The sequence below is a fragment of the Bartonella sp. AA9NXGY genome (genome assembly GCF_042196845.1).
GTDB lineage: Bacteria > Pseudomonadota > Alphaproteobacteria > Rhizobiales > Rhizobiaceae > Bartonella.
In genome coordinates this window covers 1-115,343 of the sequence record NZ_JBHIRB010000003.1, presented here as the reverse complement: position 1 = coordinate 115,343, position 115,343 = coordinate 1, and the positions used below count along the sequence as shown (strand labels likewise).

The 115,343-nt window shown below is 37.0% G+C and carries 93 protein-coding genes, 1 tRNA gene and 3 pseudogenes; 29 read left to right on the top strand and 68 right to left on the bottom strand.

Annotated elements, in window-relative coordinates:
* Positions 1-670: 670 nt before the first annotated feature.
* Positions 671-2,464 (bottom strand): aspartate--tRNA ligase, encoded by a 1,794-nt coding sequence (gene aspS, locus ACFIM6_RS02665; protein WP_375611540.1) that lies wholly within the window; start codon positions 2,462-2,464, stop codon positions 671-673.
* Between the two features lie 132 nt (positions 2,465-2,596).
* On the opposite strand from aspS, the gene rnd reads away from it, so the two are divergent.
* Positions 2,597-3,751 (top strand): ribonuclease D, encoded by a 1,155-nt coding sequence (gene rnd, locus ACFIM6_RS02660; RefSeq protein ID WP_375611539.1) that lies wholly within the window; start codon positions 2,597-2,599, stop codon positions 3,749-3,751.
* Positions 3,752-4,394: 643 nt separating this feature from the next.
* A pseudogene (locus ACFIM6_RS02655) lies at positions 4,395-4,580 on the top strand (helix-turn-helix transcriptional regulator).
* Positions 4,581-4,853: 273 nt separating this feature from the next.
* Here the strand turns inward: ACFIM6_RS02655 and ppx are convergent.
* Entirely contained in the window at positions 4,854-6,371 is a 1,518-nt protein-coding gene (gene ppx / locus ACFIM6_RS02650) for an exopolyphosphatase (protein WP_375611538.1), read from the bottom strand.
* Between the two features lie 6 nt (positions 6,372-6,377).
* Entirely contained in the window at positions 6,378-8,558 is a 2,181-nt protein-coding gene (locus ACFIM6_RS02645) for an RNA degradosome polyphosphate kinase (RefSeq protein ID WP_375611537.1), read from the bottom strand.
* Between the two features lie 325 nt (positions 8,559-8,883).
* On the opposite strand from ACFIM6_RS02645, the gene ACFIM6_RS02640 reads away from it, so the two are divergent.
* Both ACFIM6_RS02640 and ACFIM6_RS02635 read left to right on the top strand, forming a co-directional pair.
* Entirely contained in the window at positions 8,884-9,132 is a 249-nt protein-coding gene (locus tag ACFIM6_RS02640; protein ID WP_375611536.1) for a zinc-finger domain-containing protein, read from the top strand.
* Between the two features lie 52 nt (positions 9,133-9,184).
* Complete coding sequence (locus ACFIM6_RS02635) at positions 9,185-10,432, top strand: FAD-binding protein (protein ID WP_375611535.1); 1,248 nt, start codon at positions 9,185-9,187, stop codon at positions 10,430-10,432.
* Positions 10,433-10,623: 191 nt separating this feature from the next.
* On the opposite strand, the gene dnaE is transcribed toward ACFIM6_RS02635, so the two are convergent.
* Positions 10,624-14,091 (bottom strand): DNA polymerase III subunit alpha, encoded by a 3,468-nt coding sequence (gene dnaE, locus ACFIM6_RS02630; RefSeq protein ID WP_375611586.1) that lies wholly within the window; start codon positions 14,089-14,091, stop codon positions 10,624-10,626.
* A gap of 402 nt (positions 14,092-14,493) precedes the next feature.
* On the opposite strand from dnaE, the gene recG reads away from it, so the two are divergent.
* Entirely contained in the window at positions 14,494-16,602 is a 2,109-nt protein-coding gene (gene recG / locus ACFIM6_RS02625) for an ATP-dependent DNA helicase RecG (RefSeq protein ID WP_375611534.1), read from the top strand.
* Between the two features lie 356 nt (positions 16,603-16,958).
* Here the strand turns inward: recG and glmS are convergent, their stop codons facing one another.
* The 5 genes from glmS to ACFIM6_RS02600 all read right to left on the bottom strand — a co-directional run bounded on the left by glmS (position 16,959) and on the right by ACFIM6_RS02600 (position 22,505).
* Positions 16,959-18,782, bottom strand: a complete 1,824-nt coding sequence (gene glmS, locus ACFIM6_RS02620) for a glutamine--fructose-6-phosphate transaminase (isomerizing) (protein WP_375611533.1) — start codon at positions 18,780-18,782, stop codon at positions 16,959-16,961.
* Between the two features lie 173 nt (positions 18,783-18,955).
* A complete protein-coding gene (gene glmU / locus ACFIM6_RS02615) occupies positions 18,956-20,305 on the bottom strand; it encodes a bifunctional UDP-N-acetylglucosamine diphosphorylase/glucosamine-1-phosphate N-acetyltransferase GlmU (RefSeq protein ID WP_375611532.1) in 1,350 nt (449 codons plus the stop codon).
* A 14-nt stretch (positions 20,306-20,319) separates the two neighbouring features.
* The gene (locus ACFIM6_RS02610; protein WP_375611585.1) at positions 20,320-21,108 is read right to left on the bottom strand and encodes a cytochrome c biogenesis CcdA family protein; all 789 of its coding nucleotides are present in this window, start codon (positions 21,106-21,108) and stop codon (positions 20,320-20,322) included.
* Between the two features lie 44 nt (positions 21,109-21,152).
* A complete protein-coding gene (locus ACFIM6_RS02605; RefSeq protein WP_375611584.1) occupies positions 21,153-22,142 on the bottom strand; it encodes a carboxypeptidase regulatory-like domain-containing protein in 990 nt (329 codons plus the stop codon).
* A 39-nt stretch (positions 22,143-22,181) separates the two neighbouring features.
* The gene (locus ACFIM6_RS02600; protein ID WP_375606652.1) at positions 22,182-22,505 is read right to left on the bottom strand and encodes a HesB/IscA family protein; all 324 of its coding nucleotides are present in this window, start codon (positions 22,503-22,505) and stop codon (positions 22,182-22,184) included.
* Positions 22,506-22,613: 108 nt separating this feature from the next.
* Here ACFIM6_RS02600 and ACFIM6_RS02595 point away from each other — a divergent pair, with 108 nt between their 5' ends.
* The 3 genes from ACFIM6_RS02595 (at position 22,614) to ACFIM6_RS02585 (ending at position 28,272) form a co-directional block, all read left to right on the top strand.
* The gene (locus ACFIM6_RS02595) at positions 22,614-23,816 is read left to right on the top strand and encodes a deoxyguanosinetriphosphate triphosphohydrolase (protein WP_375611531.1); all 1,203 of its coding nucleotides are present in this window, start codon (positions 22,614-22,616) and stop codon (positions 23,814-23,816) included.
* 30 nt (positions 23,817-23,846) lie between these two features.
* Positions 23,847-25,604, top strand: coding sequence for an arginine--tRNA ligase (gene argS / locus ACFIM6_RS02590; RefSeq protein ID WP_375611530.1), 1,758 nt, complete (start codon positions 23,847-23,849; stop codon positions 25,602-25,604).
* Positions 25,605-25,755: 151 nt separating this feature from the next.
* Positions 25,756-28,272, top strand: a complete 2,517-nt coding sequence (locus ACFIM6_RS02585; RefSeq protein WP_375611529.1) for an SPOR domain-containing protein — start codon at positions 25,756-25,758, stop codon at positions 28,270-28,272.
* Between the two features lie 177 nt (positions 28,273-28,449).
* Here ACFIM6_RS02585 and ACFIM6_RS02580 read toward each other — a convergent pair whose 3' ends face one another.
* Positions 28,450-28,725: a hypothetical protein gene (locus ACFIM6_RS02580; RefSeq protein WP_375611528.1), complete on the bottom strand. Its 276-nt coding sequence runs from the start codon at positions 28,723-28,725 to the stop codon at positions 28,450-28,452.
* Positions 28,726-29,035: 310 nt separating this feature from the next.
* Here ACFIM6_RS02580 and ACFIM6_RS02575 point away from each other — a divergent pair, with 310 nt between their 5' ends.
* Entirely contained in the window at positions 29,036-30,142 is a 1,107-nt protein-coding gene (locus ACFIM6_RS02575) for a branched-chain amino acid aminotransferase (RefSeq protein WP_375611527.1), read from the top strand.
* Between the two features lie 105 nt (positions 30,143-30,247).
* Here the strand turns inward: ACFIM6_RS02575 and glpX are convergent, their stop codons facing one another.
* Entirely contained in the window at positions 30,248-31,234 is a 987-nt protein-coding gene (gene glpX, locus ACFIM6_RS02570; RefSeq protein ID WP_375611526.1) for a class II fructose-bisphosphatase, read from the bottom strand.
* Between the two features lie 144 nt (positions 31,235-31,378).
* Complete coding sequence (locus ACFIM6_RS02565; RefSeq protein ID WP_375611525.1) at positions 31,379-32,695, bottom strand: homoserine dehydrogenase; 1,317 nt, start codon at positions 32,693-32,695, stop codon at positions 31,379-31,381.
* Positions 32,696-34,031: 1,336 nt separating this feature from the next.
* Between ACFIM6_RS02565 and ACFIM6_RS02560 the strand changes: the two genes are divergently transcribed.
* The 3 genes from ACFIM6_RS02560 to ACFIM6_RS02550 all read left to right on the top strand — a co-directional run bounded on the left by ACFIM6_RS02560 (position 34,032) and on the right by ACFIM6_RS02550 (position 37,659).
* Positions 34,032-34,106 (top strand) — tRNA-Glu (locus tag ACFIM6_RS02560).
* A 792-nt stretch (positions 34,107-34,898) separates the two neighbouring features.
* Positions 34,899-36,113, top strand: coding sequence for an NADP-dependent isocitrate dehydrogenase (locus ACFIM6_RS02555; RefSeq protein WP_375611524.1), 1,215 nt, complete (start codon positions 34,899-34,901; stop codon positions 36,111-36,113).
* 118 nt (positions 36,114-36,231) lie between these two features.
* Positions 36,232-37,659: an MFS transporter gene (locus tag ACFIM6_RS02550; protein ID WP_375611523.1), complete on the top strand. Its 1,428-nt coding sequence runs from the start codon at positions 36,232-36,234 to the stop codon at positions 37,657-37,659.
* Between the two features lie 44 nt (positions 37,660-37,703).
* On the opposite strand, the gene ACFIM6_RS02545 is transcribed toward ACFIM6_RS02550, so the two are convergent.
* From ACFIM6_RS02545 to ssb, 7 genes are all read right to left on the bottom strand, one after another.
* The gene (locus ACFIM6_RS02545; protein WP_375611522.1) at positions 37,704-38,903 is read right to left on the bottom strand and encodes an MFS transporter; all 1,200 of its coding nucleotides are present in this window, start codon (positions 38,901-38,903) and stop codon (positions 37,704-37,706) included.
* A gap of 1,282 nt (positions 38,904-40,185) precedes the next feature.
* Positions 40,186-41,304, bottom strand: a complete 1,119-nt coding sequence (gene tgt / locus ACFIM6_RS02540; RefSeq protein WP_375611521.1) for a tRNA guanosine(34) transglycosylase Tgt — start codon at positions 41,302-41,304, stop codon at positions 40,186-40,188.
* A gap of 1,462 nt (positions 41,305-42,766) precedes the next feature.
* Entirely contained in the window at positions 42,767-43,279 is a 513-nt protein-coding gene (locus ACFIM6_RS02535; protein ID WP_375611520.1) for a peptidylprolyl isomerase, read from the bottom strand.
* Between the two features lie 18 nt (positions 43,280-43,297).
* On the bottom strand, positions 43,298-43,891 hold the full coding sequence (locus tag ACFIM6_RS02530; RefSeq protein ID WP_375611519.1) for a peptidylprolyl isomerase: 594 nt from the start codon (positions 43,889-43,891) through the stop codon (positions 43,298-43,300).
* A gap of 2 nt (positions 43,892-43,893) precedes the next feature.
* Positions 43,894-44,400 carry a pantetheine-phosphate adenylyltransferase gene (gene coaD / locus ACFIM6_RS02525; RefSeq protein ID WP_375611518.1) on the bottom strand — a complete coding sequence of 169 codons (507 nt, stop codon included), beginning with the start codon at positions 44,398-44,400 and terminating at the stop codon, positions 43,894-43,896.
* Positions 44,401-44,424: 24 nt separating this feature from the next.
* Positions 44,425-47,208, bottom strand: coding sequence for a DNA gyrase subunit A (gene gyrA, locus ACFIM6_RS02520; RefSeq protein ID WP_375611517.1), 2,784 nt, complete (start codon positions 47,206-47,208; stop codon positions 44,425-44,427).
* 230 nt (positions 47,209-47,438) lie between these two features.
* Complete coding sequence (gene ssb / locus ACFIM6_RS02515; protein WP_375611516.1) at positions 47,439-47,945, bottom strand: single-stranded DNA-binding protein; 507 nt, start codon at positions 47,943-47,945, stop codon at positions 47,439-47,441.
* Positions 47,946-48,275: 330 nt separating this feature from the next.
* Between ssb and uvrA the strand changes: the two genes are divergently transcribed.
* The 4 genes from uvrA (at position 48,276) to ACFIM6_RS02495 (ending at position 54,765) form a co-directional block, all read left to right on the top strand.
* On the top strand, positions 48,276-51,191 hold the full coding sequence (gene uvrA, locus ACFIM6_RS02510) for an excinuclease ABC subunit UvrA (RefSeq protein WP_375611515.1): 2,916 nt from the start codon (positions 48,276-48,278) through the stop codon (positions 51,189-51,191).
* A gap of 1,064 nt (positions 51,192-52,255) precedes the next feature.
* On the top strand, positions 52,256-52,594 hold the full coding sequence (locus ACFIM6_RS02505) for a P-II family nitrogen regulator (RefSeq protein WP_015856528.1): 339 nt from the start codon (positions 52,256-52,258) through the stop codon (positions 52,592-52,594).
* 59 nt (positions 52,595-52,653) lie between these two features.
* A complete protein-coding gene (gene glnA / locus ACFIM6_RS02500) occupies positions 52,654-54,063 on the top strand; it encodes a type I glutamate--ammonia ligase (protein WP_375611514.1) in 1,410 nt (469 codons plus the stop codon).
* Between the two features lie 156 nt (positions 54,064-54,219).
* Complete coding sequence (locus ACFIM6_RS02495) at positions 54,220-54,765, top strand: hypothetical protein (RefSeq protein ID WP_375611513.1); 546 nt, start codon at positions 54,220-54,222, stop codon at positions 54,763-54,765.
* Positions 54,766-54,799: 34 nt separating this feature from the next.
* On the opposite strand, the gene ACFIM6_RS02490 is transcribed toward ACFIM6_RS02495, so the two are convergent.
* Complete coding sequence (locus ACFIM6_RS02490) at positions 54,800-55,582, bottom strand: ATP12 family chaperone protein (RefSeq protein ID WP_375611512.1); 783 nt, start codon at positions 55,580-55,582, stop codon at positions 54,800-54,802.
* 894 nt (positions 55,583-56,476) lie between these two features.
* On the opposite strand from ACFIM6_RS02490, the gene ACFIM6_RS02485 reads away from it, so the two are divergent.
* From ACFIM6_RS02485 to ACFIM6_RS02465, 5 genes are read left to right on the top strand one after another with little or no spacing between them, the layout of a single operon-like run.
* Positions 56,477-56,788 carry a prephenate dehydratase domain-containing protein gene (locus ACFIM6_RS02485; protein ID WP_375611511.1) on the top strand — a complete coding sequence of 104 codons (312 nt, stop codon included), beginning with the start codon at positions 56,477-56,479 and terminating at the stop codon, positions 56,786-56,788.
* Positions 56,775-57,332, top strand: coding sequence for a DUF6421 family protein (locus tag ACFIM6_RS02480; RefSeq protein ID WP_375611510.1), 558 nt, complete (start codon positions 56,775-56,777; stop codon positions 57,330-57,332). Before ACFIM6_RS02485 ends, ACFIM6_RS02480 begins: the two co-directional genes overlap by 14 nt.
* Before the next feature lie 31 nt (positions 57,333-57,363).
* On the top strand, positions 57,364-57,981 hold the full coding sequence (locus ACFIM6_RS02475) for a DUF6421 family protein (protein ID WP_375611509.1): 618 nt from the start codon (positions 57,364-57,366) through the stop codon (positions 57,979-57,981).
* Positions 57,978-58,925: a DMT family transporter gene (locus tag ACFIM6_RS02470; RefSeq protein ID WP_375611508.1), complete on the top strand. Its 948-nt coding sequence runs from the start codon at positions 57,978-57,980 to the stop codon at positions 58,923-58,925. Before ACFIM6_RS02475 ends, ACFIM6_RS02470 begins: the two co-directional genes overlap by 4 nt.
* Positions 58,922-60,184, top strand: coding sequence for an acetyl-CoA carboxylase biotin carboxylase subunit family protein (locus ACFIM6_RS02465; protein WP_375611507.1), 1,263 nt, complete (start codon positions 58,922-58,924; stop codon positions 60,182-60,184). The genes ACFIM6_RS02470 and ACFIM6_RS02465 overlap by 4 nt, the downstream gene beginning before the upstream one ends.
* Before the next feature lie 258 nt (positions 60,185-60,442).
* Here the strand turns inward: ACFIM6_RS02465 and ACFIM6_RS02460 are convergent, their stop codons facing one another.
* From ACFIM6_RS02460 to ACFIM6_RS02420, 9 genes and pseudogenes are all read right to left on the bottom strand, one after another.
* Positions 60,443-63,196 (bottom strand): autotransporter outer membrane beta-barrel domain-containing protein, encoded by a 2,754-nt coding sequence (locus tag ACFIM6_RS02460; protein WP_375611506.1) that lies wholly within the window; start codon positions 63,194-63,196, stop codon positions 60,443-60,445.
* A 947-nt stretch (positions 63,197-64,143) separates the two neighbouring features.
* A complete protein-coding gene (locus ACFIM6_RS02455; RefSeq protein WP_375611505.1) occupies positions 64,144-64,593 on the bottom strand; it encodes a hypothetical protein in 450 nt (149 codons plus the stop codon).
* Between the two features lie 161 nt (positions 64,594-64,754).
* Positions 64,755-65,156, bottom strand: a complete 402-nt coding sequence (locus tag ACFIM6_RS02450) for a hypothetical protein (RefSeq protein ID WP_375611504.1) — start codon at positions 65,154-65,156, stop codon at positions 64,755-64,757.
* A gap of 362 nt (positions 65,157-65,518) precedes the next feature.
* Positions 65,519-65,932, bottom strand: a complete 414-nt coding sequence (locus ACFIM6_RS02445; protein ID WP_375611503.1) for a hypothetical protein — start codon at positions 65,930-65,932, stop codon at positions 65,519-65,521.
* A 214-nt stretch (positions 65,933-66,146) separates the two neighbouring features.
* A pseudogene (locus ACFIM6_RS02440) lies at positions 66,147-66,443 on the bottom strand (hypothetical protein); the annotation flags it as partial.
* Between the two features lie 719 nt (positions 66,444-67,162).
* On the bottom strand, positions 67,163-68,545 hold the full coding sequence (locus tag ACFIM6_RS02435) for an amino acid permease (protein WP_375611502.1): 1,383 nt from the start codon (positions 68,543-68,545) through the stop codon (positions 67,163-67,165).
* A gap of 449 nt (positions 68,546-68,994) precedes the next feature.
* Positions 68,995-69,354, bottom strand: coding sequence for a hypothetical protein (locus ACFIM6_RS02430; RefSeq protein ID WP_375611501.1), 360 nt, complete (start codon positions 69,352-69,354; stop codon positions 68,995-68,997).
* Positions 69,355-69,752: 398 nt separating this feature from the next.
* The gene (hutH, locus tag ACFIM6_RS02425) at positions 69,753-71,291 is read right to left on the bottom strand and encodes a histidine ammonia-lyase (protein ID WP_375611500.1); all 1,539 of its coding nucleotides are present in this window, start codon (positions 71,289-71,291) and stop codon (positions 69,753-69,755) included.
* Positions 71,292-72,608: 1,317 nt separating this feature from the next.
* Positions 72,609-73,385, bottom strand: coding sequence for a class I SAM-dependent methyltransferase (locus ACFIM6_RS02420; protein ID WP_375611499.1), 777 nt, complete (start codon positions 73,383-73,385; stop codon positions 72,609-72,611).
* A 420-nt stretch (positions 73,386-73,805) separates the two neighbouring features.
* Here ACFIM6_RS02420 and ACFIM6_RS02415 point away from each other — a divergent pair, with 420 nt between their 5' ends.
* From ACFIM6_RS02415 to parE, 4 genes are all read left to right on the top strand, one after another.
* Complete coding sequence (locus tag ACFIM6_RS02415) at positions 73,806-74,432, top strand: LemA family protein (protein WP_375611498.1); 627 nt, start codon at positions 73,806-73,808, stop codon at positions 74,430-74,432.
* Positions 74,432-75,283 carry a TPM domain-containing protein gene (locus tag ACFIM6_RS02410; RefSeq protein WP_375611497.1) on the top strand — a complete coding sequence of 284 codons (852 nt, stop codon included), beginning with the start codon at positions 74,432-74,434 and terminating at the stop codon, positions 75,281-75,283. Before ACFIM6_RS02415 ends, ACFIM6_RS02410 begins: the two co-directional genes overlap by 1 nt.
* Positions 75,284-75,430: 147 nt before the next feature.
* Positions 75,431-76,168 (top strand): lipoyl(octanoyl) transferase LipB, encoded by a 738-nt coding sequence (gene lipB / locus ACFIM6_RS02405; RefSeq protein WP_375611496.1) that lies wholly within the window; start codon positions 75,431-75,433, stop codon positions 76,166-76,168.
* Positions 76,169-76,249: 81 nt separating this feature from the next.
* Positions 76,250-78,316 (top strand): DNA topoisomerase IV subunit B, encoded by a 2,067-nt coding sequence (gene parE, locus ACFIM6_RS02400; protein ID WP_375611495.1) that lies wholly within the window; start codon positions 76,250-76,252, stop codon positions 78,314-78,316.
* Positions 78,317-78,333: 17 nt separating this feature from the next.
* Here the strand turns inward: parE and recJ are convergent, their stop codons facing one another.
* On the bottom strand, positions 78,334-80,118 hold the full coding sequence (gene recJ / locus ACFIM6_RS02395) for a single-stranded-DNA-specific exonuclease RecJ (protein ID WP_375611494.1): 1,785 nt from the start codon (positions 80,116-80,118) through the stop codon (positions 78,334-78,336).
* Positions 80,119-80,414: 296 nt separating this feature from the next.
* Between recJ and rplM the strand changes: the two genes are divergently transcribed.
* The 3 genes from rplM to ACFIM6_RS02380 all read left to right on the top strand — a co-directional run bounded on the left by rplM (position 80,415) and on the right by ACFIM6_RS02380 (position 81,599).
* Positions 80,415-80,879 (top strand): 50S ribosomal protein L13, encoded by a 465-nt coding sequence (rplM, locus tag ACFIM6_RS02390; protein WP_015856544.1) that lies wholly within the window; start codon positions 80,415-80,417, stop codon positions 80,877-80,879.
* Positions 80,880-80,881: 2 nt separating this feature from the next.
* Entirely contained in the window at positions 80,882-81,367 is a 486-nt protein-coding gene (gene rpsI / locus ACFIM6_RS02385) for a 30S ribosomal protein S9 (protein WP_015856545.1), read from the top strand.
* A 154-nt stretch (positions 81,368-81,521) separates the two neighbouring features.
* Positions 81,522-81,599 carry a hypothetical protein gene (locus ACFIM6_RS02380; RefSeq protein WP_375606729.1) on the top strand — a complete coding sequence of 26 codons (78 nt, stop codon included), beginning with the start codon at positions 81,522-81,524 and terminating at the stop codon, positions 81,597-81,599.
* 78 nt (positions 81,600-81,677) lie between these two features.
* On the opposite strand, the gene ACFIM6_RS02375 is transcribed toward ACFIM6_RS02380, so the two are convergent.
* The 6 genes from ACFIM6_RS02375 to ACFIM6_RS02350 all read right to left on the bottom strand — a co-directional run bounded on the left by ACFIM6_RS02375 (position 81,678) and on the right by ACFIM6_RS02350 (position 89,745).
* A complete protein-coding gene (locus ACFIM6_RS02375) occupies positions 81,678-82,043 on the bottom strand; it encodes a response regulator (RefSeq protein WP_273724078.1) in 366 nt (121 codons plus the stop codon).
* A 544-nt stretch (positions 82,044-82,587) separates the two neighbouring features.
* A complete protein-coding gene (locus tag ACFIM6_RS02370) occupies positions 82,588-82,947 on the bottom strand; it encodes a hypothetical protein (protein WP_375611583.1) in 360 nt (119 codons plus the stop codon).
* Between the two features lie 2,435 nt (positions 82,948-85,382).
* Positions 85,383-86,171: an ABC-2 family transporter protein gene (locus ACFIM6_RS02365; protein ID WP_375611493.1), complete on the bottom strand. Its 789-nt coding sequence runs from the start codon at positions 86,169-86,171 to the stop codon at positions 85,383-85,385.
* Complete coding sequence (locus ACFIM6_RS02360; protein WP_375611492.1) at positions 86,155-86,979, bottom strand: ABC-2 family transporter protein; 825 nt, start codon at positions 86,977-86,979, stop codon at positions 86,155-86,157. The genes ACFIM6_RS02365 and ACFIM6_RS02360 overlap by 17 nt, the downstream gene beginning before the upstream one ends.
* Positions 86,954-87,973, bottom strand: coding sequence for an ATP-binding cassette domain-containing protein (locus ACFIM6_RS02355; RefSeq protein WP_375611491.1), 1,020 nt, complete (start codon positions 87,971-87,973; stop codon positions 86,954-86,956). Before ACFIM6_RS02355 ends, ACFIM6_RS02360 begins: the two co-directional genes overlap by 26 nt.
* A 788-nt stretch (positions 87,974-88,761) precedes the next feature.
* The gene (locus ACFIM6_RS02350) at positions 88,762-89,745 is read right to left on the bottom strand and encodes an RluA family pseudouridine synthase (RefSeq protein WP_375611490.1); all 984 of its coding nucleotides are present in this window, start codon (positions 89,743-89,745) and stop codon (positions 88,762-88,764) included.
* Positions 89,746-89,966: 221 nt separating this feature from the next.
* On the opposite strand from ACFIM6_RS02350, the gene ACFIM6_RS02345 reads away from it, so the two are divergent.
* Complete coding sequence (locus tag ACFIM6_RS02345) at positions 89,967-91,748, top strand: glucan ABC transporter ATP-binding protein/ permease (RefSeq protein ID WP_375611489.1); 1,782 nt, start codon at positions 89,967-89,969, stop codon at positions 91,746-91,748.
* A gap of 1,255 nt (positions 91,749-93,003) precedes the next feature.
* On the opposite strand, the gene alaS is transcribed toward ACFIM6_RS02345, so the two are convergent.
* From alaS to ACFIM6_RS02185, 32 genes and pseudogenes are all read right to left on the bottom strand, one after another.
* Complete coding sequence (alaS, locus tag ACFIM6_RS02340) at positions 93,004-95,670, bottom strand: alanine--tRNA ligase (protein ID WP_375611488.1); 2,667 nt, start codon at positions 95,668-95,670, stop codon at positions 93,004-93,006.
* 205 nt (positions 95,671-95,875) lie between these two features.
* Positions 95,876-96,919, bottom strand: a complete 1,044-nt coding sequence (recA, locus tag ACFIM6_RS02335; RefSeq protein ID WP_273791424.1) for a recombinase RecA — start codon at positions 96,917-96,919, stop codon at positions 95,876-95,878.
* Between the two features lie 988 nt (positions 96,920-97,907).
* Positions 97,908-99,233, bottom strand: a complete 1,326-nt coding sequence (locus tag ACFIM6_RS02330) for a replication-associated recombination protein A (RefSeq protein ID WP_375611487.1) — start codon at positions 99,231-99,233, stop codon at positions 97,908-97,910.
* A gap of 8 nt (positions 99,234-99,241) precedes the next feature.
* Positions 99,242-100,636, bottom strand: coding sequence for a DegQ family serine endoprotease (locus ACFIM6_RS02325; protein WP_375611486.1), 1,395 nt, complete (start codon positions 100,634-100,636; stop codon positions 99,242-99,244).
* A gap of 267 nt (positions 100,637-100,903) precedes the next feature.
* The gene (rplQ, locus tag ACFIM6_RS02320) at positions 100,904-101,332 is read right to left on the bottom strand and encodes a 50S ribosomal protein L17 (protein WP_273791421.1); all 429 of its coding nucleotides are present in this window, start codon (positions 101,330-101,332) and stop codon (positions 100,904-100,906) included.
* Between the two features lie 24 nt (positions 101,333-101,356).
* Complete coding sequence (locus ACFIM6_RS02315) at positions 101,357-102,370, bottom strand: DNA-directed RNA polymerase subunit alpha (RefSeq protein WP_375611485.1); 1,014 nt, start codon at positions 102,368-102,370, stop codon at positions 101,357-101,359.
* 94 nt (positions 102,371-102,464) lie between these two features.
* Positions 102,465-102,854: a 30S ribosomal protein S11 gene (gene rpsK, locus ACFIM6_RS02310; protein WP_007347762.1), complete on the bottom strand. Its 390-nt coding sequence runs from the start codon at positions 102,852-102,854 to the stop codon at positions 102,465-102,467.
* A gap of 114 nt (positions 102,855-102,968) precedes the next feature.
* Positions 102,969-103,337 (bottom strand): 30S ribosomal protein S13, encoded by a 369-nt coding sequence (gene rpsM / locus ACFIM6_RS02305; RefSeq protein ID WP_026500557.1) that lies wholly within the window; start codon positions 103,335-103,337, stop codon positions 102,969-102,971.
* A 180-nt stretch (positions 103,338-103,517) separates the two neighbouring features.
* Positions 103,518-104,096 carry an adenylate kinase gene (locus tag ACFIM6_RS02300; RefSeq protein ID WP_375611484.1) on the bottom strand — a complete coding sequence of 193 codons (579 nt, stop codon included), beginning with the start codon at positions 104,094-104,096 and terminating at the stop codon, positions 103,518-103,520.
* The gene (gene secY, locus ACFIM6_RS02295) at positions 104,093-105,439 is read right to left on the bottom strand and encodes a preprotein translocase subunit SecY (protein ID WP_375611483.1); all 1,347 of its coding nucleotides are present in this window, start codon (positions 105,437-105,439) and stop codon (positions 104,093-104,095) included. The genes ACFIM6_RS02300 and secY overlap by 4 nt, the downstream gene beginning before the upstream one ends.
* Positions 105,440-105,600: 161 nt before the next feature.
* Positions 105,601-106,068, bottom strand: coding sequence for a 50S ribosomal protein L15 (rplO, locus tag ACFIM6_RS02290; RefSeq protein ID WP_375611482.1), 468 nt, complete (start codon positions 106,066-106,068; stop codon positions 105,601-105,603).
* A 20-nt stretch (positions 106,069-106,088) separates the two neighbouring features.
* Positions 106,089-106,295, bottom strand: a complete 207-nt coding sequence (gene rpmD, locus ACFIM6_RS02285; RefSeq protein WP_375611481.1) for a 50S ribosomal protein L30 — start codon at positions 106,293-106,295, stop codon at positions 106,089-106,091.
* A 31-nt stretch (positions 106,296-106,326) separates the two neighbouring features.
* Positions 106,327-106,875, bottom strand: coding sequence for a 30S ribosomal protein S5 (gene rpsE / locus ACFIM6_RS02280; RefSeq protein ID WP_015856574.1), 549 nt, complete (start codon positions 106,873-106,875; stop codon positions 106,327-106,329).
* Positions 106,876-106,986: 111 nt separating this feature from the next.
* Complete coding sequence (gene rplR, locus ACFIM6_RS02275) at positions 106,987-107,349, bottom strand: 50S ribosomal protein L18 (protein WP_375611480.1); 363 nt, start codon at positions 107,347-107,349, stop codon at positions 106,987-106,989.
* Between the two features lie 12 nt (positions 107,350-107,361).
* Positions 107,362-107,895 carry a 50S ribosomal protein L6 gene (gene rplF, locus ACFIM6_RS02270; RefSeq protein WP_375611479.1) on the bottom strand — a complete coding sequence of 178 codons (534 nt, stop codon included), beginning with the start codon at positions 107,893-107,895 and terminating at the stop codon, positions 107,362-107,364.
* 39 nt (positions 107,896-107,934) lie between these two features.
* Positions 107,935-108,333, bottom strand: coding sequence for a 30S ribosomal protein S8 (gene rpsH, locus ACFIM6_RS02265; protein ID WP_375611478.1), 399 nt, complete (start codon positions 108,331-108,333; stop codon positions 107,935-107,937).
* A gap of 14 nt (positions 108,334-108,347) precedes the next feature.
* Positions 108,348-108,653, bottom strand: a complete 306-nt coding sequence (rpsN, locus tag ACFIM6_RS02260) for a 30S ribosomal protein S14 (protein WP_273791412.1) — start codon at positions 108,651-108,653, stop codon at positions 108,348-108,350.
* A gap of 24 nt (positions 108,654-108,677) precedes the next feature.
* A complete protein-coding gene (gene rplE / locus ACFIM6_RS02255) occupies positions 108,678-109,235 on the bottom strand; it encodes a 50S ribosomal protein L5 (RefSeq protein WP_375611477.1) in 558 nt (185 codons plus the stop codon).
* Positions 109,228-109,542 (bottom strand): 50S ribosomal protein L24, encoded by a 315-nt coding sequence (gene rplX / locus ACFIM6_RS02250; protein ID WP_375611476.1) that lies wholly within the window; start codon positions 109,540-109,542, stop codon positions 109,228-109,230. The genes rplE and rplX overlap by 8 nt, the downstream gene beginning before the upstream one ends.
* Before the next feature lie 12 nt (positions 109,543-109,554).
* Positions 109,555-109,923 (bottom strand): 50S ribosomal protein L14, encoded by a 369-nt coding sequence (rplN, locus tag ACFIM6_RS02245; RefSeq protein WP_004855715.1) that lies wholly within the window; start codon positions 109,921-109,923, stop codon positions 109,555-109,557.
* Between the two features lie 143 nt (positions 109,924-110,066).
* Positions 110,067-110,306 carry a 30S ribosomal protein S17 gene (rpsQ, locus tag ACFIM6_RS02240; RefSeq protein ID WP_012231991.1) on the bottom strand — a complete coding sequence of 80 codons (240 nt, stop codon included), beginning with the start codon at positions 110,304-110,306 and terminating at the stop codon, positions 110,067-110,069.
* 11 nt (positions 110,307-110,317) lie between these two features.
* Positions 110,318-110,518: a 50S ribosomal protein L29 gene (rpmC, locus tag ACFIM6_RS02235; protein WP_375606714.1), complete on the bottom strand. Its 201-nt coding sequence runs from the start codon at positions 110,516-110,518 to the stop codon at positions 110,318-110,320.
* A gap of 12 nt (positions 110,519-110,530) precedes the next feature.
* Positions 110,531-110,944: a 50S ribosomal protein L16 gene (gene rplP, locus ACFIM6_RS02230; RefSeq protein WP_375611475.1), complete on the bottom strand. Its 414-nt coding sequence runs from the start codon at positions 110,942-110,944 to the stop codon at positions 110,531-110,533.
* Between the two features lie 36 nt (positions 110,945-110,980).
* Complete coding sequence (gene rpsC / locus ACFIM6_RS02225; RefSeq protein WP_273791408.1) at positions 110,981-111,691, bottom strand: 30S ribosomal protein S3; 711 nt, start codon at positions 111,689-111,691, stop codon at positions 110,981-110,983.
* Complete coding sequence (gene rplV, locus ACFIM6_RS02220; protein ID WP_273791407.1) at positions 111,691-112,080, bottom strand: 50S ribosomal protein L22; 390 nt, start codon at positions 112,078-112,080, stop codon at positions 111,691-111,693. The genes rpsC and rplV overlap by 1 nt, the downstream gene beginning before the upstream one ends.
* Positions 112,081-112,082: 2 nt before the next feature.
* Complete coding sequence (gene rpsS, locus ACFIM6_RS02215) at positions 112,083-112,361, bottom strand: 30S ribosomal protein S19 (protein ID WP_004855734.1); 279 nt, start codon at positions 112,359-112,361, stop codon at positions 112,083-112,085.
* 15 nt (positions 112,362-112,376) lie between these two features.
* Positions 112,377-113,210: a 50S ribosomal protein L2 gene (gene rplB / locus ACFIM6_RS02210; RefSeq protein WP_375611474.1), complete on the bottom strand. Its 834-nt coding sequence runs from the start codon at positions 113,208-113,210 to the stop codon at positions 112,377-112,379.
* A 20-nt stretch (positions 113,211-113,230) separates the two neighbouring features.
* Positions 113,231-113,524 carry a 50S ribosomal protein L23 gene (locus ACFIM6_RS02205; RefSeq protein WP_375611473.1) on the bottom strand — a complete coding sequence of 98 codons (294 nt, stop codon included), beginning with the start codon at positions 113,522-113,524 and terminating at the stop codon, positions 113,231-113,233.
* Positions 113,521-114,141 (bottom strand): 50S ribosomal protein L4, encoded by a 621-nt coding sequence (gene rplD, locus ACFIM6_RS02200; RefSeq protein ID WP_375611472.1) that lies wholly within the window; start codon positions 114,139-114,141, stop codon positions 113,521-113,523. The genes ACFIM6_RS02205 and rplD overlap by 4 nt, the downstream gene beginning before the upstream one ends.
* Before the next feature lie 2 nt (positions 114,142-114,143).
* On the bottom strand, positions 114,144-114,881 hold the full coding sequence (gene rplC / locus ACFIM6_RS02195) for a 50S ribosomal protein L3 (protein ID WP_273791404.1): 738 nt from the start codon (positions 114,879-114,881) through the stop codon (positions 114,144-114,146).
* Between the two features lie 27 nt (positions 114,882-114,908).
* Positions 114,909-115,217 carry a 30S ribosomal protein S10 gene (gene rpsJ, locus ACFIM6_RS02190; RefSeq protein ID WP_005773267.1) on the bottom strand — a complete coding sequence of 103 codons (309 nt, stop codon included), beginning with the start codon at positions 115,215-115,217 and terminating at the stop codon, positions 114,909-114,911.
* Positions 115,218-115,278: 61 nt separating this feature from the next.
* Positions 115,279-115,343, bottom strand: a pseudogene (locus ACFIM6_RS02185) (elongation factor Tu); the annotation flags it as partial.

The following is a 115,343-nucleotide window of genomic DNA, read 5'->3' as shown; positions in this document are numbered from 1 at the left end:
ACAAACGCTGCAATTAGAACATGAACAGAAAATTATATCAATTTGAAAAATTTATACATGTCCTTCCCCCTTGTCCTAAGTAATTTATTGAAAGCTTTGTCAAATTCGACGATAATTTAACTGCCCACAAAGAGTTATTTCATCTTTTCTGAAATGACAAAAGCACCTTTCAAACATCATCTTTTATTATAAAGATAAATTGTATAACAACCCCATTCAGTTTTTCTACGAAAAACCAAAAAAATGTTCAAAGCTTATGAAATTTAAACTTTTCAGAGTAAGTCCATAGAATGGAAAACCACATTATTCTCATAAAAACGAAGAGACACAATTCTCTGCTACAACGTTGTAAAAACTTCAATAAAAAATAAATAATATATTGACATATAAAGATAATTAATTTTTTTCAACTAAAATGAGGCTCCCGAATATTATAGAATTCTTTTATTTCTAATTTATTCATGATCAAGCAATTATAATTATTTCCTCACCTATCACAAGGGGAAAAGCCACTATAGAAACAAGGAATAAAAATGCCTCGTAAAGAATCAACACAATAGCGTTTTGCCTATCTAAATTTCACAAACAGTACACGCACACACCGTTGACTCTTGAAAGGCATCAAAACTTCACTCTACGTAGAAAAGATGAAACCAATCCATTATCAACTTTATGAGCTATTTTTGTGAGTAGGAGCCATGCGGATTCCTAAATCACGTAATTGTGTAGGAGAAACATCAGACGGAGCGCTCATTAAAAGATCAAGCGCCTGTTGGTTCATAGGGAATAAAGCAACTTCACGCAAATTTTTAACACCTTGTAACAGCATAATAATGCGGTCAATTCCCGCAGCCATGCCACCATGTGGCGGAGCCCCATAATGGAATGCACGATAAAGACCACCGAAACGATCTTTCACAACTTCCTTAGAAAGTCCTACAAGTTCAAAAACTTTAAGCATCATTTCTGGTAAATGATTACGAATTCCACCTGATGCAATTTCATAACCATTGCAAACAAGATCATATTGAAAAGCTTTAATAGTAAGAGGATCTTGGCAGGCAAGGGCATTTTCTCCCCCTTGAGGCATGGAAAAAGGATTATGTCCAAAATCAATCTTTTTTTCATCTTCATTCCATTCAAAAAATGGAAAATCAACAATCCACGCCATAGAGAAACTATCTCTATCAAGAAGATCTAATTCTTCCCCTACCCTTGTGCGTGCTGCTCCGGCAAAAGATGAAAACTTTTTTGGATCGCCAGCTACAAAAAAACAGGCATCCCCACTTTCAAGACCAAGCTGTATACGGATTGCTTCAGTCCTCTGTTCACCAATATTTTTGGCGATAGGCCCTGCTCCTTCAAATTTTCCTTCTTCTTCACGCCAGAAAATATAGCCGAGCCCTGGTTGCCCCTCGCCTTGTGCCCATACATTCATACGATCACAAAAAGCACGACTTCCACCCGTTTTAGCTGGAATAGCCCACACTTGTGCATTCTCATCATTCGCTAAAATTTGAGCAAAGACTTTGAAACCAGAATTATAAAAATGCTGAGAAACATCTTCCATAATGATCGGATTACGCAGATCAGGCTTATCAGAACCATATTTTCGCATTGCTTCATCATAAGAAATGCGAGGAAAGCTTTGTGTCACAGTCTTTCCATCTGCAAATTCTTCAAAAATAGAACGCATAATAGGTTCCATAGTTGCTAAAACATCTTCTTGCTCAACAAAACTCATTTCAACATCTAATTGATAAAATTCACCAGGAAGACGGTCGGCCCTTGGATCTTCATCTCTAAAACATGGAGCAATCTGAAAATAACGATCAAAACCTGACATCATCAACAACTGTTTATATTGCTGTGGCGCTTGCGGTAACGCATAAAATTTTCCCTGATGAACACGACTCGGAACCAAAAAATCACGTGCGCCTTCCGGCGATGAAGCTGTCAAAAGTGGCGTCGTAAATTCCGTAAAACCATTATTTTGCATAGCCCGTCTCATAGCCGCAATAATTTCAGTCCGACGCATGATATTTTTGTGCATAGTCTCCCGACGCAAATCAAGAAAACGATATTTTAATCGAATATCTTCTGGATAATCAGGCTCACCAAAAACCGGTAAAGGAAGCTCATCAGATTTTGAAAGAATTTCTACCTCTTGTGCAAAAATTTCAATCTCACCTGTTGGAAGCGTTGCATTAATAACCTCATCAGAACGAGCACACACCTCCCCATCCACACGAATAACCCATTCAGAACGCACTTTTTCAATAACTTTAAAAGCTGGTGAAGCAGGATCAGCAACAATTTGTGTGATTCCAAAATGATCACGTAAATCCACAAAAAGAATCCCTCCATGATCACGAACACGATGAACCCACCCCGAAAGACGAACTTGTGTTCCTACATCACATCTACGAAGAGCCGCACAATGATGACTGCGATAACGATGCATGTTTTTTGCCTTTGATTATAATATTCACATGCGCTACAAACGCTTTTTAATAACCATTTGTCAAGATATGAGAATAAAAACTCAAAAATAAAGTCAACAAAGGACAAATTTAATTTATCGAATTATAATAAAATGATGAATCTTATTACACAAACAACAGATCTTGAAATTGCACTTAACGCTCTACGTACCTCTGATTTTGTAACAGTCGATACTGAGTTTATCCGCGAAACAACTTTTTGGCCTCAACTGTGTTTAATACAGCTCGCCTCACCAGATGTTACAGTTTTGATTGATCCCATAGCACCAGATATTGATTTACAACCATTTTTTGACCTTATGGTCGATAAAAAAGTTGTAAAAGTTTTTCATGCTGCGCGCCAAGATATTGAAACAATTTATCACCTTGGAGGTGTTATTCCTTCCCCTCTCTTTGATACGCAAATAGCAGGATCCATTTGTGGATTTGGTGATTCTATCTCCTATGATCAAATTGTACAACGCTGTACAGGGCATCATCTTGATAAATCCTCCCGCTTTACAGACTGGAGTTACCGCCCTTTGTCTGAAAAACAACTGCTCTATGCACTTTCCGATGTAACTTACTTAAGAGATGTTTACTTGTTATTGAAAAAAAGGTTAGAGAAAAATCAACGAGCTCACTGGATGGATGATGAAATAACAATCCTTTTAAATCCTAAAACCTATGATATGCCAGAAGATGAAGCATGGAAAAAAGTGAAAGGAAAAATTAAAAAGCCACGTGAACTTGCTGTATTACAAAAGATAGCAGCTTGGCGGGAACGTGAAGCACGAAAATACAATATGCCACGTCGTCATATCATAAAAGATGAATGTCTTATAGAAATAGCAACCCAACAACCAAAAGATGAATCTGCATTAAAACGGTTGCGCAGTCTTAATAAGAACTGGGATAAACTCTCAATTGCTCAATCATTAATCAAAGCTGTCCACGAAGGATTAGAGGTGGATCTTTCTACTTTACCCCCCATTCCTAAACATAATCCACTCAATGATACGACAGCCGCTGTTATCGATCTGCTCAAAGTGTTATTAAAAATTGTTGCAAATGAAAACAGCATTGCCCCTAAAATTATTGCAACATCTAATGATTTAGAAAAAATTGCCAATGGAGGAATAAAGAAAAATATTCCCGCTATGAATGGCTGGCGCTATGAAATATTTGGTAAAAAAGCCGAACAACTGCTAAAGGGCCAGATAGGGTTTTACTTTAACGATGGAAAAATAAGCACAAAACAGCTTTAATTTACATTTTCATTTTGAAAAATCCATTACGCTACTCATTATCTACATCAATTGGTATGCCCTATAGGCCAACGCAAACAGGATAAATAAAGCCTACTTCTGACAAAGTTAAAAAATTAAATAGTAAACTCTTATTAAAATGATAGCTAAATCTTTATCAGGTCAATTAAATAGAAATCCCATTAAAAATAATCTAAAAAAACAGACAGTTCCTTATTTAAAAGTTTTGAAAAAAAAAGTTCTGATAATAAAAGCGCATTCATTACAAAAATAGCAGCCTAGAAATAGGAACAAACAAAGATATAATGCCTCACGTCACCATATCGTATTAAAAACTACCAAGATTGCAATCTAACAATCAAAAACGAGCCAGCATAACAACTAAAATACCTAACAAAAGCAATATATTGATTTCTAACGATAATCTAGCGTTATTTATATTGAATTAGACCTCCGAATATCGTAAGATCCTCTCACTCCATCTCAATAAAACTCATAAAGTTTCACATAAGAAATTATATGATAAAGCGCTGTTTTTTATAAATTAAACACCTTTTAAAGGATTCGAAAATCATAGTTAATAAATAGTTGTGATTTATTTCTATTTTTTATAGTGAAAGGATTTTATAATGACTGAAATGATATTCTTTTGACAGACCGTGAAAGTGCAAAACTGTTTCATATGAGTATTTCAACATTCCAGCGTCATGTAACCAATGGATCTCTCCCAAAATCTTTAAAACTTGTTTTTTATCGCGTTGGTTACAATCGTAATCTTATCAAGATAATCGAGCAAGCTAAACAAAAACGTTATAACGACGCAGCATAAAAAGAAAACCTTTTCACGTAAAAATGGACAAAACTTTTCATTTTCACATGAAGCTTATGAAGTGAAAAATCCATCCTGTGATGCAAGTAACAGAATAAAAAATTATGTTTTCTTTTATGAATGCTCAGGTATTACAAATGCTTTGCGTGGTGTCTAGCATGGGCGTTATGGAACAAGTCCTATTGTCCAGCTCATGATGATAGGCTACCTAGTTTATCCCTCGTCAATGGCCCTATTATTAAGACATAAAACACGAATAAATTAGGAAAAAAATCAAAAAATTTCAAAAGCGAGAGGTTGTTTTATTATTTTTGATAACTTCTGTAATCGTCCAAGAGGACGTTCTCCTAATAACCCAGCGTAATTCTTTGGGATCTGCAGGATAATATGATCTGCTTTTTTATGCCACAATAAATGAGGTAAAATTCCTGCAACAGAAGCACTAAAAAGATGAGCAATACGCATAGTTTCGCCAAGAATACGTGCTTTTTCAATTATATTTTGAGTTGCTAATTGAAAAATGGGAAGAGATTCTTTATCAACCAATAAACTCGTATTGCGAAAAAAAACAGCAAGTGCCGCATAAAGGCGCCCTTCATGAGAAATTCCTGGATAAGATCCTAAAGCTATTTGATTTGCTGCTTCATTGCCTCGATAATCTGGATGTATACGCCAACCAATATCCGCAAGAAGACAAGCGGCTTGACGATAACGGCATTCATTTTCGGTTTCTGAAATTCCAAAAACTTCAAAAGCATTCGTCGTAAAATCAATGAGTTCTTCTGCTTGTTTTGGTGAACGTGCCCGTAAAATAGCCATTTCTGTGCATGCTGCAATGAGAGGATCTGAAAGTCGAATCGCCTGCGGCAATCGTGAATAAAGAAAACCTTCACGAACGCCAGCACCAGAAAAGATTATCTTTTCAAACTCCATACACTGAATGAGTTCAATAAGAACTATTGCCCCATAAGATAAAAGTTTTCGACGGTTCTGAGAAACCGCTGCAATCCCTCTCATATTATCAATATTGCCACGTGCTACAAGACGTAAAAAGTTCTCCATTTCAACAGCATCAACTTCATAGCCATGCATAACAGGGAGCCGATAGTGTTTCATTGCCATATGGAGTTTTGCCAAATTACGCCATGTCCCCCCTACTGCATAAAAATAACGTGCTATACCTTTACGAGCACGAACAACAGACGATTTATAAAATTGCTCATGTACAATTTTTGTAGCTACAGCACTATCATTATTTGACATATACTGTAGCCTTAAACCACCCAATGGGAGCGTTATCCCTTCACCAACATCAGAATGATCAATATCAATCAGCTCAAGACTTCCACCACCAAGATCCCCAGAAATACCTTTTGGTTGATAAAAAGTAGACACAACTCCATATGCTGAATACATAGCTTCTTCACTTCCTGAAAGAAGATATATTTTATTTTGCAAAATATCTTCAGCATGCTGAATAAATGCTACGCCATTCTGTGCATCTCGTGCTGCTGCTGTTGCTAAAGTATAGACCTCATCTGCCCCAATCTGTCGACAAAGCGTACGAAACCGTTTCAGTGTTTGCAACGCCATTTTCATCGATTTTTCTTCTAAAAATCCTGTTTTCGCCACACCATGACCGAGACCACAAAGAATCTTTTCATTAAATAAAACTGTTGGTGATCGAACAAGCCCCTCATAAATAACCAACCGAACAGAATTTGAGCCAATGTCAATAACAGCAACAGGCTTACGCCCTTTTAACCGACCTTGAGCATCTCTATATGTCATTGGATTTTAGTCTTTATGTATTTCGGCTTGTTGCCGATGCAACGCAACCAAGCGCGAAACAGAAGACTCAAAAGACTCATTTTCCCCCGCAAAACTTGTATTGGCCATAAAATACTCCTGCGCATTAAATAGACTTTCACCTATCTGCGGTGTAATACGTTTTGATGTTCCATCCTTAAGTATATCAAAGCTTTGTTGATTATCAATGATATTAGCTAACATAATCTGTAAAAGAATTTTTTGACGCACTATTTTATTAAAAACCGGAACCAATATTTCAATACGATAGTCCAAATTACGAGGCATCATATCAGCAGAGCCTAAGTAAACGAGTGCATTTTCATTAGGCAAATCTTGACCATTCCCAAAACAAAAAATGCGACTATGTTCAAGAAAACGCCCGACAATTGATTTTACACGAATATTATCCGAAATTCCTAGAATACCAGGACGTAAACAACATATCCCCCGCACAACCAAATCAATTTGCACCCCTGCTTGACTGGCACGATATAAAGCATCAATAATTTCAGGATCAACCAATGCATTAACTTTCATCCAAATAGCAGCAAACCTTCCCTGTTGTGCATGAACAATTTCTCCCTCAATATGCTCTAAGATACGACCACGCAGTGTTAAGGGTGAAAAAGCAATCTTCATTGTTTCATTTGGACGCTCATATTGCGCAATATAATTGAATAATAACGCAACATCATGAGCGATATCATCATCCGTGGAAAAAAAAGAAAGATCGGTATAAGTTTTAGCATTAATGGGATGATAATTTCCTGTTCCAAGATGAACATAAGAGCGAAGACGTTTTCCCTCACGTCTCACAACTAATGACATCTTAGCATGCGTTTTTAATGCAATAAAACCAAAAATAACTTGAACCCCAGCACATTCAAGATCCCGGGCCCAACGAATATTTGCTTCCTCATCAAAACGTGCTTTAAGTTCTACCAAAGCAGTCACAGACTTTCCCTGTTCAGCTGCTTCAATCAAAGCGCCAACAATTGGACTATCATTTGATGTACGATAAAGTGTTTGTTTTATTTCTACAACATCAGGATCGCAAGCAGCTTGACGTAAAAATTGGACAACAACATCAAATGTCTCATAAGGGTGATGAATCACAATATCATTTTCACGAATAGCCGCAAAACAATCCCCATGATGTTCACGAATACATTCTGGAACACGAGAAATATAAGGAATAAATTTAAGATCATCGCGGGGAATAGAAACAATTTCTGATACCGTATTAAGCGCTAAAAATCCGTCAAGGACATTAATACAATTATCAGGAACAGCGAGACTATTCGCTATAAATTGGCGTAAACTCTCTGGCATTTTTGCGTCAAACTCAACTCGAATAACCTGCCCACGGCGCCGCCTTTTTAGAGCAGTTTCAAAAAAATGAACAAGATCCTCAGCTTCTTCTTCTACTTCAATATCGCTATCTCGGATTATTCTAAATGTACCAATTCCTTTAACCTCATAGTTAGGAAATACATGTTTAATAAAAAGGCAAATAACATCTTCAGATGCGATAAAACGAAAATGATTACCTTCTTGAGGAAGAAGAACGAAACGCCTTAAAAGCATTGAAATAGACAACAATACTGTGTGTGAATTCTGATCAGTTTCTCCAGACAATTGAAGCCCAATAGAAAGCCCTAAATTAGGAATAAACGGAAAAGGATGAGTAGAATCAACAGGTAAAGGTTTTAAAACAGGAAAAATTGTCTCAAGAAAATATTTTTCAAGCCATGATTTTTCAATTTCTGAAAGATCATCAGAACAAATAATTTCAATATCATTCTTTTTTAATTCATCACGTAAAACATTCAATTCTCGTAGTTGGTGAGCCTGCAGCTTTGAAATCTCAGCTAATACAATATCAAGTTGTTCCTGTGGAGTGTGCCCATCTGCACTGCACGCTGTAACGCGAGCACGAATTTGAGCTGCTAGTCCTGCAACACGAACCATAAAAAACTCATCAAGATTTGCAGCTGAAATAGAAAGAAATTGTAGACGTTCTAATAAAGGATGTTTCGAATTAGCCGCTTCCATCAAAACACGATTATTAAATTGTAGCCATGAAAACTCTCGATTAATAAACCGTACCGGATTTTTCATTGTTATATTCGATATAGAAATTTTATTTACCACCCTCTGTTCCATATATCCTAAATAATTTTCTTTTATATTTTCTAAAATCCTTGACGAAATATCTCACATAACATTTGATAATATGTTATCATCATAATAATATATCAATACCTAACTTCCCTCATCATTTTTCCATTTAATATTTAAAAGTACTTGGAATTATTGCTATGCGCAAAGCACTAAAAGTAAGACAACTATTCTAATATAGCATAAAAGAAGAGAAATTTGTCTTAAAAAGCATCTTGCATTATTATACGCTTTATTACAAACTCACGCCTATAAAATAGAAGAGCCCAATCATAGCTGATGAGAAAATTTATTCTGGAGTTTGTATGCCATGGCTGATCACAATATTCCTCATTTCCAAAATGACCTTGGATATAAAACAATCGAAATTGGTGTGAAAGAATTTATGTGTGTAGGCGCTACACACCCATTCGATCATCCTCATATCTTTATCGATATGGGAGCAGCAGATGAGAAAATTTGCCCTTACTGCTCAACCCTTTATCGTTATGTTCCCTCGCTATCATACGATCAAACAAACCCAACAGGATGCTTATATCATCCAGAAAAGCTATTATAATTGCGTTTTTTGGCTTTCTTAATAACCCCTCTTTTAATTCTGCTTGTTTAATATGAAATCATTTGTGGAACAATCACCCATCATCGTTGGAGGAGGAATTGCTGGTTTAAGCACTGCTTTAGCACTCGCTCATAAAGGAATTGCAAGCACCATTATCGAAAAGTGTAAGCAACTTGAAACGATAGGCGCTGGTATTCAACTGACACCAAATGCAACATCTATTCTTGCTCGCTGGAAACTTCTTAACAAACTCACTGAAGTCGCGACAATCCCATATTTTCTTGAGTTAAAAGATGGATTATCTTTAAAAATACATCTACGGGCTCATCTTATTAATCTAACAGAAAAATATTGGAAAGCCCCTTATATGACGATTCACCGCGCGGCTTTACAAAAAATTTTATATAATGCAGTGATTGAAAATCCTTTGATCAAATACAAAGCAGGCGAAACGATTGTATCTTCTACCCAATCGGCAACCAACATTAAAATCACGACAATAAAAACAGATACGGCAACAGAACAGCTTTATTCAACGCCCCTTCTGATCGGATGTGATGGCGTTTGGTCAACATTACGGCAACAATCTCCTTTTCATGAAAAAGCAAATTTTAGTGGCTTTATTGCTTGGCGTGCAACAACAACATTTGATAATCTTCCTCAAAACTTTCGTTCTTCATTGCAAAATATGAAAACAATTACGGCTTGGATGGGACCAAAAAATCATCTTGTTGTCTACCCCATTCAATCGTCAGAAAAAATTTTTAATTTTGTCGCCATTACGCATGGAGAAAATTCAAAAGAAGGATGGGCCCATAAAGGAGATAAAGAAAAACTCAAATCTCTTTTTAAAGATTGGAATTCAAAAATCTTACAAATCTTCGATCATATTGATGAATGGAGTTATTGGCCACTTTTTCAAATGAAACAAAATCGTTTTATCGGTTTAGAGAGACAAGTATTTGTTGGCGATTGCGCACATGCTGCCTTACCTTTTGCAGCACAAGGCGCCGCTATGGCAATCGAAGATGCCGCCACATTAGCAAAAGCACTTTCATTGAAAGATTTTTCATTAACGAAAGCACTTTCGCTTTACGAAACAACACGCACCCCGCGTATTGCAGCAGTAAAAAAACGCGGAGATTTCAATAGATTAGCCTATCACGCAACCGGTCCCATAGCAATTGCACGCAATCTCATGATGAAAATTCGTACACCAGAGAGCATTATGTCAGATCTCAATTGGCTTTACATGTATGATGCGATGAATTCTATAAAAAATAATGATAAAAACTTATAAAATTCTTCCGGCACTTTGAATATTACGAAAGAACGAGATTTTTTTAATTTTATGACACTAAAAAATATCATAATTTACTCTAATAAAAGCAATATTTTTCGAAACCTACAATCTGATTTTAAAAGCTCAATTTTTAGCTCTCCTAAAAGCAAAAACACCACTCAAAATCAGCTCCCATCTTTAATCTTTCTTTAACTCAATTCTACATCAACAACACCCTGAATTAATTTCATAGCATTTGCGACATGTGAATTTACCTTATATCGCTTAGGAAGCGCAATTTCGACTTCTCGCAATCCATCCTCTTGAATTAAAATAAGCCCAACCTCTCCATTCCCCCCAAGATTTAAATTTTGTTCAATTTGTGGAAGCATATCAACTGTTTTTATAAAGAGACGCATCATTTTATGCTGTTGTAATGATTCATTTTCCAAAGACTGAATTGTTTCAATTCGCAAACTAACTCCTTCAGAACGATTTTCTGCGCTCACCGTAATAATAAAAGATTTTCCGGGTTCTAGCATCTCTTCATAATCCGAGAGTGCCTCAGAAAAAAGAACTGCTTCATATTGTCCACTTGTATCAGAAAAATGAATAATTCCCATTTTTTTACCAGATTTTGTTTTGCGCACGTTTTTTGCCACAACAGTTCCAGCAAGCCGTGCAGCCGTTGCTCCCCCTTTAACGGCATTGGCAAAATTACCCCAAGTCTGAATGCGTTTTTTGTTTAGAATAGCTTGATACTCCTCCAAAGGATGCGCAGAAAAGTAAAAACCTATAGCTTGAAATTCTCGATAAAGTTTCTCAGCCGGCAACCAAGGGGTTGTTTGCGATAAAATCAATGGTTCTTTTAATCCGCCTGCCATTCCAAATATATCAACCTGCCCGCTAGAATTGTCATCGAGAATACGAAGTGCACGCGCATGAAGGGTTCCAAGATTGGCTAATAAAACCTCACGTGCAATGTTAAAACAATCAAAAGCACCAGCACAAACTAAACTTTCCATCGCACGCTTATTAACAATACGAGGATCAACACGCGCACAAAAATCTTCCAAATCCTTAAAAATCTTACTCCCACGACAAGAAACAATATGATCTACAACAGTTTCTCCCACACCTTTAATGGCAGCAAGAGAATAATAAATACAATTATCACCAACCTCAAAAACACGATGAGATGTTTGTATAGAGGGTGCAATAACTTCAATACCCAACCTTAATGCTTCACGCCGAAAATCATTGAGCTTATCTGTATTCGTCATATCATATGTCATTGAAGCAGCTAAAAACTCAACGGGATAGTTTGCTTTCATATAAGCCGTTTGGTAAGAAACAATTGCATAAGCAGCAGCGTGCGATTTATTAAAACCATAATCGGCAAATTTCGCTAAAAGATCAAAGATAATATCAGCTTGATCTTTATCCACGCCACCTGCAACAGCTCCATTGACAAAACGCGTACGCTGTTTTTGCATTTCAGCATGAATTTTTTTCCCCATAGCACGACGTAATAAATCGGCTTCCCCAAGCGAATAGCCAGCAAGCACCTGAGCAATCTGCATCACCTGTTCTTGATAAACAATAACACCTTGTGTTTCTTTGATCAGATGATCTATTTTAGGATGAATAGAAGCAATTTCCTCTTCCCCATGTTTGCGTGCATTATAGGTTGGAATATTCTCCATTGGACCTGGACGATAAAGTGCAACCAGCGCAATAATATCTTCAATACGGTCTGGCTTCATTCCAATCAACGCCTTGCGCATACCAGAACTTTCCACCTGAAACACGCCAACCGTTTCACCACGTGCCATCATAGCGTAGGTTGCTTCATCATTCAGAGGAATATTTGATAAATCTATTTTAATCCCCTTTCTGGCAACAAAATCGACTGCCATTTTCAAAACAGTAAGCGTTTTTAATCCAAGAAAATCAAATTTTACCAGCCCCGCTTGTTCAACATATTTCATGTTAAATTGTGTAACAGGCATATCAGAACGAGGATCACGATACATCGGGACAAGCTCCCAAAGTGGACGATCTCCGATAACAATCCCAGCAGCATGAGTTGAAGCATGACGATAAAGTCCCTCCAACTGAAGCGCTATATCTAATGCGCGTCCAACAACGGGATCTTTTTTCTTTTCTTCTTCAAATTTAGGTTCATCCTTAATAGCATCTGCTAATTCTACCTGACTTCCTGGGGTGGCAGGAATTAATTTTGTAAGATAATCCACCTGACGATAAGGAACTTCTAAAACACGCCCCACATCACGCAAAACTGCACGTGCCTGTAACTTACCAAAAGTAATAATTTGAGCAACTTGATCACGTCCATATTTTTTTTGAACATATTGAATAACTTCTTCGCGCCGCTCTTGACAAAAGTCGATATCAAAATCTGGCATCGAAACACGATCTGGATTGAGAAAACGTTCAAAGAGAAGAGAAAACCGCAAGGGATCCACATCAGTAATCGTCAATGCATAAGCAACAAGTGAACCAGCACCAGAACCTCGGCCTGGTCCAACGGGAATGTCATGAACCTTTGCCCATTTTATGAAATCTGAAACGATAAGAAAATATCCAGAAAATTGCATACGCGTAATAACTGAAATTTCATAATCAAGCCGCTGTTCATAATCTGCAATCGTATACCCTTCAGCCAACCCTATTGTTTCAAGCCGAATCTTCAAACCATCTTTAGCCTGATTTAATAACTCACTATCTTCTATTTCTAAAGTAGTTTCTGAATTAACAGATTGTTCTATAAAACGAGGCAATATCGGTTTTCGAAGAGGCGAGGCAATATGACAACGCAATGCAATTTCAACACTATTTTCCAAAGCTTCTGGAAGATCAGAAAACAGTGTAACCATTTCATCTTGTGACTTCAAATAATGATCTGGTGTCACACGTTTGCGATCTGGATTAGAGACAATTTGTCCTTCTGAAACAGCCATCAGCGCATCATGCGCTTCATACCCTTCTCTTTGCAGAAAAAAAGCTTCATTCGTTGCTACAAGAGGAATTTCATGCGCATAAGCCAATTCAATAAGATCAGCTTCTACTCTCCGGTCATAAGAGCCATGCCGTTGTAACTCCACATAAAGACGATCAGCAAAAGATTTTTTCAAATAAATTAAGCGCTCAACAGCATGTTCTTTTTTCTCTTCTGCCAAAGAAAGATTAATAGGTCCTCCCTTTCCACCCGTTAAAGCGATTATGCCTTCACTGTGTTCTGACAACCAATCAGCTTTAATATGAGGAGGATCAGTATCACACTTATCAAGATAAGCACGGCTCACAAGACGAACCAAATGAGCATAACCGGTTTCGCTAGCAGCCAAAAGAACAATAGAGCAAAAATCAGAAGGATTACGCCATTTAGCCAAACGTGAATGATCATTTTCATCACAAAAATCAACAGTAAGCTGACAACCAATAATAGGTTGGACCCCATGAGAAAGACAATGCTGTGAAAATTCCAAAGCACCAAATAAATTATTGGTATCGGTAATAGCAACCGCTGGTGCATGATCTAAAATCGTCTGTTGAATAATTTGGGGGATTTTTAAAGCCCCTTCGAGCAAGGAATAAGCTGAATGCACTCTCAAATGAATAAAGCGAGGAAGAGAATTTTTGTTCTCTTGCATTTGCATTTTAGTTTTTACCACTCTCACAATTTCCCACTACAAAATAAATGCTAAACAGCACCCCTTATAAAAGAAAAAACTTCTGTTTATCATCAAACTTTAAAGCTATAAATTCATCATCCTACATAGGAGCAATATCCCAATTTTATTAATATTTATAAGAGAGTTCTATCAAGAAAATGCTTCTATTCACAGCAAATAAACACCTAAAATAAAAAGAAAAACAATATACCTCATCTAAGCACTTTAATTTTTGACCATTTAATTGTATTTTTCTTTAAATATTAATTTCTCTTCCTAAAGTTCAATGTGTAAATAAAGCAACCTCCTCTTTATGACTTTATCCCCAAAAAGCTCTTCTAAAGGTCTAGAAAAAACAAAAAGGGCAGGTTAAATTTGCTCATGCCTCCAAGTCTTCTTACCCCACTTTTTAATTCTATCCGAACTCTTTCTGGTATTACACCTAAAGTCTATGGTTTATTGACCAAACTCTTAGATGTTAATCCCACACAACGCGAAGCAACCCTTATTGACCTTCTTCAATTAATGCCCCATTCCGTTATAGACCGCAGAATGCGTCCCAACATTACTTGTGCAAAAGAAGGAGATACTGTTACGCTCGAAATTATCATCGATCAACATCAACCACCACCCCGTGGTCACAACCGAATTCCCTATCGTGTTATTGCCCATGATCACACAGGAAAAATAAATTTAGTCTTTTTTCATGCTCAACCTCTTTGGCTAAAAAAACAACTCCCCGAAGGAAAAAAAGTCATTATATCAGGAAAAGTTGAATGGTTTAATGGACAGCTTTCAATGGCGCATCCAGACTATATTGCCCCAAGCGAACAATCAAATCAGATACCTCTCATCGAACCTGTCTATCCCTCTACTGCAGGACTAACTGCAAAGACACTAAGACGCGCCATACAAAACGCTCTTGATTTTATTCCTCTTCTACCAGAATGGATAGATGAAAATGTAAAAAAGCAGCAAAATTTTCCTTCTTTTTCCGTTGCTTTACGCCGTATCCATGCACCCATTAACCCCAATGATCTATCCTTAGAAAGTACAGCACGCAAACGTCTTGCCTATGATGAATTGCTCGCTTGTCAATTGGCACTAGGACTCGTGCGTTTGAAAACTAAATCTCTTGTTGGCACTTCTCGACCATCAACAGGAATTTATACTAAAAAATTACTCAATATCCTCCCCTTTCAACTCACAACCGGACAAAAAAAAGCAGTAGAAGATATCGCAAATGATCTTGCTTCACCAGAACCGATGCTAAGACTACTTCAAGGTGATGTAGGCGCAGGAAAAACTGTTGTTGCATTGATGGCAATGGCACAAATTGCTGAAAATTCAGGACAATCAGCTTTAATGGCACCAACTGAAGTGCTTGCTAGGCAACATTTTGCCACCATCGCTCCTCTTGCCGAAAAGGTCGGATTACAAACAACGCTTTTAACAGGACGAGAAAAAGGAAAATTGCGGACAAATATCGTGAATGATATTCTGTCAGGTCAAGTTTCTATTGTTATCGGAACTCATGCTCTCATACAAAACAGCGTTACTTATAATAATCTCGCTTTAACCATTATCGATGAACAACACCGTTTTGGTGTCCATCAACGTATCGCTCTTACAGAAAAAGGCAATAAAGCTGATATGCTGGTTATGACCGCCACGCCCATTCCGCGCACACTTGTCTTAACAGCTTTTGGTGATATGGATGTCTCTAAAATTACCGAAAAACCAATGGGACGACAACCCATTACAACAGCAACGCTTTCTTTGAAACGTCTTCATGAGCTTATAGCGAGAATCGCAATTGCATTAGAAAAAGGAGAAAAGCTCTATTGGATTTGTCCTTTAGTAGAGGAATCGACAGCTCTTGATCTCACTTCAATTGAAAACCGCTTTGCATTTCTCCATGAGCGCTTTGGAGCACACGTTGGTATGATCCATGGAAAAATGTCTACAGCAGAAAAAGAAGCCGCTATGGCATCTTTTAAATGTGGAAATACACGTATTTTAGTTGCAACCACCGTCATTGAAGTGGGAGTAGATATTCCAGATGCTTCGATCATTATCATCGAACACGCGGAACATTTTGGCCTTTCACAATTGCACCAATTACGTGGACGTGTAGGACGAGGCGATAAAAAATCTTCCTGCATTTTGCTCTATAAAGATCCACTGACTAAAACAGCAGCAACACGCCTTAATATTATCCGCAATACAGAAGATGGTTTTGAAATTGCTGAAGAAGATTGGCGCCTACGAGGCGAAGGAGAACTTTTAGGTACAAAACAATCTGGAGTCCCTGAATTTCATATAGCAAACCTTGCAGTTCATAGCGATCTTTTGTCAATGGCAAGAAAAGATGCTCGTTTATTTTTACAACGCGATCCTCATCTTTCTTCTGAGCAAGGACAAGCTTTACGGTTGCTCCTTTATCTTTTCGGACACAACGATGCTGCACGCCTCTTACGAGCAGGATAACAAAAACCCTCTAATAAAAAACTTAAATACCTCTCTGTTCAAATATGATTTTCTCTTAGAATTACCCATAAATGATCTACGCAGTCTCTTACCATCTTTATGCTTCATGAACGAATAACAAATCAACTGCATTAAAACAGTAGAAGCAATATTGCGTCTTTTTTTACCATTATATTCACATAACTGATCTATTTTTTGATAGGTAAGAAAATATTTTTCGTTTTATCGTAAAGGATTTAGGAATAAAAAACCTTTCTTCAGTATTCTCGTTCAACAGAGAAAAATGAAAAAATAAGTTTCATTATAAATCAATTTCTTACACTTGATTATTCTCCAAAAGATTCAGAAATATACTTTTATTCAACCGTGACTGATTTTGCTAAATTACGGGGTTGATCAACATCTGTTCCTAATAAAACAGCTGTATGATAAGCGATTAACTGAACAGGGAGTGCATAAATAATAGGAGAAATAAATTCTGGAACATCTGGCAAAGTGATCGTTGATAAAGTCTTAAGACAAGCTACTTCTGCTCCCTTTTTATCGGTTATTAAAATAATACGACCATTACGCGCTACCACTTCTTGCATATTAGAAAAAGTTTTTTCAAACCACCGATCATAAGGTGCAACAACAATAACGGGTATTGTCTCATCCACCAGAGCAATTGGTCCATGCTTTAATTCACCTGCCGCATAACCTTCAGCATGAATATAAGAAAGCTCTTTCAGTTTAAGAGCTCCCTCCAAAGCAATCGGATAAGAAGTTCCACGTCCCAGATAAAGAACACTTTTTGCATTCACCAAATCACGACAAATACATTCAATTTTTCTCTCTAATTTTAAGACCTCATTTAAAATACGTGGAACTTCTGCCAACTGTTGAACCAGTTGCTTTTCTATTTGAGCCGAGAGATAGCCACGTTGTTTAGCCGCACTAAGAGCGAGTGAAGCAAGCGTTGCCAATTGACAGGTAAAAGCTTTTGTTGAAGCAACACCTATTTCCGGTCCGGCAAGTGTTGGGAGAATAAAATCAGCCTCCCTTGCCATTGTTGATTGCTCTACATTCACAATTGTTGCTGTTTTTACACCCCGCTCACGACAATAACGCAAAGAAGCCAATGTATCAGCTGTCTCACCAGATTGAGAAACAAACAGCGATAACACATCAGACGTTATAGGAGGTTCACGATAACGAAACTCGGAAGCAACATCATTATCAACACTTAAAGCGGCAAATTTCTCAAACCAATAGCGCGCAACTAAGGTTGAATAATATGCCGTTCCACAACTCGCAAAAAGAAGCCGATGAATATTTTTCCAATCAATCAAATTCTCAAGCGGTCGAACCGCATAATTTCCAAGGTCAAGATAATGCGCCAAATTATGAGAAATCACTTCAGGTTGTTCAAACATTTCCTTGTGCATAAAATGACGATGATTACCCTTAGAAATCAATAAAGCCCCTTCGAGTAATGTCGTCACAGGACGTTTTACCGGTTGGTTGTTAGCATCATAAATTGTAACACCTTCCCGTGTGAGAACAGCCCAATCTCCATCTTCCATATAGCTAATATAATCAACGAATGGTGCCAAAGCTATGGCATCTGACCCCACAAAAAATTCATCTTTTCCATAACCAATTGCCAGAGGTGGACCAGAACAAGCCGCAATCATAAGGTTATCTTCACCTTCGAAAATAAGAGCAATAGCAAAAGCCCCCTGCAGCCTTTTCCAACTGGTACGTATGGCTTCTTGCGGAGAAAGACCATCTTTTAATGCACGCGTTATTAAATGTGCAATAACTTCCGTATCCGTCTCTGTTTCAAAGATACAACCATCCTCTATGAGTTCCTTTTGCAGTTCTACAAAATTTTCAATAATACCATTATGAACAATCGCAAGCTTTTCAGTCACATGGGGATGCGCATTGCGTTCAACAGCAATTCCATGCGTAGCCCAACGGGTATGACCAATCCCTAAACTTCCCTCCAGAGGTGTTTTTTTTAATTTTTCTTCTAAATGAACAAGCTTCCCCTCAGCACGTACACGATAAAGATGCCCATTATGGACCGTTGCCACCCCAGATGAATCATACCCTCTATATTCAAGACGTTTTAACCCCTCAACCAAAGAGGACGTAACACACCTCTTTCCAAGAACTCCAATAATTCCACACATTAAAAAGCTCCAACCCACATCTTAAGATTCAAATTTTACAAAACAATCCAACAGCCTTTATTTAAAACTATAAATAATAAAAATAATTCAAACATGGAATACGGCAATCTTTAAGAATAAATCTTCCATCCATCGTTAGATTAACACGAAACAAAAGAATAAGCTGAAAATAATCATTTTTTCTGTTTGTTTTCTAACAAACGCTCTCGAAATTTTGTCGCATAGCCCTCTTTTATAACCTGTCGTGCACGCCCAAAAGCCATACTGTTCATAGGAATATTTTCAGTAATAACACTTCCTGAAGCAACATAAGAGCCATCCCCTATTACCAATGGGGAAACAAGTGCCGTATTAGACCCAACAAAAGCATGATCACCAATCATGGTTTTATATTTGTTAAATCCATCATAATTGCAAGTAATCGTACCGGCTCCAATATTGGTATGTGCACCAATTTCGGCATCACCAATATAACTTAAATGATTGATTTTAGAAGATTCTCCTACCTTAGCTTGTTTGACTTCACAAAAATTTCCAATCTTTACGGACTTAGCCAACTCTGTTCCAGGACGCAAACGTGCATAGGGACCAATCTGTGCATCTCTACCAACCACAGCACCTTCGAGATAACTAAATGCATGAATAACCGCACCAGATTGTACTTTTACGTTTAACCCAAAATAAACATTTGGTTCTATCACCACCCCTGGTGCAATTTCTGTATCATAAGAAAAATAGAGTGTTTCTGGCTTCAAGAGTGTAACACCCGATAACATTAAATCGCGCGCTTTACGTTTTTGCCACAAAGAATCAGCCTCAGAAAGCTCAAGACCGTTGTTAATTCCTACAATATCTTCAAAAGGAACTTCAACAACACGCACATCTAATCCTTCGCGTGTTGCAAGAGAAGCAATATCTGTTAAGTAATATTCTTTTTTCACATTATTATTACCAACTTTCTCTAAAAGAGAAAGTGCATGTTTTCCACGCATAGCGAGTATTCCACCGTTACAAAAAGAAATCTTTTTTTCTTCATCGCTAGCGTCTTTTTCTTCTACAATTGCAATCAATTGACCATTTTTCTCGAGAAGACGCCCATAACCTGTTGGATGTTTGGTATGAAAACCTGCAAAAACAACATCTGCTCCATCAGCAAGCTGTGCACGCATTTGGTGCAATGAATCTTGCTGAATGAGAGGAGTATCCCCAAAAACAATGAGCACATCATCCACCTCCTTTTGCAAAGCTAAACGAGCAGACAAAACAGCATGAGCAGTTCCTAAACGCTCTTTTTGTTCAAAAATCATTACATCTTTTACAAATGACTGAACAACGTGCGTAACCTCCTTAGCACCATATCCCACAACAACCGCTAATTGTGAAGAGCCTGCCAATTCTATTTTTTTTAGAACATGGCATATAAGAGGCAATCCAGCAATTTTATGAAGTACCTTAGGCAGAGACGATTTCATGCGCGTCCCCTCACCTGCGGCAAGAACAATAGAAAGACAACTTCTAACCATAAAAACACATAAGACTAACGAGAAAATCCAAAAAAAATCATAATATTGTGCCAACGAATATCTTCAATATAACTCAACGAAGGATAATGTTCTAAAAGCCAAAATGAAAGATCCTGCATAGAACCTGTTAAAAACAAAATCCCTGTAAGAATAAGAAAAACACCAATGATTTTTTCAACTTTTCCTAAATGAATACGAAAAGCTCCTAAAAATCGCATAAAACTGCTCGAAAATAAAGCTGCTAACATAAAAGGAATAGCAAGACCTAATGCATAAACCGCTAAGAGAACAGCTCCCTCTCCCACAGTTTCTTTTGTTCCAGCAAGCGTTATAATAGGACCTAAAATAGGGCCAATACACGGTGTCCAACCAAAGGCAAAAGCTAAACCGATAATATACGCGCCTAAAGGACCAGCAGGTGTTTTTTGGGTCTGAAAACGCGCCTCACGAAATAAAAAAGCGATCTTGAAAATCCCCAAAAAATTTAAACCAAAAATAATAATGACAATTCCAGCAGCAAGGGCAAACCAATCACGATAATAACCGATGAATTTCCCAATTGTACTAGCACTGGCACCTAAAGCAACAAAAACAGTCGTAAACCCAAGAACAAAAGCAATAACAGAAGATAATAAAGCCCACCGGATAAAGACTTTCTCATCAGGCTTTTCTGAACGAAAATCATCAATACCAACCCCTGCCATATAGCACAAATAAGGAGGAACTAACGGCAAAACGCATGGTGACAAAAAAGAGAGTGCCCCAGCAAAAAACACACCAACTGTTGAAATTTCAATCAAAATTCATACCCCGTCTTTCATCATAGTTTACCCCCCATGAACAACAATCAATCCACATCTTCATCAACTCGCTGCATATTTTCTTCATTCGCTATCACACTTATATCTTCATCATGACCAGAAACGACTGAAAAAACTTTTTGATAGATTTTATCTTTATTTTTAGCAATTGCAATATACTCTCCCTCCGCTAACACGAGTGAAACATACGCACCTACTGTTTCATAAACGATATCACCAGAATCATTGGCAAGAGACCAACTTGTATCTGCAAGCGCTTCTCCTCTTTCTTGTCGCACCAGCTTTAAGACAATCTGAGCGGCCTGATGTTCAAGAGTAACTTCTGTTATTTTACCCGCATCCACTTGAATATCCGAACGAGCCGTCGCATTAATAGAACCATAATGGGAAGCAACATGGTAGCGGCCAGCTTTTAAACGCACAACTGATTGGGGTTTAACATTTGATATAATTACTCCCGTATCATCATTTTCTTTTTCATCCTCATAAATGGTAAAACGGAGTTCCTTTTCATTCATTACGCCATTGAGCAGTGTTGCATTTAAAATGACACCACCAGCCTCAAGATTAAAGTTTTTTACAAGACTCTGCCCATTTTCTAAACGAATATGGCGCACAGCACTCATATGACCAAATGAGACATGAACAAGATAATTTCCTGGTTCGAGATCAAAACGTGCACTTCCCCCCTTATAGGTTGCCACTAATGGTAACTTATTATCAATCCCTAGAATAGGAGCATAAACCCGCCAGACAAGCCCTTTTTCAATATCCGGATGACTATTTGTTAATCGAGCATTCAAAATGAGTTGTGTTTGAGATGCTAAGTTTTCGTTCTCCTGCTTTTGAGTCTTTACAATAAAACTCCTTGATTGTCTCTGCTGCTGATCTTGCCCTTCTCCTGCTTCAGAAAAAGCACAGTGGCTCCAAGTCAATAAAGAAAGCGCCACGCACAACCATACACATCGGTGCACTATTTTTATAAGAATACCCATTTTTGCATTGTTGACCAACATGATCTTTTTTTCAAGAAACAATATCACACAGCCATCATTTTAAATTGAGAAACTTACACCACAACCACATGATGAAACAGCATTGGGATTGTGGACTTGAAAAGACTGCCCCATAAGATCATCAACAAAATCAATCTCAGCTCCTTCCATAAAAGGAAGTGATAGTAAATCAATAAACACAACTGCCCCGTCTTTTTTGAGAACGAGGTCATCTTCACACATTTCAGAAACCAAGTCATATTTATAAGAAAAACCAGAACACCCACCACCTTCAACAGAAATACGTAATGCTATTTTATCGGGTTCACGCAAAAGTATCTGTGCAATTTTTTTGGCAGCAACATCTGAAATTTTCACATTCATTTTATATATCCTTGCATTAAACCATCAAGAAAGAGTATCCTACACTCAAAGAGCAGTTTATTTGTCATAAACCACTCTCAATTTTAAGATGATAATAGACAGCTTGCAATGGATATAGGAAATATCGACTTCAATTACCAATCTCGAGCAGTATACAGTGCTCATCCACAAACAAGCCGTGGTCGATTATACCATGAAACGATGAGCACCACACGCTCACCTTTTCAACGAGATAGAGATCGTATTATCCATTCTAATGCATTTCGACGTCTTAAACATAAAACGCAAGTGTTTATTGCTGATGAAAGCGATCATTACCGTACTCGCCTAACCCATTCCATAGAGGTTTCTCAAATTGCAAGAACATTAGCCCGTGCCCTGTGTCTTGATGAAGACCTTGCCGAAGCCATTGCCCTCGTTCACGACTTTGGACACACACCCTTTGGCCATGCAGGAGAAGATGCTCTTAATGAAGCCATGGTACATTATGGCGGCTTTGATCATAATGCACAAGCATTACGCATTGTAACAAAACTAGAACAGCGCTATGCAAATTTTGATGGACTTAACCTTACATGGGAAACCCTCGAAGGACTTGTAAAGCATAATGGTCCCCTTTTAGGTCCTCACGCAAAGAATAAGGAGGTTCCTATCGATATTTTACAATACAATGCAAAGCAAGACCTTGCACTCGATTGTTTTGCAGGGCTAGAAGCGCAATGTGCTGCTATTGCAGATGATATCGCATACAATGCGCATGATATTGATGATGGTCTACGTTCGCAATTTTTAACACTCGATCAATTTGAACATGTTTCACTAACAGCAGCAATATTAAAAGATATAACAGATGAGCATCCCCACCTCGACCAAACGCGTCGCGGTTACACGCTTGTACGAAGACAAATAACAACCATGGTTGAAGATGTTATCAAACAGTCACAAAAAAATTTAGCACGCATCAAACCAACAAGCATAAACGATATTCACCAAGCAAAACAAACTATTGTCACCTTTTCACCGACAATGACCGTTTATGAAAAAGAACTAAAAAACTTTTTATTTAAAAATCTTTACTACCATGAACAAGTTCTTAGTCGTCGCAATGCAGCAAAATGCATTGTACAAAAATTATTCAATTGTTATTATGAAAATCCAAATACAATGCCTGAAAGTTGGCAGAGCAAAACAGTGCACTTAAAAAATCAAGAGTTAGCACGTTTGATTGCTGACTTTCTTTCAGGCATGACGGATCACTACGCTCTACGTGAATATCAGCGTTTATTTGACCATACAGATAATTTCGTTTAATGGCTTTTGGCATCATCATGGAAGCTAAATATGAATATCTTTAAAAACTTCGAAAAAAAAATTAAGAGATCAATTGAATTATCTGATATAAAAGGAAAAAATGGAGAAGCTCTAGATTTATCAAAAATCACTGTTGATCCTCCGCGTGATTCCTCCCATGGTCATTTATCAACCAATGCTGCTATGGTGCTTGCAAAATCTATTGGAATCAATCCACGTGCACTTGCAGATAAAATCATAGAACTTCTTAAAAATGATTCCTCTATCGAAAATATAGATGTTGCCGGTCCTGGTTTTATAAACATAAAGCTTACAAAATTATTTTGGCAAGATGCTATAAAATCTATGCTTGAATTAGGCACTTCTTATGGTCGTATTCCAATGGGACAAGGAAAATGCGTCAATGTTGAATATGTCTCAGCAAATCCCACTGGACCAATGCATGTAGGACATTGCCGCGGAGCGGTTGTTGGGGATGTTCTCTCCAATTTGCTACAATTTACGGGCTATAACATTACAAAAGAGTATTATATCAATGATGCGGGTCAACAAATCGAAGTCCTCGCCCATTCGGTACTATTGCGCTATCGTGAAGCTCTTGGGCAAAAAATTAATGAAATTCCAGAAGGACTCTATCCTGGAGAATACTTGATACCATTGGGTCAATCGCTTGCTCAAGAGTTTGGTGACCAACTCCTCACGATGGATAAAGATGAAGCCTTATCTCTTGTGAAAGAACGTGCAATTCATGCAATGATGTCCATGATTCGCGAAGATTTGGCTGCTCTTAATATTTATCATGATATCTTTTTCTCTGAGCGAATGCTTTATGCAGATAATGCACGCGCCATTCGTAACACCATCAACGACCTCACTTTAAATGGTTATATCTACAAAGGAAAACTCCCCCCTCCCAAAGGACAAAATACAGAAGACTGGGAACCAAGCGAACAAACTTTGTTCCGTTCAACAAATGTCGGTGATGACCAAGACCGTGTTTTAGTCAAATCTGACGGTTCTTACACTTATTTTGCTGCTGATGTTGCTTATTTTCGGGATAAATTTAATCGTCATTTTGATGAAATGATTTATATTCTAGGCGCAGACCATGCTGGCTATGTAAAGCGGCTAGAGGCAATGGCAAAAGCAATTTCTGGGGGTAAAGCTAAATTAAGTGTCTTCTTGTGTCAATTGGTAAAACTTTTTCGCAACGGTCATCCTGTACGCATGTCAAAAAGAGCAGGATCTTTTGTCACTCTACGGGATGTTGTCGAAGAGGTTGGGCGTGATCCTGTGCGTTTTATGATGCTATACCGTAAGTGTGAAGCACCTCTTGATTTTGATTTTGCAAAAGTAACAGAACAATCAAAAGATAACCCCATCTTTTACGTACAGTATGCAAGTGCACGTTGTCACTCAGTCTTTCGTCAAGCACAAGAAGCGCTTCATATTAAAAGCTTTTCAAATGATACATTGATTGCCCATCTTCATCGATTAACAGATGACCATGAAATATTGTTAATACGCAAACTTTCTGAATATCCACGTATCATTGAACAGGCCGTAATTCATAAAGAACCGCATCGATTAGCGTTTTATCTTTATGACCTTGCCTCCAGCTTTCACACCCATTGGAATAAAGGGAGTGAAAATCTCAATTTACGCTTTATTCAACCTGATGATAAAGAGTTATCCTTTGCAAGATTAGGATTGATACAAGCTGTTATCAATATTTTATCATCAGGGCTTACCATCATAGGAGTCGAATCACCCATAGAAATGCGTTGAAAAAGTTCTATAAATACATACAATAGGTACTCTATTGATAAACTTTTTCATGTATCCTTGCATGAGAGGGGGAAAATTTATAATTTTAATATAACAAATCAAAATCAACCATTGATTGCACGTAAGTGCAAACCATCATGTGAGAAAAGCTATGAGCGATAACGATCGCAAAAATCTACACGAAACAAAACACGATCATGAACACCATGATCCTTTAGAAAGGCTTACGCGCATTTTTAATCCGCACAAACAAAGCGGAAACCAAAATGAGCAATCTTCTTTAAAAACAGATCGATCAACATCTCACCCCGAAATATCATCCCATGATGATGATTTTGATTTGTCCTTTCTAGAAGAGGAACTTGAAAATAATTTAGCACATGACTTACCGTTTGATGATCAAAAAAAACAATGGGACTTGTATGCAACCAGCAACGCAACAGCCTCAAATATTGCACAAGCTGCTTCTTTCAACCATTCAAAACAAAATAATTTATCTGAAGAGAAATATTCTTCACCTAGCAGTCATGATGAAGAACAAATTTTAGATGCGCTTTCTCCATTACCAATCCCAAAAAATCAATCACATCAACAGAAAAAAACAGCAACCAGTGCTGATCCTTTTCTTGAAAAAAGTAATCTTATGTCACAATCAGAATCAGAAAATTTCTTTTTTGATAAATCTGAAAGGCACGAAAATAAGAGAGAGACGCCAGAAGATGTTGAACAAACCAATCGTTTTTCACAAATAAATTCACAACAACCTGAGACTACGAATATACAAAAAACTTATGAGGACAATCAAAGCCTCTATGACACTCCTATAAACCATCCCTATAAAATTTCAGCTGATCAAGAAAATTGGATTAAAAAGGATTATCCTGATGTCTCCTCTTCTACAGAGGAAAATGAGTTTTTCTCATCTTCTAATCTTGTGTCAGAAAGACAAAACACTGCAAGAAATCAAACAACAAGTACCTTCTCCTCACCTTTAGATTCTCCACCAGTTGATAGACAATCTTATTTAAAGGGGGCTTCACAAGAAGATCATACAACCAATTATCCCCATTTTTTTGCAGAAAACCCCTCACAACAAGAAACTTATGGCGAAAAAGTTCCGATATATGATGAGGCTCGAGCCCAATACATCAATAACGCCGAAGGTGCCTCTAACCCAAATAGAGAAATTTCATATAATGAAAATAATTTAGATGAGTTTCTTTCCTCATCCCCCTCTTTAAATACAAAACAAACGGATGGCTTTTTTGCCCATAACTATACGCACAGAGATACTCCCCCTCCCAATGTTGATACTTATAAATTTTCAGAGGAAATCGTAGAAAAAACTGGTCCTATTATGGTTCCAGAAGTCCCGTACGAAGCGCCAGAATATGATGTGCCAACTAATGGTGGTTTAGAAGAAGAATTTGCTGATGTACTCAATGTAGGGAATGTCCCAACGGATAATTTTTCTCAAAAACAACAGAAAAATGAGGTTTTTAGTGAAGTTTTTCATCAGTCTATACAAAATTCAAAAGAAGGTGTTTATATAAACTCTAAAGAACAAAATTCCGACTATTTTTCTTCTGCCAATATGGAATATAATTTTCCCTCTTTTAGCGAGAATTCATCATACACAAGCTCAGATGAGGTTCCCACGCATCCATCAGCTCCTCCTCCCTTTAAAAGTTTTATTTTTGGTAAAACTTTCATTAAAGGTTTTTTTATACTTATTTTAATAGGACTTGGGTTTGCTGGTTATTCTCATTTTTTTATGCCATCACAAAAAAATGAAGAAACGGTCATTATCCACGCTGATAATACGCCTTTTAAATTCAAACCAGAAACAACTGAAACGAAAAATGATGTTGCACATAATTTAGATATCTATAAACAAACAACTGAACAAAATGAGAAACAAGAAAATACACAACAATTTCTTATTGATAACTCTGAACAACCTGAAAATTTAAAAGAATTAAACCCTGAAGAATCTTCAAACGTTTCCTCATCGTCTTTAAATGAATCTGATGTTGAAGATGCAGTCACAGAAGCCATAAACCATACTATTCCAATGCGAGAAGTACAAACTGTTATTGTCAATCAAGATGGTACAGTTACACTAGCCCCCGCGCATCAAACAAACAGCAAAACTGCTGCTCAATCTGAAGAAAGCATTGATCAAACTTCTAATGAACTTCAAGATTCGTCCCTTGTTTCATCGCATGATTCTGATATAAACGACCAAGAAAGAGATCATGATCTCAAAAATAATATTGATAAAATAATCGCAGAAAATAATTCTAGCTCAAATATTGAAGAAAAATTTATCCCTATCCCTTCTCATGCAGAAAGAAATACACAAGTTGAAACACCAGCCGCGTCTCACCCCATATCACCAAACAGAGTCGCAGCACAAAATTCAGAAAGTTATTACGTACAACTTGCATCTCAACCAACGTATGAGCTCGCTAGAAATTCTTTAAAAAATATGAAATCTAAATTTGGATTCCTTATCGGTGCCCGTTCTTTAAATATTCAATCCGCTTTTATACCAGGAAAAGGTACTTATTACCGTGTTCGGCTTCAAGCGCAAGACCGTAATGAAGCCATAATCCTTTGTGAATCCATTAAAAGTTCTGGTGGAAGCTGCTTCATCACACGCTAAACCAATAATGCAACGGTTTTAACAACCGTTGCATTATTTATTTCCATACCATTTAATTACTTATCAAAAACTTCAGAAATTAAAATCATTCCTCTCTTTTTTATGTCTTTGTGCTGACTTTATTCCTTAATCTACGTCGATTTTCGCCCTATCTAAAAGATTATATTTACGAAAAAATTACTCCGTACCCTTATAGGTATAAGGTACAGGAGGAAGCGAATTTAAATCTTTTTTGGGCGTTGTTACACTTTGGCTTGTTTCTGGGGTATTATAACGCGAACTATGTTCAGGAGATTTTGCAAAAAAAGATCCTAAAAAACCAAAAATAAACCAGATAATAACCATCGCAAGAAGAATAGCAAAAATACCCTTAGCGATTGAAACAGGTTGTTCACGACCTCTTCTTTCTGCGGCCATACGTTCTTCATATGTGTGATAATTTTTATCAATCATAGTGGATTCCTTTTCTCAATTCCCTTACCTTTAAATTTCTAGAAAATATGCATATATGCAATTATTCAGATACTTATTGTGAGAAAACGATAATTATAAACAAAAGTTCCAGTTTACTTCATAAAGTTGAGAAAAAGAAGCGAGGATAGAATTAAAATATCTACCCTACTCTAGCCTTTGAATTCTATAATAAACCCCTTTGTATTCTATAATAAAACATTGACACAAAGGTTTTGTTAATAATAGAGTTATAATCAAAATATTTCATTATTTTTATTAATAAAAATGAAACATACTCAAAAGGTTTTTTATGAAATCTCCCATATCATCGCTTCCCTTTAAAATAGAAAAACACCCATCTCCTCTGTCAGAAGAAAAATATGAAGAAATTTTAAAAAGTCCCGGTTTTGGTCAATTTTTTACAGACCACATGTGTACTATTCAATGGACTGAAGACAAAGGCTGGCACAATGCCGTCATTTCTCAATACAAAGCTTTAGAAATTAACCCTGCAAGTACCGTTTTACATTACGGACAGGAAATTTTTGAGGGTTTAAAAGCATATCGTGCAAAAGATGGACGCATCTTGCTCTTCCGTCCTGATGCCAATGCACAACGCTTTATAGAATCAGCACAACGTTTAGCTATGCCAGAATTGCCAAAAGATATTTTTCTGGATGCCGTTCATCAATTAGTAAAGATTGATCAAAAATGGGTTTCTGATCAGCCCAACGCTAGCCTCTATATCCGTCCATTTATGTTTGGCAATGAAAACTTTTTGGGAGTCCGCCCTTCTCAAGAATATTTTTTTTGTGTCATAGCCTCTCCAGTTGAATCCTATTTCAAAGGAGAAGAAAAATCTGTCAGCGTCTGGATTGAAACAGATTATAGTCGTGCCGGTCCAAGAGGAACAGGGGCTGCCAAATGTGGTGGAAACTATGCAGCAAGCTTACTGGCACAAAAAACTGCAACTGAAAATAATTGTAGCCAAGTACTCTTCCTTGATATGATTGAACATAAATGGATTGAAGAACTTGGTGGTATGAATGTCTGCTTTATTATGGACAATAATACACTTGTAACCCCCCCACTTAATGGAACTATCCTTCCAGGGATAACCCGTGATTCAATCTTAAGGTTAGCTCAACAAATGGGATTAAAAATAGAAGAGCGTCCTTATTCTTTTACAGCGCTTCAAGAAGATGCAAAGAGTGGACACCTTAAAGAAGCCTTTGCTTGTGGTACAGCTGCCGTTGTCACATCAATTGGTCGTTTTAGATATAAAGGGGGAGAATTTATTATTGGAAATGAAACAGTTGGAGAAGTTACAAAGCAGCTTCGTACACAATTGGTTGGCATTCAAAAAGGGAACATAGAAGATAAAAATGGCTGGGTACATTCTGTCCAGATCTCATAATATTTAAGGTATTCTCATATCTATAAACGCTTCCATGAAAGTAGATTCATGGAAGCGTTTTTCCTAGAAAAACTCCCTCTATTTTTAGTGACAAAAAAGAAAGCATTAATCAAATTTCGAATGATTTCTATGCTTTGCTTTAATATTACGGACTGTACCCGTATGGGAGCGCATTACGAGAGTTTCCGTTTGAATGTAACGAGATGTAAATTTAACACCAGAAAGCATATTGCCATCTGTCACCCCTGTTGCTGAAAACAAAACATCACCCTTTGCCATTTCTTCCATTGTATAAACCTTATCGGGATCACTAATCCCCATTTTAGCTGCACGAGCAATTTTCTCTTCTGTATCAAGCAGCAAACGACCTTGCATCTGTCCTCCAATGCAGCGCAAAGCAGCAGAAGCTAAGACACCTTCAGGTGCTCCACCAATCCCCATATAGATATCAATACCTGTTTCTTCTGGATCAGTTGTATCAATAACAGCAGCCACATCTCCATCCCCAATCAAGCGAATCGACGCCCCTGTCGCTCGTACTTCATTAACCAATTTTTCATGACGAGGTCTATCCATAATACAAACAGTAATCTGATTAACGGCTACTCCTTTAGCCTTCGCAAGAGCATGTATATTATCGGTAGGACAAGCATCTATATCGACTACTCCCTTTGGATAACCAGGACCAATAGCAATTTTGTTCATATAAACATCAGGAGCATAAAGGAGATTACCCTTTTCAGCAATTGCAACTACTGCCAAAGAATTGGCAATATTTTTAGCACAAAGTGTTGTTCCCTCTAGTGGATCAAGTGCAATATCGATCGCCAATCCACTTTGAAGACCTACTTTTTCTCCAATATAAAGCATAGGCGCTTCATCCCGCTCACCTTCACCAATCACCACTGTACCATCAATAGGCAATCGATTAAGTTCCTGCCGCATTGCATCTACAGCAGCTTGATCCGCTGCCTTTTCATCGCCACGTCCGCGCCAGCGTGCAGCAGCAACAGCAGCACGTTCAGTAACACGTACCAATTCAAGCGTCAAAATACGATCAAGTCCATTTAAAATCTTCTGAGTTGTGGGCATATGAAAAAATCCTACCGAATGAATACCAGAAAAAATATGAGTCCTTATTAAATACTAAGAATAAAGTTTTTTGGCAAAGATGAAAATTTTCCACAAGAGATAAAAGAACTCAAGCGTTCCTTTTTGTCATTATCAAGAAAGTTATCAATTCTCTGTCATAGGTTCAATACGAATAAATTGAGATTTTGCAACAAGATGTCCATCTTTTTCAATTTCTGCAAGTGCCTGTCGTACATTCAGCTCTGTTGTTTCATGCGTAATTAAAATAATTGTTTTTTCAATTTGATCTTCTACAAAAGATCTTTGAACAATCGACTCCAATGAGATGTGATTATCAGCCATATGCCTTGCGACAGCGGCAAAAACACCAGTACGATCATGAACATTTAAACGAATAAAATAACCACCTGCATGATGCGAAATACGTGCTTTTTTATGAGGAGCAAGTTCTAATGCTGGACGTCTTAAAACAGGTGCATACTGAAAACCAGAACGCGCTTTTGCTATATCAGCCAAATCACCAATAACGGCTGATGCTGTTGCCTTTCCTCCGGCGCCAGGACCAGAAAACAGTAATTCACCTAATAAATCACTTTGAATAGAAAGAGCATTGGTTACACCATTTATCTGTGCAATCATTGAGGATGTTGGTACCATTGTTGGATGAACGCGTTGCTCTATTCCAGAATCCGTTTTTAATGCAACCCCTAAAAGCTTAATCCGATACCCCAATTCATCAGCTGCTCGAATATCAATTTGCGAAATATTATGAATTCCTTCAACATAAACATCATCTAACGAAACAGCAGTTCCAAATGCCAAGCTTGTCAACAAAGCTAATTTATGAGCAGTATCATTTCCCTCAATATCAAAACTTGGATCTGCTTCAGCATACCCAAGTCTCTGTGCATCTGCTAAACAATCTTTAAATGAAAGACCTTCCGTAAACATACGTGTTAATATATAATTACAGGTTCCATTGAGAATACCATAAATTCGCGATATGCGATTACTAACAAGTGATTCTCTCATCGCTTTGATAACAGGAATCCCCCCTGCAACAGCTGCTTCAAAATGAAGAAAAACACCTTTTTTTTCTGCAATTATAGCCAGCTCTACTCCATGTCGAGCAAGAAGAGCTTTATTGGCTGTTACAACATGATGTCCCGCCTCAAGCGCTCTCTTAACAGCGGTATACACCACATCCAATTCACCACCAATTAACTCTACAAAAACATCAATCTCATCAGAAGCAGCCAACTCCACAGGTGAATCAAACCATTTTATACCACTAAGATCAATTCCACGATTGCGACCTTTATCACGCGCACTAACAGCAACAACTTTGATGAATCGCCCACATTGACAAGCTAAACTATTCGCTTTTTCAAATAGAGTTCGAACAACTGAAGTACCAACTGTACCAAGTCCCGCAACGCCAACTTTTAAAGCTTCTGCCATATTCTAACCACTGATCCCTATCTTCATTGAAGAATCGTTTAAATGATGTGCCAATCAACACAAAGAATATCTATATCCATAAGAACAAAAGAAATATCCCGCTCTATTCACTTTATTTTCTCCAATAGAATTATCCCCGCTTATTCAATCAACATTCCTAAAAATATAATATTTATTGTCTTCAAAGATTTCAGAATCTTATAAAATATTTAATTCAGAATGAAAATCTGTAAAACTGATAAATGCAAGTTGCCATAAAGAAAAGTTCTAAAAAATAATCAATAACAAGTTAAAGAATATTGAAGACTTAGTAAGAAAGAATAAAAATATCTCTTCTAAATCGACAAATATGGAACAAAAAACATTCTTTCATATGATAAATTAAGAGAATGGATAAAATAAAGTAGTTCAGTCAATAATAACACATTCCTTCCTACCATTCCATAGCTTAAACTATAAATCTTTAATGCAAAAATCTTAACGCATTCATATATCAAAATAGAACCTTACATTAAAGTAAAACACAAGACTTAATATGCACACACCATAATTCTAAAATATTATAAATATGGAAAATAAATTTGCAAAATTCGAATATTTTATCTCAACTTATTGCCACCTCTTTAAAAAACTAGCGAATTGAAATGACAAAAATCTCAATCTGCCCTTTACCCAAACTAATTCATTTCCAAATAAATAACCTTCCCAATATGTGAGGGAACAAATGAAGGGGTTTTAATTTTAAATTTCTTACAAACCTGTAAAAGTAAAGATAAGAAAAGTATTTTTAATATATTCTGTAAAATTTGCTTAATATTCTTATTATAAAGAATCTTTTTATATTTTGTTAAACTGAAAGGAATTTGTGGCTTGCTCCTCAAAAAAACTTTTGTATAATTGGTATTATTTGTTAATTTTGTAATAAATATTATCTTTCTACTTCATAAATTATACAGTTTTTGCTTTATGATAAGCTCAAATGAGAAGTCTTTCTGTATAAAGGCTCTTTCAAGCAAGTTAAATAATATTCTCATGTGGTGAGCAAAGATAACAAGCGATAAAATATGCAAAAAATAAATACATAAAAAATGCTGTTTTTGATCATTTTTGCCTACTCCTCAAACTGAAAATATCATTCCCTGAGATGATACCCACATCAAAATTTTCTATCAATCATGATAACTTTATATTTTTTCTACAAAAAATCTTAGAAAATAAAATGATCTAAACAGGAAGCGCTCAAAAATTATTCAATAAAACACACTTTTTTCAAAAAAAATGACACAGAGGGCTTGCGAAGTAAAAAGATCCTCTCTATAAGCCTCATCATTGGTTTGCGCCCATCGTCTAGCGGTTAGGACATCGCCCTTTCACGGCGGAAACAGGGGTTCGATTCCCCTTGGGCGTACCATGTTTCTTTTTTCTATGTGTAATATATTCATTTTATTTGTGTTTTTAAAAATGAGGGATGCATAAATAAAAATGAGGGAATAAGATTTTAAAAGGAATCTCTTCGTAAAAAGGATACAAGAATCATTAGGTGATTAATTTCTTTGTTGCATTTCGAGGATAGTGCTTTACTGCGCATAGTTAATAACAATAAGAATCGATAAAACATAAGAATTAGAAGATTCTAGCTCGCGATACGGTAATTTTATAAGTCATATTCTTGCGTATGCTGTTAATTTTTAAATTAAAACCAGCCGGCATCATTTATACGTTTTTTTCAACCTTCAAAATTGAAGTTTATCTCAAACGCATTTTATATGAAGCATTTCTAATTACAGTGCCTTTGTTATCACATTAAACTTTTTATAAACAAACAGACCGTAAGCTTAGAATTGAAATAGCAATATAAAAATAGTTTCTTATTCACCTAACACAACAAATCAAGAAACTATAATTCAGAATACGATCAACTTATTAAATGGAATCTCTGATAATAAAAACGCATAATCCCCGTCCCTCGGTGATCTAACTACCTTATCTATTAAACAGATTCTTCATCAATCATAGAATAATTATAGATTTGCAAACACATCACTTCTTTTCAAAAATTAAACCCTCCAACAAAATTTTACACTCTATTGATAATATATTCTAAAAGCTCATATTTGAATGCTTTTTTCCCTTGTTTTTACTTTTCATTATAAACTTGAAAGTGTTATACAAGTAGTATCGCTTAAAAGAAAAAGGATTTCTAATGGTAAAGATCAAAGTAGAAAACCCCGTTGTTGAACTTGATGGGGATGAGATGACCCGCATCATCTGGAAATATATCAAAGATAAATTAATCCATCCCTACCTCGACATTGATCTAAAATATTATGATCTTTCCGTCGTAAATCGTGATGCAACCAATGATCAGGTAACTATCGATTCTGCCAATGCTATCAAAAAATATGGGGTTGGTATAAAATGCGCAACCATCACACCTGATGAGGCACGCGTTAAAGAATTTAACCTAAAAAAAATGTGGAAATCACCTAATGGCACAATCCGCAATATTTTAGGAGGAGTCATTTTTCGCGAACCCATTATCTGTAAAAATGTCCCTCGCCTTGTTCCTAACTGGACAAAGCCAATTATTATCGGACGTCACGCTTTTGGTGATCAATACAAAGCAACAGATTTTAAATTTCCAGGAAAAGGGAAATTAAGTATTAAATTTGTCGGTGATGATAATCAAGTTATTGAACATGATGTTTTTGATGCTCCAAGCGCAGGGGTTGCCATGGCTATGTATAACCTTGATGAGTCAATTCGTGATTTTGCCCGCGCATCCTTTAATTATGGACTACAACGGAATGTTCCAGTGTATCTTTCAACAAAAAATACCATTCTAAAAACTTACGATGGTCGTTTTAAAGATATCTTTCAAGAAATATTCGATACGGAATTTAAAACTGAATTTGAAAACCGTAAATTATATTACGAACACCGTCTTATTGATGATATGGTTGCTTCTGCATTAAAGTGGTCAGGTGGATACGTATGGGCATGTAAAAACTATGATGGTGATGTCCAATCTGATATTGTTGCCCAAGGCTTTGGTTCTCTGGGTCTCATGACTTCTGTTCTCATGACACCTGACGGCAAAATTGTTGAAGCAGAGGCAGCACACGGCACCGTAACACGCCATTATCGTCAGCATCAAAAGAATGAAGAAACATCAACGAACTCTATTGCATCTATTTTTGCATGGACGCGTGGACTAGCGCACCGTGCTAAACTAGATAACAATGAGAAGTTAAAAAACTTTTCCACGACATTGGAAGAAGTTTGTATTAAAACCGTCGAAGAAGGTTTTATGACCAAAGATCTCGCACTTTTGATTGGGCCTAAACAAAAGTGGCTTTCTACAACAGGTTTCCTTGATAAAATTGATGAGAATCTCAAAAAAGCAATGGGCAGTTGAGTTATTACTTAAATTAAAATTCAAAGCTCTAAACAGAGCTTTGAATTTCTCTTGGCAAATTCAAAGAAGTACCTTATAAGTAAAAAGAGGATAGATTTTTATTAAATAGCAAAAAACAGTGAAAAAACAGGGCTGGTCTGCGCTTTTATTGGGTAAAAATGGTCTTTGCTTTTTAACGTTTACAGGTGGAGTTGTGTTACACGCCACCAACGTTTATATTGTTATTACTATTTTACCCTCTCTTATGAATCATATTGGCAGTGAAATATATTATTCTTGGGTGGCTACTGTCTTTATTACAGCTTCACTTGTGGGTACTTCACTTGCAACAAAAATATTAGGGAAATTAGGTCCTCGCAATGCGTATGTTATTTCTGGACTTATCTTCACCCTAGGCACTTTTATGTGCAGTATTTCTTCATCTATGCCATTGTTTTTAATAGGACGCTTTATCCAAGGATTTGGAAGTGGTTCTTTGTTATCCCTATCCTATTCCATGGTACGGATTGTTTTCAGCCCATCTTTATGGTCACATGCATTAAGTATTATCTCTGGAATGTGGGGAATATCAACCTTGTTAGGACCAGCAATCGGGGGGCTTTCTGTATATTATGGGCTATGGCGAGCATCCTTTTTGATCATTGGCGTATTAGCTATATTTTTCTCACTCATCGCCTTTAAATTTTTACCAAAAAAGAATGAAAACGATGTTCCAACACCCCCTCTTCCTCTTCTCCAGCTTTTCACACTCACCTTATTGATTTTTATTATTTCTGTTGGAGGGGCTATGGAGTCTACAATAGCAAAAATTTGCGGATTAGTTATCGGACTTAGTCTTCTCTTTGTTCTAGCAAAAATCGAATCATCTACCCCTCATCCTATGTTGCCCCGCAAATCCTTTTCTTTCTCTTCTGAAATCTTTTCTGTTTACGCATTGATACTCGTTATGACAACAGTCGTATACAGTATAGAACTTTATTTTCCACTTTTTCTTCAAGAGCTTCATGGGCAAGCTCCACTTATTGCTGGTTATATAGCAGCACTTATGAGCCTAGGGTGGACATGTGGAGCCATCTCAAGTGCTGGTGTCTCCACAAAAAAAATTCGCAACATCATTGTATACTCGCCCCTATTAAAACTGTTAGGCATAGTGATTCTTTTATGGCTCATCCCAACAGAAGTTTCCGCGCTTGAATATATTTTTATTATTTGCTTAGCACTGTTTTCTATTGGAATCAGTGCGGGCATAGCATGGCCACATTTGCTCACAAGGATCTTACAATGTGCAAATGATGAAGATGCTCTCCGTGCCAGTGAATCCCTTACCTCTGTACAACTATTTTCAGCGGCCTTAAGTGCAACTCTAGCAGGAGTCATCACCAATCTTGCTGGCCTCTTTAATCCTGGAGGAACAATAGGAATGATCTTAGCAGCAAAAACTCTTCTTATAGTGCTCATGGGTCTTTTATTTTGTCTTGCTATTCCATTAGCACTGCGCATTTCTTACTGCATATTGAAAAATCCAACAGGACATTCCAATAACTAAAAATAAATAGAAAAATTCCTTCTTCATTTAAAAAATGAAAAATATTAAGCATGCTTCTCCATATACCATGAGACGCAAAAAACCATTAATCCACACAAAGTTAGAACACTTCCTAAAACAGCTGTATATTCATAACTATAGCCCAATTTTAAAACTAATGCTCCAGATTCTGCACCAAGAGCGTTGGCAATATTAAAAGCAGACTGCATTAATGCTCCTGCCAAAATCTGTCCCTGTAGTGCAACATCCATAATTTTTGTTTGTATAGAAGGCATAGCAGCAAAAGAAGTTCCAACAAAAAAGCATCCTATTGCCGCTGTTAACGGAGCATAGGATAAAAAGAAAAAAAGAAAAAAAACAAATACGCTCCAAAGCATAGAGAAAAATATCATCGGTGAAATGCCAATTTTAACAGCTAATTTAGGCCCCAAGAGATTTCCTATCACCATTCCCAATCCAACTAACGGCATAATAAATGGTACCCACTCAAGTGAAACACCAGAAATATGCATTAATGTTGGCTTGATATAAGTGAAAACAGAAAATAATCCTGACGCTCCCACCGACACCATCAACAAAAGAAGCCACACCTGCTTTTGCTTTAATACACCCATTTCTTGCAAAGGATTCGTTTTTGGAAAACTTGAATCACAAGGAAAAAAATTCCAAATAAGCAAGCTACACAATAAAGCAATCATACCCACAAGGACAAAAGCAATCTGCCAACCAATAAGTTGACCAATCCAAGTAGCACTGGGTGCTCCCAAAACGGTTGCAATTGTTAAGCCAAGCATAACATATCCAACAGCTTTAGAACGTTCTTTCATTTCTACCATTGAAGAGGCAACCATAGCCGCAAGTCCAAAATAGATTCCATGAGGAAGTCCACTGAGAAAGCGTAATACTACTAATATGCTAAAATCAGAAACAAAGGCACTAGCAATATTTGCTAAGGCATAAAAAAGCATCAAGCCTATCAAAACAGTTTTGCGTGATACCTGAGCTGTTGCCACAGCTAAAAGAGGTGCTCCAATCACAACTCCTAATGCATAAGCAGAAATATATTGACCAGCGGTAGGAATATCAACATAGGAACTTCGTGCCATCTCTGGCAGTAGCCCCATTGCAACAAACTCTGCAGTACCAATAGCAAAACTGCCCACGGCAAGAGCTAAAATTATTAAACGTCGTATTCTCGAATCAATTCCCAATACAAGAACCTTTTGTTGATAAGAATCTCTCATATCATCACTTCTGAATAGGAGTTTTAACTGTAAATATCTGTAATACACACAAACAAAAATTCAAAACATTGTTATACGCATGCCCAATAGTCCCCAATAAAGTTTTAGAAATATTTTGATATATAAAGCATTTTATGGAGTTTTAAGTAAGATTCTTTAATGGAAAATCTTTGAAAACCTCAAGATCATAGACGTATTCACCTATTTCTATCAGATCTACCAGATAATAAACTTTGTCTCCTCTTTTTAGCCGTTGAAATTTACAGTGAAAACTTTATTTTAAAACGATATACTACATCCTATAAATAATTCTAAAATTTGCCGAAGAATGCATTTCAAACAAGTGAATAATATCTCATCATTATCTTGATACAAAGATAAAACTTCTCCCCCCAAATTATTGTTGCTTTATTTTGCTACCTGAATACAGATCCCCCAAATCGATAAGCTATAATTTCAACTTTAGGCCATTCTTATAAATTATTATAGAGTCTTTTAAAAATTCTCATGATAATAGTGCTTGGTTTCTAGATTTATTAAATACCCTCTTTTAGACATCTTTACCCCTCCCTCATCTAACAGAGGAATCGCATCAGATATCTAACTCACTATCTGTAAATTAAAATATTCACGTAAATATATTATGATTATTTTCAGATAAATTCTATAAACAAAGCAAAAAACAAATATAATAAATTTTGTATAAGTATGTTTATTGATGTTTTATAAACATGACAATTACCGTGATTAATATTTAATTTATTATGACATAATATCTATATTTTTATTATATAAATAATATTACATAAATCTATTTTAAAGAATATTTATATATAAAAACTTAAAAAATAAAATTATAACATTTTAAATGTTGTAATTTTATTTTAGTTTTATTTTAATTTTCTAAAAATTTATCTGTTCGATTGTATATAATCCATTCTTTACCTTTAGTAATAAAAAACACAAAGTAGCTCATAAAAGTACAATTTTCATACTTCTTTAAGAGTTCGCTAACGCCTCATTAACATTGTTGCTGTAAACAGTCATCAGAAACAGAAAAACTGTTTTTCTCCGGATCAGGTAGCGCGTACCGGAGTAACAGTTTCTGTTTTATATAGTAATTAGAAAAGAATATGTACCCTATAAAACCGCACTGTTATATCTTAAGATAGTGGAATTTTATAATTTTGGAAGATGTTTCTAATTTCATATTTTTAGCTAAATTTGTAAGTGCGAGAATAAATTCAATAAAAAAATGAGGTGCTATATTACGATTAATATTTTAGCGTCCTTGTGCCCATAGAGCACGCGTTTCAGCGCAAAAATCAGCATAACAGCCTTCCTCAATGGCATCACGAATTCCCTGCATAAGTTGTTGATAATAAAAAAGATTATTCCACGTCAACAACATCCCCCCAAGAGATTCACCAGATTTAATCAAATGATGCAAATAAGCACAACTATAATTATGTGCTGCTGGACAAAGTGACTGTGGATCAAGAGGAAGTGGATCTTCTGCATAACGCGCATTACGCAAATTAATTCTACCAAAGCGGGTAAAAGCTAAACCATGACGTCCTGCACGCGTCGGCATAACACAATCAAACATATCAACACCACGAGCAACACTTTGTAAAATATCATCAGGTGTCCCTACTCCCATAAGATAGCGTGGTTTATCCTCTGGTAAAATCGGACAAGTAGTATCCAATACTGCTGTCATAACACTCTGCGGCTCACCAACAGCAAGCCCTCCAATAGCGTAACCTTTTAAATCTATTTCTTTTAATGCTTGAGCAGAACGTTCACGCAGTTTCATATTATCACCCCCTTGAACAATCCCAAACAATGCTTTATCTGGCTGATCTCCAAAAGCTGTTTTACAACGCAGCGCCCACCGCAATGAAAGTTCCATAGCTTCTTCCATTTCTTTTTCAGTTGCGGGTAATGCAATACATTGATCCAACTGCATCTGGATATCCGCACCAAGAAGTTCTTGAATTTCGATAGAACGCTCTGGACTCATTTCATAGTAAGCTCCATTAATGTAAGAACGAAAAATCACACCTTGTTCAGTAATTTTACGGATTCCCGCCAATGACATAACCTGAAAGCCACCAGAATCGGTTAAAATAGGTCCGCTCCAGCGTGAAAATTCATGTAATCCTCCCAAACGCGCAACACGTTCAGCTCCTGGACGTAACATTAAATGATAAGTATTCCCCAAAATGATATCTGCACCAAGATCACGAATTTGATCCATATACATAGCCTTAATGGTTCCTGCCGTCCCAACAGGCATAAATGCGGGTGTACGAACACATCCTCGCCCCGTTATAATTTCGCCTCGACGTGCATACCCATCTTGAGCAATTTTTCTATAATGAAATGTCTTTATCATAACTCTCGTCTTTTTGATTCCATCAATGCATATCTCTATAGAAAGAAAAAAGATATCCCCTTACGAGCATTGTCAAAAGCTTTATGAATTAATTTTTGATTCGCTCAATATTGTAACCAGCATCAAAAATTAAACGAGATAAAAGAACATTTCTTGTTAAGAAATCACCATAATAAAAGTGATAATCTAACTCTAGAAAAATAGTAAAATCCTTATAATATCATACCACAAAATACCTACGCTTAACGCACTAAAGCCTTAACAGAACTGCAAAATTATTATCACAATAATTTCATCTTCACATACTTCCATAAGCAGTAACTTTGTACCCATAGAAGAAAATTTTGAACGCATTGTACAGCTTACATATTCTTTAACTTTTACAGATAAAAATTTTTCATCTACTGGGCACAGCGATCTTCACGCTTAATAAAAGCGCAAATGAGCATAATCACTTATCCACTCACAATATTGAGATAGCTCTTGGCATTAGAGATAATTCACAAAAGAAATTAACGTGTAAATAAAATACTTTAAAAAACTAAAAATGCTTTTTGTAAAGATTCTCAAATACCAAAAGCTCTATCGTACCATTAGAGGCTGAAAAAGCGTATGATGGTACCCGCTTGCTCCGTCATAAGCTTTAAAGAAGGTGGTGCATAATAGATTTTATACTATTTATAGCTTTAAAACTATACATGCCATGAATATCATCGTGGAAGTGAACGTTGATATGTACTGAGAAATGCTTCTTAAAAAACACGTAAATACGCAACACAAGTGTATTCCGTTTGGAGCATTCCTCTATTAAAAAACGAGAAAAATAAAAGCGTAAGTCCATGCATAATCTTCATTATTTAAAAGATATTGCATTAGATACTTTTAAAAAAGTAAAGTTGAGTTAAAAAGGAGATGGCAAGACTAGCCATTTATTTCACTTCTGCGCCTTTATTATATTCTTCTAAGATTAAACTGTCTTCTTATTTTAAAGATTACGCCAATATATATATAAATGCTGGTTTTCCACCTTGCTAAGAAAACTGGATGAGCGAGTAAAGCTCTTATCCGTCTTAATATGTGTTTCAAATATGCTTCTGCATTAGGATTGGATGTTGATTTACGAGCAGAAACAAAAGCACACGCTCTCTTAAGAAAGTAACATCATAAAACCATTAAGACCGACAATGGATTGAAGAAAAATGCCGAATTTTTTATAAAACACTTTGCCAAACAACAACCATAATACAACAGACTTTGCGTTTTCTTATTCTGACAGATGTTTGTACAAATCCTTTGCATTATATTCTTCAGGAAGATCCGATTGAAGAAAATATATGGACAATGCTTAGCTCGAAATTATAAAAGGTAAGCCTGATACTACAAAAGAGTTTCGTGTGCCTTTATTGATCAGAAAAGAGTATTTTTTCTTAGAAACTTACAATTGAAATCAGTATAGTTTATACTATTCTACATCTGCAGCAATAATGGCTTTGGTAATTGAATCTGGATCTGCAACAGGTTCACCACGTTTAATTTTATCAACATTTTCCATACCTTCAACAACCTGCCCCCATATGGAATATTGACGATCAAGCCACGGAGCATCTGCAAAACAAATAAAAAACTGAGAGTTAGCAGAATTTGGATTCTGACTCCGTGCCATAGAAACTGTACCACGCTTATGAGAAAGATTTGAAAACTCTGCTGTTAAATTTGGTTTTTCTGCCCCCCCCATACCAGCACGTGATAAATTGAATTTTTCACTATCCTTCTTTCCAAATTGCACATCCCCTGTTTGCGCCATAAAACCATCAATAACGCGATGGAAAATAACATTATCATAAGCACCTTCCCGTACCAGTTCTTTAATACGTGCAACATGACAAGGTGCCAAATCAGCAAAAAGCTCAATAACAACTCTGCCCTTTGTTGTTTCAAGAATTAAAGTATTCTCTGGATTTTTATTCTCAGCCATATGGAAAGCTCCCTTGATTCATTTCTCAACTTGTAAAGTAGCAGCATTAATAACATCAGGATTTTTTACAGATCCATTATTACTTGTCGTACCTTTTTTTATTTTATCAACAACATCCATCCCCTTTATAACCTCTCCAACAACCGTATACTGACCGTTTAAAAAAGCAGCATCCTCAAAACAAATGAAGAATTGAGAATTCGCGGAATCCGGATCTTGTGATCGTGCCATCCCAACTGTACCACGCTTAAACGGCTGTTTTGAAAACTCTGCCGGTATATTGGGATAATTTGAGCCACCCATACCAACGCGTTTCAGATCAAAATCTCTACTGCCTTTTTTTCCAAATTCTACATCACCAGTTTGTGCCATGAAATTAGGAATAACGCGATGAAACACAACATTATTATAGGCCCCCTCCTCTGTTAATCTTTTGATTTGCGCAACATGCTTTGGCGCCAAATCAGGACGCAGACGAATAATGACATCACCATCTTTGAGAGATAAAACAAGAAGGTTTGCATCGCTTGCTGGTCTAGGATTACCAGCGACAGCGGACAATGAAAAAAAACAAAACACACATATCAAAACAGCAAAAATTCTACGAGACACACTTATTCTCCCCTAAAAGATTGGTATTTCGAGCTTAAAGCTTGTGCAACATTGGGCGGTACAAATGGTGTCACATCACCTCCCATAGAGGCAATTTGGCGTACCAATGTAGAAGTTATCGCGCGCCCAGAAACACTTGCCGGCAAAAAAACAGTTTGCAATTCAGGAGCCATAACACCATTCATTCCTGCCATTTGCATTTCATAATCAAGATCAGTACCATCACGCAATCCACGAATGAGAAATGAAGCACCAACTTCACGCGCCTTCTCAATGAGAAGGTTGCTAAATGAAAGAACCTGCAATCGATTAGAATCTGCACCAAATAAGTCTTTCCCTACCTGCGTAATGAAATCAACACGCTCTTCGAAGCTAAAGAGTGTTTTTTTGTCAGCCTGTATCCCTATAGCGACGACCACCTTATCAGCTAACACAAAACACCCTTTCAAAACATCAAGATGACCATTTGTAAGAGGATCAAAAGAACCCGCGTAAAGAGCAATTTTCATGACTTTACTCCTTCCTCTTAAAAATTATTTTTCTTCGCTCATATCAACTGTATCAGAATGCTTCTCACCTTCATCATCTAATGAACCCGTATCATCTTCAGGTTCAGAAATACGTTCAACCGATACGACTCTTTCACCTTTGGCTGTATTAAAAATTGTGACTCCCTTAGTTGAGCGCCCAGCAGTACGAATTCCCTCAACAGGGACACGAATAAGCTGCCCCCCATCTGATACCAACATAATTTGATCTTGCGCCTTCACCGGAAAAGCCGCTACTAATTTACCAATTTCAGCTGTTTTAGATGGATCTGTTGCGCGAATCCCCTTTCCGCCACGTCCCGAAATCCGGAACTCATAGGAAGAAGAACGTTTACCATAACCAAACTCACTCACTGTCAAAAGCATTTGTTCACGTGCATGAAGTTCTGCATAACGTTCATCTGTTAACTCTGTTTCAGCACCCCCATCTTCTTCATCAAAAGTTATAACATCTTCAACATCAGCATCTGCACCAGAAGCACGCCGTTCATTCATTACACGTTTAATATAAGCAGAACGCTCAATGGACGTCGCCTCGACATGCTCTAAAATTGTCATCGAAATGACTTTATCGCCTTTAGCTAAATTGATACCACGAACTCCCACAGAATTACGCCCAGCAAAGACCCGAACATCAACAACTGGAAAACGGATACATTGTCCATTGGCTGTTGTTAGAACAACATCATCATGTTCTGTACAGGTTTCAACAGAAAGAATTTCATCTTCTTCATCAAGTTTCATCGCAATTTTACCATTACGATTAACCTGAACGAAATCTGATAATTTATTACGACGCACAGTTCCACGTGTTGTCGCAAACATAATATCTAATGCACTCCAGCTCGCTTCATCTTCAGGCAAAGGCATAATCGTTGTAATACGCTCACCTTGTTGTAAAGGAAGCATATTGATCAAAGCCCGCCCACGCGATTGGGGTGTCCCCAGCGGCAGCCGCCAAACTTTTTCCTTATAAACAATCCCACGTGATGAAAAGAAAAGAACCGGAGTATGCGTATTGGCAACAAACAACCGCGTTACAAAATCCTCATCCTTCGTGGACATACCAGAACGCCCCTTACCACCACGTCGCTGTGCACGATAGGTATTAAGAGGCACACGCTTAATATAGCCACTATGGCTTACCGTTACCACCATATCCTCTGGTGCGATCAGATCTTCACTCTCCATCTCAGCGCTACCAAAACCAAATACGGTACGTCGCGGCGTTGCAAATTCCTCACGAAGAGCACTCAACTCATCCTTAACAATAGACATAATGCGTACGCGTGATGCCAAGATCTCAAGATAGTCAGCGATATCCACGCCAATTTTATTCAATTCATCAGCGATTTCATCACGCCCAAGGGCTGTCAATCGTTGCAAACGCAATTCTAAAATAGCACGCGCCTGTTCTTCAGAGAGGTTATAAGTACCATCCTCATGAATAATATGACGAGGATCATCAATAAGTTTAATCAAAGGCGCGACATCCATCGCTGGCCAGCGTCGCTCCATTAACTGTGCACGTGCTGTCTGCGGATCAGGAGCTTTGCGAATAAGCGCTATAATTTCATCAATATTGGCAACAGCAAGGGCAAGGCCAACCAAAACATGTGCTCGCTCACGCGCTTTACGCAAAAGATATTTTGTTCGCCGACTGACAACTTCTTCCCGAAAAGAAACAAATGCACGAAGCATATCAAGCAACGTCATCTGTTCGGGTTTTCCCCCATTCAAAGCAACCATATTACAACCAAAGGAAGTTTGTAGCGGCGTATACCGATATAATTGGTTTAAAACAACTTCCGCAACAACATCTTTCTTCAGCTCAATAACAACCCGATATCCATCACGATCAGATTCGTCACGCAAATCAGAGATTCCCTCAATGCGTTTATCGCGCACCAATTCAGCCATTTTCTCAATCATTGTTGCCTTATTAACTTGATAAGGGATCTCACTCACAATAATTGCTTGTCGACCACTGCGAATTTCTTCGATCTCAACTTTAGCACGCATAATGATTGAGCCACGCCCTGTTTCATAAGCTGCACGAACACCAGAGTGGCCAAGGATAATACCCCCTGTAGGAAAATCCGGACCAGGAATAATTTCAATTATTTTATCGAGTGTGATATCGGGATTATCAATCAAAGCGATACAACCATCAACGACTTCACCAAGATTATGGGGAGGAATATTGGTTGCCATTCCCACAGCAATCCCCCCTGATCCATTAACCAAAAGATTGGGAAAACGCGCTGGTAAGACAACCGGTTCACGCTCACGCCCATCGTAATTATCCTGAAAATCAACAGTATCTTTATCAATATCAGCTAAAAGTTCTTCTGAAACTTTTTCTAAACGACACTCAGTATAGCGCATAGCCGCGGGTGGATCACCATCAACGGAACCAAAATTTCCCTGACCATCAATTAATGGATTTCTTAAAGAAAAGTCCTGCGCCATACGCACTAATGCATCGTAAATTGAAGCATCACCATGGGGATGAAATTTCCCCATAACCTCACCAACAACACCAGCAGATTTACGATACGACTTATTGAAAGAAAGCCCCATCTCATTCATAGCATGAAGGATACGTCGATGAACAGGCTTAAGACCATCACGGACATCAGGGAGTGCACGTGAAACAATCACGCTCATCGCATAATCGAGATAGGAGCGTTGCATTTCATCAATAATACTGATTGGTTCAATACCGGTTAGCACATCACGTTCTGGGTGTGGAGTAAGATCGGTCACAATTTCAAAACTTTCAAAAAAGAATCATTTCACTTTATTTATAGCGAAAAATACACAAAAATGCTAATTTCTCTCCCATGACAAAAAAGAAATTTAACAATATTTTTCAAGATGTTATTAATTTATATTTTAAATTACCAATAATAATTAACAATTTTCACTTCGCTAAACTTCAAAAATCTGAAACAAGCAAACCATAAAATGATCATAATACTGCAATTTAAAGACTCTTAAAAAGGGACGTCATCATCTAATTTGTGTGAAAAACTTTCTCCCAATTGATTATTATTTTGACCAAAAGCATTTCTCTGATTTGAGTGACTATCGGCAAAGCCACCACTATAACTCCCCCCTTGACTTGCTCCTTGCTCCCCGCTCGCAGCTCCCCGCCCATCAAGCATTTGTAATTCGCCACGGTACTTTTGCAAAACAATCTCTGTTGTATAACGGTCATTTCCATTTTGATCTTGCCATTTTCGTGTCTGTAACTGCCCCTCAATATAAATTTTGCTGCCCTTTTTTAAATATTGCTCTGCAACTTTGACAAGGTTTTCATTAAAAATAACAATACTATGCCACTCAGTGCGTTCTTTTCGCTCATTTGTATTCCGATCGCGCCAACTTTCTGAAGTAGCAATACGCAGATTTGCCACTTGATCACCAGAATTCAAACGGCGGATTTCAGGATCGGCACCAAGATTACCAATCAAAATAACTTTATTAAGGCTACCAGCCATCGCATAAACTCCAAAATTTTAATTTGTAAAATACTCTGTTCTATAACAGTTATAACCATCTTGACCTTCAATTTACATGTCGCAATTGACTATCAATATGGGTATTGCTATCCTTTACCAATATTGTATTCAGTGTAATTATAACAAAAGATGATAAAAACGCATAGTTTATTCCACCACGAGAGAATAAAAAGCTGCTCATTTGTATTTTTTTCACAAAACTTATACCTTCCTTTTGCATTAAAGCAGTTAAACACATTATAATTCTAAAAAAACAGTTTTATTCCATTTTAGGTGCTCAATTTTTGCCACATATGCCAAGGATAAAGTATGACTCATCAAAAATATATCTCCATTCGCGGTGCACGTGAGCATAACCTTAAAAATATTGATCTCGATCTGCCTCGTGATAAACTCATTGTTATAACAGGACTTTCTGGATCAGGGAAATCATCCTTAGCGTTTGATACAATTTACGCTGAAGGACAACGCCGCTATGTCGAAAGCCTTTCAGCCTATGCACGCCAATTTTTGGAAGTCATGCAAAAACCCGATGTCGACCGCATAGACGGTCTCTCTCCAGCTATCTCCATTGAACAAAAAACAACCAGTCGCAACCCTCGTTCAACGGTAGGTACCGTTACTGAAATCCACGATTACATGCGTCTTCTCTTTGCACGTATTGGTATTCCTCATTCTCCTGCAACAGGACTTCCTATTGAAAGCCAGACAGTAAGCCAAATGGTGGATCAAATTATGGCCTTACCAGAAGGAACGCGAATTTTTATTATGGCACCCTTAGTGCGAGGACGAAAGGGAGAATATAAAAAAGAGCTAACAGAACTTTTAAAAAGAGGATTTCAACGCGCTAAAGTTGATGGAAAATTCTATGAAATCGCTGATATTCCACCTCTTGATAAAAAATATAAACACGACATCGATGTCGTGGTAGACCGCATTGTTGTACAGAAGGATATCACCTCTCGCTTGGCTGATAGTATAGAAACCTGTTTACAGCTAGCAAATGGGCTTGCCATAGCTGAAATGGCAGACCACCCCTTAGCACAAAAAGAAACGACAAAGGAATCTGCTCATAAATCAAAAAATGATACACACAAACGGCTCATTTTTTCAGAAAAGTTTTCCTGCCCTGTATCGGGTTTTTCTATTCCTGAAATTGAACCACGCCTTTTTTCGTTCAATAATCCTTTTGGCGCCTGTCCTCTCTGCGATGGACTGGGCATAAAAAAAGCAATGGATCCACTGAAAATTGTGCCCAATAAAAATCTTACCCTCAAGAATGGCGCCATTGCCCCTTGGGCTAAGTCAGATTCACTTTACTATAAACAAACCTTAGAAGCATTAGGAAAAGCTTACGGTTTCAAACTCACAGATCAATGGTGTGAACTCTCTAATGAAGCACAACAGGCTATTCTCTACGGTACAAAAAGAGATGAAATTTCTTTTATCTATAAAAATAATTCTGGTTCGCATAAAACGACCCAACCCTTTGAAGGAATCATCCCTAATATGGAGAGACGCTGGAAAGAAACCGATTCTGCTTGGTCTCGAGAAGAAATCGAACGTTATATGTCTTCTTCGCCCTGCCCAGCTTGTCACGGTTATCGTTTAAAACCAGAGGCACTTGCTGTAAAAATAAACGGAATGCATATTGGGCAAATATCAGATCTTTCTATTCTAAAGGCAGATGATTGGTTTGCCAATGTTCATCAATATCTCACAAAAAAACAACGTAATATCGCCGTACGTATTTTAAAAGAAATTCGTGAACGCTTGGCTTTTTTAAATCATGTAGGATTGGAATATCTTACCTTGTCTCGAAATTCAGGAACGCTTTCAGGGGGAGAAAGCCAACGCATTCGGTTGGCATCCCAAATTGGTTCTGGTCTTACAGGCGTTCTTTATATTTTAGATGAACCATCTATCGGTTTACACCAACGCGATAATGAACGCCTGTTGGAAATGCTGCGCCATTTGCGTAATCTTGGCAATACAGTTATTGTTGTTGAACATGATGAAGATGCTATTCTCACAGCAGACTATGTTGTCGATATGGGGCCTGCCGCAGGCGTTCATGGTGGAGAAATCATAGCGCAAGGAACACCGCAGGAAATTATAGAAAATTCAGCCTCTCTCACAGGCCAATACCTTTCAGGAAAAATGGCTGTTAAAATGCCGACAGAGCGACGCAAAATATCAAAAACGAAAACACTTAAAATCATCGGCGCCAAAGGCAATAACCTCAAAAATATCAATGCGAATATTCCTCTTGGAACCTTCACATGCATAACTGGTGTTTCTGGAGGAGGAAAATCAACATTTCTTATTGAAACGCTTTTCAAAGCAGCATCACATCATATCATGGGCTCTCATCACAGCCCTGCCAGCTATGACAAAATTGAAGGATTAGAATTTCTTGATAAAGTCATCGATATCAACCAGTCTCCTATTGGACGCACCCCACGCTCTAATCCCGCAACCTATACAGGTGCTTTTACACCGATTCGTGAGTGGTTTGCCGATCTTCCAGAATCAAAAGCCCGCGGTTACAAAGCTGGGCGTTTTTCATTTAATGTTAAAGGAGGACGGTGCGAAGCGTGTCAAGGTGATGGAGTCATCAAAATTGAAATGCACTTTTTACCTGATGTCTATGTTACTTGCGATGTCTGTAAAGGAAAACGCTATAACCGAGAAACACTAGAAATAAAATTCAAAGGACAATCTATCGCAGATATTTTGGATATGACAATTGAAAAGGCAGAGGAATTTTTCCAAGCTATTCCCGCTATTCATAATAAAATGGAAACTCTCATTAAAGTAGGATTGGGTTACATAAAAGTAGGACAGCAAGCAACCACACTTTCTGGTGGGGAAGCACAACGTGTAAAACTTGCGAAAGAACTTTCTCGTAAAACAACGGGACGTACACTCTATATTTTGGATGAACCGACAACAGGTTTACATTTTCATGATATTTCCAAACTTCTTGAAGTGCTTCACGAACTAGTCGAGCAAGGCAACACAGTTATAGTCATTGAACATAACCTTGATGTTATAAAGACAGCCGACTGGATTATTGATTTAGGACCAGAAGGTGGAGATCGCGGTGGTGAAATTGTTGCAATTGGACGCCCTGAAGACATCATTAAGGTTCCCGCTTCCTATACGGGAAAATTTCTAAAACATGTTTTACTGCGCCCATCTCTCTATAATTCCAATTCTTAGAAACGCTTTCTATTGTAAAATACAGCATACTAACAAAGCCTGTACTTTTATTATTACCTGTAAACCAACACCTAATTCCAGTGGTGCAACACGTTTGAAGCAAAGACTAAAAACAATTTAGCGCTTTATAAGCTGTTTCAGTTGTCGTATTGCCAAATAGGAACGCGCACATAATTGCGTATTTATTCTCTGTTTTGTTTATACCTGAAACGACCAGACAACCTAAACTGGGAAGAATATGAAGTTTTAAGGGTATAAATAAATTTCTATATTTCCATTTCCTTTTAATTTATCTTTATGATTTTCCAAGGCATCCACAGCAATATCTTATAATGAAGATTGCCATTGCTTCACACTTTTATTTATCGCGTTCCTTAATGAAGATCACATTCCTCACGAAGGAACAAAACGCCCCAAACGGAATATATTTGCGTTGCCAATTCCCACATCTGTTTTAAAGAAACATTTCTCAATGCTCTCAAGCCCATTTCACAACGGCTCCTATGAATGCTATAATGATAAACTCATTATTATACACCACCATCTTTACATTTATGAATCGGCATCATCACACTCTTTTCCAATATTTGTCTTCCCTACTCCCTAATATTGTAAAGCCTTTAATTATCGAAAGCTTTCATAAAAAGCATTTTATTTCTTTTTTCAAATGTTGTTATCCACACACTCATAACTATTTATGATATATAAAAGTATCGTTTTGATTGATTGACGATAAAAAGATCTAAAATGAGAAAATCTTACGCTATTAGAGTTTCTCATTCAATGTGGAGAGCGTCTAATTATCCTTATAAGTCAAGATATTATCTAATAAAAAAGAAACAAAACTCTTTTATTATATTATTTGAATTCTGTATAAGAATTGTAAGTTTTTTTCCCAAAAAACAGTATTTGGCTGTATTCTACAAAAGAAACTCTCCTAACAGAGCATAGAGTGTCATTATTTTCGACTTTTTGTGCACAAAGTATCTGTTGGACATCTTACAGTTGTCAATATAATGTGATGCAGTCTAAAAAGACAAAATAACGTTGGAGATAATTTCAGCATGAAAAAAATTGAAGCCATTATAAAACCTTTCAAACTTGATGAAGTGAAAGAAGCGCTTCAAAAAATTGGGTTACATGGTATTACAGTAACAGAAGCGAAAGGTTTTGGTCGTCAAAGGGAACATACAGAACTTTATCGTGGTACGAAATATGTTGTTGACTTTCTACCTAAAGTAAAGATTGAAATTGTTGTGTCCGATGAAAAACTGGAACAAACTGTTGATGCAATACGTAAAGCAGCTCAAACCAAACATATAGGGGATGGAAAGATATTTGTCTTTTCCATTGATGATGCAATTCGTATAGGCACAGACGAAACCGGTATCGATGCCCTTTAATAAATAACAGGAAAATTCACTTTTTTATCCACCTCAACGCCATATTAAGGAAATTGAATATGACAACCGCATCAGATATTATCAAACAGATTACAGACAACGAAATCCGTTTTGTTGATTTACGTTTTACTGATCCACGAGGAAAATTGCATCACATTACAATGGATATCGCAGAGATCAGCGAGGATACTTTTAGTGATGGTGTCATGTTTGATGGTTCTTCAATTGCTGGTTGGAAAACAATTAATGAATCTGACATGGTTTTAATGCCAGATCCAGCAACAGCACATATTGATCCTTTTTTTGCTCAATCTACTTTGGTCATATTTTGTGATGTACTTGATCCTGTCTCTGGTGAGTTTTATCGTAGAGATCCTCGTTCTATCGCCAAAAGGGCTGAGGTGTATATGAAATCTTTAAACATTGGAGATACAATCAATGTGGGTCCAGAAGCAGAGTTTTTTATCTTTGATGATGTGCGCTATAAAACGGACCCTTACAACACAGGGTTTAAACTCGATTCAAGTGAACTTCCCTCTAATGATGATACGGAATATGAAACAGGAAATCTAGGGCATCGCCCACGAATAAAGGGAGGCTACCTTCCTGTTCCGCCGATTGATTCCTGCCAAGATATGCGTTCTGAAATGCTCACAGCACTCAAGGATATGGGCGTACAGGTCGAAAAACACCATCACGAAGTAGCAGCAGGCCAACATGAATTGGGTATTCGTTTTGATACACTTGTTCGCGAGGCTGACAAGATGCAAATTTTTAAATATGTTGTACATCAAATAGCAAACAGTTATGGGAAAACAGCAACCTTCATGCCGAAACCAGTTTTTGGTGATAACGGCTCTGGAATGCATGTCCACATTTCCATTTGGAAAGATGGCAAACCCATTTTTGCAGGAAATGAATATGCTGGACTATCAGAAACCTGTCTGTTTTTTATCGGTGGTGTTATTAAGCACGCAAAAGCAATAAATGCTTTTACCAACCCATCCACAAACTCCTATAAACGTTTGGTTCCTGGTTATGAAGCTCCTGTTCTTCTTGCCTATTCAGCACGTAATCGTTCTGCATCTTGCCGTATTCCTATGAGCTCCTCACCAAATTCAAAACGCGTAGAAGTTCGTTTTCCAGACCCAACAGCAAATCCCTATTTGGCATTTGCAGCCCTTTTAATGGCTGGTCTTGACGGTATCAAAAACAAAATTCATCCCGGACATGCTATGGATAAAGATCTTTATGATCTTCCCTTAAAGGAACTTAAAGAAATCCCTACTGTTTCAGGAAGCCTGCGTGAAGCGCTTGAAGCACTTGACAAAGATCGTGGCTTTCTTAAAGCTGGCGACGTTTTTGATGATGATCAGATTAATTCCTTCATTCAAGTAAAGATGCAAGAAGTCTTGCGTTACGAAACAACACCACATCCTGTTGAATTTGATATGTACTATTCTGTTTAAACAATCAATACGCATTCTTTTGATTTTGAAAATGGAGGCAAAAGCTTCCATTTTTGTGGATATTCTTCTCATGCAAAAGCGCAAGAGGCTTTTTGCTCATCCGCTTTTCCTTTATAATGTGTTGAATCTCTTCAAATGAATTAACAAAGGTTTCTAATGCCGCGAATTTGTTTTCTCGTTTCCGTTCTTTTATGCATTGTCTTTATCACATCAACAACTAAAGCACATACAATAACCAACCAAAAACTTACAACTCTTGAGAAAGCAACATCTGCTTATAGTAAAGCACTTAAAAATGCCGATGCAAATGCCATCTTAAATGCTATTCCTCCCCAAGTCATCAACCGCTTAACCGCCAAAAAAAATCTTAATCAATCGCAATTTCTACAAATCATGAAAAGCCAAATAGAACGGTTGGCAGAAAGTTACAAGATTGAAACGATCAACATTGATCAAAAACAAAAACGTGAAGGTACCCTTGATAATGGTACCCCTTATTTTGTTATACCCGTGGAGCTTGTAACCACAACAAATGCTGGAAAAAAATGCTCTATTCAAACTGAAATTATTGCCCTACTTCACGATAACCAATGGTATTTTATCCGTGGTAATGACGAAGCGCTCTTAACCATAACCAATGAACTATTTCCTGGACTTGATAAAGTAAAAACCAATCCTCAAAAAGTCACAAAAATACTCTGAGCGAAAAGAATGCACGTAAATAAAAGATTTTCCCCTATAAACAAGTTGTAACAATTGTAGCAGCAGCCTTAAATTCAACTTTTTTATGAGAACGGCGTGCTATTGTTTCTTTATCCGTTCCCCATTGTTCCATCATCCAATCTTCATCTAAATGGGCAATAGACCAAGCATGATCAGCATCAATGTTTCCCGCAGCAACAGCAAGAGCAATGAGAGCAGATCCAGTTAAGGTTGTCATCATATGAAGTGCAGCAAGCATATAAGCAGACTCAACGCTACGTAAATAATGACTCACAGCTTGAAGTGCTTCTGGTGATTGTTCCACATGCATCAGCCCTTCTGTCAAATAAAACCTTGCACCTAGCTTTTTTTCAGCCCAATCTAATAAAGGATCCCATTGTTCAGATTGTTTTTGCACCAACTCTTTAGGTGTTTGTGCACGATAAAAGATCATATCACATGCAACGAAACGCAATAAATCTTCAAAAACCGCCTGCATATCATCAGCGATACCATCAATAACAGTATTAACCAAACGCGTCATCGGCATTTTTGCAGGATCAACAACGTGCTTTTGGTTCTCAAATTCCTGAGCAACATATTCAGCAAACACTTCTGTTGGCACATGAAAATGACGCCTTGCGGGCGTTTTTACAGGACATTCATCCAACAAAATCGTAAAGCCGCCCTCCTCACAAGCGATCTTCACTTGCTTATAAAACCGTTTTGGGTGTGATTGGAATGAAAGATTTTGAACCTTTTGAATAGAACTCTTCTTATTCAATGGCATATCAACATGATCCAAAATCTCACGCATATTTGTTTACCTCTGATCTTTTCAAAAAAAAACGACTGTTTCTTTAGGTTCTGTAGCTTGAATAAGGTTTAATCTGACCTTCTTAACGATTCCAAAGAAGAAAAAAATCTTGCCAATCTCAATCTAACTTAAGAGTTATATTTCATGTTTCTTTTACAAACAAGACAATGATGATTGCCTTTTATATATTTAATACAATCATAATAGTAAAACAATTTCTAAAAGTATTATCTTAATTAAGAAATTAAACATATTGAGTTTTATGGCAAAGATGTTCATGCCTTACCAATTTGCTTATTATTCACCTATAATAGTATTATCAATATGAATAGATTCAAAAACGCTGATCATCTAAAAAATGATAGAGCAGTGTGCTTTACGTATCATTTACCTTTGTTTAACCATTCCAATAATTCTCTAACATATCCAATAAATACCCTGCATAGAACTTTCCTGCTCAATCACTCCCCTAAACGACGATGTTTTACGGCATGATAGAATAATGAACAAACAAAATTATATCTTAAATTTTTTCACATATACATTATTTTATAAAGCACTAAATTACTTAACGCATTGTGCTTGATATACTCTACATATTACACTAGTTTAAATTTAGGCATATAATTATAAAGAATAGAGATCATGCAATCTGAAAATAATACATTTATCTATACACTTGGCCCTGCAGATACTAACTGTGCAGCAGCAACACAGTGATGGCTTGACAATCACAATAAAAATATTTTGTCCACTGACTCGAGATCCCGTATTATATAATACGCAACTCTTGAAGAAGCATTTAATGAACTTGCTCAAAAAAAAGATGCTTATCTCTTAAGTTGTGCTGCTTACCCTGATTTGCATACACTCATATTTACCCGTTTAGGTGATATGCAATTATTTGACAGCTTTATCATGCCTACTCACTCTATGGTTTTAGCTAAACGCAATAACGCTGATGAAATTAAAACCATAGCGTCTCATCCTGCCCCGCAATCTCTGGTAGCTCATCAATATGACAAAGTATTTGCCAACAGCAATGCTGATGCAGCCGTTCTTTGTAAGGCTGAAAAAGCAGATGCTTGTATCACAACATCGGTTGCGGCAAATCGCTATAGGCTGAGTATTGTCGAAAATTTTGGACAAGTGCCAATGGCCTTTTTGCTCCACTCACTAAAGTCAACTCATCATGAAAAAATCTGAAGCGCTTCTTTCCATTGTTAACTTGGTTGACAAATTCCGTATGCGCCAAGAACGAGATGGGAGCATTAAAGAACCAACTTCAGCAGATAATAATATGATCAATGAATTGATCACTCTGCTGAACCACCATGCCAATATTCTTGACGGATTATCTCCAAAACTTTTAGCGACCACTTCTGATGATCTTCATCAGTGGATGATCAGCGGTTTAACGACCCCTCCTAAATTTGATAACACTTTGGCTGCTTTCAAAGCCCCATTACCAGATGCGCCCTTGTTTTTCTTGGCTCCAATGCGTGCAAAAAATGGACCTGATCCAGAAGGATTCCGGCTGGAATTAGTTACAGGATATCGTCATGAAACGGCCTATCTTGCTGACGCCTCAAAATATACAAATAATTATGTATCACCATTTCAATGTATAAAAATGGGAATAGCATCAAGAGGTTTTTTAGAAGGCAATTGCATTGTTCTATTCCCAGAATCTGTAGCAGCTGCTCAAAAAATTGATAAGCAAGCATTTGCTTTGTTTTTTTTTCAGTAAATTCTTTGATATTTACAACAAGCAAACAATTGTGGAAGCTGAACGTTTACTCGGTCGAGATAGTAAATTCCTGTTCGGTCAATTGCATAGTCGTAACTTATCTAAAGAAGACATTTACGATGCTCGCTGTTTGTGGGGCTATTATCATGACTATGCACATCATACCGGACCGCGGCCATTGGATAAAAATCTGTATATAAAATTAAATTGGTTTACAGGTCTTCTAGAAGAAACTAAAGTTGATTTAATTACAGTGCGTATTATGCTACAAAATCATCCAAAATTTTGGAAAGAAATAACTGAATTTATCCTATTAGAACGCATATTTCGTTATCCAAAAGATTCTGATCAGCATATGACATTCGATGCTGGTACAGGGATCTTGCTTTTTGAAATATTGATGCGGAACAAAGCATTGATTGAAACAAATCAAGGTTATCTTCAATTTGATTTGGAGCGTCTTGAAAAAGTAATAATATTGATGATAGCAGATATAGAAGCACTTGAAGCATTAGATGGTGACGCTTATTTGGCAGGAGCTAAAGATTATATCCAAAATAATCTTGGTAAGCCGCAAACTTCACAGTCACGATTTAATTTTTCAACATCATCTTATGCACAGCGAGTGATTAGAGGATTAAATCATTGAGTTTTATAAAAGGACGATTATTATTATTTACTTTTGCCATTCTAGCATTGTTTTCCATAAGTTGGTTATTATCTAAGAATTTGGTTAGCAATATACCCGTCATACATGCGGTTGGACTTAGGTTGTTTGCCACCGCTGCCACCTTATGGCTGATTGCAATATTTCGTGAGAAAGCTGTTTTCAGATCCCTACCATTGCTTTCCATGATACCTTCTTTTTTAATTCTCTCAGTGTTAGGATTTTCGCTGTATTTTGTATGCAGCTTTGGTGCATTAAAATCGCTCAAAGCCAGTGATTTAACCATGGTGCTCGCTACTATTCCAGGAATTACTTATATATTAGGTGCATTGACAAATGTCCTTAAATTCTCATGGCTGAAGCTTAGTGGAGTGATAATTGTCAGTGTAGCAGCTGTAGTATTCAATATAAATAGTGGAGAAGGTGGATATTATAACCTGATAGGATTAGTGCTTGCCTTAACAGCAGCACTTTCTTATTCTGCTTATGGCTTATTGTCTAAACGTTATCTTAAAAATCTACCTTTGCTCACCTCACTGGCTTGGATCACGACAATTTCTGCAGCATCATTTATGCCATTATTTATTTTTGATCCTGCCCCACTCTTCTATCTTAAGTTAGAAGATATATTTAAAATATTGATTTTAGGAACTGTTTGCTCGGCACCAGTTTACGTATTATATCAAAAAGTTTTAGCCGAAGGAGGCGTATTATACGCCAACACTATCGGCGTATTATCCCCTTTTGCAGTGATTGCATGTGAATGGATAATCGGCTCGAGCCCTTCTCTCAATATGATCAAAATAATTGCTATGATTGTAGTTGTTATAGGGATGACACTCTTATTTATAGATGCATCAAAGGTATCTACATGGCAACATAAACGCCATTCTCAAAACTCCAAATTTAATGAGGAAACAAAATGAAAAAACTCGCGTTAGTTTGCCAGCGCAATGCAAAATTACCATTTATATTTGAAGCAGCACAAGCAGCTAATATCGAATTAGTAATGATCTATGATACCGCTGAAAGCGTTCCCTCTCAACACCCTGCAGCAGTAACTTCAACTTGGCAACTTCCTGTTTTTGATAACCCAGAGGCAGCTCTAGACACTTTTGCAACAGGAGCAAAAGAACGCAATATTTCTGGGGTTATGACCCTTCGCGAAGAAGCCATCCTATGGACAGCTTTGGCTGCAAAAAAAATCAATACTCCAAGTATTGAACCAGAAGTAGCAGCATTAACCAGAAATAAATATCTCATGCGTCAAACTTTCGCTAAAGCAGGCTTAAGAACACCAGGATTCTTTTATATAGATCATCCAGAAGACCTATCAAAAACACAAGCCTTGGATTATCCAGTCGTTATTAAACCCGTCTCTGGATGGGCAAGTGCAGGCGTCATGTTAGCTAAAAATTCCGCTGAACTTCCTGATCTCATTAAAGCCGTATGGAATGTTCAGCATAAAGACATGGCACGTTTTAATGATAAAAGTAAACCTGTAGGCTTAGTCGTAGAACAGTATTTGCCAGGAAAAGAGTTTGTCGTAGAATGCTTTGTTGATACAGCAGGTGTACACGTTCTATCCGTTGGAGACAAGGGACAGCCTGAGGGACCATGGTTTGAAGAAACAATTTATCGTCAACGATGTGATATAGATGATCCTTTAATTATTGCTTTATGTGAGGCTGCATGCTCTGGAGTTAAAGCTCTTGGTATAAATATGGGTGCTGCCCATGTAGAGCTACGCCTAGATGCTAATAATTTACCTTATATCATTGAGATAGGCGCTCGTATAGGTGGATCAGGTGTTTCCCATTTTATTGTTGAGCAAGGCACAGGAATTTCATTTGCAAAACTATGTATGAATGCCGCTTTAGCTGAAAAAAACTTAGACCTTCCCGATATACTCCCAGCTAAAAAAGTGGCGGCAAATTATATTATTCCTCTTCATGGGTATGGACGGTTTTCTGGATTTTCAGGTCTAGATAAGGTTGCACAGCATCCTCAAACCGCCAGAACTATCATTTTCTTTGAAACCAATCACATTTCACCACCTCCACCAGCATTTGGTGGATATCCTGGTTTTATTTTCTCTGTTCATAACTCAAACGAAGAAGCACGCAATTACCATAAATGGCTTGATGACATCTTAAGCATCATATGGCAAAACACTGATTTATAATGATAATTTATCTTTATTCATATTGAATAAGAACCCCGATATTGTAGGATTTTCTCATTTTAATCTGTTTATCAGATGGACAAATTTTTTAAAACATTTGAGAAATGCTATAGTAGATAAAAATAAATCAACATGATATTTTCATATTTATTAAAGCACATGGTACCATTATTAAAAAATTCTGCACAAACAATGGTTTTAATTCCGATAGTAGAACAAGACTTCGAAAATCACATTTATTATTTTTAAAAAGATTGCTTAAAAATGATAGCGCAATCCACCAGAAAAACGAACTCCAGAAAAACCAGCCTTGGTTAACCTATGCTGATAGCTAAGATCACTGTGAAGTGTAACTTTAGAAGAAAACTGTGAATTGACACCCAAGCCAACTTCTAAGGAAGAACCAAAAGAACTCAACTGAAAAACATCTTTAAAATGAACAAATTGTTCTTTACCAAAACAATGAGCAAGATGAATATTTCCATAAAAAGAAATGATACGATCCTTTTCAGAGGCTGTAAATGTTTTACTTAAACGCCCACCAACACGCATAAACCATTGATCTATTTTTTTCATCTCAACATCAAATCCATCAATATCACGAAACTTATCAAATTGAAGATGTTGATAAATAAGCTGAAGTTGCGGATCAAAAATAAGATCTTTATATCCTGTCATAGACACTTTACCAGCAGAAAACGACACGTTCAAAGGATTTGCTTTTAATGTCGCCGTCTTACCCCAAACACGGCTACGCACATCCCCTTTAAACAAACCATAAGATAAAAAACTATCTATATAAAAATCAGTGTAATGTTTCACACTAGCATATGCCGTAAATGACCATTTATTAAATGTACTCTTTTGACTTTGTTCCACGTTATGAGGTTGTAAGGAAAGCTTTCCATAGGTTCCCATAATCCCAAAAGATGTCGTACTATATGCACGCTCTATTGTTTTGAGCAAAATATCTGTTTTTATAGCGTTATAATCAACATGACCATCGTACCCATATTTAAGTGTAGAAAGATCTGAGACATAACGATAACTCCCACCATAACCGTGAACAGATAAAGCAAAGTTCCCTTCAACTTTTAATAATTTACGAGGAATAGACCGCCTAACTTGCAACTGCTTTTGTTGATGACTAATATCCATGAGCCCAACATGAAACAACGCATTTGGTAACAAAAGATAGGTCGGAACTTGTGGAACAACCTCTCTGACCTTTAACTCAGAAGGGGGAATAGCAGACACCTCTAAAGCAGGCTGAATATATTTACTTTCAAGGCGAAAATCCCAAAAATCTCCATCTCCTTCAACCAATCTTTGAGAAGTTTGTGCATTTCCAAGAGCAGAAGCTGGACCATAAGCATGAAGATAATATTGGTAAGGCAAACCCTCTAATGCGATATAAGCACGATTTAACTGAAAAGAATCCTCTGCCGCTTTTCCAGAAACCTGAATAAGTGAAATACTATGAGCATTTTCACCGGTTGCTATCTCACCCTGATTTCCTGCAACAAATTGCACATAAACTGTTGTTTTTCCAGAAACATCACCATGTATTAAAAGCCGATCAGTTTTTGTATTATCGAGCAAACCATCACTACTGAGATGCGTATTGAGATAAATATCTGCCCTATCTTGTGCACTATAAACTTCTTTTTCTCCCTTCCCAATATGAAGTGTCTGATACTCCTGAAACATTGGAGTCTCAAAAGCAATAAAACTATCAGAAACTTTCACAAATGAAATAGACGAACTTGTACGGTTTGCAACTTGCAAATCGATCTCTCTTCTTTTTGTCAAAAACCATTTTGATCCCCCTGTTAAATAAAGCTCAGCAATAGAATCATCGGCAACACGAGTCCCTCCTATCAATGAAGAAGAATTAGCCAAAACCGCTACACTTCCCCCCTTTTTAGCTGTTAATAATAAGTCACCAAAAATTTTTGTACCTTCTGTTACTCCAATATAAATACGACTGTTATGACTATGAACAGCTGTCCCATCTGGAACCTCAAAAATCGTCCTTTTCAAAAAGACAAGCCCCTGTTCATATGCATCATTTTCCTCATCCCTCTCAAAATACATACCATGTTTGTTACCTATTGCTTTAATTGTTGAATCTTCAATATTAACCCGCGAAATTAAAATATTTCCTTCCCTGCCGTTATTGGATGGCGTGTTAGAATCTTGTCCAACTGTTAAAACATGAACATCCGTAGAAATAATATTCGTATTTTTTACATAAACAGAACCCTGATGTTTTACATTGAAAACTGTATGTGTAATTTTTTCATTTGTATTTTCTTTGTCTTCTGTTTTTTGATATTTTGAAGCAATGGTAACACCATCTAAAGTCGCACTCCCCCCTCTCCCCACATAAAGCGCAGCAGCATCATTCACATCAATAAATCCACTTTTCATCTGAATACCCGCATCAGCCCTAACGAAAAGAGCACTCTCTTGACCGATACCCAAACCTTCCACTTTAATTTTTGTATTCGTTAACGTAACAGATGCTCCTCGCTTCTCTGCATAAGCAGCAATCTGAGAAGCCTCAATTGTTCCACGATTAACCTCAATCATTCCACTATCAGCTTTAAGACCTATTGATACATTTTTTAAAGCTGAATCGCTCAAAACAATTTTTCCCCCTCGTGATACAAAAACACCATAAATATCTTCTATACCCGCATTAGCTTCAACCTCTACACGCGTTGCCTGAATAACTGTATTTGGCTCCTGCACTACTATAGCAGCAGGTAACATGAGAGAACGATCCTCCCCATTCTTTTCTTTAACAGGCGCCGTGAATTTATATACTTTATCACTAATTGTATGCTTTGAACCATCACTGCATTCATAAGGTAATTTGTTTTTGTCACATGACAGTGATGTATATGAATGAGAATGTGCCTCAATATTTATATTTAACAAAAAAGAAAAAATAGCTGCTGTAAAAACGCACGAATACAAGTGATTGTTAGATACCTTGATTATCATTGTTTTTCAAAACTTTCTTTTTTCAACAAAAACAAAAAATGCTGGCAAAAAAATAAACCACAAATTAAACACAACAAGAATAAAACAAACAAAATTATTTTATTTTTTTTATGATAAAATCATAGCATTCAATAATATGTTTTGTGTTTTATGTAAAGAAAGAACAAAAAGTTTAAAAATACCATTTAGGATGAAAATCCCTTTAAAGAATGCATCTCAAAAACCGCTGGAAACTGCAATTACAAAAGGCCAAAAAACCAATCTTAAAAAAACGTGAAAAAATGCGAATTTTGAAGAGATATAATATTCAATTTATCTCACCACCGAAAAATAAAAATACAACAAAATGAGAATAACTTCTAAGATTAAACGATTAAAACGTTTTAATAAAACACAGCACAAAAAGATACAGTATACGAAATCTATAACCGCATCATCTCTTCAACTACAACAAAAAAACAAGAAATTGCACACTAATGTATAAGCTAATGTACACAATTTCTATATTAAAAATGCTAGATATCTAACAAAGAAATTTGAATAAATAAAAAACTTCTCCTAATACCCTATCATCAATGATTTGAATTAATAAATGTAATATTTTAGATCTTTTGATAAAATCTAAAACACAGTAAAACACTCACCATTCTGAACTTAAAAAACACCAAAATAAAATTTCATCAAAATTAGCTCTATGAAAGCTATCTGTTTATTATCGTTAAAGAAGATATTTTAGCAAAGCTATTATTTGACATTCTTTATATGGAATAAATTTCTCTAAACAACAACTCACTATCCTCCGCTAGCATCATCTGATAACAACACTATTGCCAATCTCGTAGCTGATGAATATAACTACATTAGAGAAAAAGAGCTATATCTCTCTTCTCCCGTTTAATATTTTTATTTAATTATTGCTTTAAAAATTAATGTTCTACTGTTGATGATCACTTGTGCAAAGCTTTTTTTATTTTCTGGCGCTTTTTATCATTTTCAAAACGTAACATCAAATCTCGCTCTTGTTGTGTCGAATTGGTTACACCAAAAGTATCATTGTCCATAACCTGCTGATACCCTGCTACCATTAAATTGACTAAAAATGAATCACTTCGCGGCGTTGATGAAAAATAGATTCCCTTTGAATCTTGTAATTTGTACCGATAACCTGCTTTAGTCATGCACTCATAAACTGCTGCAAAATCACTTGCACGCGAATCCATATTTTTAGAAGAAGCGTAGATTGGTTTCCAACCACATTTTGACAGTGCTTGTTGGACCATAGACTTACTGACACCAGACTTTTCCCATAATTCTAACGTCGATGGGGGAGGTTTGCTAATACACCCAGCAGAGCTTAATAAAATTATAGCAATCAATAATTTCAATGTTTTTTTCATTTCCCCCTCCGTCAATATTTACGATAGAAAGACTGATAAGTCTTCTAATATTTTCTCACACGCAAGATGACTTTTGTTAGCATATAGATATTGAAGAAACAATCCCACCCCCCATGCAAAAACAAGAATGGAAGGATTTTTGATTACAGCAGCCTCAATACTTAAGGTTGACATTCAGGTTGTTCTTTATGCTCTTGACAATGAGGACTATTCAAACGCCTCTCTACACTTCGCTGAGGAATAACTGCATCAGGCTGACAAATTGGAAGATTTTTATATTTCTCACACCACTTCATTCTTCCCAATTTATCTTGGAAACCTGCTTGGATCATACATGCATTCACAGACTCCTCAGCATTGAATTTCTCATCAGTACTTGTTTCTGTATCAAGACGACCATCAAGATGCTGTATTCCACATTCTAACAGAGCTTTTTTGATCTCAAGCTGATCAGCACCGGATTTTTCCCATGCATCTACAGCTGTTCGAGAAGGCTGCTCAGGGTAGCATCCAGCCATAACAAATAAGGTTATCCCGCTTAATAATTTTAAAATCTGCTTCATTTTCCTATCCTTGAGTAATTTTGATATTACGAAACAATCTATAAATTATTTTACATACTGTTTTTTATTTCCAAAACAATGATGAACATTATCAACCTATATTATTTTATCTTTCCGAAGATTATGCCATAATTATTATATCAAAAATACGGTAAAATTATTACTAAAATCATCTATCTATCAACGATATGCTTATAATTATTATCAATATTTTGATTACAACCAAAATAGATATTTTATATTATTGCGCCAACAGTTGTGGTACCCATAAATAAATAGCATTGACATGCTGAATTAAGCCCCCCGCGTACGGGTATGAGAAACATGAAGGTAGGGATTGTGATCGTCACAAACAGCAAGACTTAAGGTTTGCATTCAGGTGCATTTTTATATTTTTTACAAAAAGGGCTGTTCAAGCGCTTCTTGACACTGCGCCTCGGGATGACAGCGCCTGAACGACAAATCGGCAAGTTTTCGGCTCTAAAAGTATAACATGGCCCACCCGCTCTTGCTACCTCTTCATCTTTATAGCGGAAACCTGATTGAAGCATGCAAGCATAAATTGTTGCTTTTGCATTGATGCTCTGCTTTCTATTTTCTGGATCGACATCATAAGGAGTTGGCATACCACATTCTAACAAGCCTTTTCCTATCTCTGTAAAATCTGCTCCTGGCTTTTCCCACGCACTCAAATACCCTCCAGGAGTTTTATTAAACTGACATCCGGCTATACTCAATAGAGTTATCGCACTTAATAATTTTAAAGTTTGTTTCATTTTTTACTCCATGATTTAATTCAAGGCTTTTGTTCTAAATGAAATGTGCCATAAAACTTTTGGCATTTATAATCCACATCTCCAAGACAGGTATGGGAATTTATGGGATTTGTAGCCACTCTCTACCATTCTATCAAAAAGTTACTACCAGCAGGTATTGTCTCGTAGGTATAGCCATTACCGCCAATCCATCGGCTTACAAAGTCATATCTATACCCATCAAAAAACCTGTTTCATGCGTCTGTGAATGGCTGCTATGATGGTCTGTCATGCCAACAATCGTCATACTTTCCCCCATTACATTGATATCTTGACCAGAAATCAGATGAGAAGCAATAATCGTAGCATCTCATTGTACATCCATATCAACATTGCCTGTTGCCTCAAGGATAGAGAGAATTGTTGTTGTGTGTGTTCAGAGCTATTGGAAGATTTCTCGTGTAAAAAGCCACTTTCCGATGATTTTTTTTTGCTGGTTGTAGTGTTCTTGAGCGCATTTTATGGTAATATCGAATAATTTTTCACCGAAATACAGTTGCGGAGTGCATTTTGTCCGCCTCCACTTGTGATAAAAATTACTCTTGTATCAATATTAAAAAAATAAGTTTGATCCTTCCTCTTGTGAGAGCAATAAGAATCGTAAAACTGTCACACGTTCATTGTTCTCTTTAATTTACTCTTCTATGAAATTTTATTGTAATACCTTGCTGCTGTTTATTAAAGTTTTTGTAAAAACAATGATACAATGCCTCATGTAACTTTGTTATCCACTATTTTCTACCAACGCCAATCCTCTTTGAGAAAAAATACATAAAGAACTTTATCTTCGCTTCTAAAAGCAATATTAATTTTCTAAACAACAAAATTTAAACAACCAATTTTTTAAAGAGCTAAAAAACAATTCTTACAATAACTTCTTTCGTAAAACAGAACTTCATTAATACGTTTAGAAAAAGATATCTGCCTATAATCTTGTATCTGGTAAAATCTATTTGCGCTGTTAGGCATTTTAACCTGAAAGACTTATATTGATGGCACAGCTCACCATCAAAAAACGTCTAATATTTATATGATTTGGTCGTTACCGTAAGCAATGGCTCACAAAAACTTCCAAAGCAAAATAATAACGAGCAGATTTTTTCAATCTAGATTGTTCTAACCTTTAGAGAAAACAATCAAACACCTGTTCTCCTGATGACATCAGCTATTTGTTTTGAGTTTTTTCTCTATTCACATTTTATTCAGCTTCTTTTGCTTAAAATTATAAAGTTTAAGTACATAGAAACAAACAACAAGCCAAGCAATCCAACTAACACCTATAATTAAAACCGGTCGTGTCTCATCAAAATACCATAAGAGAATAAAAATAAAAACCATAAATAAAATAGAAAAAATCGACCCTATTGGCCAAAATGGAATGGGAAATTTTAAACCATTCTGTGCTTCTTTAGGCATCTTAATTCGCATAGAAAATTGTGAAAGTAGAATCATCATCCAAACAAAAACTGTCGCAAATGTTGCCATTGCGGCAATAAGAAAAAAAAGCTTTTCATGATAAAAATAATTAAGGACAGCACCAAGAAGAAAAATACCGAAGATCATCAAAATAACAAAAACTGGTATACCGTTTTTTGATAAATATTGAAACTTTTTTAAAGCATAACCTTCCTGCGATAAACCATGGATCATACGACAAGCACCATACATTCCACTATTCATTGCTGAAATAGCCGCTGTAACAACAACAATATTTAAAATATTTGCTGCATATGAAATCCCAAGATTTTCAAAAATGGATACAAAAGGGCTATCCATGAGACCAATCTCATTCCAAGGATAAAGAGACATTAAAATAGCTAACGTCATGACGTAAAAAAGCAAAATACGAACTGGAGTAGAATTAATTGCCTTTGAAATCGTTTGATGAGGGTTTTGAACTTCCATGACTGCCATGCCAATGATTTCTATGCCACCAAAAGCAAAAACAACAACACTAAAGCAAGCTAAAAAACCAAACCAACCATTGGGAAAAAGTCCACCATTTTTCCATAAATTATGAACAGTAACGGTAGAAAAATCTGCACCTTCACCCCACCCCCAAAAAATAATTGCTATTCCTAAAATAATCATCGCAATGATAGCGATAACTTTAATAGAAGATAGCCAAAACTCTAGTTCACCATAGACTTCTACAGCCGCTAAATTAATACCTGTGATGATTAATGTAATACTCAGTGCCCATACCCAAGGAGCAACATCAGGATACCAAAACCCCATATAAGTCGCAAAAGCTGTAATATCAGCCAAACCAACAAGAATCATCTCAAATACATATGTCCATCCCGTTAAAAAACCTGCTAATGGTGATATGTAATTTGCCGCATAACGAGCAAAAGAACCAGGCAATGGATTATGAAGTATCATCTCTCCTAGAGCCCGCATAACCATAAAAATAGCTAAACCAGCAATACAATAGGCAATCAAAACACTGGGACCCGCAAGCTTAATTGCCTGTGCAGACCCATAAAAAAGACCTGTTCCAATAGCAGAACCAAGAGCTAAAAAAATAACTTGGCGCTTACTCATACCCCGTTTCAGTTCATTTATTGCCATTTCTTTCCTTACTTTTTGAAATGCTGACAATCCACACCACGATAACAGCCCTATGATAAATAAAGCCTCATGTTTCTTTCACAAATATATTTCAAAAAACATCGAAGACCAGCCAGTCCAACACTTTGCTCTAAACAATGAAAAAATACTTTTATTGCGAATTATTCAGCTTTTATAGCCTACAATTTCGTATTATTTTATTCAAATAAAGTGATAATGAATTTTTTCACAATTGTCATTTAATTCATTTCGTATTCTCTAGTTTTTTACAGAGAAAATTAACCTTAATGTAATCTAAACTTTTAGGCTTCTATTTCGGTGCACTGAAATAGAAGCCTAAAAATTCATAACAAACACATTAACTATGCATACAATTAATTTTTTGTTACTTTAAGCAAACTTTCTTTGAGCCCATAAAACAAACTTTTTATGCCAATTGAATAGCTCAATCAATGATAATACGAATCTCGCAAGTCTTCAAAAGCATGAGAAAATTTATCTACAACCCATCTTTTAAGGACTCCAGCTGCCTTAACGACAAGCTTTCCAATGAAAAAAAAATATACGATAAAAAAAGCATCTTTGATTATTGGTCCGATGATAGCGTTCTCATTACCTCTGGGAATTTGCCCTGAGATAGCAATAAAATCTTTGTTTTTCGCTGAAATAAGAGGCTCTTTCTCTTGAGCCACTATCATAATGAAAACTTCCTCTTGAAAGCTAGCTCTCCTAAAATTTGCATGAATCTCAAGAATTTGAGAAAAAAAAAGAACTGTTATTGAAACACATAATTTAGCACTTTTAAACATTCTTTTCTCCTTTTTTATTTTAAATATCAAAAATGAACTATAAAATTCATAAAGTATTAAAAATAAGAAGAATATAAAATAAAAATTTTATTTTTACTTGATACAATACATATATTATAATTTATATTTATAAAAATACAATATCACGAATATATAATTCGTATATATTATTTAACTTATATTAAAATTTCTGATATAAATCAGAAAATATAGGTGCTTTAATTTTATAGTTTCTATAAAATAACAAAATATCTAGTTAACTACAAAAATCAGATATATACAGTAATAAATATATAATTTATTAAATAATTCAAATATAGCATTTCTCCTCTATATTTTCATATGAGGAAGTTTCAAAATTCAATATCCCCCCTTCAGCATTGACCTTAAAACAAATACTATTGAAAACTTAATGAAGGAAAAATTGTTTCTGGTAAAACAGATAATAAGTGCCCTTCACGCACAAGTATATGTGCTTGATGAAGATCTGGAGCCAGATAGCGATCTTCCTTAAGAGAAGCAACATTTTTTCGTAGACATTCCATAACAGATTGCAAAAAAGTACTTGTTTTTAAAGGTGCACGATATTCAATTCCTTGTGCTGCAACAAGCGTTTCAATACCAATAAGTGTAAAAAGATTTTCGCTCATGACCAATAACCGACGCGCTCCATGGCAAGCCATTGAAACATGATCTTCTTGATTGGCAGAAGTTGGGGTTGAATCAACGGAAGCAGGATGGGCCATTTGCTTATTTTCAGACATTAAAGCTGCCGCTGTTACTTCAGCAATCATAAAACCTGAATTAAGACCCGCATTATGTGCTAAAAAGGCTGGAAGTCCATAAGAAACTGCTGGATCAACCATAAGAGCAATACGCCGTTGAGAAATAGATCCTATTTCACATAAAGCAAGAGCAATCTGATCAGCAGCAAACGCTACAGGTTCAGCATGAAAATTCCCACCTGATACAACTTCACCATTCCTTAAAATCAATGGATTATCTGTAACAGCATTTGCTTCAATAATCAGTGTTTTTGCTGCTGCCAGCAAAATATCAAAACATGCCCCCATGACCTGTGGCTGGCAACGTATACAATAAGGATCTTGTACACGCTCATCCCCCTGTAAATGTGCTGCACGAATTTCTGAATCCTCTACAAGTTTTTCTAATGTTTTCGATACGGCAATCTGCCCATAATGTCCTCGTAAAATATGGATATCAGGATGAAATGGCGCCGTTGATCCCATGATAGCATCTGTCGTCAAAGCCCCTGCCAACAATCCACCACACAATGCCCGATAACCTCGAAAAAGACCAGCAAGTGCAAGGGCTGTTGAGGTTTGAGTCCCATTAATAAGAGCTAGACCTTCCTTTGCCTCTAAAATAATAGGGGACAATCCCGCTTTCTCTAATGCAACCGCCCCACTCATACGAATATTTTGAAAAAATGCTTCCCCTTCTCCCATCATAACAGCCGCCATGTGAGCAAGTGGAGCTAAATCACCTGAAGCACCAACAGACCCTTTTTCAGGGATGACAGGAATGACGCCTTTTGCAAGCATATTTTCCAGCAAATTTACCAATTCTAGACGAACTCCTGAAGCCCCTCTTCCTAAAGAGATAAGCTTTAAGCTCATTATCAAACGCACAATATTTTCAGCTAAAGGCTCTCCTACCCCACAACAATGGGACAAAATAAGGTTTCTCTGTAAAACAGCGACATCGTCCGCATCAATTTTAATGGAAGCCAACTTCCCAAAACCAGTATTAATACCGTACACAGGCTCACTTCCAGCAGCAATTTCAGCAATGCGCTGAGCCCCTTTCTCGATAGCTAAATGCGTGTCATTATGAAGTTTACTTACTTCACCATTAAAATAAATAGCTGCAAGCTCACTAAGCGTCACCTCGCTCGGTTTCAGTATAATAGTCATAATTTACTTTCTTTTTTTTATCAAAGTATAACGTTTAGCATTATTGATCCTTCTATAAAACAAAAAAAACTATAACGACTCTTTAAAGCGAGAATGCTTTCTTAAAGGTATTCCTTACAATGGAATTATTATCCAAAAGTAGAATAGTTGACGATAAATGAAAATGAAATATTGACAAACACAACCAAGGTCATGGATTTTAAAAATAGATAACGCATTAATTTATAATTATAATCTAGCATGATTCATATTAAATGAGAGAGCTGAATATCTTTAGACTCTCTCATTCCAAATCTGTGTATGTTGAATCAATCAAAACCATTCGCTTGCACGTCATAAGCGAAATTGGCGTATGGATAAACTGTACAAAAAAGGACTACTCCTCTTATGAGCCGTGTCAAGAGCTGTCACAACATTGGGAAATGACAAAGTGTGTGATGGTGCAGGCTTATTCTTTTATGAAGCGTAAAGATGGAGAACTCAATGGATTTATCATCAAGCTATTCCTACTAAACTTATAAAAATCTTAAATAGATAGCTGTCACAATCTATCATGATTGCAAAAATTAAACTCTATAGAAAATTAAAAAACTTATTCAACACATCACAACAGAGAAGAAATTGAGCTTATTTGCCACTTCTAAAATTGTATTTAAAGCGCCAGATTAAATCTTGAAAAACACATCTTCAATAAAACCACATAAGAATCGGCCTAACCCGTTATTTAAAATAGAAAATAAAAGAAGTTTTCTTATATCAAAAAAAATAATTAATATATTGTTTTATATTATATCTTTTAAACAGAGAAATGCTTCATATAGCATATTTATATTTTACTTTTTTGTTATACTGAATCTAAATTTAGAGATAATTTCAAAATGAGTTGTTTTTTTAAGGTTCTTCCAAGCCATTACCTTTTTTACTACAAATTTCTGATTATGATAATTTTTTGTACTTTTTCAGTTGTTTTTGTCAAAATTTATTAAAAACACTCTCATTTAATAACAAAAAACAATCATAAAAACAAAGAATTATCAAATATTTCTATTCAATCTACCTCTTTCCATTTTATAAAATAATCTGTTGTTAAACTGCAGTAAAGAAAGCGCTTCGATGCTATAATGCAGAGCATAAGTTTTCTATTTAAACTCTCTCATATTAAATGAACAATGAAAATCAGCGGTAATAAGATGTCAATGTGAATGCTGAAGAAGAAAAAACCTTTCTCTCTCAAAGTCTGACTTAATAAGGCGTTAATTTTCTGAATACCGCCCACTCTGATGTGTTAAAAGAGCAAAAGCAATCATCGATATCGGATTATCCTGCATACATATAGAGCTCACTTTGATACAAAAGCTCCAAATTGCCTTGCACTTCATATTTCTTTATCAATGCGACCAATTGCCGCAAATATTCTTCCCCATAGCAAGCAATAGCGCGTTGCACTTGCGTTGAAGAGCGGCTCATTCCAATAAAAGCTTCAGATGGGATCATCATCGTCCAATTGTGCGTATGAAAAGAAATCTTTTCTGTATCTACCCCAAAGCCATCACTCATTTCCTGTAAAAAATCAAAATTACGATAATAACGGGAATAATTTGGACTCATCTTCTCTAACAATGTCTCATAAGCCTCTAGAAATTCGCTATGCTTGAAATCACGATTATTTTGAATAACCGCCATGACACCATTGACCCGAAGTTGATCTGAAATAACGCGAAGCAATTTAGGGCGATCCATCCATTGAAATGCCTGCGCTGCAACGATAAGATCTACCTTGCCTATTTGAGGCAATAGATCTTCGGCTCGGCCCTGATACCACCGCACGTTCGGAAATTTTCTTCGTCCCTGCTTAATCATATCTTCCGATACATCAATAGCATGATATTGGTGCTCGTTGCCTAAAAATTTAACAATCCCCTCTAATGCGATGCCTGTCCCAGCGCCTATATCCACGATGGACAAATTCTTTTTGTTCTTAAAAGGAAAGAGCATGGTCTTAAATAAAGTAAGGGGATAGCGAGGACGATAGCGATTATAATCATCAGCCAATCCGTCAAATTTTTCACTTTGCTGTTGGACACTTTCTATCATAGAACTTTGTCTCTCCTTACAGTTGCTGATATACATAATTAAAAAGTCTTTTTATCCAATACGTTAAGCATAACTTCTAAAGGAAGAAAATAGGAACTGCCCTTACCTTCTATTTTTCTATAAAATTGATCCTTACATTTTTCTCTTTTCCAGTTATTATCTGCACATTTTGAAACCCAAAACTCCTACGAAAATAATATAATTTTCTGTAATAATAATTAATATGAATATTATTGATCTTTTATAAGATGACATCTATATTACTATTATTATTTTAATATCAACAAGTCACTTAAGCGTACCTAAAACGCAGAGAGATATCAATTTATTGATAAATACGCCTGTTTATAAATTTCAAAATACTTTCCACCAAGAAAAAAAACTCTATATAATACATAAAATATCTGTGGAGACATCTTTATGTTAAATGTACAAACTTCTTCAATGTTTAGAATATTAAAACGATTTTCAATTATTATTTTTTTGGTATGGTTAGTGCCATTTTTAAGTGGTTGCGGATTCAATGCGATACCAACAAATGAAGAAAAAGCACATGCAGCATGGAGTGAAGTGCTCAATCAATATCAACGTCGTACAGACCTCATCCCTAATCTTGTAGAAACAGTTAAAGCTTACGCAGCTCATGAACAAAGTGTTTTCACAAATGTAATTGAAGCACGTGCTAAAGCAACACAAGTCAACATTAATGCAGATATGTTGAATAATCCAGAAATTATGCAGCAATATCTCAAAAATCAAGCAAATTTATCAAGTGCACTTTCGCGACTTATGGCTGTTGTTGAAAACTATCCGGATCTTAAAGCAAACCAAAACTTTCTTGCTCTTCAATCACAATTAGAAGGAACAGAAAACCGTATTTCCGTTGCGCGCCGCGATTATATTGAAACAGTACGTGCCTACAATACTGCACTCAAAACAATGCCGACGATGATTTGGGCAAAATTATGGTTTCATGATGCTAAACCTATGCCAACTTTTACCATCGATACTGATAGCCAACAAACACCAAAGGTTAATTTTAATTAATGAAATCATTTCGATACTCTTTGCAACGTATTGTATTTCCAAAATTATGGGCTTTTATCTGCTCTCTGTATTTAGTTGCTGCATTGGGAAGTATCGCTTGTTCGCAAATAAAATTTCCTCATTTAACAGGTTATGTTAATGATGTGGCTCATTTGCTCGATAATGCAACCAAGGAAGACTTAACAAAAAAACTGGCAGCACTCGAAGAGAAAACGGGAGATCAAATTGTTCTTGTAACACTCCCTACTCTTTCGGGCAATGATATAGAAACGTACAGCAATTCTCTTTTTCGTACATGGGGATTAGGCCAAAAGAAGATCAATAATGGTGTATTACTGGTCATTGCACCGAATGAACGCACAGCACGTATCGAAGTTGGATATGGTTTGGAAGGAGAGCTAACAGATGCTCTTTCCTCTGTCATTATTAATAGCTTCATGATTCCTAATTTTCGCGAAGGAAATTATCAAAAAGGAATTGCTGAAGCAGTTGATGCAATTATCAAAGTTATTACAGAAAGTGATTCTGATTTTACTTTTCGCATCAAAGAAAAAGCTAAAATCGTTGAAGAACAACGTAAACAAGCTGAAAAAGAAGAAATGGTAATCAATGCAATTATGTTTTTAGCCTTTTTTATAATGTTTGGTCTTCCTATTCTTGCAATGATTTTTGGTAAAAAAGTGGGGCCACAAAAGTATCTCTGGCTGGGGATCATCTTCACACCTTGGTTTCTTAACTTAAGTGCCGGTGGCAGATATCCTGGTGGAAGGTTCGGAGGTCCTCGAGGTGGAGGGGGATTTAGGGGTGGTGGTGGATCATCAGGTGGTGGCGGTGCAACAGGAAGATGGTAAAAGGAACGTGGATTTTTAAGCGTAGCAAATCTTCTTAAGATAAAATTTTATGAACGTATTCTCTTTTATTCAACAATTCTATACCTTACTCTGTAATCACTTTTATTGATTACAATACAAACTCAAACATCAAGATAAATATTACCCATGACATGTGAATTGAAACATACAGATCGTAATCACTTATCACATCATTTTAATGCAATTCTAGAAAATCCACCCGTCGAATGGAAGATAAGTGATCATCTAGTTGAGTATCCTGAAGCTCTGCGTTATATGCAAGAACGTGTAGAAAAAATTCTTGCAAAAACCGCGCATGAACAAGTTTGGCTTCTTGAACACCCTTCCCTTTATACAGCGGGAACGAGTGCAAATAAAAAAGATCTTTTGGCACCTAATTTATTCCCTGTTTATGAAGCAGGACGTGGAGGTGAATTTACATATCACGGTCCAGGACAGCGTATTGCTTATATCATGCTTGATCTTAAACGCCGAAAACAAGACATTCGTGCTTTCATTAGTGCATTAGAAGAATGGATCATACAGATGCTTGCCAACTTTAATATTAAAGGCGAACGACGAGAAGATCGCGTTGGTGTCTGGATTAAACAGCCTCATTGCCCATCAAAACAAAATGATCTTTCTTCTGAAAATAAAATTGCAGCTATTGGCATTCGAGTGCGCAAATGGATAAGTTTTCATGGAGTTTCTATCAATGTTAATCCTAATTTAGCCCATTATTCAGGAATTGTTCCTTGTGGAATTACAAACCACGGTGTAACAAGCTTTCTTGATCTAGGTTGCCCTGTAGCAATGCATGATATTGATATTGCTCTCAAACACGCTTTTGAAAAAATTTTTGGTCCAACAATCGATGTTTCCTAAGTGCATTGATTTTTAAATAAAAAACAGGCATAAAATTATTTTAATAAATATTTGATTTTATGAGGTGGATAGTTAAACGCTATGAGCGATAACAAAAAGGATCTTTTTAGTGTTTTAAATAAAGCCCAATCTCGGGTAAATACAAAAGAAAACACTCTGCAGTCTCCAATGAAATCAAACGCGATGATTTCAAGAAAAAGTGCAAAAGATACGCAAGAAGATGACTATAATGCCCTCTCTATTCGAGTTCTTGAGGGTTTAGAGCCGGTACGTTTACGCCCTGGAATGTATATTGGTGGAACAGACAGTAAAGCGCTTCATCATTTATTTGCCGAAATTATTGATAACGCGATGGATGAAGCTGTTGCGGGTTATGCAGATTCTATTGAGGTCTCATTAGATAGGAATGGTTATATAACCGTTACAGATAATGGACGCGGTATTCCTGTCGAAAATCATCCTCAAATGCCCGAGAAATCGACTCTTGAAGTTATTATGACACAACTCCACTCAGGGGGAAAATTTGATGGAAAAGCTTATCAAACTGCTGGTGGACTTCATGGAGTAGGAATTTCTGTCGTCAATGCTCTTTCTGATGATATGGAAGTTGAAGTTGCCCGAGAACGAAAACTTTACCGCCAACGTTTCTCACGTGGTATTCCTCAATCTGGATTGGAAGATCTGGGAGATGTTTATAATCGTCGTGGTACGCGCGTTCGTTTTCATCCTGATCATGAAATTTTTGGTGAAAAAGCAGCTTTTGATCCAGAAAAAATCTATAAGATGACATGCTCCAAAGCCTATCTTTTTGGTGGCGTAAAAATTCGCTGGTCTTGCGATCCCGTCATACTTGAAGGCGCAAAAAATATTCCTGAAAAAGCTGTTTTTCATTTTCCCGATGGGCTTAAAGACTATTTACTTTCGTCACTAAAAGATGAATATCGAGTAACGTCAGAAATTTTTTCTGGCAAAACACAACACAATAATGGCCATGGCTCCGTTGAGTGGGCTATCGCTTGGCATGGTGGTGATTCTTGTGTGCAATCTTATTGCAATACGATTCCTACAGGAGAAGGCGGAACACATGAAATAGGATTACGTCAAGCTCTTTTGCGTGGATTGAAATCCTACGCTGAGTTAATAGGAAACAAGCGCGCAACGATTATTACGTCTGACGATATTATGATTTCAACAGCCGCAATACTTTCAGTCTTTATCAGTAACCCTGAATTTGTTGGACAAACAAAAGATCGATTAGCAACCATTGAAGCACAGCGTATCGTTGAGAATGCAATCCGCGATCCTTTTGATCATTGGTTAGCAAATTCCCCACAAGAAGCAACAAAACTTCTCGATTGGGTTATCGAACGTGCTGAAGAACGTATTAGACGACGCCAAGATAGAGAAATAAGTCGAAAAACTGCTGTCCGTAAATTACGTCTGCCCGGTAAACTTGCAGATTGTAGCCAAAACCATGCTTTGGGTGCTGAACTATTCATTGTTGAAGGGGATTCTGCAGGAGGATCTGCTAAACAAGCAAGAAATAGAGCAAACCAAGCAATTTTACCTCTTCGTGGTAAAATCTTAAATGTCGCCAGTGCTGCACATGAAAAAATGAACTCAAGCCAAACAATTAGCGATCTTATCCTTGCTCTTGGATGTGGAACACGCTCCAAGTATCGTGAAAAAGATCTCAGATATGAACGTATTATCATCATGACAGATGCTGATGTTGATGGTGCTCATATTGCGTCACTGCTCATTACCTTCTTCTTTCAAGAAATGCCTGACCTTATTCATCAGGGACATTTATATCTTGCCGTCCCTCCCCTTTATAGAATATCGCAAGGAGGAAAAGTTGCTTATGCTCGTGACGACATTCATAAGGATGAATTGCTCAAAACTGAATTTACTGGAAAAGCTAAAATCGAAATCGGGCGTTTTAAAGGGCTGGGTGAAATGCGCGCAGAACAACTTAAAGAAACGACTATGCATCCTCAAAAACGTACATTGCTTCGTGTTTCTATTGATGCCGTGGAAATGCAAGAAACGAAAAAGACTGTAGAAAGTCTCATGGGAACAAAACCAGAAGCACGATTTCGTTTCATACAAGAAAATTCTACTTTTGCTTCTAATCTAGACATCTAATGTAAAAAATATCCATTTCAAACCACTGCAGCTGCGTCAATCACGCGCAGTTGCGGATTGATCGTTCCATTCCAATAATTCAAACTAAGATGACCAGCTAAATGAATCATTTCACCAATATTTTCAAAAAGAAAATCACCTAGCGATGTCCCTACAGCACGAAAAGCTATTCCTTGTAGTTTTTTTCCTTCAACATTAGATACAATGAGGCGAAGATGTCCTTTACCAACTTCAGATAGATTCACCAGTCGATGAGAGGGAAGAACAAAAACAGGTGTTGCATTCCCTGCCCCAAATGGCCCTGCTTTTTCAAGCAATTCAAACAGCGCTTCATTAACACCAGAAGCAGAAAGAGAACCATCTATACTAAGAGATTTTTTTGCACGCAACTGTGAAACCATTAAAGAAACTTTTTCTTCTAGCCATTTTCGAAAAATTTCAATTTTTGTTGATTGAATTGTAATTCCTGCTGCCATACTATGTCCCCCTCCTTTTTCTAATAAATTTAATGTAACAGCTTCACGAACGAGTGCTCCTAAATCTATACCATTAATTGAGCGTCCCGACCCTACGCCATTTCCATCTTCTTTCAAAGCAATAGCAAAAACAGGGCAAAAAAAACGCTCTTTAAGGCGGGAAGCAAGAATACCAATAATTCCCGGATGCCATTCTTTATGAGAAATTACAAGTGACAATGGTATTTCTTGATCTTGATAAAGAGAAGAAATGTAAGATTCCGCTTGTGCTAATTGAATGTTCTCCATTTCTTGGCGTTCTTGATTAAGCCGATCTAATTGTTCTGCTATTCTGTCCGCTTCATCTTTATTCTCACAGCTAAGCAAACGTGCTCCCAAAGCTTGATCACCAATGCGCCCTCCTGCATTAATTCTAGGACCTAATAAAAAGCCTAAATGAAAACTATTAAGCGGCTCCCCTATTCGTGCAACCTTTGTTAAAGCTGTTATTCCTAGATTATGCATAGAACGAGCAACTTGAAGCCCTTTTAACACAAAAGCACGGTTAACCCCCTGTAATGGAACGACATCACATATGGTTGCCAATGCAACAAGATCAAGCATACTTAAAAGATCAGGCAGCGGTCCTTGGAATTGTTTTTTCCGCAGCAAATGATGAACCCAAGCTAACGTAACAAAAACAACGCCAGCTGCACATAAATGCCCCTGTTTAGAAAAATCATCAGGACGATTAGGATTGACAAGAGCAACAGCTTCTTGATGAATCTCTGACATTTGATGATGATCTAAAATCACAACATCAGCACCAGCAAGCCTCGCTGCTTTTACGGCATCAGGACTGTTTGCACCACAATCAACAGTGATGATTAACCGAGCGCCTTCTTGCACAAGCATCCTCATTGCTTGTTCATTCGGACCATAACCTTCAACAATACGATCAGGAATATAAATTTTGACTTCAATACCAAAATAACGAAAAAAACGTGCTATGAGTGCCGATGAACAAGCACCATCAACATCATAATCACCAAACACAGCAACCTGTTCTTGATTGAGAAGAGCCTTAACAATGCGCTCTGCAGCGCATTGCATATCCCTAAAACTTTCTGGATCAGGCATAAGCGTACGTAATGTTGGATTAATAAAAGCAACAGCCTCAGCTTCATCCACATCTCTTGCTGAAAGTACTCGAGCTAACTGATCTGGAAAGCCAAATTTTTGAGAAATAGCGCGCGCGTTATTTATCCCTTGAACATCAAGGGCATCTAACCAAGCTTGACCACAAGCAGAAGATTCAACATTGAGAAAATAACGAGACCACTGCATTATTTCTTATTTTATAATGAAGAACGATAAAAGACAATCATGCGTTAAAGATAAAATAGTCTTTTGCAACATTCATTTTAAGTTTAAATGGTCTACAAACTTCTTTTAATGGGGTATTATAATACCTTTCTTGTAACATATTGTTTTATAAAGTTTTTATTTTCTCTTGACGTCAATCAAAAGACATTATATCAGAGCAAGTAGTATGCGTTAAATATTTCGCTATGGTAACAATTTTCAACGCAAAACAGTAAAAATTCCCTTATATTAAAAGGGTTCTAATAAAGGATACTTCTATGGCAACTTTTTCACAAAAGCCAACTGAAGTGGTGAAAAAATGGGTTATTATTGACGCAGAAAACCTTGTTTTAGGTCGTCTTGCCACATTTGTTGCTAACCGCTTACGTGGCAAACATAAAGCTACATTTACTCCACATGTTGATGATGGTGACAACGTTATTGTCATTAATGCAGATAAAATAGCTCTCACTGGCAAAAAATATACGGATAAAAAATATTATTGGCATACCGGCTATATTGGTGGAATCAAACAACGTACAGCACGTCAACTTCTTGAGGGGCGTTTTCCCGAACGCGTTATTGAAAAAGCGGTAGAGCGTATGATTCCTCGAGGGCCCCTTGGTCGCCGTCAATTGAAGAATCTACGTGTTTACGCTGGAAGCCAACATCCACATGAAGCACAACAGCCTGAATCTCTTGACGTTGGTGCTTTAAACCGCAAAAACAAAAGGATTGCTTGATTATGGCTGAAATTAATTCTCTTTCTGAGCTTAGCATAGTAACAAGTATTACAGAAACACATGAAAATGTTGTTCCTGTTCACGTGCAGAAGCTTGATTCACAAGGACGTGCTTACGCAACAGGAAAGCGTAAAGACGCTGTTGCGCGTGTATGGATTAAACCAGGTTCTGGAAAAATCACGATCAACAATAAGGAATTTGACAAATATTTTGCTCGTCCTGTTCTTAGAATGATTCTTCGTCAACCAATTGTTGCAACAAATAGGGATACCCAGTTTGATATTATTGCAACCGTTGCAGGCGGTGGTCTTTCTGGACAAGCCGGTGCAGTGCGCCATGGCATTTCCAAAGCTTTAACCTATTACGAACCAGAACTTCGCTCAATCTTGAAAAAAGGTGGGTTTCTTACCCGTGATAGCCGTGTTGTTGAACGTAAAAAGTACGGTAAAGCAAAAGCACGTCGTTCTTTCCAATTCTCAAAGCGTTAATTTCAATTTTTGCAATGCATAAAGCCTCGGACAAAAACGGGGCTTTTTCCCCTACTAAAACAAACTTTTAGATGAATGTAGGAACAAATCTATACCGATTAGAAAAAACAAGAATGCAAAACAACTTCTTCTCTTAAGATAAAAGGCAAGAAAAATAGACCGAAAAAATTCAAAACTTCAGTTTCAATTTTTAAAATCTGTTTTACTAACTTGTAATATATCCACGTGCTGAAGCACGAAAATATTTACGCGACAACTTTAGCAATCTTATAAGCTTTTCAATGCTTTTTCTATCACCACTTAACAAGTTTTAGTCCAAGAAATGCTTTACCATTGTGATAAAATGAGGGACAGAAATAGGCTTTGACATATATTCTTCACATCCACTGGCACGAATTCGCTCCTCATCGCCTTTCATAGCAAAAGCTGTTACAGCAACAACGGGGATTGATCGAAGTTCTTCATCTTCTTTTAATTGTTTAATAACATCTATTCCAGAGACCTCTGGCAACTGGATATCCACAAGGATAAGAGATGGCATTGATGAACGCGCCAAATCTAATGCCATAAGACCATTACGCGTTTCAACGGTTTCATAACCACTCGCTTCTACAAGATCGCGAAATAACTTCATATTAAGCTCATTATCTTCCACGATCATGACTTTTTTTGACATTCGTATAACTCCACCCTTCTCAGATAAAATAGAGAAATAGAAATGAATCCACATTCTCTTTGCTTAAGATAAAATGATAAAATGAATTGTAAACCACAAAGAGATTAAAAGATTCCAATAAAAGCATTTTTGCAAATATTTGTAAGACGCATCGCTATACTTATTCAGTTCATCAACATAAAACCCACAAATAGTCGTAAGATTGTGTGACCTTGTATTTTTTGAGTTGATATACAAAGTTTATGGATATCTCAATTAATGCATTCGCGTTTTCATCATAAAAAAATATCAACCACAAACTTAGCTAAAATGCGCATTTTGAAGAGGAAAAAATTTAAGTAAATTTAAAAAGCAACTGATTAGCTGAATTTAATGTACCATATACTGGCATCCACAAAACAATATCTTAATGATATAAAAAGATAAACTTATCAATGTCATTAAGATTAAAAAAAATAAATAAACCGTGATTAAATATCACGATTTATTTAATATAAAACATTCAATAACAGCATAATTCAAATTTGATCAAGGATAATATCTTTTAATTCAAAGCCCATGAACTATGAGCAAAAGCATCGAATGTTCTTCCACCTGTCTCTCTGTTAGGACTGGGCGGCTTTCTAGTAAAGAAATATACAAAATATGCGATTAAAGCAAAAATCGCTGTCTCCATCCCCATTAAACCCGCGACTTTTTGGACATTTTTCTCACCCCCTTGTCCTCCAAACTGGCTAATAACCATATCGACAGCTTTAATAACTCTATTTTCCTGTGTCATTACAGAAATAAAACCAGCATTTTGAAATCTACCATTTAAAGAATCAGCATTGGCTCTTAAAATCTGTGAAAAGAAAATCGCTACTGCAACAAAACATACTATACAATGCTTGAATATTTTCATCATAACCACCTAATTACAATATTTAGTAAAATAAATTTTCTTTACCGCCCCCTCTAAATAGAAAACATTCCGTTATCTATCTATAAAGTATATTTATTTTCTGATAATAAAAATATAATACAAAATTCAATTAATAATTTTATTTTAATTGTTATTTTTATATTATATTACACTTACAATATTCCGTTACATGTTTATTTAACGATTGTCAATTATTTTATTTGTACTTTACATTTAGTAATTTAAATATAAAAATATATTAAAATAAAGTTATTTTATTGTTTTTATTATAAATTTAGCTTTATTATCATAAATATTATTATGATTTTATAATATAAAAAATATCAATGTGTTGTTTTTTTAGTTACACGCAATGTTTTTATTTTTTGTATAATATATTAAAATAAATATTTTTATAAAATATTTTTCCTTAGTATAGATTGAGAAAAAATATTTGCCCCAGCTACAATTAGCGTAAGAACCAGCTTAACTCTTTGATTGAAAAAGCTAAATTAGATAAGATAAGGGATAACTTTGGTGAATGCGCTAAATCTAATGCCATAAGCTATTACACATTTCAACGTTTTCACAGCCATGCGTTTCTACCAGAACATGGAATAATTTTAATAAAGTTCATTGTCTTCCACAATTATAACTTTCTAACATTAATATAATTCCACGACTTTAAGATAAAATAGAGAAATAAAAATGAGTCCACCTTTTTTCTAACCAAGATAAAATGATTAAAATATAAATCATAAAAAATTTAATAATGTCCAATAAAAGCATTTTTGCACAAACCTTTGTAATGCTAATCGTTATACTTCTTCAGTTTATCAAAATGATAATCTAGAATAGCCATAAAATTATATGATCGTATATTTTTTGAGTTAATACGAAAAATTTATGGATATTTAAATCAGCTCATGCCCCTTTTCATCTTAGAAAAGATATCAATCACGAAAATTAACATAGATATATATATTTTGGAAAAAAATTTAAATAACGTTGATATGGATAGATTATTTGCTAGCAAACAATCTTCTCTATTAAATCAGAGTGTTCACTACTGTGATATTGTAATCTCAATCACGACAACACTTCAATAACAGACTAAAATATAGATTCACTATAAGCTTAAAATAAAAATTTTGGAATTGATCATACATACAATGAATGAACCGTAAAATACAAAAGTAATCATAACACTAGAAAATGAAAAAGCTTATCACTCTTGTTCACTATTCCTTCCTCTCTCATTTTTTCTGTGTTATTTTTAAAGTCTTGTAAAAGATATGAATTACATGCAAAAAAAATTAGCCCTTTGTAATCTCTACGCCATCAATCACATTAGTTTTATTAATGATAAGCAATAACATTTGTATAGCTCTAAGCTTAGAGAGCAAAACCAGATTAAAGTATCATTTTTATTTATTGTAAAAGAGGATGTAAAACTCCATTTTTCTCTTATCATTGTTAAGAAAAATTGAAAAGTGAACTTATTAATATTTAAAAAATAGAAAATAATTTTTTACAAAATAATATCTTATTTAATTAATTTTTAAAATAACCTATTTAAAATAATATAAATATATTATGTTTATATTGTATGTGTTTAAATTGTATATTTTTAATTAAATAATATTATTTACAATAACACTAAAATATTACATAATAATTATCTTTATATTAAATAAAATCATAACATAAAATAAGAAATTCACAATAAAATTAAGTATAATTCTCTTAGTTTACAAGAACAATAAAGAAATATATTTAATTATGTTATTGAACTCAGTTGCGTTGCCATCGTTTTTTCCTGCTTTGCTTAGTGGATCCTTTTATTTCCAAGCAATTATTAACTGAATTTTGACTGCTCAGCATGCTGAAAAATCTCTATGTGATTGTTTTCTTGATAATTGCTATCATGTTGTTTAACGCAGCTCTTAGCTTTCTATCGGGCAACTTAAAAGCTTTATTCTGTCAATTTTCTTATTGTTTAAGCAAAAACTCATCCACGTAATAATATATTGAATGCAGCAACAAAATCCGTACGAATAACCACATTCTGCACATATAAAAATTACCCATCTTTGACAATTTTTTAGCACTATAAATGCAACAAAAATAAATTTTGCTCAGATGAGAAAGCACTACTAATATTGTACACCATCTTACCATTGGCTTGTGTCATCAAGCAGCCATCTAAACTCAAACTAATCTAAAACCAAGAAATTTAATTCTCTGATTTTTATTGTAAATTCTTTGCTCATAGCTATAGAAATACAACCGATTTTATGCATGAATATGTCTAATAAAAAATCCTCATGTGTAAATTTTACATGCCTTATACCGCCAGCATAAATAACGATATTTTACAGTACGATAGAATTTTCACTCAATTTTTTATTTTTATAATCATGATGATTTTTATATCATCCCCCTAATCCATTAAATTTACAAATTGTTTTCTTATAACTTATGAAAGTCATGACCATGGAAAGAAAAGCGCTCAACAGAACATATCCAATATTCCATTCGCCTTTACCAAGCAACAATGACACAGGCAAGGAAGCAGAAAAAGCCATGGGAAGCATAAACAAAAGCCATTTTACGATGCTTAAAGGATAAATTCCTATTGGCACAAATGAAAGCTCGTAAATCATTTCATGAAAATATTCGACAGGCATCTTACGGCTAATAATAAATGTTACAAAATTAAACATCATGAAAAAACAAATATTGACAATAAAAACACAAAATATTGCAACAATAAAAGAGATCCATCTTAGCTTAAGATCGGATATATTCGGTAATGATACAAATAAATAGGCACTAACATAAAGAACAAAGAGCTTGATCAGATTAAGAGGTTTACACCAACCAAATAACATCAACAACCAGATTGAAACGGGCTTTATCAAGTATGGTTCAATTTTACCATCCGCTACTTTTTCAAAAAACGTTTCAATAGAATTAGTAAAAATATTCAAAAATATTCCAAGTAAAACAAAGACAACAAAGATAAAATGGATTTCATCTCTGCTATAGTTACCGATCTTTCCTGAAAAAGAAGATATTCTATCAATAAATATGAATTGAATAAAATAATAGCATAGAGAAAGAATAAACTCCCCAGCCAAATTCTTACCATAAACAATCTGTCGGCGGATATTCAAACTGATAAAATGAAGGATTATTTTCATCTCAACCACCCGCTCCATTATATGCTTTCATCCCTTTATTCCAAGCAATATAAATTAAGAATAAAAAACACAAAATATAAGTAAAACTTCCGAAAATAAACTGCTGAAACAACGCTAAATTTTGCGTCGCGAAAAACTCGGCAGGAGCGGATATCATGAAACGATAAGGATTAAATTGCATAAGCGGAATAAGCCACACCGGCCAAAAAGATGGTGGTAAAAGAACACCACCAAGAAGCGTTGAACTGAGAATACTGAAAGAGAGTAATATATTGTACTCAATCACCCAAAAGCTTAATAGGGCAATTCCAAAAGAGAGTAAAAAACAAAGCAATTGTGATAGAATAACAACCAGAAAAAAGAACAGAAAAGCGATGACCAATCCCAGAATATTTTCATAGGATAAAACAAGCTTAACAACAAAAAGAGCCAATAACGGGATGCTATATAATACACTCTCCCCTAAAAAAGTAAAAAGCATTTGTGTCATATAACTAAAGGGCTTTGTAAGATATACTTCTAATTGACCTTCTTTAACATGATGAGAGAAAAACTTAATCACATTATAACCATTATTTAAGCGACCTAGGACTAAAGCAAAAGCATAATAATACATCATATCATAAAAGCTAAAGCCATTGATGGTGTTGCCCGTATCAGAGAAAAGTGCATTCCATAATAGCAGTTGAATAACAAATGGCGAAAGTGTCCCAATGATAATATCGGTAAAAAACATTGCTCTATCACTTAGAACAGTGAGTAATCCATTCTTGGCAAAAAGAAACATACCAAAGCAGTGCTTAGATAAATTCTTTAAATTTAACACGGAGCATCTCTTCAAGCGAGGGAGTGGATACAGAGAACGTACAGTTCAATTCGGTTGTAATTTCACGTACAAAACGCGCAAAATCCTCACGGGGCAGCGAAACCTCCAGCGAGCATTCTTCAGCGTTAAAGTGCTTATCTTTTAAAGGAGTAGATAATTTCAACGCAATCTCATCAATTTTTTCTACAACAGCTGAAGGTGCAGCCATGTGTTCACAAAAAAGTGTCATTCTCACCAAAGAAGGAATGACATTTTTAAGCGCATGAAGATTACCATGAAACTGTTTCTTTCCTTTATGCAAAAGAATAATATCATCGACGTATCCATCAATATCTCCCATATCATGACTTGTAATGATATACCCAGTGCCACGCTCCTTTTTCAGTTTTTTAAGAAGCTCCCTGATTTCATGCTTAGATGTAATATCAAGACCAATACTTGGCTCATCGAGAAACAACAGTTTAGGTCTAAAGGAGAGATTAAATGCCAATTCACTTTTCACTCTCTCACCCAGACTAAGCATCCGCACTGGCTTATCCATAATATGCTCAAGGCCCAGTAACTCAGCGATCTCTTTAAGATCACGGGTAAAAGAGGCGCGTTCAAGACCATATAATGGTTGAACCATATCCAAACTGTAGCGTAAGGGCAAATCCCACCATAAACAATTCTTGTGACCAAAGACCACACCCAAAGACTTGAACAGATTTTTCTTCGCTTTATAAGGATCAACACCAAGGACTTTAACACATCCCTCATCAGCGTATTGTATACCAGAAAGTATTTTAATCAGTGTCGATTTACCCGCTCCGTTAGGGCCAAGAATTGCTAACGATTGCCCTGAAAAGAGGGTGAAACTCATATCTTTTAACACATGATGATTTGTATAAACCGGCTTGAAGAGAGAAAACACCTTGTTTTTAAAACCAATTCCTCTGTCAATGTTGCGATATATTTTTGAGACGTTATTAACGTCAATCAATAATGATCCCATCAGTCACTCCTAATTTCAACTTATCTCCCCTTTGAATGTTCCCATAATAAATATCTGTTTTGTTCACTAGAAAAAACAAAAGTGTTCAAGCCCTCCCTAGAGCAATAAAACGCGCCTGACGTTTTATCTCCAATTTTTTGTCTAGATATTTTTTTAATGTGATGAGTTCACTTCAATGAAGCATTAAGATACTAAAAACTTATTTCTTCTTTTATGAAAGATGATCTTTTGGATAAACTAAGTAAGTAGAAAAATAATTGCTCATTAAAAAGAGAACTTTGCTAAGAAGGCTTCATTGTGTAAGTAAAGCATAAATCTATACTATAAGCATATCAAACCACATTTATAACAGAACAAACTTCCTTGACAACAGGATTTTTTTGAGAGTCTACTTTTCCTAAGCATTACTATAAAATGCCTTCATTATTCCCCATAAAAAACTAAAATCGCTTTCTCTATTTTAGTAAATATCTTTCAGATTTTATCTAACTCATCTCCCTCAACAGACACGCCTTCCCAATATATGACCTCTATAGATAATTCAAAGAAGCAGCTTCATAAACTCAGATTATTAAATGATACACCATATCCAAAAAATAACAATACAATCAATATGGATAAAGAGCTGTAGAAAGAAAGCCATGATATTCGAAAATTTCATCACTCAAAAACATAATTTTCTCATAGCGATTGACTTATCAAAAACTTCCTTCAAATGATGCCCTATTCATCTTATTAAATTTATAGACAAAATTTTATATCAATCAAAAAGAACAAATGAAGTTTCTTTACTCTGTTTCAGCATCACTCTCATTAAAAGACAAAAGATTAAAACTTTGAACCATATGAGGTGGTAAAGGTGCAACAATGTCCAATATTCCTCCTGAAGGATGAGGAATACGAATACGACGTGCATGAAGATGAAGACGATTTTGAATTCCTCCTGGTAATGTCCAATTACTATCAGAAAAAAAATACTTTGTATCGCCAATGATAGGATGATCCATATGGGCAGCATGCACACGAAGCTGATGTGTTCTCCCTGTATAGGGTTCCATTTCAAGCCACGAAAGAGCCCGCCCTCGTGTATCTAAAACGCGATAGTAGGAAACCGCATGATGTGAATCTGGCTCCCCATGTTCACAAACACGCATTTTGTCACCTTGTGCAGTCATTTCCTTAACCATCCACGTTGAAATTTTGTCCTGCTTTTTTTTAGGCACGCCACGAACCAACGCCCAATAAGTCTTTTTTGTTTCTCGCGCTCTAAAAGCAGCTGTTAAGGACTGAGCAGCTCCCCTTGATCGTGCAACAATAAGCACCCCCGACGTCTCACGATCAAGACGATGAACCAAACGCGGCTTTTCACCTTTTTTATTGCGCCATACCTCAAGCATACTATCCATATGACGTGTTAAACCAGAGCCTCCTTGGACAGCCAACCCAGCGGGTTTATTAAAAACAAATACCTTTGGATCTTCATAAAGCAGCATTTTTTTCAAAACGGTCCCATCATCCTGCCCACGAAGTGTTTTATCCGTTATTGAAAAATTTTCCTTGTCATTAATAGGGAGAGGTGGAATACGAACAGCCTGTCCTATACAAAGACGCGTATCGGCTTTAACACGTCCACCATCAACCCGTATCTGACCAGAACGCAACAATTTTTGCAAAGCTCCAAAACCAAGTCCTGGATAATGCACTTTAAACCAACGATCTAAGCGCATTCCATCTTCATCTGCCTCAACTTTTTTTATTTCTACGCCTGCCATGAAAGTTCCCTTGCCTGATAATTTTATTGATCTATTTTTGCGCCTTTATAAGCACAAATATAAACACAAAAATTCATATTTTAGTTGGCTTTATCACACCATATTACAGTTAGTATCCAAAATTGCCTTTTCTTAACGTCCAAATTTTATTAGCTAAAAATTAAGCGTTATAAAAAAAATCAATAGCCTTTACGCTTAACAGCGAATGGAGATAATTAACAGTGTCCTTATTCAAAACCTATGCACGTGTTCTCACTTACCTAAACAGAGAAAAAAATGCATCCCTTTTAATCTGTACCGCTAATGTTATGTTAGCGATTATCACCATTGCAGAACCTATTTTATTTGGACGGGTTATCGATTCTATTACAGAAAAAACAGGTATCATCTCTACTCTTGCCATTTGGGTTTGTTTTGGACTTTCACATATTATCGCTTATGTCCTTGTTGCTCGCGGTGCAGACCGCTTAGCCCATAGACGTCGCTTAACGGTTTTAACAGAATCTTTCGAACGTATCATTGCCATGCCGTTAATTTGGCATCAACAACGCGAAACATCTAACGCACTCCATACACTTTTGCGCGCTATAGATTCCATGTCAACCATATGGCTTGATTTTATGCGACAACATCTCTCAACGCTTGTCGCCTTATTGGTTCTCATCCCCATAGCCTTTAATATGAATTGGCGCCTTTCAATAGTCTTGGTTGTGCTTGCCATCATCTATGTATTAATTGCACGTTTAGTGATGCGAAAAACAAAAGACGGACAAGCCGCTGTAGAATGCTATCATCATAACCTTTTTAAACATGTCAGTGATTCAATCTCTAATGTTTCCATTGTACAAAGTTATAACCGAATAAAAGAAGAAACTTCCATACTGCATCAACATACAAATGCTCTGCTTAAAGCACAAAATCCTGTTCTCAATTGGTGGGCGCTCGCCAGTGGCTTAAATCGAATGGCTTCAACAATTTCAATCGTTTGTGTTCTCCTCCTTGGAGCTTTTTTTGTTGCAAAAGATCAATTACGAGTAGGTGAAGTCGTTGCTTTTGTTGGATTTGCACAACTCATGATTAGCCGCCTAGACCAAATGAGCAATTTTATTAATTGTGCAATATCCTCACAAGCAAAACTGCAAGAATTTTTTGAAATGGAAGACTCAACCTTTCATATCAACGAACCGCAAAATCTTCCTTTCCTCCAAAATGTTAAAGGCACCATACAATTTCATCACGTGACCTATCAATTCCCAAATTCTTCTCAAGGTGTTTTTGATATTTCCTTTGAGGTTAAAGCAGGACAAACTGTTGCAATTGTAGGACCAACAGGGGCTGGAAAAACAACATTGATCAATCTGTTACAGCGCGTATACGACCCTACCCTTGGGCATATCTCCATTGATGGAATAAATATATGCTCGATCAATCGCGAATCTTTACGCAAATCTCTAGCAACAGTATTTCAAGACTCGGGTCTTTTCAACCGTACTATTCATGACAATATTTCAATAGGAAAAGCGAGCGCAACAAATGAAGAACTTTATGAAGCAGCAAAAATAGCAGAAGCTCACGATTTTATTCTAAAAAAAGCTGATTGTTATAACACAATGGTGGGCGAACGAGGATCTCAATTATCCGGTGGAGAAAAACAGCGACTAGCAATTGCACGCGCTGTTTTAAAAAATGCCCCTATTCTCATTCTAGATGAAGCAACAAGCGCTCTTGATGTTGAAACAGAGGCACGTGTCAAAGATGCTCTCGATTGCATAAGCCATAACCGCACTACTTTTATTATAGCACATCGCCTCTCAACAGTACGCAATGCTGATGTGATACTCTTTCTGGATCATGGTCACTTAATGGAAAAAGGAAACTTTCAAGAATTGATCGATAAAGGGGGACGTTTCTCTAATTTTTTAAAGGCAAGTGGTTTAACAATCAAACCACCAGAAAGAGAAGGAGAAAATGTTATTCCCTTACATGAAGCCATAGCTTCATAAAAACGATACTCTTCATAGATCTTATGCAAAAAATGCCTCTTCAATACAATATAGAGTGCTTATATATGATACAAGTAAAAAGATTTCTAAAAATGCCACAATCCATTTTAGGTATTTAAGAAAAATATTAAAACAGTTTAGTATTTTCTCTGCTATTGCAATTTTACTAGATTAGAACAAAAATATTTTCCTATATCTGTGCATATTGACGAGTATACATTCTCATTTAGGGAAAATGTAAAGATGTAAAGGTAAAAACAATTTCCAGTTTTACCGTCTTCCTTTCACTCAGCTTTACGAATTTCAAAACGAACTAAAGTAATATCTTTTAAATAATGAATATTATGTATTGCGTTGCACTTTTGTTTATCACTTTCTTTATAGTCCTCTCATAAAGAACAGAACATCCTTGTTTTGCACATTCATATAACTTTTTTTAAGAAACATTTCTCAATGCTCTTAAGCCCATTTCACAACGACATTCGTGAGTGGTTTTGATTAATTTAACATACACAGAATTTGAAATAATAAAACCCTACGAATATTCGTAGCTCTTATTCAAAAGATAAAACGATAAATTATCATTATAATTCAATATATTAAAGCAATTTTATCATAAATAAATTAGATGTTAATCTAAATATTTAGATTTATGTTATATTCCTTTGATTTATATTGATAATTCATTACTTTATAACTTAAAATAAAGATTTATAAAGATAGGAGAATATTCCTTTCAAGACCTTTTAATAATAAACCAAAAAACTGTTTTCTTGTACATAACAAGCAAAATGAAAATAATAGCTCTAAGATACAACAACTCTTTTATAAGCCTTTTCAAGGAAAGAAATTTTATTCATTTGAATAACTAATCGAATAATGATAGCTTATAACTTTATAAGGATAATCGTATGCAATAAATCTTGTATTTTTCCTTTCATAAAAAGAGATGTTTCTTCAAAAAATCTATAAGAGCAACACAATAACTAGTCTTCCTAGTAAAAGAATACACAGTAAAGCATGAAGTGCTGCATAATCTATCTTATCTTAAAAAGGTGACTCCTGAAACGCTTGGAAGCTATAAAGCCAAATGATAAAGTGGTGATAAAGACAAACACTGTTTTTATCTTTACAATTGTATTTTCCCCAATTACGCTGTATCTGCATTTCAGAAATACACCAGACAGATATTCATGATACATAGATGCCAACCAAATATAACAATGTAAAAAACACCTATGCAGAATGATTTAATTTAATTTTTTTCAAGAAAATCTTTTAGTGCCGCAAATGCCTCATCAGCTTTGTTCCCCTCAGGACCACCAGCCTGTGCCATATCAGAACGGCCACCTCCACCTTTACCACCAAGCATCGCTGAAAGAATACGAACGAGATCTACAGCATTTAACTTATCCGTTAAATCATCCGTAACACCGACAACAGCACTCCCTTTTCCATCCTCCGAGACACTAATAAAAGCAACCACTCCAGATCCAATTTGTTTTTTCTCAGAATCGACGAGCGCCTTAAGATCCCGTGGTAAAATATTTTTAACAACGCGTCCGGTAAAAGAAAACCCATTGATGATGATAATATCATCTTGGCTCCTTTCTGTTATTCCACCACTCAACATCATTTTCTTGCGTACATCATTCAATTCTTTTTCAAGTTTACGACGATCATCAAGCAAAATTCGCACCCGTTCTTCCACACCAGCAGAAGAAGTTTTTAAAAGATCAGCGATTTCATGAATACGTTCATCTTGGCGGCTAAGATAAAGACGTGCTTCTTTGCCTGTTAAAGCTTCAATACGCCGCACTCCAGCTGAAACAGAACTTTCAGAAACAATATGAATTAAACCAATATCACCTGTTCGCTCCACATGTGTCCCTCCACAAAGCTCAATTGACCAACGCTTTTTTAATCTTTCCTGTTCAAGTGGCTCCCCCATAGAAACAACGCGAACTTCATCACCATATTTTTCACCAAACAATGCCATGGCTCCTTCAGAAATGGCCTCATCTACAGCCATGAGGCGCGTTATTACTTTACTATTTTGCAAAATAATCTCATTGGCTAAATCTTCTATTTTTTTCAACTCTTTTGGTGAAACGGATTTTGGATGGGAAAAATCAAAACGCAACCGATCTGGCGATACAAGAGAACCCTTTTGTGTAACATGGTCCCCCAATGTTTGGCGTAAAGCTTCGTGTAACAAATGAGTAGCAGAGTGATTCGCACGAATTTTCTTACGACGAACAATATCAACCGTTAATTCTACACAATCAGACCTCGATGCCTGACCAGATTTCACCTCCCCAATATGGATAAAAACACCATCACCCTTTCTTTGGGTATCATGCACCTTAAAAATAAAATTTTCACCAGAAATGATACCGCTATCACCAATTTGCCCACCAGATTCACCATAAAAAGGTGTCTGATTAACAACAAGCATAGCTTTCTGATCTGAAGAAATATGATCAACAATTTTACCATCACATACAAGAGCTGTAAGAATACCTTTCGCTGTCTCAGTTTCATAACCTAAAAACTCTGTGGCCCCCACTTGATCACGAACAGAAAACCAGACCTTCTCTGTTCCAGCTTCTCCAGAACCAGACCAATTGGCACGTGCCTCCTCTTTTTGGCGTTCCATCGCTTTATCAAAAGCACCAACGTCAACAGATATTCCGCGACGACGAAGAACATCTTGCGTCAAATCAAGCGGAAAACCATAGGTATCATAGAGCTTGAAAGCAACTTCACCATTCAAATAGTCCCCTTCTTTAAGATCGGTACTTGCTTCGTTCAACAAACCAAGTCCTCGTTCAAGCGTTTTACGAAAACGTATTTCTTCTAACCTTAAAGTTTCTGAAATCAAAGATTCAGCACGTGTCAACTCAGGATAAGCTTGTCCCATTTCGCGAATTAAAGCAGGTAAAAGTCGCCACATTAAGGGCTCTTTAGCACCAAGAAGATGCGCATGACGCATAGCACGACGCATAATACGACGTAAAACATATCCTCTTCCTTCATTAGAAGGAAGCACACCATCAGCAATCAAAAATGCAGATGAGCGAAGATGATCAGCAATGACACGATGGCTGGCAATAAAATCACCCTTTGCCTCAATCCCTGTAATTTCTTCTGATGCAGCAATTAATGCACGAAAAAGATCAATATTATAATTATCATGAACGCCCTGTAAAACAGCAGCAATACGCTCTAATCCCATGCCTGTATCAATAGAAGGGTGAGGTAAGTTAACACGTTCTTCCTTGGAAACTTGCTCATACTGCATAAAAACAAGATTCCAAATCTCAATAAAGCGATCCCCATCTTCATTAGCACTTCCAGGAGGACCGCCCCATATTTCATCACCATGATCATAAAAAATCTCCGAACAAGGCCCACAAGGGCCTGTTTCTCCCATCGACCAAAAATTATCAACCGTCGCAATACGGACAATTTTTTCATCTGGAAGACCAGAAATTTTACGCCACAGTTCAGCAGCAACATCATCACTCTGATAAACTGTCACCAACAATTTATCTTTTGGCAGGCAAAATTCCTTTGTTAAAAGATTCCATGATAAAAAAATGGCTTCTTCTTTGAAATAATCACCAAAAGAAAAATTACCCAACATTTCAAAAAATGTATGATGGCGCGCCGTATAACCAACATTATCAAGATCATTATGCTTTCCACCCGCACGAACACATTTTTGTGCCGTTGTTGCCTGCGTATAAGAAGGTTGTTCAAGTCCAGTAAAAACATTTTTAAACTGCACCATCCCTGCATTTGTAAACATAAGTGTAGGATCATTCCGCGGAACAAGCGGACTAGAAGAAAGAACTTTATGCCCATTACGATGAAAATAATCCAAAAATGTTGACCGAATATTATTAACACTATTCATGTTGACACCTGCTCAATACAGCACAAAACCATAAAAGAAAAATCCCCCCTCATTAAATCCTCTTCGCCACGCATGGAGTCAATTTAATCAAAAATGGAATATTTGTTTTAAAAAATTGAGAAAAAAATGACTGCGTATTTAAAAACTCAAACAAAAAAACAGGAAAATCTTAAAGAAAAAAATTATAGACGAAAAAAACGCCCCATCAAATGGCTTCATCACTTTCTATATTTTCTGACCCTGCATTTTCTAACAATTCAATCGCAATCAAACCAGCATTTTGGCGCAAAGCTGCTTCAATCTCTGTAGCTATTTCCACATGTTCACGTAAAAACTGCTTTGCATTCTCACGCCCCTGCCCTAAACGCTGAGAATTATAAGAAAACCATGCACCAGATTTTTCCACAACACCAACCTTGACACCCAAATCAATCAACTCACCTACTTTGGAAATACCTTCACCATAAATAATATCAAACTCAACCTGTTTGAATGGAGGTGCCAATTTATTTTTCACCACTTTAACGCGCGTCTGATTACCAACAATTGAATCCCTATCTTTAATGGATCCAATGCGACGAATATCTAAACGAACAGAAGCATAAAACTTTAAAGCGTTTCCACCCGTTGTCGTTTCAGGAGAACCAAACATCACACCAATTTTCATGCGAATTTGATTAATAAAAACAACCATACAGTTAGAGCGAAAAATTGCTGCGGTTAATTTTCGTAACGCTTTACTCATTAACCGAGCTTGCAATCCGGGCAAAGCATCACCCATTTCACCGTCAATTTCTGCTCGCGGTGTTAAAGCTGCGACAGAATCCACAACAAGCACATCAACGGCACCAGAACGAACCAACGTTTCTGTAATTTCCAATGCCTGTTCACCGGTATCTGGCTGAGAAATGAACAAGTTTTCTAAATCAACACCAAGCTTACGCGCATAAATAGGATCAAGCGCATGCTCTGCATCAATAAAAGCACAAATGCCACCACCTTTCTGTGCCTCAGCAATAGCATGGAGAGCCAATGTTGTTTTCCCAGAACTTTCTGGTCCATAAATCTCAACAATACGCCCCTTCGGTAATCCACCAATCCCTAAAGCAATATCCAAGGATAACGACCCTGTTGGAATTGTTTCAATTTCAACAACCTGCTCTTTTTGCCCAAGACGCATAATCGAGCCTTTACCAAAAGAACGTTCAATTTGTGAGAGAGCAGCATCGAGAGCTTTTGTTTTATCCACGATTATATCCTTGACCGAATTCATAATAACCTAAAACTTTAGTGTATACTGTACTTTTAATTTAACTAAAGGCTTGAGTTTAGAGTTTCACAGACTATTTCCATTCCTATCTCCACATTATGTCCATAAACATTCATGACCATCACAATAAAGAATTGGCATTGCTTATCTTATGACACATAATAAACTCCAATAAAGTAATATCTCTATGGGAGCATAGTTAACATATTTATATCTCTCTAGAAAAGGAACAATTTAATTTTAAACACAATGTTCTACAACCCTTCTGCTTATCCCTTTGATTAAATACTTGAGAGACTAAGAATTCTCCCGCTATTGATCACACAAAAAACGCATCATCAATCAACCTCATACCCTATTGCATCGAAGAACAAAACGCTATTGTGTTGCATATTCATGCACTTGATTTAAGAAACATCTCTCAAAACTTCCAAGCTCATTTTGTGACAACACCTATGAATGTGGTATACTGCAAAACCCTTTAGGCACCACCATCTTTACTCTATAGAAGGAGCAAGCCGGCACCATCACACTATTTATCATCCTCCAATATTGCAACAGCTCTCGGCACTTGAGACAATTCATAGGAGGGATTTTTAGTCCTTTCTTGTACAGTTTTTATCACACGCTAATCCTGCTTGTAACATGCAAGCGAATAACTTGATTTCTTCAACAAATAACAGACTTGGGATGAGAGAAATTTACGGTATTTGAAACTTTCATTCAACTTACGAAACAGTCAATCATCATTATAAGTCAATATATTATTTAATAAAAACCAAAAAAAATAGAGCAGCTTAAAAGTTGAATGACATATTTAAATTTGAAAAAACATGCACTTTTGAAAATATCAAAAAAAATCTCTACAAGCAATGCAATAAATGTTTAAAATATAAGCTAAATTTCTCATACAATAACATAAGAGATAAAATAATAAATCCAAGATCAATAAAAAACGTATTTCAACTCAAATTTTATTTTGATCTTTACGTTTTTTGCGCAACTGGTGCCACCACTCAAGACGTTTCACAATTTCACGCTCAAAACCACGCTCAACTGGTTTATAATAACTCTGACGCCCAAGTTTTTCGGGAAAATATTCTTGTCCTGAAAAAGCATCTGGTTCATCATGGTCATAACAATAACCACTTCCATACCCTTCTTCCTTCATAAATTTCGTAGGAGCATTAAGAATATGCTTAGGAGGTGGTAAAGAGCCATTTTTGCGCGCACAACGCAGTGCTGCTTTATACGCAAGATATGCTGCATTTGACTTTGGCGCAGTTGCAACATAAAGACATGCTTGCGCCAAAGCCAATTCTCCTTCTGGTGATCCTAAATAATCATAGGCATCTTTTGCTGCATTACAAATGACAAGAGCTTGAGGATCCGCCAAACCAACATCTTCAACGGCCATACGAACCAATCTTCGCCCAATATAGAGAGGATCTTCACCAGCATCCAACATACGTGCCAAATAATAAAGCGCAGCATCAGGATCAGATCCACGAACGGATTTATGCAACGCTGAAATGAGATTATAATGCCCATCTCGTCCTTTATCATAAATAGGCGCACGACGCTGAATAACTTTTTGCAAAGAAACAACATCAAGAATCTCTCCCAATGGTGCAATAGACCAAACTTCCTCTGCCAATGTTAACGCAACCCGCGCATCACCATCAGACATCTCTATCAAAACGTCTCTGGCATCATTATCCAAGGGAAGAGTTTTTCCCTCCACTTCTTCAGCACGCCTCAAAAGCATGTCCAAACTTTCATGATCATGAGAAAGAAATGTTAAAACACGTGCACGCGAAAGAAGGGCAGCATTCAGCTCAAAAGAAGGATTTTCGGTTGTTGCACCTATAAGTACCACAGTACCCTCTTCCATTACAGAAAGAAAACTATCCTGCTGTGCACGATTAAACCGATGAATTTCATCAACAAAGAGAAGTGTTTTATCCCCAGATATAAAACGCCTCTGCGCAACTTCAAAAATCTTTTTAAGTTCAGAAACTCCTGTAAAAATAGCAGAAACCTGTTCAAACGCGAAATTTGTTTCAAGGGCTAACAAACGTGCAACAGTCGTTTTTCCCGTCCCTGGAGGTCCCCAAAAAATCATCGATCCAATTGAGCCTGTTGCCGCCATACGTGAAAGCAAACCATCCTCTCCAATCAAATGCTTTTGTCCCACAACATCATTGAGAGAACAAGGACGCATTCTTTCTGCAAGTGGCTGATTTTTATTAACTTGAAAATCAAACGACGAAGTAAAAAAATCTTTCTTCAAAAAAAACCTCAACGAATAAATTGGCGAATATACATACCATCACGTTCATATTCCAATTGCCACATATTTGAGCGACCTTGCATAAGAACCTTTTTCAACTGATGAACTGTTTGAATTTTATGGCCATTTACAACACGTAGAATATCTCCTGACTGAAAAATTCCAGCTGCATTGCTCATTTCCTCAAGATTGGTAATCACAACCCCTTTTGCAGATATAGGAAGATGAAAACGTCGACTATTTTGCGGTGTTAAATCTAACACCTCAGCACCAGCAAGAGGACTGTCACCCGTAATTTTTTCAGATTTTAAAAATGCAGTTTCTGATATTGATGAAACTGTTATTTGTGTTTTTAAAGTTTTTCCACTTCGTAAATATTCCAAGGCAAGACTATGCTCAACGTCAGCTGTCATCAAACGATAACCAAGACTATCTGGACTGTCAACGCGTACCCCCTGCACACTCAAAATAACATCACCTACTTTCAATCCAGCTTTTTCAGCAGGACTATCTTTGATAACTTCAACAATAAGAGCACCATAGGGACGTTCTAAACCTAAACCACCAGCAATATCAGCTGTAACATTTTGAAAAGAAGCCCCAATATAAGGCGGCACAAAATATTTTCCACCGCGTTTAACAGTATCAAGCATCACTTTTACAAGATTAACTGGAATAGCAAAACCAATCCCTACAGAACCACCGGAACGCGAATAGATAGCCGTATTAATTCCGATTAACTGACCTTTCATATCAATTAAAGCGCCACCAGAATTCCCTGGATTAATGGCTGCGTCTGTTTGAATAAAAAAGTCAAAATCAGAAATCCCAACACGTGTACGCGCTTGCGCTGAAACAATACCACTTGTAACTGTTTGACCAACACCAAAGGGATTACCAATAGCAAGAACAAGATCACCAACTTCAACAGTATCAGAATTTCCCAAAGAAAGAGCCGGAAATTGAGCATCTTTTTCCTTAACTTCAAGAATTGCAATATCAGTTGCTTCATCTTTGAGCACGACCTTACTCTCAAACTCCCGTCCATCAGAAAAAGCCACTTTAATTTCGCTTGCATCTTTAATGACGTGGTAATTTGTAACGATCAAACCACGTGCATCAACAATCACCCCTGATCCTAATGACGATTGCTTACGAACAGGAAATTTATTTTGAAAACGACCAAAAAATTGCTCAAAAAATGGATCGCCTTCAAAAGGTGATCGAGCTCTAATTTGTCGAGCTGCATAAATATTTACAACAGATGGAACTGTCTTTTTAACTAAAGGAGCAAATGAAAGGGTGATTTCTGTTTGTGTTTGAGGAACATGAGCATATACATGATCAAATGATATCTGCATCATAATTGCAAAAAAAATCCGCACCCAAAAAGAATACCTCATAATCCACTCCTTATAAAATCAGCACATTCTGTTGAAGATTAATAGAATAAAAAAACGTATCCCCGCAAATTAAGGACCTCTATTAATATTTCATAATAGAGAATAAAAACAACCTATTTGAACAATAAATATTATAAAAATAAGATAATTCAATATTCTATAATTTTCTCTCTGCACCTATTTCTCAACTAAAACAAACTTAAAAATGCTCACAAAAAAACCGCCCAAGACAAGGCGGCCTTTAAAAATCCAACAGAATAAAAAACTCTACGAAGATGTTCCCTTTTCATTCTCAGAAGCTTCCATGCGAGCACGATCCCCAGCACCCTTCGCTTCAACATCACGATCAACAAATTCTATAACAGCCATGGGCGCATTATCACCGGTACGAAACCCCGCTTTCATAATACGCAAATACCCACCGTTGCGTGATGCATAACGTGGCGCAAGCGTATCAAATAATTTTGCAACCTTTCCTGCATCACGAAGTGCTGCAATAGCTTGCCGACGCGCATGCAAACCACCACGCTTACCAAGAGTAACGAGTTTTTCAACAATAGGACGAATTTCTTTAGCCTTTGGAAGCGTTGTCACAATCTGCTCATGCTCGATCAACGAAGTTGCCATATTTGCAAACATCGCTTTACGGTGACTGGCAGTACGGTTCAACTTGCGTCCTGACTTACTATGGCGCATAAGCCCTCTCCTTAAATTCTAATTTTAATATTGATCTTCATAACGTTTTGCAAGATCATCAATGTTTTCAGGCGGCCACGCAGGAATCTCCATCCCAAGATGTAAACCCATACACGCCAAAACTTCTTTAATCTCATTCAACGATTTGCGACCAAAATTCGGTGTCCGAAGCATTTCAGATTCTGTTTTTTGAATCAGATCACCAATATAAACAATATTATCGTTCTTAAGACAGTTTGCCGAACGAACTGAAAGTTCTAATTCATCCACTTTTTTGAGAAGTGCAGGATTAAAAGAAAGCTCAGAATCAGCCTCTTCAACAGGCTCCTTCTGTGGCTCTTCAAAGTTAATAAATAACGATAATTGATCCTGAAGAATGCGTGCTGCAAAAGCAACAGCATCCTCACCATTAACAGCACCGTTTGTTTCAATCGTGAGCGTTAATTTATCATAATCGAGAACTTGACCTTCGCGTGTATTTTCTACTTTATAAGATACCTTACGGATAGGTGAATAAAGACTATCAATTGGAATAAGCCCTATACGTGCATCATCAACACAATTACGATCAGATGGCACATACCCCTTTCCTGTGTTGACAATAAATTCCATACGAATTTCAGCTTCTTCATCAAGAGTACAAATAACATGATCTGGATTTAGAATTTCCATATCCCCAACTGTACTGATATCTCCCGCTTTCACGACACCAGGCCCCTCTTTATAAACGACGACACGTTTAGGCCCTTCTTCTTCCATACGAAGCGCAATTTCTTTTATATTCAGAATAATATCCGTAACATCCTCACGCACACCTGGAATCGATGAAAATTCGTGCAAAACACCGTCAATCTGCACAGCAGTAATAGCAGCACCACGAAGCGAAGATAACAAAACGCGACGAAGCGCATTTCCTAACGTTAAACCAAAACCACGCTCAAGAGGTTCAGCAATCACACTTATAATATTTGGATTATCATGTGCACATGATTCAACCTTATTGGGTTTAATAAGTTCCTGCCAGTTTTTCTGGATCATATTTTTATTCCCGTTCTTTAGTTCCGTTACCATTCAATCGTAACGACCAATGTGAACATCAGAGAAATCTCCGACAACAAAAAACAACACCCAATTAAACACGCCGCCTTTTCCGCGGACGACATCCATTATGAGGAATTGGTGTTACATCGCGAATAGAAGTAATGACAAAACCAACAGATTGCAATGCACGTAAAGCAGATTCACGCCCTGATCCAGGTCCACAAACTTCAACTTCCAAAGAACGCATACCATGCTCTTGCGCTTTTCTTGCACAATCCTCCGCAGCAACTTGAGCAGCAAAAGGTGTCGATTTACGCGCACCTTTAAACCCCTGAGCTCCCGCAGATGACCAAGCAATTGCATTACCCTGAGCATCAGTAATAGTAATCATTGTGTTATTAAATGTTGAATTAATATGCACAACACCCGATGAAATATTTTTACGTTCGCGACGACGAACACGTGTGGCTTCCTTGGCCATAATTTCCCTTTCAACGATCTCATCACTGCCGTAACATCAGCAGCTCCACCTTTTTTCCTTGTCAAAAAAATCAAACAAGAAAAAGAATATATAAAAAACCTTCCACAAAGGCCCTTATTTCTTCTTACCGGCGATTGCCTTAGCCGGACCTTTACGTGTACGGGCATTCGTATGTGTACGCTGTCCTCGGACAGGCAAAGACCGGCGATGACGCAATCCTCGATAACAACCAAGATCCATCAAACGCTTAACATTCATAGCAACCTCACGACGAAGATCACCTTCAACTTGATACCCCTGATCTATTGCCTCACGAATCTGCAGCACCTCAGCATCTGAAAGCTCATGCACACGACGCCCCAAAGGAATGCCAACTCTTTCAATAATTTCTTGAGCAAATTTTGGTCCAATCCCGTGGATATATTGAAGCGCAATAATTACACGCTTATTTGTCGGGATATTGACGCCAGCAATACGAGCCACGCCTACTCTCCTTAGTTATTTTGACAAATTGTTATAAAATACCTGATATACCTTACAGAAAAAAATAGACTCAGAAAAAAATTCTTCCGAATCCTATTATTTCACTAAAATAAATTAAATTCACTTCTGATAGATTTCATCTCAAAAGTCAACTCTTTTCATTTATTTCTAAAAAAAATCTCATGAAAAAAAACCTCTAATCATACGTGTCACTTCAGAAACACCAATCATTCCATCAATAACCTTCAACATTCCCCTCTCTGAATAAAATTTTGATAAGGGAGCTGTTTTTTCACGATATTCTACTAATCTTTTTGCAAAAGCAACAGGATTGTCATCTAAACGAACCTGTCCACCAGTCGCTATTGTTTCCTCAACGCGCTTCTTCATACGTTCAATCAACACGTCTTCATCAACACACAATTCAATAACAGCATTAAGCCGCATATTTTTTGAATCCAGTATCTGTTGCAACGCTTCTGCTTGCCCCACAGTTCGCGGATATCCATCCAAAACAAAACCGTTTACACAATCAGCTTCATCAATCCGATCTGATACGATTTGATTAACAATACTATCAGGTACCAAAGCACCAGAACTTATAATAGCTTTAGCTTTTTTACCAATCTCCGTTTCTTTGGCAATCACCTCACGCAACATATCCCCTGTTGATAAATGAGGAATGTTATATTCCTCAGTCAACATTTTTGCTTGCGTACCTTTTCCCGCTCCAGGAGGACCTAAAAGAATAACTCTCATCGATTCCTTCTACCTCCACGAAGTTTTGATTTTTTTATCAACCCTTCATATTGGTGGGCAACAAGATGCCCCTGAATTTGAGCAACCGTATCAAGTGTAACAGTAACAACAATCAACAAGGATGTTCCCCCAAGATAAAAAGGAACCTGTAATGCAGATATCATAAATTCAGGTAACAAACAAACCAAGATAATATAAATAGCGCCCACAACAGTAATACGCGTCAAAACGTAATCAATATATTCAGCTGTACGCTCACCTGGACGAATCCCTGGAATAAAACCAGAATGTTTTTTCAACTGATCTGCAGTATCACTTGGATTAAACACAATAGCTGTATAAAAAAAGCAAAAAAACGCCATTAAAAATGCATAAACAATCATATAAAGTGGCTGTCCATGACCAAGAGCATAAGAAATCTCCTGAACCCATTGTGGCATTTTATCAGAAAAATTATTAATAGTGGCAGGTAATAATAATAAAGATGAAGCAAAAATAGGTGGAATAACACCAGCAGTATTCAACTTTAAAGGAAGATGCGACATATCTCCTTGAAACATTTGATTACCGACCTGACGTTTCGGGTATTGGATAAGAATTCGCCGTTGCGCACGCTCTATAAAAACAATAAGCCCAATAACCAAAACAGCAATAAGAACGATTCCTATTAAAAGAAAAGTTGATAAATCAGCCTGACTATGAGCTGTCAAAAGCTGAGCAAAAGTAGAAGGAAAGTTGGCTACAATCCCTGTAAAAATGATAAGAGAAACCCCATTACCAATACCACGTGACGTAATTTGCTCGCCAAGCCACATAAGAAACATCGTTCCGCCAACAAGCGTAATAACAGAAGAAATACGAAACATAAGACCTGGTTCTAAAACAATTTGAAGCCCCGACCCTATACCGCTTTCAAGCGCAACCGCAATACCAAAAGCTTGTAGAATTGCCAATACGACTGTTACATAACGCGTATATTGATTGATAATCTTACGACCTAAATCCCCTTCTTTTTTAAGAGTTTCCAAAGAAGGAATAATAGATGTTAACAATTGCACAATAATAGATGCCGATATATAAGGCATGATACCCAGCGCAAAAATAGCCATACGCCCAACAGCACCTCCAGCAAACATATTAAAGAGTCCTAATACACCCGACGCGTGATGTTCAAATGTTTGCCGCAAAGCATCGATATTGATACCTGGAAGAGAGATGTAAGTGCCAAAACGATATACAAGAAGCGCCAACAGAGTAAACCAGATGCGTTTCTTTAATTCAGTTGCACGCGAAAAGGTGCCGAAATTTATATTGGAAGCAAATTGCTCTGCTGCTGATGCCATAAAACGTCTCCACTTTACACTCCAGTTCTTCAAATCACAGAAGTATAATCCTAAAATTCATATATGCATACACAAACAAATGCAGAACTTAAACAATTCTCCACAAAAGATCCCACAAAACAGATATTATTCTTCTTTAGGTCTCTATTCATATTAAAAAATTATCGAGCAATATCAGGAAGAATAACCTGACCACCCACTTTTTCAATCTTAACACGAGCAGCTTGTGAAGCACCAGAAACATGAAAGGTAATCTTAGCCTTCAAATCACCATCAGAAAGAAGACGAACCCCATCTTTTTCACGACGAATAATACCAGCCTCTTTCAAAGAAACCATATCAACAGGCTTTTCAATATTCAACTTACCTGCATCAACTGCCAACTGAATACGTCCTAGTGAAACTTCATTGTAGGTTTTAGTAAAGAAATTCCTAAATCCACGTTTTGGCAAACGACGATAGATGGGCATTTGCCCACCTTCAAAACCATTAAGGGAAACACCAGAACGTGACTTTTGCCCTTTTACACCACGACCGCCAGTCTTACCCGTACCGGAACCAATACCACGCCCAACACGCTTACGATTTTTTGTTGCGCCTTCGCAATCACGCAGTTCATTGAGTTTCATATCTAATACTCCCGCAACCCTTAACCTTCATCTATAACGCGAACAAGATGCCGAACCCGAGCAATCATACCCCGCACACAAAGTGTATCATCTAAAACGCGCCGACGACGCATTTTATTTAGTCCAAGCCCCTTTAAGGTTGCACGCTGAATCTGTGAGTTTCGAATAGGGCTTCCAATTTGTTCCACCGTCACAGTTTTACCACTCTGAGATTTTTTCTGAACCATTTCCTAATTCCTTTTCTGATAATCTCAGAAACTACCCTTCTAGGTCGACTAAATGGCGACGACGCGCCTGCAAAGTCGAATACTTTATACCACGTTGAGCAGCAATATCTCTAGGATGCATTTGATGTTTCAATGCATCAAATGTTGCACGAACCATGTTATAAGGATTCGACGATCCTAGTGATTTTGCAACGACATCCTGCATACCAAGAGCTTCAAAAATAGCACGCATTGGCCCCCCAGCAATAATACCAGTACCAGCAGAAGCCGAGCGTAGCAAAACACGCCCAGCTCCGTGACGACCTTCAAGATCATGATGCAATGTACGCCCAGACCGAAGTGGAACATAAATCATCCCACGTTTTGCAGATTCCGTTGCTTTACGAACGGCTTCTGGAACTTCACGGGCTTTACCATGTCCAAAACCCACACGGCCTTTTTGATCTCCAACGACAACAAGAGCAGCAAAACCAAAACGCCGACCACCCTTTACAACTTTAGCAACACGATTGATATGAACGAGCCTATCGACAAATTCATTATCGCGTTCTTCTCTCTCACCACGTTCTTTTTGTGCCATTCCTCATTCCTTTTTCTTTTCCGGAAGCACGATAACAAAGTCCCTCATCAAACTGGAAGAACTTAAACGAAATACTCTAAACTCTCCTTACTCATTCATAAATAAGAAATTTTAGAAACTCAAACCACCTTCACGAGCAGCTTCAGCTAAAGCTTTGACGCGACCATGGTACACATACGCTCCACGATCAAAAACCACCTCATTAACACCCGCTTTCTTCGCACGCTCAGCAATTAACTTACCAACAGCAAAGGCCGCCTTTTTATCAGCACCACTCTTTAACGATTTTTTCAAATCACTTTCAAGGGTAGAGGCTGAAACAAGTGTACATCCCCGCAAATCATCGATAACTTGAGCATAAATGTTCTGATTTGAACGATAAACACTAAGCCGAGGACGATCATGAGAAACCATTTTAATTCTACGACGAACGCGCCTTGCACGACGTTGGATAATGTCCTTAGATGAAACCATAATACAAAATCCTTATTTCTTTTTACCTTCTTTACGGAAGATACGTTCATCTGCATGCTTAACACCTTTACCTTTATAAGGCTCAGGCTTACGATACTCACGAATTTCCGCTGCAACTTGTCCAACTTGCTGTTTATCAATTCCAGAAACAACAATTTCCGTTGGCTTAGGAACAGTCACAGTAACACCCGACGGAACTTTATAAACCACATCATGCGAAAAGCCCAGAGATAGTTGAACATCTTTACCCTGCAAAGCAGCACGATAACCAACCCCATTAATCTCCAACCTCTTTTCAAAACCATCTTTCACACCACAAAAAATGTTCTCAATCATTGAGCGCGACATACCCCATTTAGAACGCGCATCTTTTGACTGATCCCGCGGCATAACTGATATGATATTCTCCTCAAGTTTGACTAAGACTTCATCATTGACGACGTAACTCAGCTCACCTTTTGGACCTTTTGCCTTAACCAGCTGTCCTTCAACAGTAGCAGCAACTCCAGAAGGAATTGAAATGGGTTTCTTTCCAATACGAGACATTGTTCTAACCTACTTTTTCTTCCGTTTTCTTGACATAACTTAGAAAACACGACAAAGGAGTTCTCCACCAACATTCTGTTCACGCGCCTCATGATCTGCCATGACGCCTTTAGGAGTCGATAAAATCGAAATACCAAGGCCATTTGCCACCTGAGGAAGTGACTTAGCAGAAACATACACACGACGCCCTGGCTTTGATACACGTGAAATCTCACGAATAGCAGCCAGCCCTTCAAAATACTTCAATTCGATTTCAATCTCCGCTTTCCCATCACCTAAATCAATTCGATTATATCCGCGAATATAACCCTCCGACTGAAGAACATCAAGAACGTGCGCACGAAGCTTCGAATCTGGAGTAACTACTTTACCTTTTTTACGACCAAGTGCATTACGAATACGTGTTAACATATCACCAAGAGGATCTGACATAGACATTAAATAATCTCCTCTTACCAACTAGACTTTACAATACCAGGAATATAGCCAATAGAGCCAAGCTCACGCAACGCAATTCGCGACATTTTTAATTTACGATAATAAGCCCGCGGACGACCTGAAACCTCACAGCGATTACGAATACGAACTTTCGAAGAATTACGCGGCAACTCTGCCAACTGAACAGAAGCTTTAAAACGTTCCTCAAGAGAAACCTTCTGATCCATAACTATTGCTTTCAAACGTGCACGACGGGCAGCATAGCGCTTTACCATCACCTCACGACGCTTATTTTTTTCAACGGCACTTACTTTGGCCATAATTTCACCTCACTACGTTTGCCGTTACGAACGAAAAGGAAAATTAAAAGCACGCAATAACTCACGAGCTTCATCATCCGTTTTTGCTGTCGTACAAACGATAATATCCATGCCCCAAATTTGATCAACTTTATCATAGTTGATTTCTGGAAACACAATGTGTTCTTTAATACCCATAGCAAAATTGCCACGACCATCAAAACTCTTTGGATTTAAACCACGAAAGTCACGAACCCGCGGAAGAGCAATCGTCACAAGACGATCTAAAAACTCAAACATACGATCTTTACGCAATGTAACTTTAGCCCCAAGAGGCATTCCTTCACGAACCTTAAAGGTCGCAATAGAATTACGCGCACGCGTAACAACAGCCTTCTGACCCGTTATTAGCCCTAAATCCTCAGCGGCAAGGGAAGGCTTCTTCGAATCAGCAGTTGCTTCACCTATCCCCATATTTATTACAACTTTATCAATCCGCGGAATTTGCATCGCATTTCTGTAATTAAACTTCTCTTGAAGCACTTTACGAATCACTTCAAAATAATGCGCTTTCATACGCGGTATTTGTCTTTCCTCAGCCATTAATCAACTCTCCCGAACGCTTGGCAAAACGAACTTTATTACCATCTGCATTCATACGAAAGCCTACACGTGTAGGCTTACCATCTTTAGGATCAGCAATCGCCAAATTAGACAGATGAATCGGAGCTTCTTTAGAAATAATTCCAGCTTCTTGCTTCTGCGTTTGACGTTGATGACGTTTAATCATATTAATCCCACGAACAAAAGCCTTATTCTCTTTTGGATTAACCTTAATTACTTCACCACTACATCCTTTATCCTTACCGGACAAAACAACAACTTTATCACCTTTTCGAATCTTTTGCATAACATTTACTCCTTACAGAACTTCAGGAGCAAGCGAGATGATCTTCATATGATTCCTACCACGCAATTCACGAGGAACAGGTCCAAAGATACGAGTACCGATCGGCTCTTTTTTGTTATCCACTAAAACCGCAGCATTACTATCAAAACGAATGACACTACCATCTGCGCGACGAATATCCTTAGCAGTACGAACCACAACAGCTTTCATAACATCACCTTTTTTAACACGGCCACGAGGAATTGCATCCTTAACCGAAACAACAATAATGTCACCGACCGAAGCATATTTCCGCTTTGAACCGCCTAACACTTTGATGCACATGACACGACGCGCTCCAGAATTATCAGCAACGTCGAGGTTTGTTTGCATCTGAATCATGACTGGCCACCTTCTCTTAACACATATATCCGATTGTATCTTTACACACTCGGATTTGCCTGCCAAATAACGATAAAGTTATCGTCTTCAAATTTATCAATGATAACCACACTGTTAAATTCTAAAACAATAAGCTTAACTCTTTACGCTACATTGTCTTTTACAACAATCCAACATTTATCTTTCGAAATTGGTCTAGATTCTTGAATAGAAACTTGATCCCCAATCTTGAATTGGTTGTTTTCGTCATGCGCTTTATAATTTTTAGACTGCCGAACAGTCTTCTTAAGAAGCGGATGAGAATAACGGCGTTCAACTTTGACAACAACAGTCTTATCACTTTTGTCGCTAATAACAACACCCTGCAAAACGCGTTTAGGCATCTCTTATTTCCTTAAACCTTACTTTCACTTATCTTTTGACGAAGAAAAGTTTTAATACGCGCAATATCACGACGAACTTGTCTAACGCGCGCAGTCTTTTCTAATTGACCTGTTGCTTTTTGAAAACGCAAATTAAATTGCTCTTTCTTTAACTTAGCCAATTCATCTTTCATTTGGTCGAGCGTTTGCGCCCGTAATTCTGTGGCTCTCATCGCTTAACCTCATTATTCAGCAATACGCTGGATGAAACGCGTTTTTATAGGCAACTTTGCAGCACCCAATCTTAGTGCTTCACGTGCAACATCCTCCGGAACTCCATCAAGCTCAAACATGACGCGCCCAGGAGCAACACGTGCAGCCCAATAATCAACACTTCCCTTACCTTTACCCATACGAACTTCAGTCGGTTTAGATGTAACCGGAAGATCTGGAAAAATGCGAATCCACACACGACCAGAACGCTTCATATAACGTGTAATCGCACGACGCGCCGCTTCAATTTGACGAGCAGTAACCCGCTCCGGCTCAACAGCCTTCAAACCGTAGGCACCGAAATTCAAATCCGTACCACCCTTCGCAAAACCGTGAATACGGCCTTTGAACTGTTTACGGAACTTTGTGCGCTTTGGCTGCAACATTGTTCTCTACTCCAAATTTTAGTTCAATCTCAAAAACTAAGCATTTTCGCGGCGACGATTCGATGAAGAACCAGATTGATCAGCTTCCGTAGCACGACGTTCTGAAGCCATCGGATCATGCTCAAGAATCTCACCCTTAAAGACCCAAACTTTAATACCACAAATACCATAAGCGGTCTTAGCTTCTGCTGTACCGTAATCAACATCAGAACGCAAGGTATGAAGTGGAACACGACCTTCACGATACCATTCCATACGAGCAATTTCAGCACCACCAAGACGGCCAGAACAATTGATACGAATACCTTCCGCACCAAGACGCATAGCAGACTGAACAGCACGCTTCATTGCACGACGAAAAGCAACACGACGCTCTAACTGTTGAGCAATTGATTGCGCAATAATTGTCGCATCAATCTCCGGTTTACGAATCTCCACAATATTCAATGAAGTTTCAGCATCCGTCATTTCTGATAGCTTACGACGAAGCTTTTCGATATCAGCACCCTTTTTACCAATAATCAAACCAGGACGTGCAGAATGAATTGTAATACGACACTTTTTATGAGGACGCTCAATAACAACCTTAGAAATAGCCGCCTGTTTAAGCTCCTCAAGCACATATGAACGAATTTTCAAATCTTCATGAAGAAGGCGCCCATATTCACCACTATCAGCATACCAACGAGAGTCCCAAGTCCGATTAACACCAAGACGAAGTCCTATTGGATTGATCTTCTGCCCCATTACGCGGCCTCCACTTTTTCGGTAACTTCACGAACAATAACAGTAAGATGCGAAAATGGACGTTCAATTCTACTAGCACGCCCTCGACCACGAACATGAAAGCGCTTCATCACTATCGACTTACCAACATAAGCTTCCGCCACAACAAGCGAATCAATATCAAGATCGTGGTTATTTTCTGCATTTGCAATTGCTGATTCAAGCGTTTTTTTCACAGTAGCAGCAATACGCTTGCGTGAAAACATCAAATCAGCGAGCGCTACATTAACTCTTTTACCACGAATCATTGCAGCAACTAAATTAAGCTTCTGCGGACTAACACGAATTGTCCGCGTGACAGCTCTTGCTTCATTATCTTTAAGCTGGCGCGAAACTTTAGCTTTTCCCATTCCTACTTCCTCTTCGCTTTCTTATCAGCACCATGACCATAATAAGTCCGGGTAGGAGCGAACTCACCAAACTTATGCCCAACCATCTCTTCAGAAACAGAAACAGGAATATGCTTATTACCGTTGTAAACACCAAAAGTTAAACCAACAAATTGCGGTAAAATAGTAGAGCGACGACTCCATATTTTTATAACTTCGTTGCGCCCACTTGCACGTACCTTCTCTGCTTTACCAAGAAGATAGCCGTCAACAAACGGACCTTTCCACACTGAACGAACCACCTCAGACTACCTTTCTCATTTCTTGCGTTGATGACGCGTACGCATAATAAATTTATCAGTGGCTTTATTGGAGCGCGTACGCTTACCTTTTGTAGGTTTACCCCAAGGAGAAACTGGATGGCGCCCCCCCGATGTACGACCTTCACCACCACCGTGTGGGTGATCAACGGGGTTCATAGCAACACCACGAACATGTGGACGTTTACCACGCCAACGTGACCGCCCCGCCTTACCATCATTAATATTCCCATGATCAGGATTTGAAACAGCGCCAACAGTTGCAAAACAGCTACTCGGAACCAAACGCTGCTCACCAGAATTTAAACGAAGAATAGCCATACCATGATCTCGTCCAACCAACTGCGCATAAGCACCTGCTGAACGTGCAATCTGTCCGCCTTTCCCTGGCTTCATCTCAACATTATGAATAATTGTACCTACAGGCATATTAGCAAGAGGCATAGCATTACCTGGTTTAACATCCACATTTAAACCAGCCATAACAGAATCACCAACACCAAGACGCTGTGGTGCAAGAATATAACTCAATTGCCCATCCTCATAGCGGATTAAAGCAATAAAAGCGGTACGATTAGGATCGTATTCTAAACGCTCAACCTTTGCTGAAACATCACGTTTAAGACGCTTAAAGTCGACAAACCGATAACTACGTTTATGTCCACCACCCTGAAAACGAGCAGTAACACGACCGCGATTATTACGCCCACCCTTTGAAGACAAACCCTCAGTTAACATCTTTACAGGTTTTCCCTTATAAAGACAAGAACGTTCCACAATAACAAGCTGACGCTGCCCAGGTGTCGTTGGATTAAATTGCTTAAGTGCCATTATTCCTATCTCCGAGCCTCTTAAAGACCTGTCGAAACGTCGATAGTCTGACCACTGGCCAGAGTTACGATCGCTTTTTTGACATCACTCTGCCGACCAACTATACCTTTGAAACGCTTCACTTTACCCTTACGGACTACCGTGTTAACTGCTTTAACTTTTACGCTAAAAAGCGCTTCAATAGCAGCCTTAATCTCAGGCTTCGTCGCTTTCGGCGCGACATTAAAAGCAACTTGATTATATTCAGAAATCATAGTCGCCTTTTCAGTAATAACTGGACTAATAATTATATCATAATGGCGAAGATCTGTCATTTAAAACGCTCCTCAAGAGCCTCAACAGCTGCTTTTGATAAAACAAGTTTGCTGCGACGCAAAATATCATAAACATTAATTCCCTGAATAGGCAAAATGTCAATATTAGGGATATTAGAGGCTGCACGAAAAAAGTTAATATCAATCTCTTTACCATCAATCAAGAGAGCGTTATTAAATCCAAGCTTAGAAAAATGAGAAACAAGCATTTTCGTTTTAGCATCCTTAACAGTCAACTCATCCACAATAATTAAATCTTTTGCTTTTAATTTTGCAGATAAAGCAAGACGTAACCCAAGAGCACGAATCTTTTTAGGAAGATCATGCGCATGGCTACGAACCACTGGTCCATGAGCCTTACCCCCACCCCTAAACTGCGGTGCACGTGCAGATGAATGTCGAGCACGCCCAGTTCCTTTCTGTTTAAACATTTTTGCCCCTGTTCGCGACACATCAGAACGACCTTGGGATTGATGACTTCCCTGCTGACGACGTGCAAGCTGCCAACGAACAACACGTTGCAAAATATCCTCACGCGGAACAAGATCAAAAATAGCTTTAGAAACCTTTAATTTGCCAGCTTCATTACCATCAAGAGTTTTAATTACAAGATCCATTATTAGGCTCCCTCAACCTCAGAGGTTTCCGTCACCGGAGTAACCATTTCCGCTTTCTCCTTCACAAGACGGCGAATACCAGCAGGCTTTGGAGCATTATCAGGAAGACGCTTCTTCACAGCATCCCGTATCAAAATCCAAGAACCTTTAGAACCAGAAACAGCACCACGCACTAAAATTAAACCACGCTCACTATCAGTGGAAATAACTTCAATATTCTGTGTTGTTACACGCACTTGCCCCATATGGCCAGCCATTTTTTTACCTTTAAAAACTTTACCAGGATCTTGGCACTGCCCTGTAGAACCATGAGCACGATGTGTAATCGAATTACCATGAGAAGCACGATGCCCACCAAAGTTATGTCGTTTCATAACACCAGCAAACCCCTTACCAATACTGGTACCAGTCACATCAACTCTTTGTCCTGGAACAAAATGTTCCACTGTAATCTCAGTACCAACATCAAGAAGATTGTCGGGACTCACACGAAACTCTGCTATTTTGGCTTTAGGCTCAACAGAAGCCTTAGCAAAATGTCCACGAAGAGCTTGTGAAGTATTCTTAACCTTAGCAAAGCCTACACCTAATTGAACAGCAGTATAACCATTCTTTTCAACTGTACGCTGAGCAACGACTTGACAATTCTCCAAACGAAGTACCGTCACCGGCACATGCTCACCAGCATCATTATAAATACGGGTCATGCCCAGCTTCTGTGCTATTACACCTGAACGCATCGGGTCTGTTCCTTCTGTCCTCAAACCTCAGAGCTTAATTTCTACATCCACACCAGCAGAAAGATCGAGCTTCATAAGCGCATCCACTGTTTGCGGCGTTGGATCAACAATGTCAAGAAGACGCTTATGTGTTCGCATCTCAAACTGCTCACGACTTTTCTTATCGATATGCGGTCCACGATTGACCGTAAACTTCTCAATCCGCGTTGGAAGCGGAATGGGACCACGGACATTTGCACCGGTACGTTTAGCAGTCGATACGATCTCACGCGTCGACGTATCAAGAATTCTATGATCAAACGCTTTCAAGCGAATGCGAATATTCTGACTGTTCATGCTCTTTATTTCCCTGTTATACAAAGTGCCTTCAATAATCAAAGCACTCAACAAGCATTATTTATTCAATGATCTTAGAGACGATACCGGCACCAACAGTACGACCACCTTCACGAATAGCAAAAC

Coding starts and splice junctions, on each gene's coding strand:
- aspS (WP_375611540.1), bottom strand. CDS start 2,464: ATGCATCGTTATCGCAGTCATCATTGTGCGGCTCTTCGTAGATGTGAT.
- rnd (WP_375611539.1), top strand. CDS start 2,597: ATGATGAATCTTATTACACAAACAACAGATCTTGAAATTGCACTTAAC.
- ppx (WP_375611538.1), bottom strand. CDS start 6,371: ATGACATATAGAGATGCTCAAGGTCGGTTAAAAGGGCGTAAGCCTGTT.
- ACFIM6_RS02645 (WP_375611537.1), bottom strand. CDS start 8,558: ATGGAACAGAGGGTGGTAAATAAAATTTCTATATCGAATATAACAATG.
- ACFIM6_RS02640 (WP_375611536.1), top strand. CDS start 8,884: ATGGCTGATCACAATATTCCTCATTTCCAAAATGACCTTGGATATAAA.
- ACFIM6_RS02635 (WP_375611535.1), top strand. CDS start 9,185: ATGAAATCATTTGTGGAACAATCACCCATCATCGTTGGAGGAGGAATT.
- dnaE (WP_375611586.1), bottom strand. CDS start 14,091: ATGCAAGAGAACAAAAATTCTCTTCCTCGCTTTATTCATTTGAGAGTG.
- recG (WP_375611534.1), top strand. CDS start 14,494: ATGCCTCCAAGTCTTCTTACCCCACTTTTTAATTCTATCCGAACTCTT.
- glmS (WP_375611533.1), bottom strand. CDS start 18,782: ATGTGTGGAATTATTGGAGTTCTTGGAAAGAGGTGTGTTACGTCCTCT.
- glmU (WP_375611532.1), bottom strand. CDS start 20,305: ATGGTTAGAAGTTGTCTTTCTATTGTTCTTGCCGCAGGTGAGGGGACG.
- ACFIM6_RS02605 (WP_375611584.1), bottom strand. CDS start 22,142: ATGTTGGTCAACAATGCAAAAATGGGTATTCTTATAAAAATAGTGCAC.
- ACFIM6_RS02600 (WP_375606652.1), bottom strand. CDS start 22,505: ATGAATGTGAAAATTTCAGATGTTGCTGCCAAAAAAATTGCACAGATA.
- ACFIM6_RS02595 (WP_375611531.1), top strand. CDS start 22,614: ATGGATATAGGAAATATCGACTTCAATTACCAATCTCGAGCAGTATAC.
- argS (WP_375611530.1), top strand. CDS start 23,847: ATGAATATCTTTAAAAACTTCGAAAAAAAAATTAAGAGATCAATTGAA.
- ACFIM6_RS02585 (WP_375611529.1), top strand. CDS start 25,756: ATGAGCGATAACGATCGCAAAAATCTACACGAAACAAAACACGATCAT.
- ACFIM6_RS02580 (WP_375611528.1), bottom strand. CDS start 28,725: ATGATTGATAAAAATTATCACACATATGAAGAACGTATGGCCGCAGAA.
- ACFIM6_RS02575 (WP_375611527.1), top strand. CDS start 29,036: ATGAAATCTCCCATATCATCGCTTCCCTTTAAAATAGAAAAACACCCA.
- glpX (WP_375611526.1), bottom strand. CDS start 31,234: ATGCCCACAACTCAGAAGATTTTAAATGGACTTGATCGTATTTTGACG.
- ACFIM6_RS02565 (WP_375611525.1), bottom strand. CDS start 32,695: ATGGCAGAAGCTTTAAAAGTTGGCGTTGCGGGACTTGGTACAGTTGGT.
- ACFIM6_RS02555 (WP_375611524.1), top strand. CDS start 34,899: ATGGTAAAGATCAAAGTAGAAAACCCCGTTGTTGAACTTGATGGGGAT.
- ACFIM6_RS02545 (WP_375611522.1), bottom strand. CDS start 38,903: ATGAGAGATTCTTATCAACAAAAGGTTCTTGTATTGGGAATTGATTCG.
- tgt (WP_375611521.1), bottom strand. CDS start 41,304: ATGATAAAGACATTTCATTATAGAAAAATTGCTCAAGATGGGTATGCA.
- ACFIM6_RS02535 (WP_375611520.1), bottom strand. CDS start 43,279: ATGGCTGAGAATAAAAATCCAGAGAATACTTTAATTCTTGAAACAACA.
- coaD (WP_375611518.1), bottom strand. CDS start 44,400: ATGAAAATTGCTCTTTACGCGGGTTCTTTTGATCCTCTTACAAATGGT.
- ssb (WP_375611516.1), bottom strand. CDS start 47,945: ATGGCTGGTAGCCTTAATAAAGTTATTTTGATTGGTAATCTTGGTGCC.
- uvrA (WP_375611515.1), top strand. CDS start 48,276: ATGACTCATCAAAAATATATCTCCATTCGCGGTGCACGTGAGCATAAC.
- ACFIM6_RS02505 (WP_015856528.1), top strand. CDS start 52,256: ATGAAAAAAATTGAAGCCATTATAAAACCTTTCAAACTTGATGAAGTG.
- glnA (WP_375611514.1), top strand. CDS start 52,654: ATGACAACCGCATCAGATATTATCAAACAGATTACAGACAACGAAATC.
- ACFIM6_RS02495 (WP_375611513.1), top strand. CDS start 54,220: ATGCCGCGAATTTGTTTTCTCGTTTCCGTTCTTTTATGCATTGTCTTT.
- ACFIM6_RS02490 (WP_375611512.1), bottom strand. CDS start 55,582: ATGCGTGAGATTTTGGATCATGTTGATATGCCATTGAATAAGAAGAGT.
- ACFIM6_RS02485 (WP_375611511.1), top strand. CDS start 56,477: ATGCAATTATTTGACAGCTTTATCATGCCTACTCACTCTATGGTTTTA.
- ACFIM6_RS02480 (WP_375611510.1), top strand. CDS start 56,775: ATGAAAAAATCTGAAGCGCTTCTTTCCATTGTTAACTTGGTTGACAAA.
- ACFIM6_RS02465 (WP_375611507.1), top strand. CDS start 58,922: ATGAAAAAACTCGCGTTAGTTTGCCAGCGCAATGCAAAATTACCATTT.
- ACFIM6_RS02460 (WP_375611506.1), bottom strand. CDS start 63,196: ATGATAATCAAGGTATCTAACAATCACTTGTATTCGTGCGTTTTTACA.
- ACFIM6_RS02455 (WP_375611505.1), bottom strand. CDS start 64,593: ATGAAAAAAACATTGAAATTATTGATTGCTATAATTTTATTAAGCTCT.
- ACFIM6_RS02450 (WP_375611504.1), bottom strand. CDS start 65,156: ATGAAGCAGATTTTAAAATTATTAAGCGGGATAACCTTATTTGTTATG.
- ACFIM6_RS02445 (WP_375611503.1), bottom strand. CDS start 65,932: ATGAAACAAACTTTAAAATTATTAAGTGCGATAACTCTATTGAGTATA.
- ACFIM6_RS02435 (WP_375611502.1), bottom strand. CDS start 68,545: ATGGCAATAAATGAACTGAAACGGGGTATGAGTAAGCGCCAAGTTATT.
- ACFIM6_RS02430 (WP_375611501.1), bottom strand. CDS start 69,354: ATGTTTAAAAGTGCTAAATTATGTGTTTCAATAACAGTTCTTTTTTTT.
- hutH (WP_375611500.1), bottom strand. CDS start 71,291: ATGACTATTATACTGAAACCGAGCGAGGTGACGCTTAGTGAGCTTGCA.
- ACFIM6_RS02420 (WP_375611499.1), bottom strand. CDS start 73,385: ATGATAGAAAGTGTCCAACAGCAAAGTGAAAAATTTGACGGATTGGCT.
- ACFIM6_RS02415 (WP_375611498.1), top strand. CDS start 73,806: ATGTTAAATGTACAAACTTCTTCAATGTTTAGAATATTAAAACGATTT.
- ACFIM6_RS02410 (WP_375611497.1), top strand. CDS start 74,432: ATGAAATCATTTCGATACTCTTTGCAACGTATTGTATTTCCAAAATTA.
- lipB (WP_375611496.1), top strand. CDS start 75,431: ATGACATGTGAATTGAAACATACAGATCGTAATCACTTATCACATCAT.
- parE (WP_375611495.1), top strand. CDS start 76,250: ATGAGCGATAACAAAAAGGATCTTTTTAGTGTTTTAAATAAAGCCCAA.
- recJ (WP_375611494.1), bottom strand. CDS start 80,118: ATGCAGTGGTCTCGTTATTTTCTCAATGTTGAATCTTCTGCTTGTGGT.
- rplM (WP_015856544.1), top strand. CDS start 80,415: ATGGCAACTTTTTCACAAAAGCCAACTGAAGTGGTGAAAAAATGGGTT.
- rpsI (WP_015856545.1), top strand. CDS start 80,882: ATGGCTGAAATTAATTCTCTTTCTGAGCTTAGCATAGTAACAAGTATT.
- ACFIM6_RS02375 (WP_273724078.1), bottom strand. CDS start 82,043: ATGTCAAAAAAAGTCATGATCGTGGAAGATAATGAGCTTAATATGAAG.
- ACFIM6_RS02370 (WP_375611583.1), bottom strand. CDS start 82,947: ATGAAAATATTCAAGCATTGTATAGTATGTTTTGTTGCAGTAGCGATT.
- ACFIM6_RS02365 (WP_375611493.1), bottom strand. CDS start 86,171: ATGGAGCGGGTGGTTGAGATGAAAATAATCCTTCATTTTATCAGTTTG.
- ACFIM6_RS02355 (WP_375611491.1), bottom strand. CDS start 87,973: ATGGGATCATTATTGATTGACGTTAATAACGTCTCAAAAATATATCGC.
- ACFIM6_RS02350 (WP_375611490.1), bottom strand. CDS start 89,745: ATGGCAGGCGTAGAAATAAAAAAAGTTGAGGCAGATGAAGATGGAATG.
- alaS (WP_375611488.1), bottom strand. CDS start 95,670: ATGAATAGTGTTAATAATATTCGGTCAACATTTTTGGATTATTTTCAT.
- ACFIM6_RS02325 (WP_375611486.1), bottom strand. CDS start 100,636: ATGAGGTATTCTTTTTGGGTGCGGATTTTTTTTGCAATTATGATGCAG.
- rplQ (WP_273791421.1), bottom strand. CDS start 101,332: ATGCGCCATAGTAAGTCAGGACGCAAGTTGAACCGTACTGCCAGTCAC.
- ACFIM6_RS02315 (WP_375611485.1), bottom strand. CDS start 102,370: ATGATCCAGAAAAACTGGCAGGAACTTATTAAACCCAATAAGGTTGAA.
- rpsK (WP_007347762.1), bottom strand. CDS start 102,854: ATGGCCAAGGAAGCCACACGTGTTCGTCGTCGCGAACGTAAAAATATT.
- ACFIM6_RS02300 (WP_375611484.1), bottom strand. CDS start 104,096: ATGAGAGTTATTCTTTTAGGTCCTCCTGGAGCGGGAAAAGGTACGCAA.
- secY (WP_375611483.1), bottom strand. CDS start 105,439: ATGGCATCAGCAGCAGAGCAATTTGCTTCCAATATAAATTTCGGCACC.
- rplO (WP_375611482.1), bottom strand. CDS start 106,068: ATGAAACTCAATGAACTGCGTGATTGCGAAGGCGCAACAAAAAATCGT.
- rpmD (WP_375611481.1), bottom strand. CDS start 106,295: ATGGTTCAGAAAAAATCTCAGAGTGGTAAAACTGTGACGGTGGAACAA.
- rpsE (WP_015856574.1), bottom strand. CDS start 106,875: ATGGCACAAAAAGAACGTGGTGAGAGAGAAGAACGCGATAATGAATTT.
- rplR (WP_375611480.1), bottom strand. CDS start 107,349: ATGGTTTCATCTAAGGACATTATCCAACGTCGTGCAAGGCGCGTTCGT.
- rplF (WP_375611479.1), bottom strand. CDS start 107,895: ATGTCTCGTATTGGAAAGAAACCCATTTCAATTCCTTCTGGAGTTGCT.
- rpsH (WP_375611478.1), bottom strand. CDS start 108,333: ATGTCTATGTCAGATCCTCTTGGTGATATGTTAACACGTATTCGTAAT.
- rpsN (WP_273791412.1), bottom strand. CDS start 108,653: ATGGCCAAAGTAAGTGCCGTTGAAAAAAATAAGCGTCGTGAGGTGATG.
- rplE (WP_375611477.1), bottom strand. CDS start 109,235: ATGGCTGAGGAAAGACAAATACCGCGTATGAAAGCGCATTATTTTGAA.
- rplX (WP_375611476.1), bottom strand. CDS start 109,542: ATGCAAAAGATTCGAAAAGGTGATAAAGTTGTTGTTTTGTCCGGTAAG.
- rplN (WP_004855715.1), bottom strand. CDS start 109,923: ATGATTCAGATGCAAACAAACCTCGACGTTGCTGATAATTCTGGAGCG.
- rpsQ (WP_012231991.1), bottom strand. CDS start 110,306: ATGCCTAAACGCGTTTTGCAGGGTGTTGTTATTAGCGACAAAAGTGAT.
- rpmC (WP_375606714.1), bottom strand. CDS start 110,518: ATGAGAGCCACAGAATTACGGGCGCAAACGCTCGACCAAATGAAAGAT.
- rplP (WP_375611475.1), bottom strand. CDS start 110,944: ATGTTGCAGCCAAAGCGCACAAAGTTCCGTAAACAGTTCAAAGGCCGT.
- rpsC (WP_273791408.1), bottom strand. CDS start 111,691: ATGGGGCAGAAGATCAATCCAATAGGACTTCGTCTTGGTGTTAATCGG.
- rplV (WP_273791407.1), bottom strand. CDS start 112,080: ATGGGAAAAGCTAAAGTTTCGCGCCAGCTTAAAGATAATGAAGCAAGA.
- rplB (WP_375611474.1), bottom strand. CDS start 113,210: ATGGCACTTAAGCAATTTAATCCAACGACACCTGGGCAGCGTCAGCTT.
- ACFIM6_RS02205 (WP_375611473.1), bottom strand. CDS start 113,524: ATGACAGATCTTCGCCATTATGATATAATTATTAGTCCAGTTATTACT.
- rplD (WP_375611472.1), bottom strand. CDS start 114,141: ATGGATCTTGTAATTAAAACTCTTGATGGTAATGAAGCTGGCAAATTA.
- rplC (WP_273791404.1), bottom strand. CDS start 114,881: ATGCGTTCAGGTGTAATAGCACAGAAGCTGGGCATGACCCGTATTTAT.
- rpsJ (WP_005773267.1), bottom strand. CDS start 115,217: ATGAACAGTCAGAATATTCGCATTCGCTTGAAAGCGTTTGATCATAGA.